Source organism: Klebsiella ornithinolytica NBRC 105727 = ATCC 31898, assembly GCF_001598295.1.
Taxonomy (GTDB): Bacteria; Pseudomonadota; Gammaproteobacteria; order Enterobacterales; family Enterobacteriaceae; genus Klebsiella; species Klebsiella ornithinolytica.
The window spans coordinates 454,358-568,290 of sequence record NZ_BCYR01000002.1 but is presented as its reverse complement, the minus strand read 5'-3'; the positions used below and the strand labels follow the sequence as shown (position 1 = coordinate 568,290).

The following is a 113,933-nucleotide window of genomic DNA, read 5'->3' as shown; positions in this document are numbered from 1 at the left end:
GCGCGCCGGGCAGACTCCAGGCCTGAAGGGTGAAGGCCACTTTTTGACCGTTCTGATAGACCGTCAGTCGGTCGAAGCTGGTGGCCATAAAGTTGATGTACTCTTCCGTCAGCAGCGCCGGGCCGGGGAAGCCGCCCATGGTTGCCGGGCCATCCGGAAGCAGATGTCCGTGCCACGCACCGAGATCGAAAAACGGGTTAAAACGCTGGTGGTCATCGTGGTCAAAATCATGCATGTACTGTGGCGAACCGGTCCGGTTGATGACGTTTTTAAACGCATCGGCGGTGACCGCGTGGGCGGAAAAACTCAGTAGCAGCGCACAGGCCAGCGGCGTGAAACGGGTGGTGATATTCATGGTATTTATATCCCTTCTTACCAGTAGAAATATTGCATCAGGAAGACCTGATCGGCCGGATCGCCAGAAGCATTTTTCATATAAAAACGGCTGTCGGCGGCGGTAGCAAAGCGGCCGCCGCCATATTCGTACCAGATACCGAATTGCATAAACGAGGTGGTCTCTTCGGCGGCACGATCCGGGCGGTGTCTGGCGTAGCTGTATGCGGTTGAAAGGTAAAAGCCTTTTAATGCTTCATACATTGCGCTGGCCATAAACCCGGTTTCGCTTCCGGGGACGTTCAGGCCTTTAGCGCGGCCGGTATGGTGCCAGGCGCGGGCGGCGAGGTTGGGTGAGAGAATACCGGTTAAAAATAGCTGCCCGGTGCCGTCGGTCACTTCCAGGCCGTTCATCCAGGTGACCTCTTTGGTCAGGTCGTACTGGATATAGCCGTTGACCATTGCCGGATAGGTATATTTATCGTCGTAGCGGTCATATTTGCCAAAGTGCAGCCAGGCTTTGCTCTCGTCATGATGTCCGGCCGGCGTAGCGGTGATGCTGTAGCGCAATTCTCCGGCCAGGTTTTGCACCTTGAGGGCGTACATGATGTCGCGGGTATTGGGGATAACGTACCCCAGGTCCGGCGTAAAATCGGCCCACCACTGCAGGTCATCCAGCGACGAGTCCTGGCGCAGGCTGAGCATGATTTCGGTGCAATCATCAGTTTTATAGCCGCCATAAAACCGGTTTATCCCGCCTTCAAACCCGCCCCAGCTGTGGCCGGGCTCCCAGGCGTTGCCCTGGCTGTCCGCCTGTACCGTCCAGCCTTCGCCGTAAATTAAACCGAACCAGTGGTCGTGCTTTATTTCCAGCCCCCCTTCAATATAGGTCCCGTCGCTATACTTATGTTTATTTTCACCTTCTAAATCCATATATCCGCCGAGACCCATCTCGCCATAAAAACGGAATGACGGAGAGGTCATTTCTGGCGTTTTTGTATCATCATGCTCCGCCGGATGGGCGATTTCAGCGGCAATAGCCGGGCAGCAAAAAGCGAGGGCAGCGAGTGCCCCGTACAGCGAATTATTATTTTTCATAACGTTTTCAGATGTATTGTTGTTTATATTTTTAGAATGATTTTTAGGTGTCTTAAGAAATATTTGAGGCTGGCGCAGCTTCCGTTTCCCGCTCTTTCTGGGTTAATCCTTTGACGTATTTGCTGTATTTCCACCATGCAAATCCAAGGAAAATGACGATTCCGCCGACGTTATAGAAAATAATCGTCATGATATTGCCGCCGGTCGGGAAGGTAGAGGCGATAAAGCCGATAGTGAAAATAACAATCAGCATTGAGACGACAACGATACCGGTCGTTCGTGAGCCCATTTTGAAATCGCGCGGCAGGTGATCCAGTTTACGGCGCAGGTTAAGGTACGCCAGCATAATAAACAGCGGTGGCAGCATGGAGGCGGCAGCGGTCATATTAATGATGGTATTCATTAATTCCTGAACGGTGTTGGAACCCAGCATCGGAATAATCATTAACGGGATGACGATCAGGAACTGAATCCATGCTGCGCGAGCCGGTACGCCATTTTTGTTCAGCTCAACGGTCTTCTTGCCGAAAATGCCTTCGGGGATTTCGGAGAAGAAGATCTTCACCGGCGTCGCGGTCCACATCAGCAGCGAGCCGAACATGGCGGTAAAGGAGACGAGGCCGACGAAGCGGTTCATCATGATTTCAGGCAGGCCAAAGTACGCTGCCAGGCCGTGGAACACCTGCACTGAACCGCCGGTAAATTTCAGCTCTTTGCTGCTGACGAAAACGTTAATCAGTACTGAAGAGACAGAATACAGTACGCCAATCACAATCCCGGCAAGGATTATCACTTTGACAAAGGATTTCGAACCGCCTTTGACGTCATTTACGTAGACCGCAACGGACTCTGCCCCGCCGGCCGCCATAAAGATCCAGGTGGTTATCCCAAGGAACGCCCAGTTAAAATTCGGGATCATCGCTTCGACGGTAATCGGGTCCGCCGGCTGTACGCCGCCGACCAGCGCGGTTCCCGCCAGTAAAATATAGGAGAGCGTCAGCAGCAGCATCAATGATGAGGTTACGGAAGTTATCGGCCCCAGCATTTTCGCGCCGTTGGTAGAAACCCATGTGGAGAAGGCGAACAGCGCCATGCTTAGCACCGTTGTTGCCACAGGGGTCAGAATGTACTCGTAGCCTAAAAAGGCGTACGAGGCGTAGGCAATAACGCGTGGCAGCAGGGAAGTAAAAAAGAACAGGTTCACGAACCAGTAGGTATAGGCGGTAATAAACGCCCAACGGCCGCCCAGCGAGCTTTTGACCCAAGCATAGACCCCCGCTTCAGAGGTTTTATTCAGCGACACGAATTCCGCAATGATCAGGCAAAACGGGATGAAGTAGAACAAGGTGGCGAGGAAAAACATCGGCGCCGATGCCAGTCCTAATTCGATATTGTTATTGATAACGTTATTAAAACTGTAAACGGCGGCGAAGGTCAGCGACAGCAGGCCGAACTTACCGATGGTATTACGTTTGGTATCAGACATAACACATCTCCACACATTGTCCTTCAGAGGATGCCGAAGGGGGTTGTGTTGTTTGTAAGACAGAGGTAGTTAAGTAGTGAAGTTAATTTTAGTAAAAGTTTTAGTAAATAACAGAAATAAAACCCGGTTGCTTTAACTCGATCACGAAAAAGCTGAGCGTTACGTAATGACAGGTAGAAAAAATCCCGCCAGCGGGACAAGCGCTGGCGGGAGAACGCGACACGTTATCTGGAGATACCCGGTGCCGTCGCAGCCGACGCTTTCTGGCGCTGCTGCTGTTTTTTCTCAAAGCGGGTGATCCACCACCAGGCAAGGCCTGAGAAGACGGCGGTCATAAAGACGTTGATAAAGAAGGCGTTAACCAGGTCGACACCCGCCGGGAAGGCGGAAGCCGTCATGCTGACCACAAAGATAACAATCAGCATAGAGACGATGCCCATGCCGACCTTGCGCGAGCCCATGCGGAAGTCGCGCGGGGTATCATCGTGTTTCCAGCGTAGAACAAAGTAGGCCACCATAATAAACAGCGGCGGCAGCATTGCAGTGCCGGCGGTCAGATTAATGGCCGTATTCATCATCTGCTGCACGCTGGCGGAGCCGAAGCCGTTAACGATAAGCATCAGGAAGACGAACAGGAACTGCCACCATGCGGCGCGTACCGGTACGCCATGCGCATTCAGTTCGGTGGTTTTCTCGCCGTAGATGCCGGCCGGAATTTCAGAGAAGTGGATTTTTACCGGTGCCGCGGTCCACATCATCATGCTACCGAAGATGGCGATAAACAAAATAACCCCGACAAAGCGGCCCATCAGCAGCTCAGGAATATGGAAGTAAGCTCCCAGTCCGGTAAAGATTTCCACCATCCCACCGGCGTAGGTCAAATCTTCACGTGCGACGAACACGTTGACCAGCAGCGAGCCCAGCGCATACATGCCGCCAATCAATACGCCAGCGGAGATAATGACTTTGATAAACGATTTCTGGCCGCCCTTGGTATCGTTCAGATAGGCTGCCACGGTTTCTGCGCCGCCTGCGGCCTGGAAAATCCAGCACATGATGCCCAGCGTGGCCCAGTTGATGGTCGGCTCCATGGCGGAGAGCGTAATCGGCTGTGCCGGGACGTGGCCAGAACTTAATGCGGTAAAGGCGCCGACGACGTAGATAGCAAACAGCGCGAAGACGCCGTAGGCCACGCACTCGGAAATTCTCCCCAGCCACGTCGCCCCTTTAGTCGAGATGTGGGTTGCCATGGCGAACAGCACGATGGAGATCATTGAGGTGACCATCGGGGAGAAGGGAATGGCGTACCCCATCACGGCGTATGAGGCATAGGCCACGACGTTGGGCAGTAGCGAAATGAAAAAGAACAGGTTCACGAACCAGTACAGGAACGAGCCGAGATAGGCCGCCCGTGACCCTAACGGCTGTTTCAGCCAGGCATACATGCCCGATTCGGAATGCTTATTGGCCGAGACAAATTCGGCGATGATAAAGACAAAGGGGATGAAATAGACCACCGTGGCAAACAGGAAGATCGGGGCGGAACTCAACCCTAGCTCAATGTTGTTATTGATGATGTTCCGCACGTTAAACACGGCGGTGAAGGCCATCGACAGCAGGGCGAATTTGCCTATTTTGGCGCGAACTGATTCGGACATAAGTCCTCCGGGAAATCATGTAGCCCGTATTCTGGGCTGGAAACGGTCAGGTCAGCGGGTATCCCGCTGACCTTGGGTATTGCTGAGGACTGCACTACTTATTCAGGAAATAGCCGTCTTCAATCGTTACTTTGAGCACCACTTTTTTGACCGGCGTTTCGCTGATAAAACGGTAGGCCTCATCGTTATCACAAATCACCATCTGTCCTTCATGCACCTGGACGGTCTCACCGAGGCCTTTCAGGTATTCGCGATCCGTCTCATCCCGGTAGCAGGCTACGGTTTGCAGCTGTGCTTTCGCGGCAAACTCGATCTTTTGCTGTCCCTGCAGGTAGTAATGCACCTCGAAGTAGCGGCGATGGCCGGCAAACAGCGCATCGGTGGTGCTGTCATTTTCCACGCGATAGGAGAGTGAGTCCCCGATCGAATGGGCCACGCCAGGGCGAATGTTTTCGATGTTATTAATGGCTTCCACGCAGCGCTGCCATTTACGTCCGCTGTGATAGATCTGCTTAAATTGTTCTAAATTATCAAGAATTCTCATTTTTCAGCCTCGCTGTGTGAAACGGGGGAAAAGAAACCGGCACCGAAGTCATGGTTCGCCAGCACCTGCGAGGAGCCGCATCCGCCTTCCAGCGGCAGCAGCGTAAAGCCATAGTTGAAGGGGGTGAGCCAGACGCGCCAGCTATCCAGAACTTCGCTGCCCCAGGAGTTGGAGCCAAGGCCGAGCAACCGGGCGTCGATGTTCAGCGTGATGTCGTCGCTGCGCTGGAGTTCGTTGCAGTGCTGGGCTGCGTGCAGATTTTCTGCCGTGTAGTGCCAGGCGCTGACGTTCAACGGCGCACGCGGAACCACCAGCAAACCGCTGCCGTGGCGGTTGGTAAATGACGCCCAGCGTACGTGCTGACGGTTGCCGTTATTCTGTGGGAACGGGTAGTTCTCAAACATGTCGTCAACGCTGGTACGCCAGACATCGATAATATTGCTCTGCTGGCTATCGGCGTAGTTCTCTCCTGGCCCGCGACCGTAATAATTGACCTGCTCAAACTGACCGTTAATCCCCATCATAAAGCCGATGCACGGAACGATATGCGGGTAGTCGCCGTAGCGCTCGCCTTGCAGTTCAACGTTGATATGGCCCTGTGGCGTGATCTGCCAGCGATAGGTACAGCGCATCCCGAAATCAAAAACCGGCGGCGCGATAATCGTCCGCGTAGTGACGATAACGGTCTCGCCCTGCTGTTCAACGCTGAACTCCCGCAGATGCTCCTGCATGATGTGCAGATGGTTCGGCTGCCACAGCCCCTCATATTCCTGTTTATGGTTATCAATCATCGGTTTGAAGAAGTTAATCTTCGGCTCACGGGTCACCTGCTCGCAGCCATTAATCAGCCAGCGGGTCAGTTTGCCGCTGAGTTTAGAGAATTCGACGCGGAAATTATGCCCGGTCAGGGTGTAGCTCAGACGTTCGTCAGCAATCTGCAGCGGCGTTGCGCTGGCATTGGCGAGCGTCGTTTTTGCCGCTGTCTGCGCCTTTAGCGGGAACTGATACACGGCAATATCGTGGTTGGCTTCGCTATACAAGGTCCGGGAATCTTTGGTGACGATGACGTTGACGAATGTTTCACGCGCATCCAGTTCGGGCAGCGCAATCGTGATATCACGACCGCTGTTCGGCGGCAGATCGCGAACTTTTATCGTCTGAGTCGACAGCGTTTCCCCTTCGGCGCGCACTTCAATGCGCAGGGTGTAATCGTCGAGGGTGGAGAACCACAGTTTGTTCTCGATGCGCAGTTCGCCGCGATGGATATCCGTCGCCTGCACCTTGACCGGCGCAATAACCTGCTTGTACTCCCTTAAACCCGGTCCAGGGGTTTGATCGGAGAAGATCAGGCCGTCGAGGCAGAAGTTATAGTTGTTCGGGTAGTCGCCATAGTCGCCGCCGAATTTGTACCATACTGCACCGTTCTCATCGGTGGCCTGAATACCGTGATCGCACCACTCCCACACGTAGTGGCCCTGAATGCTGTCGTGCTGGTAAAAAACGTTCTGGTATTCGGTCAGCCCGCCCGGGCCGTTACCCATGGCGTGGGCATATTCGCAGATAATGCGCGGCTTCTCGTGCGGGTGCTCGCCGAACTCATTCATCAGCGGTACGCGGGTATACATGGTCGAGATGATATCGACGACTTCGGCGTCGCGGTCCTCTTCGTAGTGCACCAGGCGGGTATCATCCAGCGCTTTGGTGGCGTGATACATCGCGCGAATGTTACAGCCGTAGCCGGATTCATTCCCCAGAGACCAGATGATGATTGACGGGTGGTTTTTCTGCGCGTGTACGTGCCGCACGATGCGCTCAACGTATACGTGCTCCCAGCCTGGGTCATCGGTAATGCGGCTCAGGTTGCCGACGTTGGCGAAACCATGGGACTCCACGTCGGTTTCCGCCATCACAAACAGGCCGTAAATATCGCACAGCTCATAAAAGCGCGGATCGTTTGGATAGTGGGCGGTGCGCACCGAGTTGATATTGTGCTGCTTCATTAACAGCAGATCTTTTTCGACGCGATCCATCCCGACGGCGCGGCCTTTCAGATGGTCGTTGTCGTGACGGTTGACGCCATGGAGCATCACGTAATGGTTGTTGATGTAGAACAGGCCATTGCGCACCTTAATGTCGCGAAAACCGACGCGCTGCGGGATGATTTCGAGCACTTCACCGGCGGCGTTTTTCACCGTCATCACCAGATGATAGAGCCAGGGATTCTCCGCCGACCACTGCTGCGGGGCGGTGACATCAATGGTGAAACCGCTCTCCAGCGATTGCCCGACCGTCAGGCGACCGGTGGTACCCTGATACAGCGCGCTGTCGCCATCAAACAGAGTATATTCCACGCTGACATCGGCAGGCTGGCCGCTCAGATTTTCCAGCACCAGCTGGCAGGAGAGGGTGGCGTCGCGGTAATCGTCATTAAAATCAGTACGTACGGTAAAGTCCTGCACGTGAAGTGGATTTTTACCCACCAGGTAGACATCGCGGAAGATCCCCGCCATCCACCACATATCCTGGTCTTCAATATAGGTGGAGTCTGCCCACTGCATTACCCGCACGCACAGCAGGTTATCACCGGTTTTCACCGCCGCGCTGATATCAAACTCGGCGGTCAGACGACTGCCTTTGCTGAAGCCAATATACTGGCCGTTGACGTAGACTTCGAAGTAGGTCTCGACGCCGTCGAACTTAATCAGGGTCTGCTTACCCTTCCAGCCGTCGCCGAGGGTGAAGATGCGCTGATAGGCGCCGGTTGGGTTGTCAGTTGGTACGTACGGCACGTCAATCGGGAAGGGAAAACCTTCATCGGTATACTGAAGCTGCCCGTGGCCTTCCATCTGCCACATTCCCGGCACGGTGATCGGACCCCAGCCCGCGATATATTCGCGGGTGAACGCCTCCGGAACCAGCAGCGGGTGCGTGAAGAAGCGGAAGTTCCATTGCCCGCTAAGCGATAAAAAGCGGCTGCTGGTTTCACGGACAAAGGTGCGCGCCTGCGCCAGCGTATCGTAAGAGAAGAAATACGCTCGCGGCGGCAGCCTGTTTTCATGAGTCAGTTGAAGATTTTCCCAGCGATTCATATCGCCTCCCTGTACGGATCTGATGTAATACGTCTATTTTAGTAAAACTTTTACTAAATAAAATGGGCGGGGATGATTTACTTTAACTCGATCACAAAATGAGCGTTGTCAGAGGGGGGCGAACGTGCAAATCAGAAAATACCGGGGAGCGGAATTTTACCGCATTTACGCCGGGATGGACGTAGAGGAAGTCTCCCCGGCCGGCCTGGTGCCGCCGGGGAAGTTTCGCGCGAAGAGGGTGTTATCGGGTGGTGCCGCGCAGCTTCAGGACGCTGGGGACAAAGACGTTCAGCGGTAACGCCCGGCCATCGCGGGCTTTTTCGTACAGCAGGTTCACCCCCTGGCTTCCCATCATTTCTGAGTGGATGCGCACGGTCGACAGTGGCGGGAAGGTGAAACGCGCGGTCGGAATATCATTCACGCTGATTAACGAGATATCTTCAGGTATCGACAGGCCGCGTTCGTGAATGGCGCGCAGGACGCCGATGGCAATCGAGTCCGAGGCGACAAATAGCGCCATCGGGTAGTCTTCCTGAGCCAGCATTGTTTTCGCCAGCTCATAGCCCGACGAGCTGGAGAAACCGCCGCGCCAGATATCACCCTGTGAGACCACGCCTTTTAGCTGTCCGTACTCAACGAATGCCATTTCGCGGATATCGGCTTTGCCGGGTTCATCCTGGCCACCGATAAAGCCAATGCGTGAAGCCCCCTGGGCGATAAAGAAGTCGATCACCTCTTTGGCGATGCGCACCAGATCGATATCCACCGCATCGTAACTGCTGTCTGGCTCATGAAAATCGATAAAGCAGATATTGTCGGTCAGCGCGGTGGCGGCTTCGCGAATGGCGCGGGAAGGCTTGCCGACGATCAGTACGCCGGTGGCTTTTTTCAGTTCGGGTAGCGCGCTGTTGAGGTAGCAGTTGGTCAGCTCGATCCCCAGTTTTTCGCACTGGGTTTCAATCCCGTGGCGGATTGCCAGATAGTAAGGATCGTTAATCTCCAGATCCTGCTGGTAGCTGTAGAGCGCCAGAATATGGTGATGGCCCACGGCATGAACCTGCGCCTTACGCGAACTGCTGCTTTTATATTCCAGCTTCTCCGCAATCTCCAGGATACGGTGCTTGGTCTCTTCTTTCACGTTCAGGGTCGGATCGTCGTTTAATACCCGTGAAACCGTCGCCAGTGAGACACCCGCTTCGGTTGCGATATCTTTGAGTGTTGCCATCTTATTCCTTATCTGACGTTGCCCCATCTGCGCCCGCCCATTGTAAAGCAAGCTTGGGTTCCTGCATCTGTTTTCAGTAAATATTGCTGGTTTTATTCGCAGCGAACGGGGTCTTTTTTCCGCCATAAAGAGTGACGGAAGTAACATTCCTGTCAGCGGGATGCTGAACAAATAATTAAACTTGCTATATTTTACTAAAATTTTACTGGAGGTAAACGATGGATACTGTTGCTTACGATGATTTTGCCAGACTGGAAATGCGTACCGGGAAGATTGTTGAGGTTAAACGGCATGAGAATGCCGATAAGCTGTATATCGCGAAGATTGATATTTGTGAGCGTATCTTGCAAACGGTGACAAGCCTGGTGCCTTACTACAGCGAACAGGAGCTGTTGGGAAAAACGGTGGTGGTGCTGTGCAATCTGGCGAAGGCCAAAATGCGGGGTGAAACGTCGGAGTGCATGCTGCTGTGCGCAGAGACTGAGGATGGCAGCGAAAGCGTGCTGCTGACGCCGGAGCGTCTGATGCCACCTGGCGTACGGGTGGTTTAAGCTTCGTTTCTCTGCGTTAGGACATCGGCGATACCGCAGGAAAAGCGCCTCTCCCCGATGGGGAGAGGACAGCGAAGAGTAGAGAGCATCAGGCCTCTTCTACGGCAACCCGCAGTGCAGCCAGTGCCTGACGCGCCGCGCTGAGCACCAGTTCGCACTGCTCAATCGTCAGCGTCAGCGGCGGTTCGATGCGAATGGTTTTGGCATTATTTAACGTTCCGGCCACCAGAACCCGCTGGCGGAACATCTCGCTGGCGAAGTTATAGCCGATCTCGTTATCCACGAACTCAATCGCCATCAGCATCCCTTTACCGCGAACTTCATTTACCAGATCCGGATACTCACGGGACAGTTGATGGAAGCCGTTTAACAGCAGCTCACCTTTCTGTTCCGCCTGGGCCGGCAGATTCTGCGTCAGCAGGACGTTGATCGTGGCCAGCGCTGCGGCACAGGCCAGCGGATTACCGCCGAAGGTGGTGGTGTGCAGGAACGGGTTGTCGAACAGCACCGAGAACACCTCTTCGGTGGCAATCGTCGCCCCAATTGGCATAACGCCGCCGCCGAGCGCTTTGGCAAGACACAGAATGTCCGGCTGAACGTTTTCGTGCTCGCAGGCAAACATTTTGCCGGTACGCCCCATGCCGGTTTGCACTTCGTCGAGGATCAGCAGCGCGCCAAATTCATCGCACAGCTTACGCACCGCGGGCAGGTAGCCCTGCGGCGGCAGAATCACGCCCCCTTCGCCCTGTATTGGCTCAAGGATCACCGCCGCGACATCATCACCGGTTTTTTTACACTCGCTCAGCAGCGTACGCATCGCGTTGATATCGCCAAACGGCACGTGACGGAACCCTGGAAGTAGCGGCATAAAAGGCTTACGGAATGTCGATTTCGCGGTGGCCGATAGCGCGCCCAGCGACTTACCATGAAAAGCGCCGCTGGTGGCCACAAACGTAAATTTACCGCGCGGCGACTGGTAGGCTTTAGCGAGTTTCAGCGCCGCTTCGACCGACTCTGTGCCGCTGTTACAGAAGAAGCTGTATTTCAGCTTGCCGGGGGTTAACGCCGCCAGCGTTTTTGCCAGCATGGCCCGCAGCGGGTCAAGCAGTTCCTGGCTATGAAGAGGTTGTTTCGCGAGCTGATGCTCGACGGCGGAAATGACAACTGGATTACGGTGCCCTACATTAAAAATTCCAAAGCCACCCAGGCAATCGACAAACTCTTGTCCCTGAGTGTCGACAAGCGTATTTAACCCTCCCGCTTGCCACTCTACGGCTCCGTAATCCCCGCCAGCAGTAACCGATTTTCGGTACTCTAAAAAACCGGGATTCACATGCTCTTTAAAATATTCCCTGACCTCCTGGTTAAGTGCTTTCATCTCCTCATGATCAAGCGTTCGCTTCTCAATGAGATTCAGTGCGTGTGCGCTGCAGGCCAGAGCCGATGCGCTGGAAGGTAACCTGTTCAAAGTGAGCTCCTGGGACGGGCGTATCACATGATACTGAATTAAGTATTGCAGGGATTACGCCACTTCGGCACGGGAGCTGAAAATCGGGATAAACGCAGCGCGAAAGCGCATTTGCGCGAAATTTAATCTCACGGCGATATTTTTGGCATGTTTTACTCCTGAACGGGGGACGTTACCCGCCGGGAGGGAGCCCCGTGCGTGCTGCCTGGTGGTGCAGATTGCCCAATATGGGGGCAGGAGGGGGGACTGGCATCCCCCCCGGAGGGGTTAATCGAGCTGGGAAATCTCCATTGCCGCGCGGTCAATGACGGCGACAATCTGTTTCAGCTGAGTCTCGCTGATGGCCTGTTGATTTACCTTTAAATCCAGTACGGCTTTAAAGTTCTCCAGCGCCCGCTTCATTTGCGGGTTTTTGCGCAGTTCACAGCCGACCATACGGGCCTGCAAACGTTCCTGGATATGGCCGAGCTGTTCCTGATTCTCGGCATGCAGGAGGCTGCCCTCTGCGGTTATGGCGATTTTTTTGCGGCCATTTTCCTCTTCGACGCTGATAAGACCCTGATCCTGAAGGAGATCAAGAGTTGGATAGATCACACCCGGACTCGGGCTGTAGTTGCCCTGGGTCAGGTTTTCTATCTCTTTAATCAATTCGTAGCCGTGGCTGGCGTTGCGGGTGAGGATGTCGAGGATCACCAGACGCAGTTCGCCATGGCCGAAGAAACGCTGACGGCGTCCGCCGCCGCCACCACCCCGGCGACCGTGTTCGCCATGTTCGCCGCCCCGGCGGCCATGCTCCCCGCGTTCGCTGTGTTCACCGTGGTGGCCACGTGGCCCTCGACCTTCTTCATGATGATGTCGCATAGTTTGCTCCTGTATGTTTTGATATATCTAATCTATATCTAAAAATTAATACTTAGCAAGCATGAATCTGAATATTTTAATAAGCATTTGATTTAAAATGATTTTATTTTGTTCGTTGTACTTTATTGCTTTTTGCTACGTCTATATCAAAAAAAACTTGCATTCTTTTTTAATGGCAATCATTATCATTTGGGTAAAGTTTAGATATATCTATAAATCTCACGAAGGCGAATGACGATGATAAAAACGAAAGAACCTCAGTACCCGAAACGCGTTCGCAATGAGCTGCGTTTTCGCGAGTTAACCGTGCTGCGCGTCGAGCGCGTCGGCGCCGCCTTCCAGCGCATTGTGCTGGGCGGAGAGGCGCTGGAAGGTTTTGTCTCCCAGGGTTTTGACGACCATACCAAACTCTTTTTCCCGCAAGCCGGTACTGCGTTTACACCGCCGCAGGTGACGGAAGAGGGCATTAACTGGGGGGAAGGCGTCCGTCCGGCAACTCGCGACTACACGCCGCTGTATGATGCCGAACGTCATGAACTGGCCTATGACTTCTTCATCCATGACGGCGGTATTGCCAGCAGCTGGGCGCTGGCGGCAAACGTCGGCGATAAGCTGGTGATTGGTGGGCCACGTGGTTCGCTGGTGGTGCCAGAGGATTATGCCTGGCAGCTGTATGTCTGCGATGAATCCGGTATGCCTGCGCTGCGCCGCCGTCTGCTGGGCCTTAGCCGCCTGCCCGTGCGCCCGCAGGTTACGGCGCTGGTGACGATCGGCGAGGCATCGTATCAAGATTATCTGGCGGATCTGCAGGGCTTTAATATTGAGTGGATCGTCGGCCATCATTCGTCCGTGGTGGCTGAACGTCTGGCGCAGGTGAGCGTGCCTGCGGAAGATTATTTTATCTGGGTGACCGGTGAAGGCGCGGTGGTGAAATCACTGCTCGGTCGGTTTGAAAATGATGAAATTGACCCGCAGCTGGTGCGTTCCCAGGCCTACTGGCACAGTAAATAGCCTGATGCCCGGGCTACGGCGTCAGCGCGTTGCCCGGGATAGCGGCTATTCTGTTCTGTCGCCCGGCTCAGCGTCGCGTCGCCGGGATATTCCGCTGCGGAGGACGCCGCCTTAGCGTTGTTCCGCCAGCGTTTTGAAGACCTGCGCGACCGCGTGGGCGCCCGGATCCATATTGCCCAGCAGGCTGTCGCTGTTAAGGTACGACGCGCGCCCGGCGTTGGCTTTACTGGCGTGGCAGGTGCGCTCGGCGCCCGCTTCCGCAGCGGCAAACGCCGCCTGTAAATCCGTCGGTGCGACAAGCAGCGACGCCAGCGCCGGCTGCAGCGCATCGATCATCGTGCGATCGCCCTCATCCGCACCGCCGTAAAACTTCATTTGCGCCAGACCGGCGTTTAACGCTTCCGCGACGCCGGCGCCTTGCTCCAGCTTCTGCCCGGCGGCGGTAAAGAAGATCGACATCAGCACGCCGCTGGAACCGCCCATCACCACGGTCAGACGTTCGCCGATCAGGGCCAACAGGGTCGCGAGATCGCCCAACGGCAACTGCTGGCGTTGCAGCAGGTCGGCAATATCGCGCGCGCCAGCGGCAAAGGTGGAGCCGGTATCGCCATCGCCGACTTTGGCATCCAGCGCATTCAGGTGCGCCTCCAGGTCAGACAAGGTACCGGTTATCCGCTCGACATAGCCCGCCACGACGTGATTGTCCGAAGGCTGGAACGCCACGCGGGTGCTGCGCAGCGAAGAGGGCATCACCTCAATGGTTCGTGGCTGCACCGGCGCCTGCCAGCTGGCCGTTTCCACAGCGGAAAGCAGTGCTTTTTCAATGCTCTCCTCCAGTACGATGGCGGTTATCGAGAAACCTTTCATATCCAGCGCCGTCACCAGCGACGCCGGGCCAATCAGCCAGTCGATCCGCTGATGGAGCGACGTGTCGGCCAGCTCACGCGTCAGAATCGCCATTTCCGCAACCGACACGCCGCCGAGGTTGTTCAGCATCACCGCCAGACGGCCGGTTTGTGGCAGGGCGGCGGTCAGTTTCTCCACCATCAGGCGGACAATCTGCGCGCTGTTCTGGGTGGCGATGACCGAGGCGCCGGGTTCGCCATGGATGCCCATGCCCAGCTCTGCCCGATCGGGATGGTGGCGCGGTGCCGTTTCAGCCTCCTGCGGCAGATGGCAACTGGAGAGCGCGAGGCCCAGCGTGCGGGTCTTGTCTGCCGCATATCGGGCCTCGCGCAGCACGGTAGCAAGATTGTAGCCACGTTCGGCAAAATAACCGGCCACTTTATGCACCAGGATGGTGCCGGCAATCCCGCGCGGATGCTTGTTATTCGGTAGCGAAATATCGTCGCCGACAATCAGCATTTCGACGTTGTAACCCAGGCGACGTGCTTTCTCGGCGGCGAGGCCAAAGTTAAGGCGATCGCCGGTATAGTTTTTGACGATCAGCAGACAGCCCGCTTCGCCGGTCACCGCCTGAATGGCGGTCAGCACCGCATCAACGCTCGGGGAGGCAAAAATATCGCCGCACACCGCGGCGGTGAGCATCCCTTTACCGATAAACCCAACGTGAGCCGGCTCATGGCCGGAGCCGCCGCCGGAGATGATGGCGACGTTGCTTTTGTTGAGATCGCGACGAACGACCACGCGAATCGCCGGATCGCTCTCCAGACGTGCCAGGTTGTTCCACGGGCTGGCAACGATCGTTCCTTCAATAACATCGTCGACGAGGCGGGTGCGCTGATTAAAAAAGAATTGAGACATAACGGTTCCTGGTGGTTGAGCGAAACACAATCCCCGGAGGCGGAGCCTCCGGCGTGAAGAATGGAGTACAGAGAGTGACGAATGGACAGCTATGTGCGGAGAACGCGTTTTCCGGCGACATCCAGCGTAAGGGATTCACCATCGCCTATCTGCTTCAGGGCCTCTCCCTGCCGACACAGGCAGACGATCCCGGCCTGACGGGCGATGATCGCGCCGTGGGATGCCTCGCTCCCTTCCCGCAGACAAATCCCCTTGACCAGATGAGGATCCAGCTGCAAGACGGTGGAAGGAAAGAGATCGTCGGCGATGATAATCGTCGGCTCATGCACCGCCAGCGGCGCTTCGCTGCGGCCTTGCAGATGACGCAAAGTCCGGTGGAGCAGATCGTCGATATCAATATAGCGCGCCTGCAGATAGGCATCGTTCAGCTGGCGGTACTGCTGGCTGAGGTCGGCCAGCACCTGATACCACGCCCACTCCGCATTGCATTGTTCCTGGCGCAGGATATCGCAGGCGGCTTCATAGAGATCCGGGTCGTCGAGCAGCGTGTGATGGCCGGAGAAAATGGCCGCGATATCGGCAGAATAGCGCTCTTCCGCCAGGGAGGTCAGCGCATTGAGATCGTCCAGCGTCTGGCCGATCGCCTGCTGCAGGCGCCGCTGTTCGTTGGCGATGTCGGCGCCGGTTTGCCGGACTGGCCGGAGGGCAGGCAGCGGATAGTGGAGCGCTTTGCCCTGAACACGCACGGCGACGGGGGCAAAAACCGCTGGCGCGGCGTCCGGCTGCTCGCCAAAGTTCTCCGCTGCCAGCGCCTGAAATGCCGCCAGCGCCGCTTCGGCATCTGGCCCGCGGGCCAGCAGCCTTAATGTATCGTTGCAGCGTACCTGCAACAGGGCAATCTGGTTAATGCTATCCGGTGAGACGCATTTGCCGCCTTTCTCCAGCACCAGATCGGCATTGAATCCGGATAACGCGGCCACCAGCCGCGATGCCGGACGAACGTGTAAGCCGTTATGGTTTTTAATGACCACCGAGACGGACTCGCCGCTGAGATCGTCGGCCATTGGCGTGGCCTCGGGGCCGTTCTGTGCGAGCGATGGTAACCCCAGCTGTACGCGCTTAGCTTCCAGGGCGTTCATGGCGTCGGCGATCACTTTATCGATATTCGATCCGGTGGCGGCGCTGACCGTTGCCGCCAGCGTGCCTTCGACCAGCGGCGCGGCGCACAGGCGAACCTTCGCCGCGATCGCCGGATCGAGGAGATCCAGCGCGGTTTCCGCGCTGAGCAGGGCGCTGCCGATATCCATCATCACCAGCACGTGGTCGGTATCGGCAACGGATTCAATGGCCTCCATCACCTTAATCGGATCGGTGCCGATCGGGTTTTCAGGATCGTCAATGCCGGCGGCGATCGCCAGCTTGCAGCCGTCGCCAGTTAACATCTGCCGGGCCAGTTCTCCGACACCTTCGCCCAGTCGGGCGCTATGAGAAACAATCACCAGGTTTACCATCGCGTTATCCTTACTCTTTGGCTGAAGCAGCCAGCGCCTGAATCATGAACATCACCGAGGTTGCGCCCGGATCCTGATGCCCGATGCTGCGTTCGCCGAGGTAGCTGGCGCGGCCTTTGCGGGCCTGCATGGTGATGGTAGAACGGGCGGCTTCCTCTGCCTGTATCGCGGCGTCATCCAGCGCATGCTGAACCGACAGGTGCTGTTCGCTGGACTGGCGCAGTGACTCGACGACCGGCAGCCAGACGTCGCACATGGTTTTATCACCGGGTTCCGCTTTCCCCCGGTTGACCACGCCGTCGGCCCCTTCGCGCATCATCTGATACAGCTCGTCGAGGGTCAGACTCTGGTGGGCCTGCGTCACCTGGGCGGCGCGAATAAAGAAGGTGCCGAACAGCGGGCCGCTGGCGCCGCCGACGTTGGAGAGCAGCGTCATTCCGGTGTTCTTAAGAATAAAACCGATGTCTTTATCGGCAATGGACGGCAGTTTTTCCACCACCTTGCTGAAGCCGCGATACATGTTCAGACCGTGGTCGGCATCGCCAATCTCTTTATCCAGGCCGGTCAGAAAATCTTTCTCTTTGGTAAAAATGTCGCCGCAGCGATAGAGCCAGTTAACGATTTGCGTTCTGTTCAGTGACATGTCGTGCTCCTTAATGGCCCCAGTTCAGCGCCGGGGTATGAACGGGGGCGTCCCATAATGCCAGCGTGTCGTCATCGACTTTCAGCAGAGTGAGGGAGAAGCCCACCATATCCAGCGAGGTACAGTAGCTGCCGATGAGGTTGCGTTCGATCGTGATGCCGTTCTCCTCGCAGCGGGTGGCCAGTCGGTTGTATACGCCGTACAGCTCCGACAGCGGGGTGGCGCCAAGGTTATTGACCAGCGCGATGACGCGGTCGCCTTGCTGCAGCGCCTGTTTGCTTTGCGTAACGTCCTGCCAGCGCCCTTTGACGGTGTCCCACTGACGCAGCGTGCGGCTGTAGGTGCCGTTCTCCAGCAAGGTGTCGAACATCTCATCAACGGTGCGGTCGAGAGAGCTGAAGGGGCGACGGTCGATACCCGGCTCGCCGTGGATACCGACGCCGAACTCCATCTCATTATCCTGTAATTCGAATGACGGCTGTCCGGCGGCCGGCACGGTGCAGGCGCCCAGCGCCACACCGATGGAGTGGCCGAGGTTGTTAAGCTTGCGGCCCAGTTCAGTGCAGGCTTCCAGCGAATCGCCGCGTTCGGCCGCCGCGCCGACCAGCTTCTCAACCAGCACGGTGTTGGCGACGCCGCGGCGTCCGGCGGTGTAGAGGCTGTCTTTGACCGCCACGTCGTCATCGATCACCACGGTGGTCACCTTGACGCCGCTTTCGTGCAGCAGCTCGGTGGCGGTTTCGAAATTAAGGATATCCCCGGTGTAGTTTTTGATGATCAGCAGCACGCCTTCGCCGCCGTCGATATTCATCGCGCACTCGAACATTTTATCCGGGGTCGGGGAGGTGAAAATCTCGCCCGGACAGGCGCCGGCAAGCATACCTTTGCCAATATAGCCGCAGTGCATCGGCTCGTGTCCGCTGCCGCCGCCGGAGAGCAGCGCCACTTTCCCGGCCACCGGCGCATCGGCGCGGGTGACATACACCGGGTCCTGATGCAGCGTTAATTCAGGATGGGCTCTGGCGAGGCCAAGCAGTTGTTCACTCAGTACATCTTCGACACGGTTAATCAATTTTTTCATTATTTATGCTCCGTCGGAGTGATGCGATGCGGCCTCTCTACCCACGGAGGCGGTCATCGTGTAGGGGTATCGTCTGGCGTGAAGAACTACCCGGCGACGTTATGATTCTGGCTGAGTTAACGGAAAAAAAAATGTCGCGAAAACGAGTTTCATAACGGAACGTGGTTATTTATTTTTGTTCCGTTATGAAACGTTATCGCCGATGAAAAGAGAAAAATGCGAGCTAAGGCGGTTTTTTCGCCCTGCGTTCCCCCGCAGTCTACGGGGGAGGCGGATCCTTTTTTTATCTGTTTTCTGCTGTCGAGGGGATCAGCGTTAGCAGATTAGCCGTTTTTTTTGTCGCAGGACGGCGAATGGCCGGATCGGGATCGCAATCCCGGCGTTTTCCGGCAATTGATGTTCCAATATGGAACGGTAAAAAATATTCTCTGTTTCATATCAGAACAAAAACGGGAAAAATTTTTTTGTTCACCGCTCGCCCTACAGTGTTTGCATCGCTCCGGTCACGATCCCGTTTCCGCCATGAACCGCAGGCTGAACAGGATGACGCCAGGGCTCATCATGTAAAACATGCACTTATTTGAGGGTGAAAGGAATGCTAAAAGTTATTCAATCTCCGGCCAAATATCTTCAGGGTCCTGACGCATCCACGCTTTTTGGTCAGTATGCCAAAAATCTGGCGGACAGCTTTTTTGTGATTGCCGATGACTTCGTGATGAAGCTGGCGGGGGATAAAGTACTCAATGGCCTGCATAACCACGGTTTAAGCTGCCACGCGGCCCGTTTTAACGGTGAATGCAGCCACGCGGAGATCAACCGCCTGATTGCCATTCTGCAGCAGCACGGCTGCCGCGGCGTGGTAGGGATTGGCGGCGGGAAGACGCTCGATACCGCTAAAGCCATTGGCTTCTACCAGAAGCTGCCGGTGGTGGTGATCCCGACGATTGCCTCTACCGATGCGCCAACCAGCGCGCTGTCGGTTATCTACACCGAAGCCGGTGAGTTTGAAGAGTATCTGATCTATCCGAAAAACCCGGATATGGTGGTCATGGATACGGCAATTATTGCCAAAGCGCCGGTGCGCCTGCTGGTGGCCGGGATGGGCGATGCGCTCTCGACCTGGTTTGAAGCGAAGGCCTGTTTTGATGCCAGAGCGACCAGTATGGCCGGCGGACAGTCCACGGCGGCGGCGTTGAGCCTGGCTCGCCTGTGCTATGATACGCTGCTGGCCGAAGGCGAAAAAGCGCGCCTGGCAGCGCAGGCTGGCGTGGTGACGGATGCGCTGGAGCGCATTGTCGAAGCCAATACCTACCTCAGCGGAATTGGGTTTGAAAGCAGCGGGCTGGCCGCGGCGCACGCCATTCATAACGGCTTCACTATTCTGGAAGAGTGCCATCATCTGTACCACGGCGAAAAAGTGGCGTTTGGCACTCTGGCGCAGCTGGTGCTGCAAAACAGCCCGATGGAAGAGATTGAAACGGTGCTGGGCTTCTGCCAGAAAGTCGGTCTGCCGGTGACCCTGGCGCAAATGGGCGTCAAAGAGGGCATTGAAGGTAAAATTCAGGCGGTCGCGAAAGCGACCTGCGCGGAAGGCGAAACGATCCATAACATGCCATTCCCGGTGACGGCAGACAGCGTTTACGCCGCGATCCTGACGGCCGATTTGCTCGGTCAGCAGTGGCTGGCGCGTTAACGTCTCGCTGACCTGCTTTTTGCAGGGTGAAGCGTATTCTCCCCTCCGACAGTCTCTGCCGGAGGGGTTATCTATTTTAAACAGTGGAAAAGGAAATGGCGGCGCAGACTCAGGACTCCGGAAAAACAGTATCTTCCGTTATCAGTCAGTCGTGGCAGCGTTGCAGCCGGTTTATGCCGAGGGAGACCTGGCAGGCGCCGCATCAGGCGCAGGGGCTGACCTTCGAATCGATCTGCCGGCGTAAAACCGCGCTGCTGACCATCGGCCAGGCGGCGCTGGAAGATGCCTGGGAGTTTATGGATAGCCGACCCTGCGCGTTGTTTATCCTCGATGAGTCCGCCTGTATCCTCAGCCGCTGCGGCGAACCGCAGACGCTGGCGCAGCTCGCGGAACTCGGTTTTCTTGACGGCAGCTACTGCGCGGAAAGCATTATCGGCAGCTGCGCGCTCTCGCTGGCCTCGATGCTGGGGCAACCGGTGAAAACCATCGGCGAGCAACACTTTAAACAGGCGCTGCACGGGTGGTCATTTAGCTCCACGCCGGTGTTTGATAACCACGGTCGCCTGTTTGGCTCCATCTCGCTGTGCTGTTTGATCGAACAGCAGGCCTCCTCTGATTTGTCTCTGACGCTGGCTATCGCCCGGGAAGTGGGCAACTCGCTGTTGACCGACAGCCTGCTGGCCGAATCTAACCGTCATCTCAACCAGATGTATGGCCTGCTGGAGAGCATGGATGATGGCGTGATGGCGTGGAATGAGCAGGGGGTATTGCAGTTTCTTAATGTCCAGGCCGCGACGCTCCTGCATCTTGATGCCCAGACCAGCCAGGGGAAAAATATTAACGAACTGGTGACGCTGCCGGCGCTGCTGCGCCGGGCCATTAAGCACGCGCGCGCGCTGAACCATGCGGAAGTGACGTTTGAGAGCCAGCATCAGTTTATCGATGCCGTCATTACCCTCAAGCCCATCGTCGAAGAGCAGGGCAATAGCTTTATTTTACTGCTGCACCCGGTGGAGCAGATGCGCCAGCTGATGACCAGCCAGTTAGGCAAAGTGAGCCACACTTTTGCGCAGATGTCCTCGGACGATCCGGAAACGCGACGGCTGATTCATTTTGGCCGTCAGGCGGCGCGGGGCGGTTTTCCGGTCCTGCTCTGTGGGGAAGAGGGGGTGGGTAAGGAGCTGGTCGCCCAGGCCATTCATAATGAAAGCGAACGGGCGGGCGGGCCTTATATTGCCGTCAACTGTCAGCTGTATGCCGACAGCGCGCTGGGCCAGGATTTTATGGGTAGCGCGCCTACCGATGACGAAAACGGGCGCCTGAGCCGCCTGGAACTGGCCAGCGGCGGCACCCTGTTTCTGGAAAAAATAGAGTACCTGGCGCCGGAGCTGCAGTCCGCGCTGCTGCAGGTGATTAAACAGGGGGTATTAACCCGCCTCGATGCCCGGCGCCTGATTCCGGTGGACGTTAAGGTGATTGCCACCACCACCGTTGATCTGGCTAATCTGGTGGAGCAGAACCGCTTTAGTCGCCAGCTCTATTACGCGCTGCATTCGTTTGAGATCGTCATTCCGCCGCTGAGGGCACGGCGCAACAGCATTCCCTCGCTGGTACACAACCGCCTGCGTAGCCTGGAGAAACGCTTTTCATCGCGCCTGAAAGTGGACGACGATGCCCTGGCGCAGCTGGTGAACTACTCCTGGCCGGGTAATGATTTTGAGTTAAACAGCATTATTGAAAATATCGCCATCAGCAGCGATAACGGCCATATCCGCCTGAGCAACCTGCCGGAATATCTCTTCTCCGAGCGGCCGGGCAGCGATACCGTCTCGCCCCTGCTACCTGCCAGCCTGACCTTCAGCGCTATTGAAAAAGAGGCCATTATCCATGCCGCCCGCGTCACCAGTGGCCGGGTGCAGGAGATGTCCCATCTGCTCAACATCGGGCGCACGACGCTGTGGCGCAAAATGAAGCAGTACGATATCGACGCCAGCCAGTTTAAGCGCAAAAATCACGACTAGTTGTCTGCACTCTCCGCGATTTGGGGGCGCAATTGCTGTTTTTTCGCGATCTAAGCGGCGATTTGCTGTCGGTCGCGGATGACGGGGCGGTTTATACGGGCTGCACCGGACTTATCGGGCAGAAAAACGCCATGCAAACGTTTGACTGAGGTCTGAATCAAAGAAAGGCAACGATCTCTTTGATATCCCCGCAGACTTGGGTCCATATTATAAACATGTTCATCACGTGGTTAATTTTAAGGATAAGAGCATGCCAACAGCGATAGATAAAGCGTTAGATTTTATTGGTGGAATGAACACATCGGCGTCGGCTCCGCATTCAATGGATGAAAGTACGGCTAAGGGCATTTTAAAATATCTCCATGAGTTAGGCGTTCCGGCCAGCGCCGAAGACGTGATCGTGCGAGGAGAGCGGGAGGGATGGAATTCCGGGTTCACCCATAAAGTGGCCGGATGGGCGGAGAAAATCGCCGCTGGCAACCGTATCGTGATTAAAAATCCAGAGTACTTCTCCTCCTATATGCGGGAGCAGCTCCGGGAGCTGGTGTAAGCGGCTCGTTTTTAAAAAATGATTCTGAAGATGGTATCCTGCAGGATGGTATAAAAAAGGAGCAACGTTGCTAACGTCGCTCCTTATATTTTTCCGCTAATGAATATTCAGGATAATTTGAAATTTCCGCGCTAAGCAATGTATTTTCCGCTGGCTGAATAAGAGACTGGCGCTCTGGCGTATTTAGCATGGCAGGAAATTCTGAACCTGTCTGGCGCTCAATAACACTATCTTGTTTATCGTCCCTTATCGGTTCTTTTCCTTTCCTTCCCGACTGAACATGCTGCTGCCTTTTTCACTTTGTACTGAGTGCCCCGTGAGCGCCTCAGCATTCTGACTGTTTTAGCAACTCAGCGATGAGACTTCTTTAACGCTTCAATTCAACGCTGATTTTCATCAGCTTCAGGTTTATCGGTGGCGATTCAGTTCTTCCTGATTAGCGAGCGAGCCCGACGGCTTTCGCCTGTGCCTGGAAGCGTTTGAGTTGCTGCTCGATTTCTTCCACAGAAATACCCGTTTCAATCGCGGGAGAACTGGCAACGGTGCGGAAAAGCTGCGTTTTCGTGATCTTAGGGGAGGATGTTTTTTGCGTCGTGATCATTATCTCGTTAGTTATGCCGTGATTCTAGTTCTATTGAGCGATGCCAGCAAGGCTGCGGCAATTTTCTCTGGGCTTTCAGTTTGTGGGCAAATGCTATAAATAGACAAGTGTCTGACTCAAAAATGCGTCCGTCGTGTATTTCACATCCGGTGAAAGTGGACATTGTGATAAAAGCCAGTCACGGCAGTTTTGGGTTAGCATACCAGGTGAATTGCTGGAGCAACTGATGGCTATCTGAAACGAAAGTGTTCTGATGAACCTTCAGGGTAAAAACCGAGATTGAAGTCTGAAGCTAAAACGGGACCTGGTCCAAATGCAATGCAAACAAAAAGGACTTAGATAATTTCTTATCTAAGTCCTTGTTTTATCTGGTGGCCCCTGCTGGACTTGAACCAGCGACCAAGCGATTATGAGTCGCCTGCTCTAACCACTGAGCTAAGGGGCCGTGGCGAGGGATTATAAAGTAACTGGCAGGCGCAATCCAGCGCAAAACGCACGGCTGCTGTTTTTATAAACAATGCATTTTCAATCCTTTATAATCGCCTTTTAGGTATTGAGCGGGTGGAAAGATGATTAACGATATTCTGGCGCCGGACCTGCGGGTGGTCTTCTGCGGCATCAATCCGGGGAAGTCCTCTGCCCATACTGGTTTTCATTTCGCGCATCCGGGTAATCGCTTCTGGAAGGTGATTTACCAGGCCGGTTTTACCGACCGTCTGCTGAAGCCTGAAGAGGAGCTGCAGCTGCTCGATACGCGCTGCGGGATCACTATGCTGGTGGAACGCCCGACGGTTCAGGCCAGCGAAGTCGCCCTGCAGGAGCTACGCAGCGGCGGCCGGGAGCTGGTGCTGAAAATTGAACAGTATCAGCCGCGGGCGCTGGCGATTCTCGGTAAACAGGCCTTTGAGAAAGCGTTTCAGGTACGCGGTGCGCGTTGGGGCAAGCAGCAGGTGACCATCGGCGATACGGAAGTGTGGGTGCTGCCCAACCCCAGCGGACTGAACCGGGCGACGCTGGATAAGCTAGTGGAGGCGTATCGTGAACTGGATGATGCGCTGGCATCGCGAGGTCGATAGCCTGCGGCGGGGACCGGCGCTGGCTCTCTCTGACGGCAACAGAGTGAATGGAAGACAAAAAAAGCTCCCCGCAGGGAGCTTTTTTATTTCCGACAACGATTAATCGTCGAGGAAGCTACGCAGCACTTCAGAACGGCTCGGGTGACGCAGCTTGCGCAGCGCCTTCGCTTCGATCTGACGGATACGTTCGCGGGTAACGTCGAACTGTTTACCGACTTCTTCCAGCGTGTGGTCAGTATTCATATCGATACCGAAACGCATACGCAGGACCTTCGCTTCACGAGCGGTCAGGCCTGCCAGCACGTCGTGAGTGGCGGCACGCAGGCTTTCCGTGGTCGCGGAGTCCAGCGGCAGCTCGAGGGTGGTATCCTCGATGAAATCACCCAGATGCGAATCTTCATCGTCGCCGATCGGCGTTTCCATGGAGATTGGCTCTTTGGCAATTTTCAGCACTTTACGAATTTTATCTTCCGGCATCAGCATACGTTCAGCCAGCTCTTCCGGCGTCGGCTCGCGACCCATTTCCTGCAGCATCTGGCGGGAGATACGGTTGAGCTTGTTGATGGTCTCAATCATATGCACCGGAATACGGATGGTGCGCGCCTGATCCGCGATGGAGCGGGTGATGGCCTGACGGATCCACCAGGTTGCATAGGTGGAGAACTTGTAGCCGCGACGATATTCGAACTTATCAACCGCTTTCATCAGACCAATGTTACCTTCCTGAATCAGATCCAGGAACTGCAGGCCACGGTTGGTGTATTTCTTGGCGATAGAGATAACCAGACGTAAGTTCGCTTCAACCATCTCTTTCTTCGCACGGCGGGCTTTCGCTTCACCGATGGACATACGACGGTTGATATCTTTAACCTGCTCGATGGTCAGGCCGGTCTCTTCTTCAATCTGCTGCAGCTTCTGCAGGCCGCGCTGAACGTCTTCTTTGACGTCGTGCAGTTTTTCAGACCACGGCTTGTTCATGGCGATCGCAGCGTTGAACCAGGTCTCGCTGGTTTCATTGCCGGTGAACAGGGTGATGAAGTTCTTCTTCGGCATTTTGCACTGTTCGACGCACAGTTTCATGATGATACGTTCCTGAGTACGGACGCGATCCATCATGCTACGCATGCTGCCGACCAGGTAATCGAACTGTTTCGGTACCAGGCGGAACTGTTTGAACACCTCAGACAGCTTGAGAATTTCTTCCTGGGCTGCGGCGTGGCTACGACCTTTCGCTTTGATGGTATCGCGGGTCAGCTCGTACTGCGTGCGCAGTTCAGCGAATTTCTCGCGCGCCAGCTCAGGATCGATGCTGTTGTCGTCATCGCTGCTGTCGTCGTCGTCGTCTTCATCTTCGTCTTCGTCGTCATCCATCTCTTCCTGAGAGAGTTCAGAACCGACGTGCGTCGCGGTTGGCGCCAGGTCTTCTTCGGCGTTAGGATCGACGAAACCGGTGATCAGGTCAGACAGGCGCGCTTCTTCAGCTTCGACGCGGTCGTACTGCTCCAGCAGATAGGTAATGGCTTCCGGATATTCAGCAACGGAGCACTGAACCTGGTTGATCCCATCTTCAATACGTTTGGCGATGTCGATTTCGCCTTCACGCGTCAGCAGTTCTACGGTACCCATTTCGCGCATGTACATGCGCACCGGATCGGTTGTACGTCCGATTTCAGATTCAACACTGGACAACACCTGTGCAGCAGCTTCTTCTGCATCTTCGTCGGTGTTGTTGCTGTTTTCAGCCAGCAGCAGATCATCGGCATCCGGTGCTTCTTCCATCACCTGAATGCCCATGTCATTGATCATTTGGATGATGTCTTCGATCTGATCGGAGTCGACGATATCTTCCGGCAGATGGTCATTGACCTCGGCATAGGTCAGATAGCCTTGCTCCTTACCACGTTGGACAAGAAGCTTCAGCTGTGACTGCGGGTTTTGCTCCATAAGACGGTATCCACACTTAATTCGTTTGATTGGTGTCGACAGACAAACTGCCAACATTTAAAGCGAGGGCGTACTTATATTATTGCCGCTGCGCCTCAGCGCGGCTGTCGGGGGCTTCCCGAACGATATTCGGCACTTAAGCCGTGCAATTCATTTTTTTGCCAGCTCCTGACTGATGGTCCAGAGTTCCCGGCGTTCTTCACTGCTTAAACCGTGCGTACGGTCGCGAGCTATCAACTCTTCTTGCCGCAGTTCCAGCAGTGAATCAAACATATGGTTGAGCGCGTCGGTGAAGGTTTTTTCCGCGATATCTTTATCTGCTATATCGTCCCACATCGACAGTTTTTCAAGGGTTGCGGCCTCATTTGTACCGCGATACTGCTCTAAAAGTTGCCCGGTGGTCAGACCTGGCTGAGACAAACAGGTTTTGACCAGTTCGCTGAACAGGCCAAGCCCGGGCATTTTGCGCTGATCCAGGCCCTCTAAAGGCGGAACCAGCGGCGCCAAATCCGGGTTTTGCACCAGCAGTCCTATCAGTATACGCATGGTCGTGCGTTTTAGCTGCGGCGCGGGGCGTGGCGCTCCACTTTCTGTCTGTTTTGGCATTAAACGTTCAAGCTGAGCGTCATCTAAAATCCCCAGCTTGTTGCCCAGCTCCTGACGCAAATAAATGTGCAGCGTTTCACCCGGTACCTGGGTGATGAGCGGCAGCGCTAAGGTACTGAGCTGCGCGCGCCCGTCCGGGGTGCTCAAGTCGACCTGCGGCAGCAGGCTGTTGAACAAAAACGTGGAGAGCGGCTGAGCCTGCTCCATCCGCGCTTCAAACGCCGCTTTACCCTCTTTACGCACCAGCGTATCCGGGTCTTCGCCGTCGGGCAGAAACATAAAGCGTAGCTGACGACCATCGGTCATGTACGGCAGCGCCGTTTCCAGCGCCCGCCAGGCGGCATCGCGGCCAGCCCGGTCGCCGTCGTAACAGCAGATGACCTGGTTGGTCGCCCGGAACAAAAGCTGAATATGGTCGGCGGTGGTCGAGGTCCCCAGCGACGCGACGGCGTAGTTTATGTCGTACTGCGCCAGTGCCACGACGTCCATATAGCCTTCGACAACCAGCAAACGCGGTGGTTCGGCGTTATCCTGCTGCGCTTCATACAGGCCGTACAGCTGACGACCTTTATGGAAAATATCGGTTTCCGGAGAGTTAAGGTATTTCGGCAGGGCATCGCCCAGCACGCGACCACCAAAACCAATCACCCGGCCTCGCTTATCGCGGATAGGGAACATCACCCGTTCGCGGAAGCGGTCGTAACTGCGCCCCTTATCGTTCGTCACCAGCATGCCGGCATCGATAAGCGACTGGCGGTTTTCTTGATTGCCGCCAAAACGTTTTAAGACGTTATCCCAACCGGGTGGGGCGTAGCCAATCGCGAAGCGCGCAATGACCTCGCTGCTTAAGCCACGTTTTGCCAGATACTGGCGCGCAGGGTCGGCGGCGGGTTGCATCAGAGACTGTTGATAAAACGCATTCAGACCGTCCATCAATTGATAGAGACTTTGCCGCTGATGGCGCTCTATTTGACTCGGTCCGTTGCCTGCTTCGTATGGCACTTCGAGGTTGTGCATGGCGGCCAGCTCTTCGACCGTCTCCACGAACTCGAGTTTGTCGTAGTTCATCAGGAAGTCGACAGCGTTGCCGTGCGCACCGCAACCAAAGCAGTGATAAAACTGTTTTTCACCGTTGACGGTAAAAGAGGGGGTTTTTTCGTTATGGAATGGACAGCACGCGTGGTAGTTCTTGCCCTGCTTTTTGAGCTTTACCCGCGCGTCGATCAGATCGACGATGTCGGTGCGCGCCAGCAGATCATTGATAAATACGCGTGGGATTCGTCCAGCCATAGGCCCCGTAAACTATACACACGATCACCAGACGGCCTCAGCGTGGGCTGAACACGTTCTTTCATGATGCGGTGTATCTGCTAATGCATAAACGAAAATAAGCCGCGCATTCCTTCCGGAAGCACGGCCTTACAACAACAACTCAGTCTGAATTGAGGGCTTTGGCCCTCAACAGATTAGTACAGACGAGTGCGGCGTGCGTTTTCGCGAGCCAGTTTCTTCGCGTGACGTTTCACTGCAGAAGCTTTAGCGCGCTTACGTTCGGTAGTCGGTTTTTCATAGAACTCACGACGACGAACTTCCGCCAGAACACCTGCTTTCTCACAGGAACGCTTGAAGCGACGCAGAGCTACGTCGAACGGCTCGTTTTCACGTACTTTAATTACCGGCATGTGCCTCTCACCTTTGATTAATTCGGTTTGCTGCTGGCATCAACGCCAGCTTATTTCAAAATGGTGCGGAATTTTACTGCAATTGCTGCTGCTTTGTAAAGCACCGCTGCCTTTTTTGAAAGGACTTTTATAAGGGTGAGGAGTATACACGAGGGTTGTTCCTGGGGCGAACAAAGTTTTATCTTCGCCGCCTGCAGGCCTTTCTGACGCTGCATGGCGGGCAACGTGCCGCCGGGCGGGTTTTCGCGCCGCGCCGGTTGCCTCGCTGCGCCAACCAGGCACGCTGAGGGTATACATCAACCCGCATTGGTCCTAAACTGCGCGGTATTAGAGCGAGGTAAAACAAGACATGCGTGTACTGGGTATTGAAACATCCTGCGATGAAACCGGCATCGCCATTTATGACGACGAAAAAGGCCTGCTAGCCAATCAATTGTATAGTCAGGTGAAATTACATGCTGACTACGGCGGCGTGGTGCCCGAGCTGGCTTCGCGCGACCACGTGCGTAAAACCGTACCGCTGATTCAGGCGGCGTTGAAAGAGGCCGGGCTGACGGCAAAAGAGATCGATGCTGTAGCCTATACCGCAGGTCCCGGCCTGGTTGGCGCGCTGCTGGTCGGCGCAACGGTAGGGCGTTCGCTGGCCTTTGCCTGGAACGTGCCGGCGGTTCCGGTGCATCATATGGAAGGGCATCTGCTGGCGCCGATGCTGGAAGATAATCCCCCCGCATTCCCGTTTGTGGCGCTGCTGGTCTCTGGCGGCCATACCCAGCTGATTAGCGTAACCGGTATTGGTCAGTACGAGCTGCTCGGCGAGTCTGTCGATGATGCGGCCGGGGAGGCGTTCGATAAAACCGCTAAGCTGCTGGGGCTCGATTATCCCGGCGGCCCGATGCTGTCTAAGATGGCGGCTCAGGGCAAAGAAGGGCGGTTTGTTTTCCCCCGTCCGATGACTGACCGTCCCGGTCTGGATTTCAGCTTCTCCGGCCTGAAAACCTTTGCGGCTAACACTATTCGCAATAACGATGACGACGAGCAGACCCGTGCAGATATCGCCCGTGCGTTTGAAGATGCGGTGGTGGATACGCTGATGATTAAGTGTCGTCGCGCGCTGGAGCAGACCGGCTTTAAACGCCTGGTGATGGCCGGCGGCGTGAGCGCCAACCGCACGCTGCGCGCGAAGCTGGCGGAGATGATGGCAAAGCGCGGCGGCGAAGTGTTCTATGCGCGCCCGGAGTTCTGCACCGATAACGGCGCGATGATCGCCTATGCCGGGATGGTTCGCCTGCGTACCGGCGCTAAACCGGATCTCGGCGTGACCGTCCGTCCGCGCTGGCCGCTTGCTGAACTGCCGGCGGCGTAATCTGCATCACAGGCCGACATTCCGTCGGCCTGCCTTTCTGCTTTACTCCATACTTTTACACAGCGAGCAAATCGCGCCCTGATGTTTGTGCGAGTGCATGACGTCCGGACGTTCGTACTCTTCTTCGCAGCTGACGCACTGGTAAACGGTGATGGACGCATTGCCCTGCGCGTCGTAGCGCGGCTCGCTAATCCCGTCATCATACTGCTTGATGTAGTAGCGCCCGCCGGTGAGGATACCCATCAGCGGCGTCATCACCAGCGCCACGACCAGCGCAATCAGCGGCGAGAATGGCGCCAGCGTGGCACCGAGCAGGCCGAAGAAGGCGCAGATCGACAGGCCGGCCGCCAGAGCAAACGAAACCACCCCCACCGGGTTAACGTTGTAGATCATCCCGCGACGATATTCTGGCTGCGCCGGGGCTAGCCTGAGCAGACCTTTGTTGACGGTGATATCGGTGGCAACCACCACGACCCAGGCAATGGCAAAGTTAGAATAGAAACCAAGAATCCACGACAGCGCGCTGAACATATCGCCCTCCATCAGCGCCAGCGCGATGGCGAGGTTGACGATGACGAAGATAATCCGCCCCGGATAGCGTTTGGTGGTGCGCGTCCAGGCGCTGGTCCACGCCAGCGAGCCAGAATAGGCGTTGGTGACGTTGATTTTAATCTGTGAAATGACCACCAGCACCACGGCCAGGGTTAACGCCAGCCAGCCGGGTACCAGGTTATCAAAGACGCTGACGAACTGCTGTACCGGCTCGGTGTTGTGCACTGCCGGGAAGCGGGTCAGCAGATAAAAGCCGAGGAAGGCGCCGATGATCTGTTTTATCGCGCCTAATACCACCCAGCCAGGGCCTGCGGAAAAGACCGCCAGCCACCAGCTTTTGCTATTTTCCGCCGTTTTGGGCGGCATAAAGCGCAGGTAATCGATCTGCTCGCCGATCTGCATAATCAGCGACAGACAGACGCCGGCGCCGAGCATAATGGCAGTTAAATCGACCTGCGCCGCGTTATTCTTGCCGGCGAAGTTCATAAAGCCATCCACCAACGCCGGGTCTTTGGCAATCAGCCAGGCCACCGGCACCACCATCAGCACCAGCCACAGCGGCGTGGTCCACACCTGCAGGCGGGTCAGGGCTTTCATACCGTAAACGACCAGCGGCAGTACCATCAGGGTGGCGATGAGATAGCCCATCCACAGCGGGATCCCTAATCCAACCAGCAGCCCCTGGGCCATAATTGAGCCTTCAAGGGCGAAGAAGATAAAGGTGAAGCCTGCGAAGATAATGCTGGTGATGACCGAGCCAAAATAGCCGAATCCGGCGCTGCGGGTGATTAAGTCGAGATCGATGTTATAGCGGGCGGCGGTAATCGCCAGCGGGATCCCGGTGAGGAAGATCACCAGCGCCGCCAGCAGGATGGCGTAAATCGCGTTGGTGGTGCCCCATGCCATGCCGATGCTGGCGCCGATGGAGAAGTCCGCCAGATAGGCGATGCCGCCCAGCGCGGTCACGGCGACGACGCCAGGCCCCCAGCGGCGGAAGCTCAGCGGAGCATAGCGGAGTGTATAGTCTTCCAGGGTTTCTCTGGAGCCTGATGGCCCGGTCTGGGCAGGTAACTCAGTTTTGATATCCAGTGATGACATAGTCATTCCTTAATGGTCAGGTATGACTGTAATTAGCAAACCTTATGCCACTTCGTAGAGCAGGCGCCGCAGGGGGCTGTGGGGGAGGGGGGGATAAAAAGAGGGCGTCGAATGCACCATCCGGGCGCGGGCGCGTCCGGATGGTGCAGGAACGTTTTAGCGCAGCATACCTTTGTCGACAAGGAAGGCGATGATGTTGTTCAGGCCATCGCCGCTTTTCAGGTTGGTAAAGGTCCACGGGCGCTCGCCGCGCATACGCATCGTATCGCGCTCCATCACCTCCAGCGACGCGCCCACATACGGTGCAAGGTCGGTTTTGTTGATCACCAGGAAGTCCGACTTCGTGATCCCCGGCCCCCCTTTGCGCGGGATCTTTTCCCCTTCCGCAACGTCAATGACGTAGATGGTCAGATCCGCCAGCTCCGGACTGAAGGTGGCGCTCAGGTTATCGCCGCCGCTTTCCACAAAGATCAGATCGAGGTTGCCGAATTTTTCGCTCAGCGCTTCTACCGCCGCCAGGTTCATCGACGCGTCTTCGCGGATCGCGGTATGCGGACATCCGCCGGTTTCGACGCCGACGATGCGCTCCGGCGCCAGCGCGCCCGCTTCGGTGAGAATACGCTGATCTTCTTTGGTGTAGATGTCGTTGGTGACGACGGCTAACTGCCAGCTGTCACGCATGGCTTTACACAGCGCTTCCAGCAGGGCCGTTTTCCCGGAACCGACCGGGCCGCCGACGCCGACGCGCAGCGGGTGTTTGTAGTTATGCATACTCTCTCCTAGGAACGGAATAATCGGGAATACTGGGTTTCATGCCGGGCGGAAGCAATGGCGGCCAGCGGCGTGGAGGAACCTATCGCGCTATCCGGCGCCGCAAGGGCGCAGGCCATATCCGCCGCGTAGCGATCGCACAGGCGTAAAATCAGCTGCTGGGCCGCCTGCTGGCCGAAGGGAACCAGCTTAACGCCCGCCATGACCGCGCTTTCGATCCAGCTGTAGCCAAGGCTCAGCGCCAGGTCGGGAAGTGCGATTTGCCAACGCACGCCGAGCCACGCCATGCCGGCGAGCTGGCTTTGCCGGCACAAAACGCGCCACGCCGGCGGGCAGTCCGGCTGCCAGTCGGCCAGCAGGCGGGCAAATGCCGCGCCGCGATTACGCTCTTCTTCACGCAGTTCGCGGGTCTCACGGCAGGCGAGCAGCCAGGCGGTCCAGCGCTGTGCTGACGGCAGATCGTCGTTTTCGCATGCCCGATACAGCCGGGCGAACAGAGGAAGATCGACGGTAAAAAAGCTCTGTTCCATCTGCTGCTGCTGCCAGCGTTCAAAAGCGGCGGCATCGGGTACCCAGCCTGCTTCGACTGCCCATTCCAGACCTTGCGACCAGCTATAGCCGCCGACCGGCAGGTTGCTGCTGGCCAGCTGCATCAACCGCAGGCGTTTTTCCGGCGTTGGCATTTAGTGACTGTGCTCGTGATGATGATGATCGTGGCCATGATCGTGACTATGACCGTGGCTGTGGCTGTGGCCGTGGCTTTCGCTGGCGTAGGCGCCGGCTTCCGGTTCAAACGGCAGATGCGCGAAAGTGACCTCCAGGCCGAACTGGCGCAGCATATCGTCCAGCACATGATCGTGGTGATAGCGCAGCTCTCCGGGCATGATTTGCAGCGGAACGTGGCGGTTGCCGAGGTGATAGCAGGCTTTCGCCAGGGTGAACGGATCGTCGCAATGCACCACGGACACGCCTTCATCTGCGGCGATAATTTGCACAAACTCGCTGCCGTCTTCATTGCTGAGCACATCCCCGCCGCGTAGCAGCAGGCCGCGCGGCAACAACAAACCGGCTTCGCGACCGTCGTTGAGGGTGACTTTGATACGACTTTTCACCCGCACATCGATCGGCAGCGTAAGGCTGGCGGTCAGTTTGCCAGGTGAATCCACTCGTTGGGTCAGATAGAGCATCCGGACTCCTTAAAACAGAAAATAACGTTGCGCCATCGGCAGGACATCTGCCGGTTCGCTGGTGATCAGTTCGCCATCGATGCGCACTTCATAGGTTTGCGCGTCGACGGTGATATTGGGCTGCAGGCCGTTATGGATCATGTCGGTCTTTTGTACCGTCCGGCAGCCTTTCACCACCGCCGTGGCGCTCTGCAGATTCAGACGCTGCGCCACGCCACTGTCGACCGCCGCCTGCGGCAGGAAGGTGAGGCGACAGTGATGGCGAGCGCTGCCCAGCGCGCCGAACATCGGGCGGTAGTGCACCGGCTGTGGCGTCGGAATCGAGGCGTTGATGTCGCCCATCGGGGCAATGGCGATCATACCGCCCTTGATCACCGTGGCCGGCTTAACGCCGAAAAACGCCGGGGACCACAGCACGAGATCCGCCAGTTTGCCCACTTCAATCGAGCCGACTTCATGGGCGATACCGTGGGTCAGCGCCGGGTTAATGGTGTACTTGGCGATATAGCGCTTCACGCGGAAGTTGTCGTTATCGCCGCGTTCTTCCGCCAGCGGCCCGCGCTGCACCTTCATCCGATGCGCCACCTGCCAGGTACGCAGAACGACTTCGCCCACGCGCCCCATCGCCTGCGAATCGGAAGAGGTCAGAGAGAAGGCGCCGAGATCGTGCAGAACATCTTCTGCCGCAATGGTTTCCCGGCGGATGCGGGATTCGGCAAACGCCACGTCTTCCGCAATATCCGGATCGAGATGGTGGCAGACCATCAGCATATCGAGATGTTCGTCAATGGTATTGACGGTGTAGGGCAGCGTCGGGTTGGTGGAGGAGGGCAAAATATTGGGGTGTGCGCAGGCGGTAATAATATCTGGCGCATGGCCGCCGCCGGCACCTTCGGTATGGAAAGTGTGGATCGTTCGTCCGGCAATCGCCGCCAGCGTATCTTCAACAAAACCCGATTCATTCAGGGTGTCGCTGTGCAGCGCCACCTGAATATCCATTTCGTCGGCGACCGTCAGCGCGCAGTTGATGGCGGCCGGCGTGGCGCCCCAGTCTTCATGAATTTTCAGGCCGATAACGCCTGCCGCAACCTGTTCGCGTAGCGCGTCCGGGTTTGAGCCGTTGCCTTTGCCCAGCAGACCAATATTCACCGGCAGACTGTCCGCGGCCTGTAGCATCCGCGAGATGTACCACGGCCCCGGTGTACAGGTGGTGGCGTGTGTCCCCGCGGCGGGGCCCGTTCCGCCGCCGACCATGGTGGTGACGCCGGAGACCAGCGCCTCTTCCGCCTGCTGCGGGCAGATCCAGTGGATGTGGGTATCGACGCCGCCGGCGGTGACTATCTTACCTTCGGCGGCAATAACCTCCGTCGCCGCGCCAATGGGGATAGTGACGTCAGGCTGGATATCGGGATTACCCGCTTTGCCGATTGCGACAATACGCCCCTCTTTGACACCAATGTCGGCTTTGACGATCCCCCAGTGATCGACGATCAGCGCATTGGTCAGCACCAGATCGACACAGTCGTCAGCGAGCATTTGTCCCTGGCCCATACCGTCACGGATGACCTTCCCGCCGCCGAACTTGACCTCTTCGCCGTAGGTGGTCAGATCGTCTTCGACCTCGATCCACAGTTCGGTGTCCGCCAGGCGCACTTTATCGCCGGTGGTGGGGCCAAACATGTCGGCATAGGCCTGACGTGAAATATCACTCATTGTTTGCCTCCAGATTTCCCATCACGTCGCCGCGAAAGCCGTATACCGCGCGACGACCGGCGAGCGCCACCAGCTCTACTTCACGTTTTTGCCCTGGCTCAAAGCGGACCGCGGTGCCGGCGGCGATGTTCAGGCGGTAGCCGGTGGCCTGCGCCCGATCAAATTTCAGCGCCGGGTTGACCTCGGCAAAATGGTAATGCGATCCAACCTGAATCGGCCGGTCGCCATGATTCTCAACGATAATGCTGCGGGTGGCGCGGCCAACGTTCAGAGCTATCTGTCCGGGCTGCACCTTATATTCACCTGGGATCATCGCGAAACCTCAGATAATCGGGTTGTGGACGGTGACCAGCTTCGAGCCATCCGGGAAGGTGGCCTCGACCTGGATGTCGGGGATCATTTCGGGTACGCCCTCCATGACCTGTTCGCGGCTTAACACGTGGCGGCCTTCTTCCATCAGCGCCGCGACGCTTTTACCGTCGCGGGCGCCTTCCATAATAAAGGCGCTGATTAAGGCCACGGCTTCCGGGTAGTTCAGCTTCAGGCCGCGGGCCAGGCGACGTTCCGCCACCAGTGCGGCGGTAAACAACAGCAGCTTGTCTTTCTCTCTGGGGGTCAGTTCCATAGCGTTCTCTCAGGTCAACCAGATTCGGGGAAGGACCGGGGACTTTCCGGTCAGATGCGGGCGCATAAACTGCCAGATATCACGCATCGCCCGCTGGCAAAGTAAGTTATCGTCACTTAAAAAGCGCACCGTCAGCAGGCCGTCAGTCAGCGTGGCGCCAGCATAATTGCCCAGCGTCGTGAGTCGTTCCCGCACGCCGTCAAGCAGGGCTTCACTGGCGGGATAGAACAGCAGAGTACCGACCCACGGGTACTGCGCCACGCTGGCCAGACGTCCGTCGGCCAGATGCAGGCGTTCAATGAGCAGCGGGGCATCATCCATCCATACTTCAAGACGATTGCTGAGGGCGCCATGGCTAAAGCTTTCACCGATGACCGGGCGGCCCAGGCACAGCAGATCCCAGGCCAGCAGCGTGCTGGAAGGGCAAAGATGAAAGGCGGTATGCAGACGGGCGCGGGCGCCGGGAAAGAAAATCGCGTCCTGCGGCAGCCACTCCAGCGTCGAGCGTTCCGCCAGCGTCAGACGCTGATGTAAATGAGCCTGCGCGCCGCTGCTGCGGTAAAACTTACTGGCACCGGGCATGGTGATTAACGTGTGGCAGCCGCTATCGAGAGCGGCGCGAATCGTTAGCTCGTCACCACCGACAATCCCGCCCGGCGGGTGGAGTAAGTAGAGATGACAGGTATCGTCTTCAGGATAAAAGGGACGCTGGACGGTGAGCGGACCGACATGACGGGCGGAGGTGAGTACCGTTTTGCCGCCGCGATGTTGAAAATGAAGGTCCAGCGTAGCCTGCCAGCCTTTTTTATTCTCTGGTAACACGGTGCTGTGCAATGTTGTTACGCCCCTGCAAAATCAAGATAAAACAGCAGCGATGAGTATTGATCGGCGCGAAAGTATCTCGATCATATGAAAAGCTTATGAATTAAAAACAAGAAAACAGCCGCCTGTGCGGCGGCCGTTTAGCGAAAAGATTATTACGCCTGATAATCTTCGGCGTCAATGTCATAACCCGACGGTTCCCAGCGAATCGCGAGCAGCGACAGCAGGCCAATCAGCGGCGCGGCGGCGATAATCCAAAAGACCTGGGTATCCAGGGCCGCAACCAGCAGCGGGAAGAGGAACAGCGACAGGGTTGAGCTGCTGCGCATCAGAGTCTGGTTCAGGCCGACACCGACACCGCGCAGCGAAGTTGGATAGCTCAGCGAAGCAAAGGTCATGGTGTGGGCGCCGGGGCCAAACCCCTGGCCGAACAGGAACAGCGCCAGCATCGCCACGGCCGCGATGCCTTCGCCCGCGCCGTGCGGGCGGCCGATCAGCGCCAGTCCCAGCAGCGCCGCCAGCTGGCAACTGTAGCCCGCCAGCGACATCTTCCATGCCCCTAAGCGCGGCACCAGCCGCACTGCCAGCAGGCCGCCGACGAAAGCAAAGAGCAGGTTCAGCGCCAGGGAGATCACAATCGTGGTCAGCATCGACTGAACAAAGAAGCTGGAGATAATCACCGGCAGGCCGAAGGCGACGGCGTTATAGGCAAAGGAAGAGACGACCGACAGCAGCGTAGCGAGGGTGGTCCGCCGCAGATAGACGCCCTGGAACAGACGGAAATAGTTGCTCCACTGCGCTTTTTTCACCACCGGCGTCGGGTTATCCAGCGCGTCCTGCGCCACGTGGGCGTTGATGTTATAGGCCTTGCGCAGAATGGCGGCCGCTTCACGCAGGTTGCCCTGATTGGCGGCCCACACCGGCGACTCGCTCATATAGCGGCTGCGAATGGCGATAATCACCAGCGCAGGAACCGCGCCGAAGCCCAGAATCAGCCGCCACAGCCAGTCGCTGTGGCTTTCCGGCAGTACGGCATAGAACAAGAGCACCAGCAGATATGAAATACTGATAGCGGCGTACCACGTCGGGCACCACATGGCGACGCTGGCCGCTTTGTTGCCCGGCCCCTTAAGCTTTGAGAACTCACTCAGGAAGGCCATCGCCACCGGCAGATCGATACCGACGCCGAGGCCCATGACAAAACGGGCGCCGGTCAGCACGTATTCGTTGGGGGCCAGCGCGCAGGCGATCGCTGCCACCACAAAAAACAGCATATCGGCCATGAAGACGCGGTAGCGGCCGATTTTATCCGTCAGGTAGCCGCCCAGCAGCGCGCCGACGATGGCGCCGAAGGTGATGGCTGAGGCCACCATGCCGGTGCCGGCGGGCGTCAGGTTGAATTCACGGGTAATGTCTTTCAGGCCAAAGGCCAGGGAGCCAAGATCGTAGGCATCGAGAAAGATACCGCCGAGGGCGATACCCATAACAATCCGCGCATTGGTACGCCCGCTGCTGCCCTCATTGATTAAACGCGATACGTCAGCGGCGCCGCGTATCCACTGTACTTCCCCGCCAGGCGACCCCGCCGCTGCGACCGGAGCCGCGTTGATTACGTCTGTCATGATGTTGTTCTGTGCTGTCTTATAAAGGATTCAGAGTAAACATCGCGGCAGGCAGGGATAAATTATTTTTGGTTATAAGACATAGCTAAGTGATTGTTGTGAAATGATTATCTTTTTCTGGCCGGTGAGTTCAGGAGGATTGGCTGCCAAAAAGGGTAATTCAGAGAGAATGTCGGGATAAAGGGGGCCCGGCGCGAGCCACCGGGCGCCAGATTATTTCTGCTCAGGCGTTTTTTTGTTCTTTTTCAGCCGGGCCCAGATTTTGGTTTCCTGGCGCCGCCACAGACGCTGAATATTGTCGTGATGGCGCAGCAGAATCAGGCAGGAGAGCATAGAAACCGGGAAGGTATACTGCGGTTTGAACCACCAGACGTAGAAAGGAGCAATCAGCGCGCTGACAATAGCCCCGAGCGAGGAATAGCCGCTGAGCAGGATGGTCAGCAGCCAGGTACCCGCCATGACGCCGGTCAAATCCCAGCCGATGGGCGCGATTGCGCCGAAAGCGGTCGCCACGCCCTTACCACCGCGGAAGTTAAAGAATACCGGCCAGATATGGCCTACGCAGGCCGCAATGGCGACCAGACCCAGCCAGAAAGGCGTCAGGCCGAGCGCCCAGGCACCCCAGACGGGCAGCATGCCTTTGAGCACATCAAAAATAAGAACCGTTACGGCTGCTCCCTTGCCGCCAATTCGTAGTACGTTTGTCGCCCCAGGATTGCCGGAACCGCTATCGCGAGGATCGGGCAGGCCAGCGAGACGACACACCAGAATGGCGCTGGAAATTGAGCCGCAGAGGTAGGCAAGGATAACCAGTCCAGGCGCGATTGCACTCATCAGCTGTTCCATTTTGAAAATGTCGTTTTGTCCCCGCTATCCTTCGCGTCGCTGATGCGCTGGCGCACTTCTTTCGTGCCGTCATCGGAGCGTGCATGGAGCCAGAACGCTTGCTGCGCCGCTGCTTTCCTGCAATGCGAATTATTTAGGGGATGTCTTTGCATCTGTGGATAATACGCATAATTCGCCGGAAGTGGTATCCGGTTTAGCCAAAAAGCAGGCAGGTCGTGATGGATATTGTATTTATAGAGCAACTTTCGGTAATCACCACTATCGGTGTTTACGACTGGGAACAAACCATTGAACAGAAGCTGGTGTTCGATATCGAAATGGCGTGGGACAACCGCAAAGCGGCGAGCAGCGATGATGTCAATGATTGCCTCAGCTATGCTGATATCAGCGAGCTGGTGATTGGTCACGTTGAAGGCGGACGTTTTGCGCTGGTGGAACGTGTCGCGGAAGAGATTGCCGATCTGCTGCTGGAAAAATTCCCCTCGCCGTGGGTGCGGATTAAAGTCAGCAAACCGGGCGCCGTTGCCCGGGCGGCAAACGTGGGCGTGATTATCGAGCGCAGTCGGACGTAGCCTTAATCTGAAACAAAACTTTTCAGGTCATACTCGTTAAACAAATTGCGTTTATACCGGTCACAGGATCCGGCTATCGGGATATTTAATTGCCGCTCAGGGTCAGGACAGCACTCGAAATTTACGCGTACTCCGTGTACGCTCCGATTTCCTGCGCCGTCCGTCTCCAGACTGGCCGCATCAATATCACCTGATGGAATGGTTCAGCGTATCTGGTTTTTTCATTTTACTTTTAAAGGGTTTATTGGATGAGCGATATACACTCGCTGCTGGTGGCGGCAATATTGGGTGTGGTTGAAGGGTTAACGGAATTTTTACCTGTTTCCAGTACTGGCCATATGATTATTGTCGGCCATCTGCTGGGCTTTGAAGGCGAGACGGCAAATACTTTTGAGGTGGTCATTCAGTTAGGTTCTATTCTTGCCGTTGTCGTCATGTTCTGGCGTCGTCTGTTTGGTCTGATCGGTATTCATTTCGGTAAACCACCGGAACATGAAGGTCAGGGAAGCGGCCGTTTATCGCTGATTCATATTTTATTAGGGATGGTTCCGGCGGTGGTGCTGGGTCTGTTGTTCCACGATACCATCAAATCGTTGTTCAACCCGGTCAACGTCATGTATGCGCTGATCGTGGGTGGCCTGCTGCTGATCGCGGCGGAAGTGCTGAAGCCAAAACAGCCGCGTGCCGTCGGTATTGATGATATGACCTATCGCCAGGCATTTATCATCGGCTGCTTCCAGTGCCTGGCGCTGTGGCCCGGTTTCTCTCGCTCCGGTGCGACCATTTCCGGTGGGATGCTGATGGGCGTAAGCCGCTATGCGGCGTCAGAGTTCTCCTTCCTGCTGGCGGTGCCGATGATGATGGGGGCGACCGTGCTGGATGTGTATAAGAGCATCGGTTTCCTCAACGCCAGCGATATTCCGATGTTTGCCGTCGGCTTTATTATGGCGTTCATCGTGGCGCTGATCGCGATTAAAACCTTCCTGCAGCTGATTAAACGTATTTCGTTTATCCCGTTTGCTATCTACCGTTTTGTCGTCGCGGCAGTGGTTTACGTTATCTTCTTCTGAGTTTTCAGCGCCGGTAAAACCGGGCCCTCAGTCGCAAGGCTGAGGGCAGCGCTCTTCCTTCCACTTCGCGACCGCCAGTATGCGGCGCCGCGTCAGCTCCTCACGAATCTCCGGCCCTTTAAAGCCCTGAGCAACCACCTCTTTCGTAGAGACCGATTGGGCGACCTCCCAGGCTTCAAGCAGCAGGCGTCCCTGCGGATAATCGCGGGCTTCGAATCCGGTACGTCCGCGCACATCGGCTTCGCTGGTTAAGGCGATTTGCATGACCCGCTGCGGCTTACGCCAGGCGTCGATATTATCAAACAGTTTGACCAGCGTTTTGGGCTGCAGTATTGGCAGGGTATGAATCAGGTCGTGGAATTCGGCGACCAGCTTCGCCAGATCGCGAATGTCGTTCGGTACGCGCAGACGGGCGCAGAGCTGCTCGACCAGCCTGACGCCTGCCGGACCGTGGCCGTGATGGCGCGGCCAGAGCGCTTTTGGCGTCAGCCCTTTGCCGAGATCGTGACATAGCGTTGCAAAGCGAACGTCAATCTCCGGCGACAGCATTGCCGCCATCGTCAGAGTCATCAGCGTATGTACACCGGTGTCGATTTCCGGGTGCCATTTAGCCGGTGCCGGAACGCCGTACAGCGCGTCAATTTCTGGGAACAGCACGCCGAGCGCGTGGCAGTCGCGTAAGGTCTGGAAAAAGACCTGGGGATTACGGGTGCCAAGGGCGTTTTCCGTCTCCTTCCAGACCCGTTCTGGCGTCAGATGCGCCAGTTCGCCGGCGTCGGCCATGGCGCGCATCAGCGCCATTGTTTCGTCGGCAATACGGAAGCCCAGGTGGGCATAGCGGGCGGCGAAGCGCGCCACGCGCAGAACGCGCAGCGGGTCTTCGCTGAAGGCGGGTGAGACGTGGCGCAGCAGGCGCAGACGCAAATCGGCCTGGCCGCCGTAGGGATCGATAATCAGGCCATCGGCATCCTGAGCCAGCGCATTAACCGTCAGATCGCGGCGCAGCAGATCCTGTTCCAGCGTGACGTCCGGGGCGGCATAGCAGGTAAAACCGGTGTAGCCGGAGCCTGATTTACGCTCGGTACGTGCCAGAGCATACTCTTCCCGGCTTTTCGGGTGCAGAAATACGGGGAAATCGCGGCCTACCTGCTGGTAGCCCGCCTCAAGCAACTGCTCAGGCGTGGCGCCAACTACGACCCAATCTCTGTCTTTGACCGGTAGCCCTAATAACGCATCCCGAACTGCACCACCGACCAGATAAATCTTCACGCCTGACTCTCCCGTATCCACTTTGCTCAAGATGATACGTAAGTCTGGCAGAGAAGACGAATTAGTTCATCCACCGGTCTTTACGTTTACGGCTCGGGACCAGATGCGGCAGCACCAGACCGAGCAGCAGTCCGACGCCAAGCACGCCGCCGCCGTACATAAACCACTGCATGATAATAGTGCGCTGCTTATCATCCAGCTGCAGATTCGCGGCATTCACCTTCTTCTGGGCGACAACCAGCTCATTTTTCAGCTTTTGGTTTTCATCTTTCAGCGCGTTGATGACGGTATCGCTGCCGGCGACCTTTTTCTGCATGTCGGCGGTGCGCTGATTCCAGGTGGTGTCGATGTTATTGAGTTTGTCGGTCAGGGTTTTTACCTGATTTTCCAGATCCGGCACGCGGGTGCGCAGGCTGGGCTCGGTGCTCAGCTCTTTCAGCGGAATCCACGCGGTACGGCCGTTGCCGTCGCGGATCTGGGCATAACCGGTGCTGTCATTGGTCTGCAGCAGAGAAACTTCTTCCCCGGCGTTAATGGTGCCCTGAAGACGATAATTATCGCCCGGCCCCGTGCGAACCCAGGTGTTCAGTTCATCAGAAACATAGCGTTTTTCTTCTGCATGAACCGCCGTGGCGGCGCTGAGCGCCAGCAAAGTAAAAGTGATAAGGCGTAATTTTGGCATCAGGTCATCGTTTGATCATAAAAAGTTGAACGATAGTAGTGGCATCGCCATAGCGACGCAAAGTTTTCTGCCACAATCGGAAACATCCGGGAGGTGGCCCGGCAAAATGCGCATTGCATGGAGAATCGCCGCAAAATACTATCTACTGACAAAAAATATCGGCGATAGTTCGCCGTATTTTCCCGGCAGCGCAAAGAAGCGGAAGAATTCAGTCATGGCTCAAGAAATCGAATTAAAATTTATCGTCTCCGACAGCGGCGTGGAAACACTGCGCCAGCACCTTAACGCGCTTAATGCCCAGCACACGCCTGCGGGTCAATTGCTCAATATTTACTATGAAACGGCGGATAACTGGCTGCGCCGTCACGATATGGGACTGCGCATCCGTGGCGATCGCGGTCAGTATGAAATGACCCTGAAAATCGCCGGGCGCGTGGTGGGCGGATTGCATCAGCGTCCGGAATTCAACATCCCGCTGGCAAGCCCGGAACTGGCGCTGGAACGCCTGCCTGCCGAAGTCTGGCCGCAGGGCGAACTGCCCGCGGATCTGGCGCAAAACGTACAGCCGCTGTTCAGTACCGATTTTGAACGTGAAAAATGGGTGGTCAGCGAAGGGGAGAGCCAGATTGAAATTGCGCTCGATCGCGGGGAGGTGAAAACCCCCGAGCATCAGGAGGCGATTCGCGAGCTGGAGCTGGAACTGCTCTCTGGTAAGACGGAGGATGTGCTGGCGCTCGCCCGTCGTCTGCTGGAAACCGGCGTGCTGCGCCAGGGAAGTCTCAGCAAAGCGGCGCGCGGCTACCATCTTGCCCAGGGGAACGATGCGCGCCCGGTGCAGCCATTCGGCGTTCTGCAGGTGGCGCCAAAAGCCAGCGTAGAGCAGGGTCTGGAGGCGTCGCTGGAAAACGCGCTGGCGCACTGGCTCTATCATGACGAGGTCTGGAGCCGCGGTAATCCGATGGCAAAAGGGGAAATCCTTCGCGCCATCGCCCGGATACGTCATGCGCTGGTGCTGTTTGGCGGTATCGTGCCGCGTAAGGCCACCGCGCAGCTGCGCGAACAGCTTGGGGAAGCGGAAGCTGCCCTGACGGAGGCTGGAAAGGATCCGGCGGCGCTGTTCAGCATTGCCGCAGTCAGCGCGAAGCTCGCGTTGACCGAATGGCTGGTGAGCCGTAGCTGGCGCGCCTTTTTAAATGAGAACGCGCAGAAGAAGATCGCCGGCTCTTTTAAACGTTTCGCCGATATCCAGCTTTCGCGGGCGGCGGCGGAGTTAAAAAATGCGTTCCAGCAGACGCTGGGGGACGATTACGACGGCCAGCTGCCGCGTCTGGCCCGCGACATAGACTGCATTCAGCTGCTCGCCGGCGCCTATGCCGATGCTGCGGCCTCCTGGCTGGAGAACTGGCTGGAAGTCCGTCGCGCTATTGAGCACAAAGATCGCAGCGTCATTGAATATTTCCGCCGCCAGGCGCTGGCCGCGGAGCCATTCTGGCTGCATAGTGGAAAACGATAATTTCAGGCCAGGGAGACCCCTATAATGCCGCTTTCTTCACAGTTACAGCAGCACTGGCAGACGGTTATAGACCGACTGCCGGCGGATTTTCCATTATCCACGTTAAGTCCGCAGGCGCAGTCGGTGATGGCGTTCAGCGATTTCGTCCAGCAGAGTCTGGTGGCGCAGCCGCAGTGGCTGACCGAGCTTGAAAACTCGCCCCCCGAGGCGCAGGAGTGGCGTCACTATGCCGACTGGCTACAGGCCGCCCTGGCCGGTGTCAACGACGAAGCGACGCTGATGCGTGAGCTGCGCCTGTTTCGCCGCCGGATCATGGTGCGCATCGCCTGGGCACAAGCGCTGTCGCTGGTCAGTGAAGAGAGCAGTTTGCAGCAGCTAAGCGCGCTGGCGGAGACGCTGATTGTCGCCGCCCGCGACTGGCTTTACACCGCCTGCTGTAACGAATGGGGAACCCCTACCAGTGCCGAAGGTAAAGCGCAGCCGCTGCTGATCCTCGGGATGGGGAAACTGGGCGGAGGCGAACTCAATTTCTCGTCGGACATCGATCTGATTTTTGCCTGGCCTGAACATGGCGCAACCCGCGGCGGACGCCGCGAGCTGGATAACGGGCAGTTCTTTACCCGCCTCGGGCAGCGGCTGATTAAAGTCCTCGACCAGCCGACGCAGGATGGCTTTGTTTATCGCGTTGATATGCGCCTGCGCCCCTTCGGCGACAGCGGGCCGCTGGTGCTGAGCTTTGCCGCGCTGGAAGATTACTATCAGGAACAAGGGCGCGACTGGGAGCGCTACGCGATGGTCAAAGCGCGGATCATGGGCGATAACGAAGGCACCTATGCCAACGAACTGCGCGCCATGCTGCGGCCCTTCGTCTTCCGTCGCTACATCGACTTCAGCGTGATCCAGTCGCTGCGTAATATGAAGGGGATGATTGCCCGTGAAGTTCGTCGTCGCGGGCTGAAGGACAATATCAAGCTCGGTGCGGGCGGTATCCGCGAAATCGAATTTATCGTACAGGTCTTCCAGCTGATCCGCGGAGGACGCGAACCGGCGCTCCAGCTGCGGGCGCTGCTTCCGACGCTGGCGGCGATCGATGAGCTGCACCTGCTGCCGGAAGGCGATGCTGCCCGGTTGCGTGATGCCTACCTGTTCTTACGTCGCCTGGAAAACCTGCTGCAAAGCATCAATGACGAGCAGACGCAAACTTTGCCGCAGGATGCGCTTAATCGCGCTCGCCTGGCGTGGGGGATGCATGTTGATGACTGGGAAGCGCTGACCGCGCAGCTGGAAGAGAAAATGGCCAGCGTACGGCGAGTGTTCAACGACCTGATTGGCGATGATGAAGCGCAATCACCGGATGAGCAGCTGGAGGAGTACTGGCGTGAGTTGTGGCAGGATGCGCTGGAAGAGGATGACGCCAGCCCGGCGCTGGCCCATCTTGCGGATGACGACCGTCGCAGTGTGCTGGCGCTGATTGCCGATTTTCGTAAAGAGCTGGATAAACGCACTATCGGCCCGCGCGGGCGCCAGGTGCTGGATCAGCTGATGCCGCATCTGCTCAGCGAAGTGTGTTCGCGGGCCGATGCGCCGGTGCCGTTGGCGCGGATTACACCGCTGTTGACCGGTATCGTCACCCGAACCACCTACCTGGAATTGCTCAGCGAGTTTCCCGGTGCGTTGAAACATCTGATTAGCCTCTGCGCCGCTTCGCCGATGGTTGCCAGTCAGCTGGCGCGCCATCCGCTGCTGCTGGATGAACTGCTGGATCCCAATACGCTGTATCAACCGACGGCGACCGATGCCTATCGCGATGAGCTACGTCAGTATCTGCTGCGGGTGCCGGAAGAGGACGAAGAGCAGCAGCTGGAGGCGCTGCGCCAGTTTAAGCAGGCGCAGCTGCTGCATATTGCCGCCGCCGATATTGCCGGTACGCTGCCGGTAATGAAAGTGAGCGATCACTTAACCTGGCTGGCCGAAGCGATGATTGATGCGGTGGTCCAGCAGGCGTGGATGCAGATGGTGGCGCGTTATGGCCAGCCGACGCACCTGCATGACCGTCAGGGGCGTGGTTTTGCGGTCGTCGGTTACGGGAAACTGGGGGGCTGGGAGCTGGGCTACAGTTCTGACCTTGACCTGGTGTTCCTGCATGATTGTCCGATGGAGGTGATGACCGACGGGGAGCGCGAAATCGACGGTCGCCAGTTCTATCTGCGCCTGGCCCAGCGCATTATGCACCTCTTCAGCACCCGCACCTCTTCAGGGATTCTCTACGAAGTGGATGCTCGCTTACGTCCGTCTGGTGCGGCGGGTATGCTGGTCACCACTGCCGATGCGTTTGCCGACTACCAGAAGAATGAGGCCTGGACCTGGGAACATCAGGCCCTGGTGCGTGCCCGCGTAGTCTATGGCGATCCGGCGCTGCAGGAGCGTTTTGATACCATCCGACGCGATATCCTCAGCACGCCGCGTGAAGGGGCGACGCTGCAGACCGAAGTGCGGGAAATGCGGGAGAAAATGCGCGCCCATCTCGGCAATAAGCATCGGGATCGCTTTGATATTAAAGCCGATGCCGGGGGCATTACCGACATTGAATTTATTACCCAGTATCTGGTCCTACGCTATGCGCACGATAAACCGAAGCTGACGCGCTGGTCTGATAACGTGCGCATTCTGGAACTGCTGGCGCAAAACGACATTATGGATGATGAAGAAGCGCAGGCGTTGACCCATGCGTACACCACGCTGCGCGATGCGCTGCATCATCTGGCGTTGCAGGAACAGCCGGGGAACGTCGCCCCGGACGCCTTTACCCATGAACGTCAGCAGGTGAGCGCCAGCTGGCAGAAGTGGTTGATGGCTTAACTAAAAAACCGGGTGTGCTATTATCGCGCGCAAAGTTTGTATCTCGCAGGAGAGAGTCATGAAAGTAACGCTGCCGGAGTTTGAACGTGCAGGAGTGTTGGTGGTTGGCGATGTCATGCTGGACCGCTACTGGTATGGTCCCACCAGCCGTATTTCCCCCGAAGCCCCGGTACCGGTGGTCAAGGTGGAAAATATCGAAGAGCGTCCCGGCGGTGCGGCAAACGTGGCGATGAACATCGCCTCTCTCGGTGCGACCTCTCGCCTGGTTGGCCTGACCGGGATTGATGACGCAGCGCGTGCGCTCAGTAAGGCGCTGGCGGATGTCAACGTGAAGTGCGATTTTGTCTCCGTGCCGACTCACCCGACTATCACCAAGCTGCGCGTGCTGTCGCGCAACCAGCAGCTGATCCGCCTGGATTTCGAAGAGGGATTCTCCGGCGTCGATCCGCAGCCCATGCACGACCGCATTCAGCAGGCGCTGGGTACCATCGGGGCGCTGGTATTGTCCGATTATGCAAAAGGCGCGCTGGCCAGCGTGCAGACCATGATTAAGCTGGCGCGCGATGCCGGCGTACCGGTGCTGATCGATCCGAAAGGCACCGATTTTGAACGCTATCGCGGCGCCACGCTGCTGACGCCGAACCTCTCCGAATTTGAAGCCGTAGCGGGCAAGTGCAAAGACGAAGCGGATATTGTCGAACGCGGCCTGAAAATTATTGCGGATTTCGAACTCTCTGCGCTGCTGGTGACTCGTTCCGAGCAGGGGATGACGCTGTTGCAGCCGGGCCGTCCGCCGCTGCATATGCCGACTCAGGCGCAAGAAGTGTATGACGTCACCGGTGCCGGCGATACGGTCATTGGCGTGCTGGCGGCGACGCTGGCCTCCGGCAACACTCTGGAAGAGGCGTGCTACTTTGCCAACGCGGCGGCCGGCGTCGTGGTCGGCAAGCTGGGGACATCCACCGTTTCACCTATCGAACTGGAAAACGCCGTGCGCGGGCGCGCGGAGACCGGGTTCGGCGTGATGAACGAAGATGAACTGAAACAGGCCGTTGCGGCGGCGCGTAAGCGCGGCGAGAAAGTGGTGATGACCAACGGCGTGTTTGACATTCTGCACGCGGGCCACGTCTCTTATCTGGCTAATGCGCGCAAGCTCGGCGATCGCCTGATCGTTGCGGTCAACAGCGATGCGTCGACCAAACGTCTGAAAGGCGAGTCTCGTCCGGTTAACCCGCTGGAGCAGCGTATGATCGTGCTCGGCGCGCTGGAAGCCGTCGACTGGGTCGTCTCATTTGAAGAGGATACGCCGCAGCGCCTGATTGCCGGCATTCTGCCGGACCTGCTGGTCAAAGGCGGCGACTATAAGCCGGAAGATATCGCGGGTAGCGAGGAAGTCTGGGCGAACGGCGGCGACGTTCTGGTGCTGAACTTTGAAGATGGTTGCTCTACGACCAACATCATTAAGAAGATCCAGAAAGACAGCGGTAAGTAATTTGTCGCGCCGGGCGGGCGTCCTGGGGGAGCGGGTTGCGTATCGCGAGGCCGAAGAAACCCGGATAACGTCCGACAAAAATAGCCGACGATCGTCAGATCGCCGGCTTTTTTTTATTTATTGATGACAGAGATGATTCAGCGCAATAAACAGGCGATTTGAGCGCATTTTTCGTACAGAAAGCGTTAGCGTAAGTATAAATACTGAAGTCAGTAGAAAGCATATGACCAATCAGAACACACACGGCTGAAGGAGTATGCGGATGAATCATCACGAACTGTATTCAATGAAGAACTTTGATTTTCTGGCCCTGAGTTTCGCCAGAATGCATGCACAAGGACACTCCGTTGATCTCCAGGCTATAGTCGGCAATATGGATGAAGATCATCGTGAATGGTTTTGCCAACGGTATGAGCTCTACTGCCGTCAGGTGAGTGAAGAGGCAGCGTCGGAACCAGAGCTAGAACACTGAAACAACAACGGGCCTGAGGGCCCGTTATTTTTTACTGCTTCTCTTCGACGGTCGGGGCGGCCGCGCGGCTTTCCAGATCGCTGATTCGCTGCTCCAGCAGCGCCAGTTTTTCGCGGGTGCGCAGCAGCACCTGCGTCTGCACATCAAACTCTTCGCGACTGACCAAATCCAGGCGGGTCAGCTGTGACTGGAGTACCTGACGGATCTTTTTCTCGACATCTTCCCCAAGATCGCGAAGGCCTTTCGGCATCGATTCATGGACCTGGCGGGCGATTTGTTCAATTTTTTTCGGGTCAATCATGGTGGTTTCCTGCTCTGGTCGATTTATCGCTCATTGTAGTGCGATCGACGCTGCCTATAAACCAGAAATGTTTGAAGCTTATGCATTGCCGATGATAATCAATAGCGTTATAGTGATCTCGCTTATTCTCAGGGCGGGGCGAAATTCCCCACCGGCGGTAAATCAACCATGGCGTTGAAAGCCCGCGAGCGCTTTCTGCAACAGCAGAAAGGTCAGCAGATCCGGTGTAATTCCGGGGCCGACGGTTAAAGTCCGGATGGGAGAGAGTAACGGCTCAGTCGGGTTTCGATCCGCTTGCGTTGACTTTTGCCGCTAAACCGGCGCTCCTAAGACTGCCCTGATTCTGGTAACCATAATTTTAATGAGGTTTATTTACCATGAATCAGACGCTCCTTTCCTCTTTTGGTACCGCTTTTGAACGTGTGGAACACGCTTTAAATGCACTGCGCGAAGGCCGCGGTGTGATGGTGCTTGATGATGAAGACCGTGAAAACGAAGGCGACATGATTTTCGCCGCTGAAACCATGACCGTTGAGCAGATGGCGCTGACCATTCGCCACGGCAGCGGCATTGTCTGCCTGTGCCTGACCGATGAACGCCGTAAGCAGCTTGACCTGCCGATGATGGTGGAAAACAACACCAGCGCATACGGCACCGGTTTTACCGTGACCATCGAAGCTGCAGCAGGCGTCACCACCGGCGTTTCCGCCGCTGACCGCGTGACCACCGTGCGCGCGGCCATTGCCGACGGCGCTAAACCTTCCGATCTCAACCGTCCAGGCCATGTCTTCCCGCTGCGTGCGCAGCCGGGCGGCGTGTTGACCCGCGGTGGTCATACTGAAGCGACCATCGATCTGGTGACGCTGGCGGGCTTTAAGCCGGCTGGCGTGCTGTGTGAACTGACGAACGACGATGGCACTATGGCGCGGGCGCCAGAGTGCATTGCGTTCGCACAGAAGCAGAATATGGCCGTGGTCACCATTGAAGATCTGGTGGCCTATCGCCGCGCACATGAGCGCAAAGCCAGCTGATTCTGGCCCCGTCTCATGACAAAGCCCACCTCAGCGTGGGCTTTGTTGTTTTTGCCATCAGCCAATGCCCATTGCCTGCAGCGCAACCAGACTTAATCCCATCACCGACATGCCGCACAGTACGCCATAGCTTGGGTTGCTCTGCGGATCGATCTCTTTTGCCAGCGGCATCAGCTCATCGACCGACAGCGCCACCATGATCCCGGCGACGGCGGCCATAATGGCGCCCATTATGACCGGTGACACCAGGCTTCCGAGGATCAGCCAGGCCAGCAGGCCGCCGAGAATTTCCGCCATACCGGAAAGCCCTGCCCAGAGTACCGCCTTATACCGTGAACCGGTGGCGGCATAAACCGGTCCGGCCACCGCCAGCCCCTCGGGAATATTGTGTAAAGCGACCGCCAGCGCGACGCCCATGCCCAGCTCGAGGTTATTACTGGCCGTTACAAAGGTGGCGATCCCTTCCGGAAAGTTGTGCAGGCTGATGCCCAGAGTCAACAACATGGCGGTTCGGCGGAGGTTACGCGGACGCGGCATACCCGGCGACATTAGATCCTGCGGATGCGCGTGGGGCAGCATACGGTCAAGCGCAAAGTAGCCCAGCAGGCCGATGACAAACATGCCGTAACCGAGCAGCGGCGACATGCCCTCCGCGTTCAGCGCGGCGGGCAGCATCTCCATCAGCGAGATAAGCAGCATGATACCCGCGGCAAAGCCCAGGGAAAATCCCAGCAGCCGGTTGGATGGTTTCTGACCCAGGACGCCAAAAATAGCCCCGATGAATGTGGCGCTACCCGCCAGCAGCGTCAATATTAAGGGTGACGACATTATTCATTTCCTTTGATAATGATTATCATTAATGATATCCAGATTATCAGCTCACGACGAGAGGGCGATGCGACCCTTTACAGCGAATTACATTCAAATTTTCTGACGATCATCATCATGCTTATCTGAGTTTATCCTGATGCAAAAAAGCGTAATGTTGAGGCATCACAATTCCTCTGTTTAAGGATATCACCATGTCCCGTACCCGAATGCCAGCGTTGTTTTTAGGCCACGGCAGCCCGATGAACGTGCTGGAAGATAACGTCTATACCCGCGCCTGGCGGCAGCTGGGCGAAACATTGCCGCGGCCAAAAGCTATCGTTGTAGTCTCTGCGCACTGGTTTACTCGCGGTACCGGAGTCACGGCTATGGAAACGCCGAAGACGATCCACGATTTTGGCGGCTTCCCGCAGGCGCTGTACGATACGCATTACCCGGCTCCCGGTTCTCCTGAACTGGCGCAGCGTCTGGTTGAGCTGCTGGCGCCGGTGCCCGTGACCCTGGATAAAGAAGCCTGGGGCTTCGATCATGGCTCATGGGGCGTGCTGATAAAAATGTACCCCGATGCGGATATCCCGATGGTGCAGCTGAGCATCGATAGCACCAAACCGGCAGCCTGGCATATGGAAATGGGACGTAAGCTGGCGGCGCTACGCGATGAAGGTATCATGCTGGTGGCGAGCGGTAACGTGGTGCATAACCTGAGAACGGCACGCTGGCATGGCGAGAGCACGCCTTACCCGTGGGCGGAATCATTTAATGACTACGTCAAGACCAACCTGAGCTGGAAGGGACCGGTTGCAGAGCATCCGCTGGTGAACTATCTGGCGCATGAGGGCGGATCGCTTTCTAATCCGACGGCGGATCACTTCCTGCCGCTGCTCTACGTTCTGGGTACCTGGGACGGCGAAGAGCCGATAACTATTCCGGTGGAAGGGATGGAGATGGGATCGCTGAGCATGCTGTCGGTGCTGATTGGGGCGTAGAAGGTAGCGGAAAAACCCCGGCAGGCGTTAGCGCGGCCGGGGCAGATCTTATTCGACGAAAATGTGCGGGTAGAAACGCGACAAATCCTGGGTGATCAGCGCCCGATCCTCGCGTACGCCAATCCCGGCGGGCATATCGTTGATGAGCCAGCTGCCGATCAGCGTGTAGCTGTCACCAAACTTCGGCAGCGGATAGAACTCCTGCACGATAGTGCCTTCTTCTCCGTATGGACCCTCTACCGCTTCCAGTACTTTGCCGTTTTCCACGATCGACACGTTGGCCCCTTCACGGGAGAAGATCGGCTTAATGACGTACTTCTCCATCTCCGGATGCGCATCTTCGCTGAAGTAAGCCGCCAGCAGATTAGGGTGGTTCGGAAACATCTCCCACAGCAGCGGAAGCAGAGCTTTGTTCGAGATGATGCTCTTCCACGCCGGTTCGAGCCAGCGTACGCCCGCGTCTTCCAGTTTGGTAGAGAACATCTCGCGCAGCATATACTCCCACGGGTAGAGCTTGAACAGGTTGCCAATCACCTGATCCTGCAGGTCGGTAAACTGACCTTTTTCACCCAGGCCGATATCTTCGATATACAGAAACTCGGTCGCCACACCCGCTTCTGCGGCACAGTCCTGCAGATACTGCACGGTACCGCGATCTTCTTCGGTATCGCGGCAGCAGGCCATATGCAGCAGCTGGAAGCCAAACTGTTCGCGCAGCTCGGAAAAACGCTCGATCAGCTTTTCCTGCAGGCTGTTGAACTGGTCGCTGCCTGCTGGCAGCTGGCCGGCGTTGATCTGATCTTCCAGCCAAATCCACTGGAAGAAGGCGGCTTCATACAGCGAGGTTGGGGTATCGGCGTTGTTCTCCAGCAGCTTCGGTTCGCCCACGCCGTCCCATGCCAGATCGAGACGCGAGTAGAGCGACGGCTGGTTGGTTTTCCACGACTGGCGCACGAAGCCCCAGGTATGTTTCGGAATGCGGAACTTCGCCATCAGCTCATCGCTGGCGACGACTTTTTCCACTGCCTGCAGGCACATCTGGTGTAGCCCGGCGGTGACCTCTTCAAGCTTTTCAACCTGGGCCAGCGTCAGTTTGTAATAGGCCTCTTCGCTCCAGTACGGCTCGCCATACATGGTATGAAAGTTGAAGCCGTATTCGGTCGCCTTCTCACGCCAGTCCGGGCGTTCCGTGATGCTGATTCTTTCCATGTGATTTAGCCGCCCATTGAGCGTTTAGTCGAACTGGTGCCTGCAGCGCTGCGCTGCATAGCAGATTGCTTCGCGACCGACTCACCAAACCCGCCGCGAGTGACGGTGCTGGTGGTGGCGGGTTTTGGTGCCATCGCCGTTTTCGGTACATTCATCGTCCGGCCCGGCTGTGCGGCGCCGTAGCTCTTACCGCCGGCATCGGTGTACTGACCATAGGCTGGGCTGGCCGGGTTTTTCGAGCTGAACAGCGGCTGCTGTGCGCCCATGCCGCCACCCATCATACGGCCCATCATGTAGCCTGCCATCAACGGCATCCAGAAGCTGCCGCTGCTTTGTGCCTGCGCCTGGTTTTCTGGCGCGACGCCTGCCTGAGCCGGCGTTTGCTGGCACTGGCCTTCGCCGAATTCAGCGACGCAATCTTCGCGCGTGGCGTATTTCGGCGCGGTACGTACCGCTTCCTTCTGCGCGTTGTTGAAAGCGGTGGTGCATTCTGCGCTTTTGCCCGGGTTGGCTGCAGAGCAGTCATCGGCGTTTTGGTACAGAGAAACCGTCTCGTCGGTTTTTTCACAACCGGCAAGCATAAATACGGCCGTAACGGCAAGGGCGACCGGCGTCAGATGGCGCGCGCTCCAGCTTTTACGGAACGAGGCATGATTGATATTTTTTGTCCGTTTCATATTTGTCTTCCAGGACCCAGTGGTATTGCGGTTTGTTAACGCTCAGGATAGAGGATGAGTGGTGGAAAATGAAGCGAAGAGGGAGGGAAAGGAGGGGATCTTTACGTTGCCTTACGTTTAGCGCTTCGCTTAGCGGAATTCGTTAAGCGAAGCGCCATGACGCAACGACGATTACTGGCGGAAAGGATTAGCGCCGCTGGTTTTCGTGGTGCGGGTCGAAGCCGGTGTTGCCGCCGGGGCTGCATTGCTGCTGTAGCCATCAGCGTTAGCATCCTGCTGCGGGGTTTCCGGTGCGACGCTATCTGGTGATGTCGAGACCGGTTTGCCCAGCGTGTTGTTCAGCGCCAGCAGATCCTGCTCGTTCAGAGTACCGAGCGCCGATTTAATGTTCAGCTGGTTAATCAGGTAGTTATAACGTGCGCTGGAGAGCTGCTGCTTCGCGTTGTACAGAGTGGTGGTGGCATCCAGGACGTCGACGATGGTACGCGTCCCCACGGAATAGCCGGCTTCCATCGCATCAAGGGAGCTCTGCGCAGAGACCACCGCCTGTTTGTAGGCGTTGATGCTGCTGATAGAGGCGTTGATGTTATTAAAGGAAGAACGAACGGTCTGAACTACGCTGCGATGTGAGCTTTCCAGCTGTTCGCTGGCGCCAACGAAGTTGTACTGCGCCTGTTTCACCTGCGAGTTCACCATCCCGCCCTGATACAGCGGCAGCGAGAAGCTCAGGCCAATTTTGTTCTGCCCGGCATCAGTGTCGCCATAGCGCGTTGGATCGTTGGTTTTTGAACCGTTGTAGGTGGTGTTTGAGATCCCGGTCGAGGCGGTTAAATCCAGGGTCGGCAGATGGCCGTCCTGCGCCTGGCGAATCTGTTCGCGGGCGAGGTCCTGGTTCAGACGCGCCTGCAGCAGCGACAGGTTGCGGTTTTCCGCTTCCTTCAGCAGCGCATTTACCGTCTGCGGTTTGTTGGTTTTAAAGCCGTCAACGTTCAGCGATGCCAGCTCCGGATAGTAGTTGCCGGTTACCTGGCGCAGCGCTTCTACCGCGTTGTCGAGGTTGTTGCGTGCGGTCACTTCGTTTGCCAGTACTGAATCGTACTGTGAACGGGCGTTCTGCACGTCGGTGATCGCCACCAGGCCAACGTTAAAGCGCTGTGTGGTCTGATCCAACTGGCGGTAAATTGCCTGCTTCTGCGCTTCGGTATAGGAAAGCGTATCAATCGCGCTGAGGACGTTAAAGTAAGCCGTCGCGGTGTTCAGAATCAGCGTTTGCTGGTCAGTCTGATAGGTGACATCCTGAATACCGGCCGCTTTTTCCTGCAGCGTCAGGGCGCGCCACTTCGACATATCAAACAGGGTCTGCGTTAACTGCAGCGAGCCGCTGGTGACGTTCGAGTTCACGCCGTTGCTGTCGCGATAGCCATTGGTGTAAGTATAATCTGCGCCCAGACCAAGCTGAGGCAGTAACGGGCTACGTGCTTCATTGATCTTCTCGAATGCAGCATCACGATCGGCTGCTGATTTACGCAGGTCAGGGTTGCTGACGCGCGCCTGCTGATAAACCTGCATCAGGTTTTCTGCCTGGCTCATGGCGCTGAAGCCAGTCAGGCCCAGACCGATGAGGATGGGGAAAAGTTTCTTCATTTGCATTCCTTGTTGTGAAGCATAAAGCGCTGCCCAAATTCTAAATATATTTGCTGATTGTATCGAGTCTGCCGCGGTAAAAAGTTGGCGTTACGTGCCATCCGGCGGTAATTTGCACCAATCTAACATACAGGCTGTAAAACGATAGCCAAACGGCTTATAAATCCTTACTTTCGGATGCGCAGGACAGAGACAATGAGCAAGCCCAATCAGCAAGGAATCACCTTCTCTAAAAACGATGTAGAAATTATTGCACGCGAAACGCTTTATCGTGGTTTTTTTTCGCTGGATTTATACCGTTTTCGCCATCGTCTGTTTAACGGTGGAATGAGCGGCGAGGTGACGCGCGAAATTTTTGAGCGCGGGCATGCCGCAGTCTTGCTACCCTTTGACCCGGTACGTGATGAAGTGGTGCTGGTCGAGCAAATCCGCATCGCCGCGTATGATACCAGCGAGAGCCCGTGGCTGCTTGAAATGGTCGCCGGTATGATTGAGGACGGTGAGACCCCCGAGGACGTTGCCCGCCGCGAAGCGGTAGAAGAAGCCGGGCTGGTCGTCGGGCGGACAAAACCGGTCTTGAGCTACCTGGCCAGCCCAGGCGGTACCAGCGAAAGACTGTCGATTCTGGTCGGTGAAGTCGATGCCACAACGGCAAAAGGGATTCACGGTCTGGCGGATGAAAATGAAGACATCCGGGTGCATGTGGTAAGCCGGGAGCAGGCTTATCAGTGGGTTGAAGAGGGGAAAATCGACAACGCGGCCTCTGTCATCGCCTTGCAATGGCTGCAATTGCATTATCACAATTTACGTAATGAGTGGACAAAATGAAGCGTTATACACCTGACTTCCCGGAAATGATGCGCCTGTGTGAAACCAATTTTGCTCAGTTGCGCCGCTTGTTGCCTCGAACCGATGCAGCCGGCGATGTCGCGGGCTATCAGGTGGGCAATGCGCAATATCGATTAACTATCGTCGAGTCGACCCGCTACACTACATTAGTGTCAATTGAGCAGACGGTTCCGGCGGTAAGTTACTGGAGTTTACCGTCAATGACGGTACGTCTGTATCATGACGCGATGGTCGCTGAAGTGTGTTCGACTCAGCAGATCTTTCGCTTCAAAGCAAAGTATGATTATCCTAATAAAAAGTTGCATCAACGCGACGAAAAGCATCAAATTAATCAGTTCCTGGCGGACTGGCTGAGATACTGTTTAGCACATGGAGCGATGGCGATTCCGGTTTGTTAGCGTCGTGAAACCTAAGGACACCATTTGGAAAGCCTGTTGAATCTGCCTCTGGCTGGTGAGACCAGAGTCAGGATATTACAAATTACTGATACTCACCTGTTTGCTGAAAAACATGAAACGCTGTTAGGTATCAATACCTGGGAAAGCTACCAGGCCGTGCTGGATGCCATCCATGCCTCACAGCGTCCATGCGATCTTATAGTAGCAACAGGCGATCTGGCGCAGGACCATTCAGCCGCGGCCTATCAGCACTTTGCTGAAGGTATCGCGAGTTTTGCCGCGCCCTGCGTCTGGTTGCCGGGCAATCATGACTTCCAGCCGGCGATGTATAGCACGCTGCAGGAATCAGGTATTTCCCCGGCCAAAAGGGTCTTGCTGGGCGATCGTTGGCAAATATTGCTGTTGGACAGCCAGGTGTTTGGCGTTCCCCACGGCGAGCTGAGCGACTTTCAGCTTGAGTGGCTGGAGCAGAAGCTGGCGGAAGAGCCTGAGCGTTATACGCTGCTGCTGTTGCATCATCATCCGCTCCCTTCGGGTTGTAGCTGGTTGGATCAACACAGCCTGCGGAACGCCGGGGCTCTGGATCGTGCGCTGGCCGCTTTCCCGCGCGTAAAACATTTACTCTGCGGCCATATTCACCAGGAACTGGACCTCAACTGGAACGGGCGGCGGATGATGGCCACTCCCTCGACCTGCGTACAGTTTAAGCCGCATTGCGCCAATTTTACCCTGGATACCATTTCTCCCGGCTGGCGCTGGCTGGAACTGCACGCCGACGGTACCTTGACCACGGAAGTTTGCCGCCTTAACGGCGTGAAGTTTCACCCGGATATTGCTTCAGAAGGATACTGATGGCTACGCTCCTTTATCTGCATGGTTTTAACAGTTCACCGCGGTCGGCAAAAGCGACGGCGTTGAAGGACTGGCTGACGCAGACCTTTCCCGAGATTACGATGGTGGTGCCTGAGCTACCCGCCTACCCGGCAGAAGCGGCGGAGATGCTGGAAGCCATTGTGCTGGAACGCGGCGGGGAACCGCTGGGGGTGGTGGGGTCTTCGCTGGGAGGCTACTATGCCACCTGGCTATCGCAGTGTTTTATGCTGCCGACGGTGGTGGTTAACCCGGCGGTACGCCCGTTTGAACTGCTGAACAATTTCCTTGGCCCCAATGAGAATCCGTACACGGGGCAGCAATATGTGCTAGAGTCACGCCATATTTACGATCTCAAAGTCATGCAAATCGACCCGCTGGAAGCGCCTGATTTAATCTGGCTGCTGCAGCAAACGGGCGATGAAGTGCTTGATTACCGCCAGGCCGTTGCTTACTACGCCTCATGCCGGCAGACGGTAGAGGAGGGCGGCAATCACGCATTTGTCGGCTTTGAAGATCATTTCACTCAGATTATCGATTTTCTGGGTCTGCGTTAAGCGGCCCTGGATGACCTACGAATACACACCATGACGCAATCTTCATATAACGCTGATGCCATTGAGGTACTCACCGGGCTAGAGCCGGTTCGCCGCCGTCCGGGGATGTACACTGACACAACACGTCCTAACCATCTCGGCCAGGAAGTTATTGATAACAGTGTGGATGAAGCACTGGCTGGCCATGCGAAACGCGTGGAGGTCATTCTTCATGCCGATCAATCGCTGGAAGTGATCGACGATGGACGCGGGATGCCGGTTGATATCCACCCGGAAGAAGGGGTTCCGGCGGTTGAGCTGATCCTGTGCCGGCTGCATGCGGGCGGCAAATTCTCCAGCAAGAACTACCAGTTCTCGGGTGGCCTGCACGGGGTGGGTATTTCGGTGGTCAACGCCCTGTCGAAGCGTGTGGAAGTGAACGTCCGCCGCGATGGCCAGATCTACAGCATCGCCTTCGAGAACGGCGATAAAGTTGAAGATCTTCATGTCACCGGTACCTGCGGTAAACGCAATACCGGAACCAGCGTGCATTTCTGGCCGGATGAGAGCTTCTTTGACAGTCCGCGTTTTTCCGTCTCGCGTCTGACGCATGTACTCAAAGCTAAAGCCGTGCTTTGCCCCGGGGTCGAGATTGTCTTCCGTGACCAGGTAAACAACAGCGAACAGCGCTGGTGTTACCAGGACGGCCTGACTGATTACCTGTGCGAAGCGGTGAACGGCCTGCCGCTGCTGCCGGAAAAACCGTTCGTCGGCAACTTCTCCGGCGAAACCGAAGCGGTCGACTGGGCGCTGCTGTGGCTACCGGAAGGCGGGGAGCTGCTGACCGAAAGCTACGTTAACCTGATCCCGACCATGCAGGGCGGTACCCATGTTAACGGCCTGCGCCAGGGGCTGCTCGAAGCGATGCGCGAGTTCTGTGAATATCGCAATATCCTGCCGCGCGGCGTGAAGCTGTCTGCGGAAGATATCTGGGATCGCTGTGCCTACGTGCTGTCGGTGAAAATGCAGGATCCGCAGTTTGCCGGTCAGACCAAAGAGCGCCTCTCTTCGCGTCAGTGCGCGGCGTTTGTCTCCGGGGTGGTGAAAGATGCCTTTAGCCTGTGGTTGAACCAGAACGTTCAGGCCGCGGAGCTGCTTGCCGAGATGGCCATCTCCAGCGCTCAGCGCCGGATGCGCGCTGCCAAAAAGGTGGTTCGTAAAAAGCTGACCAGCGGCCCCGCGCTGCCGGGCAAGCTGGCGGACTGTACCGCCCAGGATCTGAACCGTACCGAGCTGTTTCTGGTGGAAGGGGACTCGGCAGGCGGTTCTGCCAAGCAGGCGCGCGACCGGGAATATCAGGCGATTATGCCGCTGAAGGGTAAAATCCTTAATACCTGGGAAGTCTCATCTGATGAAGTGCTGGCCTCGCAAGAGGTGCACGACATTTCGGTGGCGATCGGTATCGATCCGGACAGCGACGACTTAAGTCAGCTCCGCTACGGCAAGATTTGTATCCTCGCGGATGCGGACTCCGATGGCCTGCACATTGCCACGCTGCTGTGTGCGCTGTTTGTGAAGCACTTCCGCACGCTGGTGAAGCACGGGCACGTCCACGTTGCGCTGCCGCCTTTGTACCGTATCGATCTCGGCAAAGAGGTTTACTACGCGCTGACGGAAGAAGAGAAAGCCGGCGTGCTGGAGCAGCTCAAACGTAAGAAGGGCAAACCGAACGTACAGCGCTTTAAAGGGCTGGGTGAGATGAACCCGATGCAGCTGCGTGAAACCACGCTTGACCCGAATACCCGCCGCCTGGTTCAGCTGATTATCAGTGATGAGGATGAGCAGCAGACTACCGCGATGATGGATATGCTGTTAGCCAAGAAACGTTCGGAAGACCGTCGTAACTGGCTGCAGGAGAAAGGGGATATGGCGGATCTGGAAGCCTGACCTGCTGTTTAAGCAGAACTGGCGCTCCGCCAGTTCTGACTCACTTCTGGTTTTTTCTTTGTGCGCAGGGTGCGCAGGCTTAAATGCCGGACTGCAGGATACGGATACTGGTCTCCAGCACGTCGCCTTTCACCGCTTCAGCGTATGCTTTCATATGCGGAGTTTGCAGATGCGCTTCAAGATGGGCAACGCTTTCCCACTGTTCAACCATGACGATCGAATCCGGAGAGGTGCTCTGGAAACTCACGCCGGCAGCGTGGTCCACCAGCGGCGCATAGCCGTGGCAGCCCTCTTCCTGTAAAACCACCGGAACAAGTTTTGCAAACTGATCAAGTACCGCCTGGCGATGATGTTGGCCCGGGCGTGTACGAATTTCTGCGATCACTGTCAACATGATTAACTCAACTCCTTCTGTATGTAGACCTTTAGTTAACCAAAAATCTGCGCCAGATGCTTGCGATATTCTGCTATGTCACGCGGAACATCCGGCATTTTAATGACGTCGTTGGCGATAAAGGTCGGCAGAGGGGTCATGCCGAGGAACTGGTTGGCTTTATGGAACGGCAGATAAACGCCGTCAACGCCCACGCCGTGGAAGAACTGATCCTTATCGGTGAAGGCATCCATCGGTGCGTTCCAGGTCAGGGAGAGCATGTATTGCTTGCCCTGAATCAAGCCGCCGGAACCATATTTCTTGCTGGCGTCGGAGCGGGTGCGTCCGTCGCTGGCATACAGCGAGCCATGCCCTTCGGTGAAGACGTCATCAATATATTTCTTCACGGTCCACGGCGCGCCCATCCACCAGCCCGGCATTTGCCAGATAACCACGTCGGCCCAGAGGAAATTCTGTACTTCTTGCCGGACGTCGTAATCGCTTTCCGCACGAACGATTTTAACATCATGCCCGGCGTCGCGCAGATAACCATCCGCGACCTCGGTCAGGGTGTCATTCAACTGGCCGTTTGAATGGGCGAATTTCTTCGCGCCGTTGATAATCAGGATGTTGCTCATTTTTTACCCTTCAGGTTTCGAGTTTGTCACTGATTTTACCCCGCGAGGCGGGGCGGTAAAATGAGCAAAATGTGCAAAGTCTTTTGCGTTAATTGCAATAATTGCTACCAGCGCACGCGCGCCGCGAAACCGCCTTCGGGCGCGTTGCTGAAGTCTACCGTCATCCGGTGCAGCGCGGCAATGCGGCGGACGATAGATAATCCCAGCCCGCTACCGGGCTCATCCTGGCCGGGAGGGCGATAGAAGCGCTCGCCGATACGCGCCAGCGCCTCGGGGCTGACGCCCGGGCCATTATCGCGAACGGAAAACTCACGGGCATCAAGAGTGATATCGACCTGGCTGCCGCGCGGGCTGTAACGTACGGCGTTATCCAGCAGATTGCGCACCAGCAGACTCAGCAGCAGCGGCTGGCCCGGCTGCATGACCTGAGTTGCGTTCAGGTGCAGGCGAAGCTCAATGCCCGCCTGCTGCGCAGAGTGGTACATCTCCATGACCGACGATTGCAGCAGCTCATCGATGGCTATCGTATGCACATCATCAAGCTGCGCCAGAGAATCGAGGCGCGACAACGTTAAAAGCTGGTCTACCAGCCGGGTTGCGCGGTCAATTCCTTCATGCAGCTGCGCCAGCGCTTTCTCCCGCCCCTGCGGGTCGTCCATTGATAGCTGAGCGACTTCAGTCTGCACTTTCAGGGCTGCAAGCGGGCTGCGCAGCTCGTGTGCGGCATCGGAGGTAAACCGGCGCTCGCGTATCATGGTGTCATGCGTACGAGCAAACAGCTGATTCAGGGCATCGACCAGCGGCCGGACTTCACTGGGCACCTTGTCGACGTTAAGCGATTCCGCCGAGTCCGGCGCGCGCAGACGCAGCGTTCTGGCCAGCTGTTTTAACGGCGCCAGCTCCCGGCTCAATAGCACAATCAGCAGCAGGAACATCAGCGGCAGCGCCACCAGCCAGGGAGTCAGCTGGGAGGTGACGATATCCAGCGCCATTTCCCGCCGGTAGTCCCACTCCTGACCCACGACAATACGGTAGCGGCCATCGCCGGTGGTTAGCTGCAGGAAGCGCCATTCATCATCATCGTTATTCAGATAGCCATCGCTGAAGCCTTCCCGACGATTCTGCCACGGGATGTCCTGACCATTCTCGCCGTCGTGAAGCAGGCGCTTGCCGTCGGCCGTGAAAATCACGAACGCCAGCGCGTCGTCATCGAGGTGGCCGTGCTTGATCTTCTTTTTTGTCCGCACCGGCACCGTGAGCGTATGCAGCTCGTCGAAATTCATGGCGCTCAGTCGGCGGGCAAACAGCAGCTGTTGGGTATCAAAGAGCTTATCCAGTTTTTCCGTGGTTTGTTGCCAGGCAAAAAAGCAGGCGATGCCCCAGGCCGCGCTGGTCAGCAGGAAAAACAGGAGCGTCAGGCGGACGCGCAGGCTAAGTCGTTTCATGCATCACCGAGGGTATAGCCGATACCGTGAACGGTACGAATAAATTCACTGCCGAGCTTGCGGCGCAGGTGATGAACGTGCACCTCGACCGCATTGCTGGAGACATCGTCATCCCAAGTATAGAGTTTCTCTTCAATGAGCTTGCGCGGCAGCACACGTCCGACATTGCGCATCAGCAGCTCCAGCAAGGCGAACTCTTTTGGCTTCAGCGCCAGGTTGTCGCCGTTCACCGTTACGGTCAGACCAATGGGATCGAGCGCAACGTGGCCATGGCGCAGCTCGCTGCTGCTCTGGCCGTGGGTGCGACGAATCAGGGCCTCCAGACGGGCGGCAACTTCAATCAGCGCGAAAGGTTTACACAGATAGTCATCGGCGCCGAGGCGCAGCCCTTCAACCCGCTGGCTGAGCGCATCGCGGGCCGTGAGGATCAGTACCGGCTCGTGGCGGCCCTGATTACGCCATTCGCGCAGGATATCCAGCCCGTCGATGCCGGGCAGCGTCAGGTCGAGGATCGCCGCGTCATAGGGCGCCGTATAGAGCGCGGTTTTGCCCTCTTCGCCGCGGGTAAACCAGTCGATGCTGAAGCCCATTTTTGTCAGCCCGACTTTAATGCCATCGCCGATGAGCTTGTCGTCTTCCACCAGTAAAATGCGCATTGGCCGCTCCTGTGGCTGTCATGAGTACGCGCAGTAAACCGCGTTGCGGCAGGCGCTGTACAGTAATAAAATTTCTTTTTTCTGCTTAAGAAGTCGTTAAGTTTTGCCTGATGTAATCATGGTCATATAACCAGACAAGGAGAACATCTTATGAAGAAAATGGCTGCAATGACCGCGATCGTCGCTTTAATTTCGATGCCGGTGCTGGCTGCTGAACAAGGTGGTTTTAACGGACCGGGTGCGACGCAAACCAGCCAGACGTCTACGCAAAAAGGCGGTTTTATTGGCCCGAGCGGGAGCGTAACGACGGTGGAAAACGCCAAATCCTTGCGGGATGACACCTGGGTGACCCTGCGCGGTAAAATCGTGCAGCGGATTTCCGACGATCTGTATAAATTCCAGGATGCTTCCGGGACGGTGAATGTGGATATTGACCATAAACGCTGGAACGGCCTGACCGTCACACCGCAGGACACCGTTGAGATCCAGGGGGAGGTCGACAAAGACTGGAACTCGGTCGAAATCGATGTGAAGCAGATTACTAAAGTCACCCCGTAAGCGCGACATCGCGCAAGATCGGTCAGGAATCGCTATCCTCGCTCTGCCAGAGTATGTCCGGAGGAGGAGACGATGAACGAGACCAGAACCAGCCCGGCGTACGCCGGGCGTTTTCAGCGCGTGTGTTTATACATTGAGCGTCATCTGGATGAACCCCTGTCGCTGGAGACGCTGAGCGCGATCGCGCACAGCTCGCCGTATCACTTTCACCGGCAATTCACTGCCTGTAGCGGCGTACCGCTATATCGCTATATCCAGTGGCTGCGTCTGCGCCGCGCCTGCTGGCGTCTGGCGTTCAGGCCGCAGGATAAAATCATCGATATTGCCCTTGATGCCGGGTTTCAGAATCCGGAATCGTTCAGTCGTGCCTTCCGTGCCGCGTTCGCTCAAAGCCCCAGCCAGTTCCGTCAACAGCCGGACTGGCAGGAGTGGCATCGACGCGTTCCGAAACATACGTTACAGGAGCAACATCCGATGGTGGTTAAAATAGTCCAGTTCCCTGAGACGCAGGTGGCGATGTTGCGCCACCGCGGCAGTCCTGATTTGGTCAATGCTACGGCGGCGCAGTTTATCGCCTGGCGCAAGGCGAGCGGGTTATCGCCGGTCGCCACCAGCGCGACCTGGGGCGTGTCGTGGGACGATCCCGCGGCCACCCCCGCTGACGATTTCCGTTTTGATATCTGCGGGTCGGTCAGCGAACCGATCGCGGAAAACGCCTTTGGCGTGGTGAATGGCACCATTCCGGGCGGGCGATGCGCAGTGGCGCGCCATCACGGCTCGCTGGATACGCTCGCGCAAAGTATCTGGTCTCTCTACCGCGACTGGCTACCGACGTCGGGCGAAACGCCACGCGATTTTCCGCTGTTTTTTCGTTACCTCAACTTCGTGCATGAAGTCGGCGAACACGAGCTACAGACCGATATTTATCTGCCGTTACGCTGATTAGCGCCAGCGGAATCCTCAGCCGATCTCACGGCCTGTGACTCAGGGCGTGAGATCGGGTATTATCGCGGGTAGTTTTGCCGCCCGCACGGTCGGTACGCAGATTGAGGATTCACGATTAATGAGCGATATGGCAGAGCGCCTTGCGCTGCATGAATTTACGGAAAATGCTTACCTGAACTATTCCATGTACGTCATCATGGACAGGGCGTTGCCGTTTATTGGCGATGGTCTGAAGCCGGTCCAGCGTCGCATCGTTTACGCGATGTCTGAGCTGGGGCTGAACGCCAGCGCGAAGTTCAAAAAGTCCGCCCGCACCGTGGGTGATGTGCTGGGTAAATATCACCCGCACGGCGATAGCGCATGCTATGAAGCTATGGTGCTGATGGCGCAGCCATTCTCCTACCGCTACCCGCTGGTGGATGGGCAGGGGAACTGGGGGGCGCCGGACGATCCTAAATCCTTCGCCGCGATGCGTTATACCGAATCCCGTTTGTCGAAGTATGCGGAACTGCTGCTGGGCGAACTGGGGCAGGGAACCGTCGACTGGGTGCCGAACTTCGACGGGACGATGCAGGAGCCGAAAATGCTGCCTGCGCGTCTGCCGAATATCCTGCTGAACGGCACTACCGGCATCGCCGTCGGTATGGCAACCGATATTCCTCCGCACAACCTGCGTGAAGTGGCGCAGGCTGCCATTACGCTGATCGAAAAACCGCAGACCTCGCTCGACGAACTGCTGGATATCGTTCACGGGCCAGACTACCCGACCGAAGCCGAAATCATTACTCCACGCGCGGAGATCCGCAAAATCTACCAGAACGGTCGCGGTTCGGTGCGGATGCGTGCGGTATGGAAAAAAGAGGACGGCGCGGTAGTGATTACGGCGTTGCCGCATCAGGTTTCCGGCGCCCGCGTGCTGGAACAGATTGCCGCTCAGATGCGCAACAAAAAGCTGCCGATGGTTGACGATCTGCGCGATGAGTCGGACCACGAAAACCCGACGCGCCTGGTGATCGTCCCGCGTTCGAATCGCGTGGATATGGAACAGGTGATGAATCATCTGTTTGCGACCACCGATCTTGAAAAAAGCTATCGCATCAACCTGAACATGATCGGCCTCGACAATCGTCCGGCGGTAAAAAACCTGCTGGAGATCCTCGCGGAATGGCTGACCTTCCGCCGCGATACCGTGCGTCGTCGTCTGAACTACCGGCTGGAGAAAGTGCTCAAGCGTCTGCACATCCTCGAAGGTTTGCTGGTCGCGTTCCTCAACATTGATGAAGTGATTGAAATTATCCGCCACGAGGATGAACCGAAGCCGGCCCTGATGTCGCGTTTTGGCATCAGCGAAACCCAGGCGGAAGCGATCCTTGAGCTGAAACTGCGTCACCTCGCCCGACTGGAAGAGATGAAGATCCGCGGCGAGCAGAGCGATCTGGAAAAAGAGCGCGATCAGCTGCAGGCGATTCTGGCCTCTGAACGGAAGATGAACAACCTGCTGAAGAAAGAGCTGCAGGCCGACGCCGAAACCTTCGGCGACGATCGTCGTTCACCGCTGCGCGAGCGCGAAGAAGCAAAAGCGATGAGCGAGCATGACATGCTGCCGTCTGAACCGGTGACCATCGTGCTGTCGCAAATGGGCTGGGTGCGGAGCGCCAAAGGCCACGATATTGACGCGCAGGGCCTGAGTTATAAAGCCGGCGATAGCTGGAAGGCGTCGTCGAAAGGCAAGAGCAACCAGCCGGTGGTGTTTATTGATACCACCGGGCGTAGCTACGCCATCGATCCCATTACGCTGCCGTCGGCACGCGGTCAGGGTGAGCCGATTACCGGCAAACTGACGCTACCGCCGGGCGCCAGCATTGAACATATGCTGATGGAAAGCGACGATCGCAAGCTGCTGATGGCCTCCGACGCCGGCTACGGTTTCGTCTGTACCTTTAACGATCTGGTGGCGCGCAACCGCGCAGGCAAGGCGCTGATTACGTTGCCGGATAACGCGCGCGTCATGGCGCCGCTGGTGATTGAGGATGATTCAGACATGCTGCTGGCGATCACCGCTGCCGGACGCATGCTGATGTTCCCGGTCAGCGACTTACCGCAGCTGTCGAAAGGTAAGGGGAATAAGATTATCAATATTCCGTCGGCGGAAGCGGCTTCCGGTCAGGATGGCCTGGCGCACCTGTTCGTGCTGCCGCCGCAGAGCACGCTGACTATCCACGTCGGGAAACGCAAAATTAAACTGCGTCCCGAAGAGCTGCAAAAAGTCACTGGTGAACGCGGTCGTCGCGGCTCGCTGATGCGCGGACTGCAGAAAATCGATCGTGTGGAAATCGATTCGCCGCGTCGGGCATCGTCGGCGGGCGATAGCGAAGAGTAAGATGAGCCTCCCCTGCTATCCGGTAGGGGAAGCTAAAATTTGCCGCAAAATCGTTGTTTATTCAGGTGTTGCGATTAACAATAGGCGCAAAATCATTCAAGATACGTCGGGGCGGCCAGCAAATGACACCCGACGCCTGCAATCTGCTAAACAGCGAGTCAGTACCCTTTACACGTGAGTTGCGCTGAAATGCAACGACGAGCGTGTCAGGCGTGTCGTGCACGTGCGGTCACGATGTACCGGGCGATATCGCCGTTCGCGCGCATACGAGCTGAAGTTTAACGGGTATCATTCTAAGCGGTTTGGGTTTTAGAGGTAGCTATGCTATTTATTTTTCGACTAATTGTTGTTGTTATTTATTGTCTCTTTGTGTGCATATTTGGCTGTATTTACTGCTTGTTCAGCCCGCGTAATCCTAAACACGTGGCCACCTTCGGGCATCTGTTTGGCCGGCTCTCTCCGCTGTTCGGCCTGAAGGTCGAAACGCGTAAGCCTGCTGATGCAGAGAGCTATGGCAATGCGATCTACATCGCTAACCATCAGAACAACTATGATATGGTGACGGCATCAAATATCGTACAGCCGCCGACCGTGACCGTGGGTAAAAAGAGCCTGGTGTGGATCCCGTTTTTTGGTCTGCTCTACTGGTTGACGGGGAACCTGCTGATTGACCGTAATAACCGGGCGAAAGCGCATGGCACTATCTCGCAGGTCGTCAATACGTTTAAAAAACGCAAAATCTCTTTCTGGATGTTCCCGGAAGGTACGCGCAGCCGCGGTCGCGGTTTGCTCCCCTTTAAAACCGGCGCTTTCCACGCGGCGATTGCCGCTGGCGTACCGATTATTCCGGTGTGCGTTTCCAATACTTCGAATAAAATTAACCTCAATCGCCTGAACAATGGTCTGGTGATTGTCGAAATGCTGCCGCCGGTCGATACCAGCCAGTTTGGTAAAGAGGGCGTACGTGCGCTGGCAACGCACTGCCGCGAGCTGATGGCGGCGAAGATTGAAGAGCTGGATCGCGAGGTTGCTGAACGCGAAGCGGCGGCAAAGAAATAAACCAGGAACTGCCGCGATAATGCGAGCACAGGGCTAGCGGGAAACGAATTCCCTTTTTGATGAGTTAGTATTCCATGGAGTTAATATGTCACTCAGTCGGCGTCAGTTTATTAAGGCTTCAGGCGTAGCGCTGTGCGCGGGAGCCGTGCCGCTGAACGCACATGCCGCCGGCCAGCAGCCAGCCTTGCCGGTTCCACCGCTGCTGGAATCCCGCCGCGGCCAGCCGCTGTTTTTAACTCTGCAGCGGGCGCACTGGTCATTTACCCCGGGAACGCGCGCCTCGGTATGGGGCGTGAACGGTCGCTATCTCGGGCCGACGATCCGCGTGTGGAATGGCGATGATGTTAAGCTCATTTACAGCAACCGCCTGACGGAAAACGTCGCCATGACCATTCGGGGCCTGCAGGTTCCCGGTCCGCTGATTGGCGGCGCGGCGCGAATGATGTCGCCGAACGCCGACTGGGCGCCGGTGCTGCCGATTCGCCAGAGTGCCGCCACGCTGTGGTATCAGGCGAATACCCCGAACCATATGGCCAGACAGGTCTATAACGGTCTGGCGGGCATGTGGCTGGTGGAAGATGAAATCAGCAAAAATCTCCCGGTACCTAATCACTATGGCGTGGATGACTTCCCGGTGATTATTCAGGACAAGCGGCTGGATAATTTCGGTACCCCGGAATACAGCGAACCCGGCAGCGGCGGTTTTGTCGGCGATACGCTGCTGGTGAACGGCGTACAGAGTCCGTATGTCGAAGTGTCGCGCGGCTGGGTGCGCCTGCGTCTGCTGAACGCCTCTAACTCCCGCCGCTATCAGCTGCAGATGAGCGATGGCCGGCTGATACACGTTATCTCCGGCGATCAGGGCTTTTTACCTGCGCCGGTGTCACTGAAACAGCTGTCGTTGGCCCCCGGCGAACGGCGAGAAATTCTGGTGGATATGACCAACGGCGATGAGGTGTCGATTACCTGCGGCGAAGCGGCGAGCATCGTTGATCGTATCCGTGGCTTCTTCGAACCGTCGAGCATCCTGATTTCTACGCTGCTATTAACGTTGCGTCCGACGGGCCTGCTGCCGCTGGTTACCGATAGTCTGCCGGTGCGTTTGCTGCCGACGGAGTTCCTGTCCGGTACGCCGCTTCGCTCACGGGATATCTCTCTGGGCGACGATCCGGGCATTAACGGTAATCTGTGGGATCCGCAGCGCATTGATATCACCGCCCAGCAGGGCACCTGGGAGCGCTGGACCGTGCGCGCCGATCGGCCGCAGTCGTTCCATATAGAAGGGGTGATGTTCCAGGTGCGTAACGTGAACGGGTCCGCGCCGTTCCCGGAGGATCGCGGCTGGAAAGATACCGTCTGGGTCGACGGGCAGGTGGAGCTGCTGGTGTACTACGCGCAGCCTTCCTGGCCGCATTTCCCGTTCCAGTTCCTGAGCCAGACGCTGGAGCTTGCCGACCGTGGTTCCATTGGCCAGATGCTGGTCAATCCCGCACCGTAATGCCTCATACCCTGACCGGATCGCGGTCAGGGTATAAGAAAATCTCCCTTCATTTCCATCATCGATCCGGCTTATAATCGCCGCCCTTTGATTATTTTTTTATCATTTTTTCCGGAAGCAATATGAGCGCAATATCCCTGATCCAACCGGATCGTGACCTTTTTTCCTGGCCGCAGTATTGGGCCGCCTGCTTTGGCCCGGCGCCATTTTTACCAATGTCACGCGAAGAGATGGATCAACTTGGCTGGGATAGCTGCGACATTATCCTGGTCACCGGCGATGCGTATGTCGACCATCCGAGCTTCGGAATGGCGATCTGCGGACGCATGCTGGAAGCGCAGGGATTCCGCGTCGGGATTATTTCCCAGCCTGACTGGAACAATAAAAATGACTTTATGCGCCTCGGCAAACCGAACCTGTTCTTCGGGGTCACCGCCGGCAATATGGACTCGATGATCAACCGCTACACCGCTGACCGTAAGCTGCGCCACGATGATGCTTATACCGCGGGCAATGTTGCCGGTAAACGTCCTGACCGCGCCACGCTGGTCTATACCCAGCGCTGTAAAGAAGCGTGGAAGGATGTCCCGGTTATCCTCGGGGGAATCGAGGCCAGCCTGCGTCGTACCGCGCATTATGATTACTGGTCTGATACCGTGCGCCGTTCGGTGCTGGTGGACTCGAAAGCCGATATGCTGATGTTCGGCAACGGCGAGCGTCCGCTGGTGGAAGTGGCGCATCGTCTGGCTGCCGGTGAGCCGATTGGCCAAATTCGCGACGTGCGTAATACCGCCATTATGGTCAAAGAGGCGCTGCCGGGCTGGAGCGGTGTGGACTCTACCCGTCTGGATACGCCGGGTAAAATTGACCCGATCCCGCACCCGTATGGCGAAGACCTGCCGTGCGCGGATAACAAAACCGTTGCGCCGCCAAAACAAGAAGCCAAACGTGTTACCGTTCAACCGCCGCGTCCGAAGCCGTGGGAAAAAACCTACGTCCTGCTGCCTTCCTTTGAGAAGGTGAAAGGGGACAAGGTGCTGTACGCGCACGCGTCACGTATTCTGCATCATGAGACCAACCCGGGCTGCGCGCGCGCGTTAATGCAAAAGCACGGCGAGCGTTATATCTGGGTTAACCCACCGGCAATCCCGCTGTCGACCGAAGAGATGGACAGCGTGTTTGCGCTGCCGTATAAGCGCGTCCCGCACCCGGCATATGGCGACAGCCGTATTCCGGCGTACGAGATGATTCGTTTCTCGATAAACATTATGCGCGGCTGTTTCGGCGGCTGTTCTTTCTGCTCCATCACCGAGCATGAAGGGCGCATCATTCAGAGCCGTTCCGAAGATTCGATCATCAACGAGATCGAAGCGATTCGCGACACGGTTCCCGGCTTTACCGGTGTTATCTCCGATCTTGGCGGCCCGACAGCCAACATGTATATGCTGCGCTGCAAGTCGCCGCGTGCGGAACAAACCTGTCGCCGTTTATCCTGCGTCTATCCGGATATCTGTCCGCACATGGATACCAACCATGAGCCAACGATCAATCTGTATCGTCGCGCCCGCGATCTGAAAGGGATTAAAAAAATCCTCATCGCCTCTGGCGTGCGCTATGACATCGCCGTCGAGGATCCGCGCTACATCAAAGAGCTGGCGACTCACCACGTTGGCGGCTATCTGAAGATTGCCCCGGAACATACGGAAGAAGGCCCGCTGTCAAAAATGATGAAGCCGGGTATGGGAAGCTATGACCGCTTTAAAGAGCTGTTCGATACCTATTCGAAGCAGGCGGGCAAAGAGCAGTACCTGATCCCATACTTTATCTCTGCGCACCCGGGGACTCGTGATGAAGATATGGTGAACCTGGCCCTGTGGCTGAAAAAACACCGTTTCCGTCTCGACCAGGTCCAGAACTTCTATCCGTCGCCGCTGGCCAACTCGACCACCATGTATTACACCGGCAAGAACCCGCTGGGTAAGATTGGCTATAAGAGTGAAGACGTTGTAGTGCCGAAAGGCGACAAACAGCGCCGTCTGCATAAAGCGCTGTTGCGTTACCACGATCCGGCGAACTGGCCGCTGATTCGTCAGGCGCTGGAGAGCATGGGTAAGAAGCATCTGATTGGATCGCGCCGCGACTGTCTGGTTCCTGCACCAACGCTGGATGAGATGCGTGAAGCGCGTCGTCAGAACCGCAATACCCGCCCGGCGTTAACCAAACATACGCCCATTGTGCATCAGCGTTCGAACGGTGGGGAGACGGCGAAGAAGCCCGTAAAACGCGGCAAGGTCGCCAGCCGTTAAGTCTGTTGTATGGCCCGGTGGCGCTGCGCTTTCCGGGCCGGTAAACGGTGAATCACAGGCCGGATCGGCGTCAGCGCCATCCGGCCTGTTTGCGCTCTATCCGCCGAACTGATCCGGATCCGGTCCCAGACGTTTGTTCTGGTCCAGTTTTGCCATCTCACTCAGCTCGTCTTTATCGAGACGGAAATCCCAGACGTTGAAGTTCTCCGCAATACGCGCCGGCGTTACGGATTTCGGAATCACCACCAGCCCATTGTCCAGGTGCCAGCGGATAACAATCTGCGCGGGCGTTTTACCGTATTTATCCGCGAGATGGTGAACAATTTTCCGATCGAAAACGCCTTCTCCCCCCTGCGCCAGCGGGCTCCAGGATTCCGTCTGAATTTTATGCGTGGCGTTCCAGGCATGAAGCTGACGTTGCTGTAGCAAAGGGTGAAGCTCTACCTGGTTTATCACCGGCACGATGCCGGTTTCATCGAGCAGCCGCTGGAGATGGTGTACCTGGAAGTTACAAACGCCGATGCTTTTGACCAGCCCCTCTTTTTGCAGCTCAACCATGCCTTTCCAGGCGTCAACATAGTGGTCAATCGCCGGAACCGGCCAGTGCATAAGATAGAGATCGACATAATCGAGCTGCAGCTTGCTCAGGCTCTCTTGCAGCGCTTCACGAGGCCGTTTTTGGTCGTCGTTCCACAGTTTCGTGGTGATAAACAGCTCATCGCGGGGGACGCCTGCGCTGCGCAACGCATTGCCGACACCGGTCTCATTTTGGTATGCGGCGGCGGTGTCAAAAGAGCGATAACCGACTTCCAGCGCCTTATGAATGGCGGAGACGACTTCCTCGTTGCCTGCTTTCCACACGCCGAGACCCAGTTGTGGCATCAGGTTGCCGTCGTGCAGTTTTATAACGGTTGGATGTGTCATGCCTTCCTCCTGTTAATGAAACTCAGCGGTATACATTCCGCTAAGGGGTAGCATTAAGTCTGGACGAAATAGCTAAAAACGGTAGTAAAACTCTTCTCCTTCCCACAAGTTCACGGGAAGGAGAGGAGGGGGAGAAAGGGAAAACTTAGCGTGCAGCCTCGTAAATCCGGCGGCTGACCTCAAGGGTGATATCCTGATTTTCACCCAGCGCCGTCATGCCGTGTTCTTCCAGTTTAGCCAGTAATGCCGGGATGGAGCTACCGTCCAGCCCGTAGTCGGAAAGACGGGTCGGTACGCCAAGCTGTTCGAAGAAGTTACGCGTCGCGGCGATAGCGGCATCGATACGTTCGTCTTCAGAGCCCTCGGTAATATTCCAGACGCGAGCGGCATACTGCAGCAGCTTCGCGCGTTTAGTCTCGCGTTTTTCATTCCACAATACTGGCAGCACGATGGCCAGCGTCTGGGCATGATCGAGGCCATGCATCGCGGTCAGCTCATGACCCAGCATGTGCGTTGCCCAGTCCTGGGGAACGCCGGCGCCGATCAGGCCGTTTAGCGCCTGGGTCGCGGCCCACATAATATTGGCGCGAACGTCGTAATTTTCCGGCTCCTTCAGCGCTTTCGGACCCTCTTCAATCAGGGTCAGCAGAATGCCTTCGGCGAAGCGATCCTGAATTTTGCCATCAACCGGGTAGGTAACGTACTGCTCAACGGTATGGACAAATGCGTCAACCACGCCGTTGGCCACCTGACGCGGTGGCAGGGTATAGGTATAAACCGGATCGAGGATCGCAAACACCGGCTGCACATGAGAAGACATGAAGGCGCGTTTGTCGCCGGTCGTTTTACGTGAAACCACGGCGCCTTTATTGGATTCGGAACCGGTTGCCGGCAGCGTCAGCACGGAGCCCATCGGGATCGCACTTTTCACGTGGCTGCCGTAGGTTTCGAGAATTTCCCACGGATCGACGTTCTCGTCATAGTGCGCCGCCGCGGCGATGAATTTGGTGCCATCTAGTACCGAACCACCGCCGACGGCGAGCAGGAAGGTGACGTTTTGTTCACGGGCGATTTTCACCGCGTTCATCAGCGTTTCGTAAGAGGGGTTTGGTTCAATCCCGCCAAACTCCAGAACGTCGAAGCCGTTCAGAGCGTTGAGGACCTGATCGAGCACGCCGGTTTTTTTCACGCTGCCGCCGCCGTAGGTCACCAGAATCCGGGCATCCGCCGGGATTTGGTCGCGCAGGTTAGCGATGGCGCCTTTACCAAACAGGATGCGGGTTGGGGTATGTAGATCGAAATTGTTCATTATTCGTGCCCTCAAAAAAAGAAAACTGCCGACTGAGAGGATGCCTCGGCCAGATGACGGTCATTGTGGTCCTGTCGCCGGTTCCTCTCAATGCACATTCCTGCCGTTGTCTTGCCCATTTCTCCACCGGGCTGGAGAAAAGGCAGAAATATGCGCACAATGCAGGGGTGAGAAAACGTCTGGAGAAGCACCGAAAATGAACCGCGCCGAGATATGCCAGCTGTTGACGGAAAAGGTTAATGCACTGAAAGATAACGAAGAAAACCTCAGCTTGCTGCTGCCAGATATTCGTCTGTTGTACGGCACGCAGCCGGGGACTCGCACGCCGGTGATGTACCAGCCAGGCATTGTTTTTCTCTTTTCAGGTCATAAAATTGGCTACATCAATGAGCGGACTTTTCGCTATGACACCAATGAATACCTGCTGTTGACGGTCCCCCTGCCGTTTGAGTGCGAGACCTTCGCAACGCCAGAGGTGCCGCTTGCGGGATTGCGCCTGAATGTGGATATTCTTCAGCTGCAGGAGCTGCTGATGGACATTGGCGAGGACGCGCTGTTTCAGCCCTCGATGGCCTCCAGCGGCATCAACTCGGCGGCGTTATCGGACGAGATCCTGTGTGCCGCGGAGAGGCTGCTGGATGTGATGGAGCGGCCGCTGGATGCGCGTATCCTTGGCAAACAGATCATCCGCGAGATCCTCTATCACGTGCTTACCGGGCCATGCGGCGGGGCGCTGCTGGCGCTGGTCAGCCGACAAACCCACTTCAGCCTGATTAGCCGTGTTCTGAAGCGCATTGAAAGCCAGTACACCGAAAACCTCAGCGTCGATCGGCTGGCGGCGGAAGCCAATATGAGCGTCTCGGCGTTTCATCATAATTTCAAATCGGTGACCAGCACCTCGCCGCTGCAGTATCTCAAAAGCTATCGCTTACATAAGGCGCGGATGCTGATGATTCATGACGGGATGAAAGCCAGCGCCGCGGCGATGCGCGTCGGTTACGAGAGCGCGTCGCAGTTCAGCCGTGAGTTTAAACGCTACTTTGGCATGACGCCGGGAGAAGATGCGGCGCGAGTGCGCAGCATGCAGGGGGCCTGATTTGGTTGCCGCGGGCGCGAAGCCGGTTCCGGCCGCGGCTGGTTTTATTTGTTTCCTGCCGCCGGCGAGGCAAATTTCGTCCTTTTTTTAACGCCTGCGCTCTTTTTTTAACCTCTCTTTTGATTTTGGCCAACTCCCTTATCGATATATACCTGATTATATAGCGAATGATTTTTGCCCAGCCGACCGTCCCAGCCGGGGAATATCATCGGCAGGCGCTTCGGCGCCGTATTGCGCCAGCGTTTGGCGGATAACGCCATGCAATCGTTACTCAATTAACGCTATCAATACGCAGGGAAAATGGGATATGAAAATAATAAAGTGGATCGTTATCGCCCTGGCGGCGCTCGGTAGCCCGCTCGCTTTTGCCGCTGAGCTGCATCTGTACGCGGGTGCCGGACTGCGTGTCCCGGTCGATCAAATTGTCGCCAGGTATGAAAAAGAGAGCGGCAACACGGTGATCGTCGAGTATGGCGGCTCCGGCCAGATCCTGACGCGTTATCAGCTTACGCAGCAGGGCGATCTTTTCCTCCCCGGTTCGGCCGATTACGTCGAAAAACTCCGGCAGCAGGGGAAAGTGGCGGCCGCCTTCCCCCTCGTGCACCACACCCCGGTAATGGCCGTGCGTAAAGATAAGGCGGCGGGTATCGACTCCTATGCCGCGCTGGCCGATAGCTCGCTGAAAATTGGCATGGGCGATCCCCAAAGCATCGCGTTAGGCAAAAGCGGTGAGAAGCTGCTGGAGGCCACGGGATATGGCGAAGCGCTGCGTCAAAAGGTGGTGGTTCGCACCGCGACGATCAAACAGCTGGTGCTCTATTTGCTGAACGGCGACGTTGACGCCGCGGTGATCGGCCGAACGGATGCGGTAAAAAACCGGCAGCAGCTGGTTCTGCTGCCGGTGCCGGCGAATACGCCGGATGAGGTGGCAACGCTTGCGGTGCTGCGGACCAGTCAGCACCCCGAGGAAGCCCGTCAGCTGGCGAACGCTTTTACCTCCGCGCAGGGGATAAAAACGTTTACCGACCTCGGCTATCTGCCGCTGGAAAAGTAAACCCAGATGGCTAATCGTCAGGTAAATTCTCTGGCCGGGCTGATGTTTGCGCCGCTCTGTCTGCTGCTGATGCTGGTTGTCGGCTCGCTGCTGTCGCTGGTATTCGAACTGGACTTGGCCACCCTCATGCAGGTCTTGCAGGAGCCGGAGCTGCACTTTGCCATCGCGATGTCGGTGGGCACCGCCTTGCTGTCGCTTCTGCTGGCGCTGCTGATCGGGATACCCGCCGCGTGGGTGATGGCGAGAACCGCCTTCCGCGGGAAAGGTATTATCGACGCGCTGCTGGATATTCCGCTGGTGACGCCGCCGCTGATCGTCGGCATTGGGCTACTGCTGTTGCTGGGTCAGCGCGGGCCGCTGAACGGTATCTTTCCGCAGCTCTCCGCGCTGCTCTTCTCTCCGCTGGGCGTGATTATCGCCCAGACCTACGTTGCCAGCGCGATAGTGGTACGGGCGGCGAGCGCCGCATTCTCATCGCTCGACCCGGCATTTATCGCCACGGCGCATAACCTTGGGCTGACGCCAGTCCGCACGCTGCTGCTGGTTGAAATCCCGCTGTGCTGGCCCTCCCTGCTGAGCGGCGGCGTGCTGGCGCTGGCCAGGGCACTGGGGGAGTTTGGTGCGACCCTCATGCTGGCAGGGGCGATCCGCTTTAAAACGGAAACCCTGCCCATGGCGGTGTACCTGAATATTGCCAGCGGCGATTTTTCACTGGCGATAGGCTGCTCGCTGCTGCTGATTGCGCTGGCAGGGCTGCTGCTGGTGATTCTGCAGCGGATCCAACGACTCTATAAAGCGAGAGAGTATGCTGCGCGTTGAAAATGTCACCACGCGGATTTTGCAGGGGATAAGCTTCCGCGTGCCGGAGGGACGCTGTGTGGCGATCGCCGGGCCGTCCGGGAGTGGCAAGACCACCATGCTGAACGCGATTGCCGGAGCGCTTCCTTATCAGGGAACGATTTATCTTGCCGGACAGCGCCTTGACGACCTGCCGCCATGGCAAAGGCCGTGCCGCTATCTCAACCAGCGTCTTTACCTTTTTCCTTACCTGACGGTTCGCGGCAACCTCGCGCTGGCGCAGTACGCGGCGGGCCTTCCACGGGTCAAGAAGGAGCAGATGGATCTGCTGGAAGAGATGGGCATCGCTCACCTGGCGGAGCGCTATCCGCGGCAGATTTCCGGCGGGGAGCAGCAGCGGGCGGCGCTCTCCAGGGCGCTGATCTCCCGCCCCAGGCTGCTGCTGCTGGACGAGCCTTTCTCAAGCCTCGATCGCGGGACCCGTGTCCGGCTATGGGAAGCGGTGCGTTCTCTGCGACGCCATGCGGTGACGGTGGTGCTGGTGACGCACGAACCGAAAGAAGCGGCGGCGTTGGCTGACAGGAGGCTGGTGTTACTCAACGGCAGGCTGGTTAGCGAGGGGGGAGAATAAGGGAGGGCCCCTCCCTTATTTATGCTTTATTACGCGCTGCAGAACTTTTTCTTAATGACCACTACCAGGGTACCCACCAGCCCGGCCACCAGCAGCGCGATTGGCAGAATCATCAGGCAGGTCATGACCTGGTCTTCATGTCGCTTCACAAACGGGATCATGCTGAGCGCATAGCCCAGACCGGTAACCACGCCGACCCACAGCAGCGCGCTGAGCCAGTTGAAGAACTGAAAGCGGCGGTTGGAGAGCCCGGAAATGCCGGCCATCGTTGGCAGCAGGGTGCGCACGAAGGCGAGGAAACGACCGGCCAGCAGCGCCAGAAGACCATGTTTATCAAACATACAGGTCGCACGTTGATGGTACTTCTGCGGCAGATGGGCGAGCCAGCCTTTAACGGTTTCGGTATTGCCAAGCCAGCGTCCCTGCAGATAGCTCAGCCAGCAGCCGAGGCTGGCAGCGGCGGTAAGGATGGCAAGAGTCGGCACAAAGTCCATGACGCCTTTGGCTATGAGCGCACCGGCGAGCAGCAGCAGGCTGTCCCCGGGTAAAAATGACGCGGGCAGCAGACCGTTTTCCAGAAACAATGTCATGAACATGACCAGATATACAACGCCCACGACCTGGGGGTTTGCCAGCGCGGCAAAATCATGTTGCCACAGGGCGGCGACAATCTCTTGAATGACAACCATGGACTTTCCTAAGTGGTACCGTATTTTTGACTAGTGTACTCCTGAAGAGCCCCGAACACCTTGATCTCGGGCGCAACAAAAGCGGCCGCCTTACGCAGAACGTCCGCTATTGTTGCCACTCGCTGCCACTTTACACGATACGGGAGAAGCCTGCCGCTAAATCCGCCAGCAGATCGTCAACATTTTCTAAACCGATATGGACGCGAATCAGCGTGCCGCTGAAATCGACTTCAGCTTCCGGACGAATTGAGGCGATTTGTTCCGGCTGGTTAGCCAGAATCAGCGATTCAAAACCGCCCCAGGAGTAGGCCATGCTGAACAAGCTGAAGTTGTCGAGGTATGCAGCAAGCTCGGCGTCGGTCAGACGTTTATTGAGGACAAAAGAGAACAGGCCGCTGCTGCCGGTAAAATCGCGCTGCCAGAACTCGTGGCCTTTGCTGCCCGGTAGCGCAGGGTGATTGACGCACGCGACCTGCGGATGTTGCGCCAGCCATTCGGCGATACGCAGGCTGCTTTCATGATGCTGACGCAGGCGCACGCCAAGGGTGCGCAGGCCGCGGCTGGTCATATAGGCGGTATCCGCATCGACCATTTGCCCCATCAGGTAGGCGTTTTCCCGCAGCTGATCCCAACAGCGTGCGTTGGATACCGCGGTGCCGACCATCGCATCAGAGTGGCCTATCAGGTATTTCGTCCCGGCCTGGATGGAGATATCGACGCCAAAATCCAGCGCTTTAAACAGCACGCCGGCAGCCCAGGTGTTGTCGATCATGATAATCGCCTGTGGGGCAACGCGGCGTACGGCGGCAACGATTGCCGGAACGTCGTGAACTTCCATGGTGATAGAGCCGGGAGACTCGAGGAACACCACCCGGGTGTTTGGCTGAATCTGGCGGGCGATATCGGCGCCAATCAGCGGATCGAACCAGCTGGTGGTGACGCCGAGCTTCGCGAGGATTTTAGAGCAAAAGTCCTGGCTGGGCTCATACGCGGTGTTGGTCATCAGGACATGGTCGCCCTGTTCAACGAAGGCCAGAATAGTATTGGCAACGGCTGCGGCGCCGCAGGGAAACAGCGCGCACCCGGCGCCACCTTCCAGTTCACACATGGCTTCCTGTAACGAAAAGTGGGTCAATGTCCCGCGACGGCCGTAAAACAGCTCGCCTTTTGCCCGGTTGCGGGTGGCGTGCTTTTTGGCTTCGACAGTCTCGAACACCAGCGATGAAGCACGCTGAATCACGCTGTTGACCGAGCCCTGAGTATATTTTTTACTGCGCCCGGCATTGACCAGCGCGGTATCAAGATGTTTATCAGCCATGTTTTTTTACCTGGTTTTATACGTCTGGACGTCTAAACTAACATGAATGGCCCAACCTGTACCGGGGAATGGCCGATACGGGCAAAAATTTTGCGAAATCCGCGGTCGGCCACTTTTTTACTGCGTAAGCGCAAGGAATCTAAACGTGATTTGCTGCACAGTGTAAATACTAATGAGAACCACTATCAATTCGATGCTTTTTTGATATTATTGTGCTCAGATTTTGTGATTGACGTCCTGGAGATTCAGCGTGGGTAATAATTTGATGCAGGCGGACCTGTCCGTTTGGGGTATGTATCATCATGCCGATATTGTCGTTAAGGTCGTGATGATTGGCCTGATTTTGGCGTCGATAGTCACTTGGGCTATCTTTTTCGGCAAAGGTGCTGAAATGCTCTCCAGTAAGCGCCGTCTCAAGCGCGAACAGCAGTTGCTCGGCGAGGCTCGTTCTCTCGATCAGGCCAGCGATATCGCCAGCAGTTTCCACCCGAAAAGCTTAAGCACCCAGCTTATCAACGAAGCACAGAACGAGCTGGCGCTCTCTGAAGGCGTCGAAGATAACGAAGGGATTAAAGAGCGTACCGGTTTCCGCCTTGAGCGTCGCGTGGCGTTCGTCGGCCGTTACATGGGCCGCGGCAACGGTTATCTGGCGACCATCGGGGCGATTTCCCCGTTCGTCGGCCTGTTTGGTACCGTCTGGGGGATCATGAACAGCTTCATCGGCATTGCGCAGACGCAGACTACCAACCTTGCGGTCGTTGCACCGGGCATCGCTGAAGCGCTGCTGGCAACGGCTATCGGCCTGTTTGCGGCGATTCCTGCCGTGGTTATCTATAACATTTTTGCCCGCATGATCGGTAGCTACAAAGCGTCGCTCGGCGATGTTGCCGCGCAGGTGCTGCTGCTGCAAAGCCGTGACCTGGATCTGAGCGCCAGCGGCGTAAAACCGGTCCGTACCGCGCAAAAATTACGAGTAGGTTAATGCTTTATGGCAATGCATTTTAACGAAAACCTCGATGATAACGGCGAAATGCATGACATCAACGTCACGCCGTTTATCGACGTCATGCTGGTGCTGTTGATCATCTTTATGGTGGCGGCACCGCTGGCGACCGTGGATGTGAAGGTCAACCTTCCGGCCTCCTCAAGTCAGCCGCAGCCGCGTCCGGAAAAGCCGATTTATCTGTCGGTGAAAGCGGATAAAACGATGTTCCTCGGCAACGATCCCATTACCGAAGAGAGCATGATCGGCGCGCTGGATTCGCTGACTGAAGGGAAGAAAGATACCACCGTCTTCTTCCGCGCGGACAAAACCGTGGATTATGAGACGATGATGAAGGTCATGGATACCCTGCACCAGGCGGGTTATCTGAAGATTGGTCTGGTGGGTGAAGAAACCGTAAAAGCGAAATAACCCCCCCCGACGACGCTTCTCAGGCTGGCCATGCGCCAGCCTTTTTTTATGCCTGACGCTCAGCGGCGGGAGGTTGCAATCGCCACGGCGGGTTGCGATATAATGCCGAACGTTTTTTTGTTAACTCACAGGATCTTATGGAACGCTTTCTGGAAAATTCTATGTATGCCTCACGCTGGTTGTTGGCGCCGGTTTATTTTGGTCTTTCGCTCGGGCTGATTGCGCTGTCGATCAAATTTTTTCAGGAGATTTTCCACATACTGCCGCACATCTTCAGCGTGGGCGAGTCGGAGCTGATTCTGACGCTGCTGTCGCTGGTCGATATGACGCTGGTAGGCGGTCTGCTGGTGATGGTGATGTTCTCCGGCTACGAAAATTTTGTCTCCCAGCTGGATATCAATGAAGGTAAAGAAAAGCTCAGCTGGCTGGGCAAAATGGATGCCACCTCCCTGAAAAATAAAGTGGCGGCGTCGATTGTTGCAATCTCCTCTATCCATCTGCTGCGGGTGTTTATGGACGCGAAAAACGTACCGGACAACAAGCTGATGTGGTACGTCATTATCCACCTGACCTTTGTGCTGTCGGCGTTTGTGATGGGCTATCTCGATCGTCTGACCAAGGGCAAGCACTAATACACTAGCCCGCCGGCGCAGAGCCGCCGGGCAGGTGACTTATTTATCCGACGAGGTTTGCCATAAATTGAGCTGACCATCCGCGACGTGCTGGTCAATCTGCGCCAGCTCTTCTGCGCTAAACGTCAGATTTTTTAGCGCCTGTACGTTCTCCTCCAGCTGCTGTGGGCGGCTGGCGCCAATCAGCACCGACGTGACCCGACGATCCTTCAGCAGCCAGCTCAGCGCCATTTGCGCCATACTCTGCCCGCGGCTGTGGGCCATCTCCTGCAGTAAGCGCAGGCTGTTCAGATTTGACTCACTGAGCATATTTTCCGTCAGCCCGCGCGCTCTTTTCCCTTCGTAGAACATCCGCGAACCCTCCGGGATCTGCTGTAGATATTTACCGGTCAGCAGGCCCTGCGCCAGCGGCGTAAAGGCGATACAGCCGACGCCGTTCTCCTCCAGCGTATCCAGCAGTCCGCTGGTATCGACCCAGCGGTTGAGCAGGTTATAAGACGGCTGGTGAATAAGCAGCGGGATCTTCCAGTCGCGCAAAAGTGCGGCCATTTGCTGCGTTCGTTCCGGCGAATAGGAGGAGATACCGACATACAAGGCTTTACCGCTCTGTACCGCCTGCGCCAGGGCTGCGGCAGTCTCTTCCATCGGCGTATTTTCATCGACGCGATGCGAATAGAAAATATCGACGTAATCCAGTCCCATCCGCTGCAGGCTCTGGTCGAGGCTGGCGAGCAGATATTTTCGCGAACTACCGTTGCCATAGGGGCCTGGCCACATGGAATAGCCTGCTTTCGTCGCCACAATCAGCTCGTCGCGGTAGGCGGCAAAATCCTCGCGCAGCAGGCGGCCAAAGTTTTCCTCCGCGCTGCCGGGCGGCGGCCCGTAGTTATTCGCCAGATCGAAATGGGTAATGCCCAGGTCAAAGGCCTTGCGTAGCAGGGCGCGTTGGTCATCCAGCGCGTGACCGTGACTAAAGTTGTGCCACAGTCCCAACGACAAAAGGGGCAACTGCAGGCCGCTTTTACCGCAGTAGCGGTACTGCATGCAATCGTAGCGGGTGGCGTCAGCTAACCAGGACATGATCTCTCCTTATAAATTAAAACGTCGTTTCCATTTTAACTGGTATGGCACGCCGGCAGCGTTTGCTGGATCACAATGCGTAAGATTGCTGGCGTCACCGCGCGCTTATGCTTTGCTTAAAGGGGGTTAATTTCCGGAGAAGAGATGATGACGCGACTGACGGCGAAAGATTTTCCGCAAGAGCTGCTGGAGTACTACGACTATTATGCGCACGGCAAAATCAGCAAGAGGGAGTTTTTACAACTGGCCGGGAAGTACGCCGTCGGTGGCATGACCGCCCTGGCGCTGTTTAATCTGCTGAAACCCAACTATGCGCTTGCCGGGCAGGTCTCGTTTACCGACCCGGATATTCATGCGGAATATATTCGCTATCCTTCTCCCGAGGGGCACGGAGAGGTGCGCGGGTATCTGGTGGCGCCGACGAAATCAAGCGTAAAACCGGCGTCGGTGATCGTCGTGCATGAGAATCGCGGGCTGAATCCCTATATCGAAGATGTCGCCCGGCGAGTGGCCAAAGCCGGTTACATCGCGCTGGCACCGGATGGCCTGAGTTCGGTGGGCGGCTATCCCGGCAATGACGACGAAGGGAGAGAGCTTCAGCAGAAAGTCGATCCGCAGAAACTGATGAACGACTTTTTTGCCGCCGTCGCCTTTATGGAAAAACATCCGCAGGCGAGCGGCAAAGTGGGAATAACCGGTTTTTGTTACGGCGGCGGTGTGTGTAATGCTGCCGCCGTGGCGATCCCGGAACTGGCCTGCGCAGTGCCGTTTTATGGCCGCCAGCCGCCGATCGCGGATGTCGATAAAATCCATGCGCCGCTGCTGCTGCACTATGCGGAGCTGGATAAGCCCATCACGGACGGCTGGCCCGCCTATGAACAGGCGCTGAAGGCGCAGCATAAAGTGTTCGAGGCCTATATCTATCCTCAGGTGAACCACGGTTTTCACAACGACTCTACGCCGCGTTATGACCGCGCCGCCGCTGAGCTCGCCTGGCAGCGAACGCTGGCGTGGTTTGCCAAATATCTCGGCTAAAAAGGGCGGAAATAGCGCTGGCACTCGCTCAAAAAATCGCTATATAATTTTATATATAACGATTGAGGGGGGAAAGCGATGGATAACCATTTTGGCAAAGGTTTAATGGCGGGACTGAAGGCTTCTCAGGCTGAAAGCGCCAGCAACGCAGCCGGTTTTTGCGCGGATTATAAACGTGGGTTCGTCCTCGGTTATTCTCAGCGTATGTTTGAAAAAACCGGCGATCGTCAGCTTAGCGCCTGGGAGGCCGGGATCCTCACCCGCCGCTATGGCCTGGACAGAAACATGGTCATGGATTTCTTCAGGGAAGGGCATTCCTGTACCGCCATGCGTTACTTTATGGCGGGATACCGGCTGGAAAGTTAACTACCGAAGGCCGAAGCCTCCGGTAGAGGAGGCGTTATGCCTGGCGTTTGTCTTCGGTCAGGGTATCGAAGTCGCTGGCGCTGTGGCGTTCATGCAGCTGCTCGTTAAGCGGGCCGTTGGTCCGGTTGACGATACGCCCGCGTTTGACTGCCGGACGATTGGCGATGTCCTGCGCCCAGCGCAGGACGTTTTTATAGCTGCCGGCGTCAAGGAATTCCGCGGCGTTATACACCCCACCGAGCACCACATTGCCGTACCACGGCCAGATAGCCATATCGGCGATAGTGTACTCTTCCCCGGAAACATAGCGATTGCGGGCGAGCTGTTTATCCAGCACGTCGAGCTGACGTTTGGCCTCCATCGTGAAGCGGTCAATCGCATACTCGATTTTCACCGGCGCATAGTTAAAGAAGTGGCCAAAACCGCCGCCGAGGAACGGGGCTGCGCCCTGTAACCAGAACAGCCAGTTAAGGGTTTCGGTCCGCCCGGCGGGATCTTTAGGCAGGAAGAAACCAAACTTCTCAGCGAGGTACAGCAGGATGCTGCCGGACTCAAATACGCGCGTCGGCGGGGTGGTGGAGTGGTCGCTCAGTGCGGGAATTTTTGAGTTGGGGTTTACCTCAACAAAACCGCTGGAGAACTGATCGCCTTCACCAATGCGAATCAGCCAGGCATCGTATTCCGCGCCGCTCACGCCGAGCGCCAGCAGCTCTTCCAGCAGGATGGTCACCTTCTGGCCGTTGGGCGTGCCCAGGGAGTAGAGCTGCAGCGGATGTGAGCCGACCGGTAGCGTTTTTTCATGGGTTGCGCCGGAGACGGGACGGTTGATGTTGGCGAACGCGCCGCCGTTGTTTTGCTTCCACTCCCACACTTTAGGTGGTTGGTAGTTATTCTCTGACATGAGGACCTGCCTTTTTAGTGAGCCGTTGAGGGAGTGTAGCAGGAGATACTAAGCAGGTTTAACAGTGTGAGGCTTATTGGCCCCGGCCAGCGTCGCGCAACCGGGGCGAGGAGGGCTCAGGCCATAATCCGCGCGGCCCATACGCTGATATCGTCGCTGCTGCCAAGGTCCGGCTGCACCAGACCGTTGACCATAAAGGTAGGCGAGACATGAATACCGTTCTGTCGCGCGTATTTGCAATGCCATTTAATTTCAGCCTGCAGCTCAGGGCGGGCGAAGGCCGTCGAGAGCAGAACCTGGCTATAGCGCTCAATGCGCTGGATTATCTGCTGTGGCGTGGTCTCCATATTCGGCCCGCTGCAATGGTCGGTAAATTCAAACTCTTCGCGATGGTCGGCGACGGCTTTTAACACCCTGTGCGCCTGCTCTCTGCCGTGCGGAAGCGTCGAGGCGGCAAGAATGCAGCGCACGATGACGCCGGAGAAAAGATGCCACGGCTGCGACTGCAGGCGAATCTTGATGGTCACATTATCCGCGCCGACTTCGTCCAGTAGCTCGTCGAGCTTATTGAACGCCCGGACGGAAAACGGGCAGGTTGGCTCAAGGAAAACCTCAAAAGTGCGTGGGCCGTGGCCCCAGACCAGCGGTTGAGCCTGCAGATGCGGTTGTGCGCTCATAATCAACTCCTGACGTTGTCTCATTCTTCGTTATGATTCCCTGAATCACCCGGCTGTTGTCGACGGCAAGGCAACCTGAACTATTTCGGGGAGATATTACAAATAACGATATCACTTTTACCCAAAGGCGCCGGGTTATTTTCCTGCCGGGCACGATCGCTGAATCCAATGAGTGGTATCATCATTTCACCTCTGTCTGGTAAGTGCCTGTGGCAGGATAAGAAGAGGGAGTTTTGTTCCGCCAACTGCCCGGGCTGCATTAATTTGAGGTCAGGCTAATGAGCAAAGGATCGACAAGTAGTGATGCCCCTTTTGGTACATTGTTGGGCTACGCGCCGGGGGGCGTAGCAATTTATTCATCGAATTACAGCAGTTTAAATCCGCGCGACTATCCGGATGACGCGACGTTCCGCAGTTATATCGGCAATGAGTATATGGGGCACAAATGGCAGTGCGTTGAATTTGCGCGCCGCTTTTTGTTTCTCACCTACGGCTTTGTCTTTACCGATGTCGGCATGGCCTATGAAATCTTCTCCCTGCGTTTTCTGCGTGAAGTGGTCAATGACAATATTCTGCCGCTGCAGGCTTTCGCAAACGGCGCCCGCCGTCCGCCGATGGCCGGCTCGCTGCTGATTTGGCAGAAAGGCGGTGAGTTCAAGCATACCGGCCATGTTGCGGTGATTACGCAGCTGGTAGGCAATAAGGTTCGCATCGCCGAGCAAAACGTGATTCACGCTCCGCTGCCGCAGGGCCAGCAATGGACTCGCGAATTAACGCTGGAAGTGAAAGACGGTTTCTACACCATCAAAGATACCTTTGCCGATACGGAAATATTAGGCTGGATGATTCAGACCGCCGATACCGAGCACAGCCTGCCGCAGCCGGTGCTGCCGGGTGAAGCGATGGCGATTCAGGGCGCGAGATTGCCGAATAAAGGTCAGTTCCGCGGTAACTGGCTGAACGAGAAAGATTCGCTGCAGAAAGCCTACGTGGCCGCCAACGGTCACTTCATCAATCAAGATCCCTATCAATACTTCACCATTACCGAAAGCGCCGAGCAGGAGCTGATCAAAGCGACCAACGAGCTGCATTTGATGTACCTGCACGCCACCGATAAGGTGATGAAAGATGACAATCTGCTGGCGCTGTTTGATATCCCTAAAATTCTCTGGCCGCGCCTGCGCCTGTCGTGGCAGCGACGCCGTCATCATATGATTACCGGCCGCATGGATTTCTGTATGGATGAGCGCGGGCTGAAGGTCTATGAATACAACGCCGACTCCGCCTCTTGTCATACCGAAGGCGGGCTGATCCTCGAACAGTGGTTGAAACAGGGCTACTACGGCAGCGGACACAACCCGGCGGAGAATCTGCTTGATGAGCTGGCGGGTGCCTGGAAACACAGCCGCGCCCGTCCTTTCGTGCATATCATGCAGGACAAGGATCTGGAGGAGAACTACCACGCGCTGTTCATCCAGCGCTCGCTCACGCAGGCGGGGTTTGAAAGTAAGATCCTCTTTGGCCTTGATGAATTGCACTGGGATGCCGCCGGGCAGCTGATCGACGGCGACGGGCGTCTGGTGAACTGCGTCTGGAAAACCTGGGCCTGGGAAACCGCCATCGAGCAGGTGCGTGAAGTCAGCGCCGATGAGTACGCCGCCGTGCCGATCCGTACCGGACATCCACAAAACGAGGTGCGGCTGATCGACGTACTGCTGCGTCCGGAAGTGCTGGTCTTCGAACCGCTGTGGACGGTGATCCCCGGTAACAAGGCCATTCTGCCGGTACTGTGGTCGCTGTTCCCGAACCACCGCTATTTGCTGGATACCGATTTTGTGGTCAACGAGGAGCTGGCGAAAACCGGTTACGCGGTGAAACCTATCTCTGGCCGCTGCGGCAACAACATCGATTTGATTGGTCCGAAAGACGAAGTGCTGGATAAAACCAGCGGGCAGTTTGTCGATCGTAAAAATATTTACCAGCAGCTCTGGTGCCTGCCGAAAGTGGATGGTAAATACATTCAGGTATGTACGTTTACCGTCGGCGGCAACTACGGCGGTACTTGTCTGCGCGGCGATGATTCGCTGGTGGTCAAAAAAGAGAGTGATATCGAACCGTTAATTGTGCTGAAAGACAGCGACGGCCGGTAGCCGGCAGCCCGGGCAGCGCCGTAAACGGCCTGTCCGGGCAACAAATCCTGCAAACACGATAAGTCACAAAGACAACAACAAGACAGAAAAGGAAAATAATATGCACGACAGGCGACTCGCCGTCCGCGCGGGTGAACTTAAGCCCTCCGCCGTCCGCGAACTTCTGAAGCACAGTAAACTGCCCGGCGTTATCTCTCTGGGCGGCGGGATCCCGGCTCCGGAGCTGTTTGATACCGAAGGTCTGAATCTGGCTGTGCAACAGGTGATGAGCGGGCGCTTCAACGATGCATTTCAGTATGGTTTGACCGAAGGCTACCCGCCGCTGCGTCAGGCCGTGAGCGAACTGTGTCAGGCGCGCGGCGTTGACTGCCAGGCCAGCCATGTTTATATCACCTCCGGTTCTCAGCAATCGTTAGATATTGTAGCCCGTACGCTGCTCGATCCGGGCGATGCGATTGTGGTTGAGCGCCCGACCTACCTGGCGGCGCTGCAGGTATTCCAGTTGGCGCAGGCCAATATTCTCAGCGTGGATACCGACGATAACGGGATGCTGGTCGAACAGCTGGCCGACCTGCTGGAAACGACCCGCGTCAAAGCGGTTTATCTGGTGCCCACCTTCGGCAACCCCGGCGGAAAAACCCTGAGCGAAGATCGCCGTCGCCGCCTGGTGGCGCTGGCGAAACAGCATGATTTTGTCATCATCGAAGATGACCCCTATGGCGAAATCAGCTTTACCGATGAAGTTCGCCGTCCGCTGTATCAGCACGCGGTTGAGCTGGGCTGTGAAGATCAGGTGGTCTACACCTCCACCTTCTCCAAAATTCTTGCGCCGGGGATGCGTATCGGCTGGATTGTGATGCCGGACTGGCTGGCGCAGCAGACAGTGATCGTTAAGCAGGCGGCGGATCTGCATACCAACATGCTGTCGCAGGTGATCACGGCGGAATATCTGGCGATGAATCGCCTGGATAACCAGATCGCGCTGATCCGTGAGGATTATCGTAAGAAGTGTGTGGCGCTGGCGGATGCGCTGGAGTCGCGACTCGGGGAGCACATTGCATTCAGCCGACCAAAAGGCGGGATGTTCCTGTGGGCTCACTTCCGCTATTCGTTCGATACCATGGAATGGATGAAGAAAACGCTGGCAAACGGCGTGGTGTTTGTCCCTGGCGAAGCGTTCTATCACGATAATCCGGATACCCGTACGCTGCGTCTGTCCTACTCTACGGTCTCGGAAGAGGGGCTGATGACGGCGGTGGAACGTCTGGCGAAATCGCTGTAGCGATATAAATAACTCCGCGCCGCCGGGCGGCACGGAGTGTTAATCTGGTTTAGTCGCTTTCGGCGATGCGGTCATCGAGCCAAATCAGCATCAGTGAGGAGAGAAATGCAACGCCGAGTGTGCCAATAAATAGCCACATAAAGAATACCTCAGAGGTTTTTTATTATTTTTCTGCTTTGACCGGTGAGTGCTTGTTTCTGTTGATCATCGTGACTTTAGTCGCGGACTGGGAGGTGGCGAGCGTGAAGAAATCATCAGCATCAATATCAAAATTCAGCACGATTTCCCTGTATTTCCCGCAGTGAATTAACTCTTTCGCTTCTTGCATACTACTTGCTGTTATTGTCGGCATCGTCTTATCTCGTGTGAAAACTGGTTAGCAAAGTAAGAGCTTGTGCATATCAGATCAACTCTTTTTTATCGCCGCCGGTAAGATCTGTTTTCCTTATTTTTAAAAGGGAAAAGCGCGGGCAGAATACCATTGCGGGACAGGGCCTCGCCATTGCCGTGCGGCCGGTGAATTCAAAAGAAGCGTTAACGCTGTTTTTCGCTCATCAGCTGGCGGCAGCGCTGCTGATCCTGAGCAATGCTCTCTTGTTCTTGTTGGCTGAGCTGCAGCCAGGTCTGACGCATACGTTCGCCAAGCGCCGGGATATAGTGGTTTTTGTGCAGCGCGTAATCGGCATTGCCGCCTTCGACAATATTTTCCATATCGCGCAGAAACGCCTGGCTATCCCGGTGGTCGATGACACAGAAAACCGAACGGTACCAGGCAATCTCTTCTTCGGAGTAGCGGGGCGTGAACCACCAGACAAGCAGCGCGATGAGCGCCAGCAGCGGAATGACAAAAGGTAATTTCTTCAGCATGGCGTGGTCAGGGAGAGGAAACAGGGGCGTAGTGTACCTGCTGCACAAACGGAATGTCATCCCGGAGGTCACTTTTACCTCCGGGCGAGCGGGTCAGGTGCCGTTAGCGCGGTTATTCGCTAACGGCAAAAGAGCTACAGCAGACCCACCTCTTTTGCGGTCCGATCGATAGCGCGTTTGGTCTTCTCGACCAGTTCATCCAGTTCGCTGTGGCTGGCAATCAGCGCGGGAGCCATAATCATACGCCCCAGGGTTGAGCGGATAATGACCCCCTCTTCAAAGCCGATAGTCCGGCAGCGCCAGGCCAGATCGTTTTCATTGGCAAAGCGTTTGCGGGTCGACTTATCTTCGGCGAACTGCAGAGCGGCCACGAGGCCTGCGCCCTGGATTTCACCAATCATCGGGTGGTGGCTAAACACCTCACGCAGCGTTTTTTGCAGATATGGGCCGGTGTCGTCACGTACGGTGGTGACCCGGTTTTCATCGCGCAGCGCTTTCAGGTTAGCAATGGCAACGGCCGCAGCGACGGGGTGGCCGGAATAGGTCAAACCGTGGGCAAATACGCCGCCTTTCTCAACCAGCACCTCGGCCATCCGTTTGCTCAGCACCAGGCCGCCCATCGGAACATAGCCGGAGGTCAGCCCTTTAGCGATGGAGAGCGTATCCGGTTCAAAGCCAAAATACTGGTGCGCAAACCATTCGCCGGTTCTGCCAAAGCCGCCAATCACCTCATCGGCGCACAGCAGCACGTCGTATTGGCGACAAATACGCTGAATCTCCGGCCAGTAGCTCTCCGGCGGGAAGATCATCCCGCCGGCGCCCTGGAACGGTTCGGCGATAAAGCCCGCGACGTTCTCCGCGCCGAGCTCGAGGATCTTCTCTTCCAGCTGGCGGGCGCAGCGCAGGCCAAACTCCTGCGGCGTCAGGTTGCCGCCGTGCATATACCAGTAGGGCTCATCAATATGCGCCACGTCGGGGATCATCCCCCCCATGGCGTGCATGGCTTTCATGCCCCCGAGCGCGCTGGCGGCGAGGGTAGAGCCGTGGTAGCCGTTCCAGCGGCCAATCATCACCTTTTTCTGCGGTTTACCGAGTATCTGCCAGTAGCGACGCACGGTGCGGATCAGCACTTCATTCGATTCAGAACCGGAGTTGGTGTAAATGGCGTGGCTGTAGTGCCCGGGCAGCAGGCTGAAAAGCAGTTCGGACAGCTCAATCACCGTCGGGTGCGTGGTGTGGAAGAACATATTGTAATAGGGCAGCTTCGCGAACTGCGCTGCCGCGGCATCGGCCAGATCCTGGCGGCTGTAGCCCAGCTGGGTACACCACAGTCCTGACATACCGTCCAGATACTTGTTGCCGTCATTGTCCCAGAGGTACAGGCCTTCGCCGCGTACCATGACGCGCGGTCCTTCAGCGTTCAGCGCTTTCTGGTCGAGAAACGCGTGGATATGGTGTGCGGCATCCCCGCTTTGATACTCGGTGGTGGATCGCGTCGGGTGAATAGGGTAAGTCATGTTATCTCTCCTGTAAGCGGAATCAGTGCAAGGCGAGGCCGCTGCCTGCTAGCGAAACTGGAACCAGGTCGTTTTAAGGGTGGTGAATTTGTCGAAGGCATGCAGCGACAAATCCCGACCAAAACCAGACTGTTTATTGCCGCCAAACGGCACGGTGACGTCCAGCGCATCCACGGTATTGACCGACACCGTGCCGGCGTTAAGCCGTCCGGCAACGCGGTGCGCGCGGTGCAGGTCGTCTGTCCAGATCGACGCGGCGAGGGCATAAATATGGTTATTAGCAAGCTGGATGGCCTGCTGTTCATCATCAAAGGGGATAGCGGCAAGCACCGGGCCGAAAATTTCATCTTTCCACAGCGACATCTCTTCGTTCACCCCATCCAGCAGCGTGGGCTGAACGTAGTTGGCGATCCCTTCAATCTCGACCTCACGGCCGCCGGTCAGCACGCGTGCACCTTCCTGTTGGGCCGAACGGATCGCGCGTATGACCTTTTGCGCATGCGCTGCGTTGACCATCGCGCCCATTTTAGCTGTCGGATCAAAGGGGTGAGACGGTGCCCAGGCTTCCATTTTGGCCTGTACCCGGGTGATAAAGTCGGCATAAATCGCGCGTTCTACCAGCAGCCGTGAGTTGGCGGAGCACACTTCGCCCTGGTTAAAACAGATACCGAAAGCGGCTTTCTCCGCCGCCAGGTCGAGATCCTGGCAGTCAGCAAAGACGATGTTGGCGCTTTTACCGCCGCACTCCAGCCAGACCTGTTTCAGGTTTGACTGCGCGGAGTAGGTCATGAAGGCCTTGCCGACCGCGGTCGAACCGGTAAAGGTGATGACATCAATATCGTTATGCAGCCCAAGCGCGGCGCCCGTTTCTGTGCCGAGACCGGTGACGACGTTCAGTACGCCTGGCGGGAGACCCGCCTCGAGCGCCAGTTCACCCAGACGCAGCGCCGAAAAAGGCGAATTTTCTGAGGGTTTGAGGATCACGCTGTTCCCGGCGGCCAGCGCCGGCCCGAGTTTCCAGCAGGCGAGATCGAGCGGAAAGTTCCACGGTACGATTGCCGCCACCACGCCGACCGCTTCACGAGTGAGGGTGGCGAGCGACCCTTTACGCGTGGGGGCGACCTCGGCGTAAATTTTATCGACGCTTTCGGCGTACCAGGCCATGACGTGCGCCGCGCCGGGAATATCCATATTCAGCGCATCGTTGACCGGTTTCCCCATGCTCGCACTTTCAAGCAGCGCCAGCTCTTCACGGTGTTCGAGAATCAGCGCGGAGAGCCTGAGCAGCACGGTTTTACGTTCCTGCGGCGGCAGACCGGACCAGACGCCGGAGGCGAAGCTGGCGCGGGATGATTTTACTGCAATATCAATATCGTCAGCTTGCAGCGCCGTCACCGCGGCGAGCACGCTATTGGTCGCCGGGTTGATGGCCGGGCAGACTTTACGGCTGATGGCGAGGTAGGGACGACCATCGACGATCGCGTGGCTGATAAAGCGTTGCTCCCGCAGTTTGTCCTGCCAGAAATTTCTATCACACATACCAGACATGCGCCTCTCCCTTGATATGTTGCTTGTTTGTTATTGATTTGTTGCTATTGATTCATGATGCAGGAGGAGGCAGCGACGAGAAAGGACTAAAAATCTAGGTAACCTCTATAAAAAACGTAGCTAGTCCCGGGGAGGGGATAATTCTCAGGGGCGCGCGGGGCGGTTATTTCTGTGACGGCATTCATAAAAATCACGCGGGTTATTTTTTAATGGTTTGTATTTAAAAGGATATTATTTTTATGCTTCGGTTTTTTGAGCACAGCTGCTGCTGTCTTTTAAATATATTAAATATTGTTTGATTTAATAACAGGTAATGAAAAAAAGATGAATGACCCTTATTCCTTGCGATCTGAGGCCGCGGGCCTGTCGTTGGCTCGCAGCTTTCCTGCGCTTTGTCTGTTAATTTTCTGTAAAAATACGACCCGCGTCGGATTGTTGATCTTTTTCCGCTGGCGGGGTTGCGGGCGACGGGGAGCATCGTTTAAAGCTATTTAGCTTATCTCTCTGAGAATAAAAAATAAGGTGTCCCATGCCCCATTTCACCCTGAAGCAGCTCAAATACTTTGTTGCCGTTGTCGAAGCAGAGAGTATTGCGGAAGCCTCCAGACAGTTACATATCGCCCAGCCGTCAATTTCCATTGCGGTGAAAACCCTGGAAGATATGTTTGAACAGCAGTTTTTTATTCGCCACCACGCGCAAGGGGTGTCGATGACCCCCAGCGGGCAACGCTTTTATGAAAAGGCGAAGGAGCTGCTGCGGCTTTCGTATCAGTTTGAGCAAAATTCAAAAGCGGATAATGAACTGGTCTCCGGCATTATTTCACTAGGCTGTTTTGAAACGGCGGCGCCGCTCTATTTACCTTCGCTGATTGCCGGATTTAAAAAGATCTATCCCGATATCACCCTCAAAATTTGCGATGGTGAGCAGCATGAAATTACGCACGGTCTGCACCGCGGGCGTTTCGATCTGGCGTTTCTCTACGATCTTGAGCTGGATACCGCGATTCACACCGAAAGCCTCAATGCACCGCAGAAGCCTTATGCTCTGCTGCCGGCACATCATCCGCTGGCGCAGCGAGCGACAGTGAAACTCTCCGAGCTCAATAACCTGCCGATGGTCCTGTTGGACGTGGTGCCAAGTCGAAACTATTTCATCAGTATTTTCAAAGATAAAGGGTATAACCCTCAGGTTGCCTACAGCTCGCCGTCTATTGAGATGGTGCGCTGCATGGTCGGCCAGGGGCTGGGTTTTTCCGTGCTGGTAACCCGCCCGGTTTCCGACATGACCTACGATGGCCAGCAGGTGCGCTGCGTGGAAATTCAGGACGAGATGGCGAACTCCACGCTGGTGATGGCGCACCTGCGCAGTAGCGAGCCGACCAAACCGACTAAACTGTTTATGGAATATTGTCGCCATGCGGTACTCAGCCCGGCGGACATTGATGCGCGGGTGGCGTAAATTCAGCGAAGAATAAGAGACGGCTCGTACTATTGCGGGCCGGGTCACTCTCTGACGGTGATATTAAATATAAAAAAACGAGTCTCTGAATATATTTTTTATAGGCTTGATGGCTTGCGATTTCTTTTTTATGAATAATTGGCTGCTCGCCGGATTATCTTTTGCCGTTAATCTCCCGCAAATAATACTTTTATTCATTAGATTCAAGATGCTGCGCTCTGCATCACTATTTTATTCTCAGGTTCTAAATTTATAATAATTTACCTGCTTGTTACGGTTTATTAACCTCGGTCCTGCGCAGTGGTTTATTCCTGGCGATTGAACACCATTCGAAGGACACATTTATGACCGTAGAAAAAACGAACATTGATACGTTGATTGTTGGCGGGGGTCAGGCCGGTATTGCCATGAGTGAGCATCTGACGAAGCTGGGGATCTCACATCTGGTTATCGAGAAAAACCGCATCGCTGAAGCCTGGCGAAGCGGGCGTTGGGACTCGCTGGTGGCGAATGGTCCGGCGTGGCACGACCGTTTCCCGGGGATGGAATTTAAAGGGGGGAATCCCGATAGCTTCATTCCCAAAGACGATGTGGCGGAATACTTTGAAGATTACGTCAGGGCCTTCAATCTGCCGGTGCGTACCGGCGTTGAAGTTAAAAGCGCGGTTCGCAACAGCGGACGACCGGGGTTTACCATTGAGACCACGGAGGGCGTTATTGAAGCCCAGCGTATTGTTGCCGCGACCGGGCCGTTTCAAAAACCGGTTATTCCACCGATTGCGCCAAAAGAGAGCAGCCTTCATCAAATCCACTCCGCCCGATACTACAACCCGCAGCAGCTTCCTGAGGGCGCCGTGCTGGTCGTTGGCGCGGGCTCTTCCGGCGTGCAAATTGCCGACGAGCTTCAGCGTGCCGGCCGCCGGGTCTATTTATCCGTCGGCGCGCATGACCGCCCGCCGCGCGCATATCGCAACCGGGACTTCTGCTGGTGGCTGGGGGTGCTGGGCATGTGGGACGCCCCCGCCAGCGCGCCGGGCAAAGAGCATGTCACTATCGCAGTCAGCGGCGCCCATGGCGGGCACACCGTGGACTTCCGCGAGTTGGCGCATCGCGGCATCACCCTGGTCGGGCTGACGAAAGCCTTTGAATCCGGGATGGCGACCTTCCAGCCGGATCTGTGCGACAACATTCGTCGCGGGGATGAGAACTACCTGGCGCTGCTGGATGCCGCAGATGCCTACATCGCGGCCAATGGCCTGGATCTACCGGAAGAACCTGCCGCCCGCGAGTTTTTACCTGATCCGCCGTGCATGACTTCGCCGATCCTCTCCCTGAATCTCGCGGAGGCGGGGATCGCCACCATTATCTGGGCGACCGGCTACGCGGTGGATTACAGCTGGCTCAACGTGAATGCTTTTAATGAGCAACGCCGTCCGCAGCATCAACGCGGCGTCTCCAGCGAACCCGGGGTCTATTTTCTCGGATTGCCGTGGCTGTCGCGCCGGGGGTCAACCTTCATCTGGGGCGTCTGGCATGACGCAAAACACATTGCTGACCATATTGCCACTCAGCGTAAGTACAGCCAGTACCAGGCCGCCGATCGGCGCTGAACGTTCGCCCACTAAACAGGATAAACAAGATGCCAACGCATACCCGTATTCGCATGTTTAATACCAAAGAGACTTACCCTAATCAGAGCCTGGATAACGATTTATGCCAGGCGGTTCGCGCCGGGAATACCGTCTACGTGCGCGGTCAGGTGGGAACCGATTTTGCCGGTAACCTGGTCGGATTGGGCGACCCGCAGGCTCAGGCCGAGCAGGCGATGAAAAACGTCAAACAGCTGCTGGAAGAGGCCGGAAGCGACCTGTCGCACATCGTGAAAACCACGACCTATATCATTGACCCACGTTATCGTGAGCCGGTGTATCAGGAGGTGGGTAAATGGCTGAAGGGGGTGTTCCCGATCTCCACGGGGCTGGTGATTTCAGCGCTGGCGCAGCCGCAATGGCTGATGGAGATCGATGTGATTGCCGTCATTCCCGATGATTTCGTGAAGTAAGGAGCGACGATGACCTTTTCTATCGCAGCATATTGCCCGGAAAGCGGGCAGTTTGGTATTGCGCTCAGCTCCTCCAGCATTGCCGTCGGCGCCCGCTGTCCCTGGCTACAGGCCGGGGTGGGGGCGGTATCCAGTCAGAACATCACGTTACCGGCGCTGGGTCAGCTGGCGTTAGCGCAACTGGAACAGGGATTCGCGCCGGACATCGCGTTGCGCAGGGCGCTGGCGGAGGACGATTTTAGCCGCTACCGGCAGATCATCGCCATCGACGCCAACGGACAAACCGCCGCCTTCAGCGGCGATAAAACCCTTGGTATTTATCATGTTGCCGAAGGAGAAAACTGCATTGCCGCTGGAAATATGCTGGCCAGCACGGCGGTTATTGAGGCAATGGTGACGGGTTTTCAGCAGAGCGAAGGCGAAATGGCGCTGCGCCTGCTGGCCGCGCTACAGGCCGGTCTGGCCTGCGGCGGTGAAGCCGGCCCGGTTCACTCTGCGGCGGTGAAGGTTGTGGATGACTATTCGTGGCCGCTGGTGGATTTGCGTATTGACTGGAGCGAGGAGGATCCCATTGGCGAGCTGGCCGCGCTCTGGCAGGCCTATGAGCCGCAGATGCAGGCCTATATCACGCGCGCGCTCGACCCGCGGGAGGCCCCCAGTTACGGAGTACCGGGCGATGAATAATGAGGTGAAGTCGATACTGGCAACGCTGCTGGCTTTTGATACCACCAGTCGCGAATCCAATCTCGAGATGATCGATTACATAAACCGCTTTCTGAGCGGTTTTGGCATTGAATGCCGGCTGTTCTACGATGACGACGGCAAAAAAGCCAATCTTTACGCCCGCCTGGGGCCGCCGGGGCCGGGGGGCGTAATGCTCTCCGGCCATACCGATGTGGTTCCGGTTGACGGCCAGCGCTGGACGGTCCCTCCTTTTGCACTCACCCTCCGCGATGGCCTGTGCTACGGGCGCGGCAGCACCGACATGAAGGGCTTTATCGCCTGCGTGCTGGCCTCTGTTCCCGCCTTCCTCGCACAGCCGTTAAGCATGCCTCTGCACCTGGCCTTTTCCTATGATGAGGAGGTGGGATGTCTCGGCGTCCGCAGTCTGGTGAACCATCTTAAAGCCTCAAAGGATAAGCCCGCCCTGTGCATTATCGGTGAGCCGACGGAGATGCGCCCGGTCTACGGCCATAAAGGTAAACTAGCCATGCGCTGCCATATTCACGGTAAGGCCTGCCATTCGGCCTATGCCCCCGATGGTGTGAATGCCATTGAGTATGCGGCGAAGCTGATTACCCGCTTAGGCGTACTGGGTGAAAAGCTGGCGCTCAGGCAGGATGCGCGTTTCGACCCGCCGTACAGTACCGTTCAGGTGGGGCTGATTACGGGTGGCGCGGCGCTCAATATTGTGCCTGAGCGCTGCCAGTTCGATTTTGAAATCCGCCATTTGCCGGATGTGTCGCTCGACGAGACGCTCACCGGGCTGCAGGCGTATGCCAACGATGAACTGGTGCAGGCGATGCGCGCGGTGGCGGCGGAGGCAACGATCCGCTTTCAGCCGCTCAGCCAGTATCCCGGTCTGCTGAGCGATCCGCAGTCGGCCTTTGCCGGTTGGCTGGCGCAATGGGCGGGAAATGATACCTTCTCCACCGTCGCCTTTGGCACGGAAGGTGGGCTGTTTGACGAAGCGGGCGTGGCAACGCTGATTTGTGGGCCGGGAAGTATGGAGCAGGGACACAAGCCGGATGAATTTATTGCTCTGAGCCAGCTGGATCAATGTCTGGCGATGCTGGATAACCTGCGCCACTGGATGGCGGCCTCCTGAATCTTTTGCGCCCGGACCCGGGCGCATTTCCGCAATCCTCTTTTCCCGCATTTTTTCCGTTATCTCTTTTCGCTGCGGCCGTTCTTTATTTCGCCGCGGTCTTTTCCTGTTGCCCGCGGCGGAATAAAAAAAGCTCCGGAACCTGTCCGGAGCTAAATGATGACTGAGGGAATATATTGCTTTAAATTTTCTCTTTCGCAAAGGCCATCTTTTTGACCGTCTTCGCTCTGGAGAGGTAATAATAGACAGGAGAAACGACCAGCAAACCAATAATCCATGATAAATCTGCCCCGCCAAATGACAGCGCAACAGGTCCGGTATAGATCGCCGTCGACATAAACGGCACTTCCACGGCGATTCCCAGTAAATAGCAGAAAATAGCCGTGGCATTAAAATAACCGTAGATTCCGCCATCGCGTTTAAAGAAGGACTCAACCTCATATTCGCCATGGGCGACCAGGTAGTAATCCACCAGATTAATCGCCGTCCACGGCACCAGCACATATAATAGCACGGTAATAAAGTTGGTGTAGATTAATAAAAAGTTTTCCTGACCATAGATCGCCAGTGATATTTCGAGAATCATCGTGAGGATGGCGGTGATTATTCTGGCGCGGGCCATCGGCGACCAGCCATCAATAAAAGTCTGGCCCAGGGTCAAGGTGCAGAGAACTCCGCAGTACAACATCATGGAGTTTGTGGCGGCGATCCCCAGCGCCAGTACCACAATGACTACGGCGCCCATTCCGCCGGTTAGATCGATAATGCCCTGAATAATATCATCATTACTAATACAGACAGCCACCAGCACGCCGAGGACCATCGGCAGGTAGGAGCCTAAAATGCAGCCAAAATAGCTGGCATAAAAAACGCTTTTATCGTTGGTGCTGTAGGGCATATAGCGTGAATAGTCAGAGACATAGGGGGCATAGGCCAGCTGCCACAGCGCCGCAATGGATACCGCGCCGAGGAAGCCAACCTTGTTGAAGCCGCCGCGATCGAGGAAATCGACCGGCAGGCCGTGCACAAACACGATCCACAGAAATGTGGCAGCCAGCACAATACCGGAAATCCACGACATAATTCTGGCGTAGGAGTGGATGATTTTATAGCCAAAGATGGTGGCGAATAAACTGAGTGCCCCGACGACAATAATCCCGACGTCGGAGTTCATCGGCTTATAGATAGCGTGCATTGACTGCCCGCCTAATACCAGGCTGGAGGCAGTAAATCCGATATACATTAATACCACGATCGATACTACCAGTACCGAGCCGTAGGAGCCAAACTGCCCCTTAGTTTGCACCATTTGCGGCACGCCGAGCCTCGGGCCCTGCGCCGAATGCAATGCCATAAAAAGACCGCCAACCAGGCTGCCGATAAGCAGGGCAATAACGGACCAGAAAAAAGAAAGGTGGAAAATGGTCACCGACATGGCACCGGTGATCACGGTTAATAACATGATATTCGAGCCGAACCAAATGGTAAAAAGATCGCCGGGTTTACCGTGCCGCATATTAAGAGGAATAGGTCTTATAGTATTACTTTCGAGGTTTTCAACGTGAACGGATTGAGGTTTAGTCATGGTGCTCTCTCATCACTGTAGGGCTAAATCAGCGTTAGATGGATATTCCAATGAGGAGTACAGCTAATCTACTCATCATAACATTTCGTTTACTATTGTCACAATCTCGTATCATTTTGGAAATTATTAAAAATGTCGAACGTCGATATAAAAAAAATGCTTTACCTGCATCCGCCATCCTGAATCAACGCGCTGAATAAACCGTCAAATCTATTTTTTAGCGATTTATGCTGCTTTAATTGGGATTTAATAATTAACCCGCTGGAAGGCTATTTTCAGGCAGATAAAACTCCGTGGCGGTGGCCATTGCCTGGAATGATTGGTTGTACCGTCGAATGAGAAAGGCCTGATAAATATGTGGAAAAGCGATCGTGCCAATATTAAGCAATGATATTTATACGGGAATACCACTTACACCCTGTAAATCAGTCTGTTACACCATGGTGTGCGATGATTGAGGTGTTGAAAGGATGGCGAAACGGAATATATTGTGCGCAGCACTGCACCATGAAGTGCATTTATCGGGAGTGTGCAGTAGATCAATATTTACAACACGGAGTGTTCTCTTTTCTCTTTATCTTGTCGTGAATGTCGCTGCTGGAAACGGCCGTCATCCCCGGCTATTACACCGGGGATGACGGCCTCTGCCCGGGCAGAGGCTGACGGTGCTCTCGCGGTCAGTAGCCTACGGTGTACACCCGGCCGCTCTGTATCCCTTCCACGCTGCGGCGATAGGCCTGGGCAACGGCGGCGGCAGGGACGCTGGCGAAGCCGGGGAAGAAACCGTCATACGCGGCGAGCGACTCCGTTAATACGGTGGGGCTTATCAGGTTGATACGGATCCCGCGCGGTAGTTCGCAGGCGGCGGCGCGGACAAAGCCCTCCAGCCCGGCATTCACCGTTGTGGCGTTGACGCCCTGGGCAATCGGTTCATGGGCCACAATGCCGCTGATAAGCGTAATCGAACCGCCTTCATTGAGATAATGCTGCCCGGTTAGCGCCAGGCGGATTTGCCCCAGCAGTTTGTCCTGCAGGCCCTGGTTGAAATCCCGGTCCGTCATGGACGCCAGCGGGCCAAAGAACAGATTGCCGGTGGCCGAGACAATCGCATCGACCCGGCCGACAGTTTCAAACAGGGCTTCGACGCTCGGCTGAGAGGTGATATCCACCTGAAGATCGCCCTGAGTGCGACCTACGCGAATGACTTGATGTTGACGGCTCAGTTCTTCGGCGACGGCGCGCCCGACGGTACCGCTGGCACCAATAACGACGATTTTCATGGCTGACTCCTGATCGGTTGTGAGCCTCTATTCTTTAATGAAACAGTTATCGGATAAACTGGCTAAAAGTTAGATGATTACTAACCAGAGGTTTGTAATATGGATAAGCTACGCGGAATGGAGACATTTATTGCCGTGGTGGAGTGCGGCAGTTTTACCGACGCGGCATCGCGGCTGGAGATGTCGGCGGTGATGGTCGGCAAATATATCGCCCTGACGGAGCGAGAGCTGGGCACCCGACTGCTTGAGCGCAACACCCGGCGCCAGAGTCTGACCGATGCCGGGCGCGTCTATTATGAAGAGGCCAAACGGGTACTTGAACAGGTTGCGATTGCCGAAAGCTCGGTCGAACGATTGCGACTGGCGCCGGCCGGGACGCTGCGCATCAGCGCGCCGACCTCTTTTGGCGCCTGCGTGATTGCGCCGCTGACCGCCTCCTTTTTACAGGGGTGGCCGGATGTTCGCATCGAACTGGATCTGACTAACCGGATGGTCGATCTCGTCAATGAGGGCTTCGATCTGGCGATCCGTATTGGTGATATTCACCACACCGATCTGGTGGCGAAATATCTCTGTCCATATCGGATGGTGATTTGCGCCGCGCCCGCTTACCTGGCTCGTCACGGCACGCCAGTCGTACCGGCGGATTTGGTCGATCACCTTTGCCTGTCCCATACGGTGTGGACGGCGCGTAATGAGTGGACATTGCCGGGGGCGCAAGACGCGGTGCGCTGGAAGCGCGATGCGATTCTGCGCTGCAATGATGGTTACGGCCTGCGCATGGCGGCGATAGCCGGCGCCGGGCTGCTGCTCCAGCCTGAGGTCTTACTGAGCGAGGCGCTGGCCAGCGGCAAACTGGTGCGCGTGCTGGAGGCCTATACCCCGCATCCGCGCCCGGTACATTTACTCTGGCGGCAGGATCTTCGCCCGCTGCCGAAGCTGACCCGCTTCGTAGAGCATGTGCTGAAAGAGGGAAAAGGCTATTTATGAACGACGGTTAGCGGGCCGGCTATTTTAAGGTCGTTCGGGCGAACGCTGGCGCACCCGCGTGCGGCCTGTCAGGATTCCGTAGACCCGCGCCACAAAACGTTCCTTCTCCTAAACCACCGTTGACAGACATCGGCATACATCAGGCAAATCCACACTACGCCATGAAAATCTGCTGGCCTGCCGTGACCAGCATGATTCCGGCGGCGGATTTCTTGTTCAGTCACGTAATGCGTGCTGCCAGTCGGCGATCAGATCCTGCGGATCTTCAATCCCGACGGAGAGACGGATCAACTGAGGCGTGATGCCATTGGCCAGCCGTTGTTCCAGCGGAATTGAAGCATGGGTCATGCTGAACGGTTGGCTGACCAGGCTCTCCACGCCCCCCAGACTCTCTGCCAGAGTAAACAGCTTCAACCTGCTGATGACCTGCTGCGCATAGATATCATCGCCTTTCACCACCACTGAAATCATCCCGCCCGGCAGCGCCATCTGCCGGCGCGCCAGCTGATGATGGGGATGCGATGCCAGCCACGGGAACCAGACTTTTTCCACCTGCGGCTGCTGTTCAAGCCATTCGGCGAGGGCCAGCGCATTGCTGCTGTGACGTTCCATACGCAGCGCGAGAGTCCGGATACCGCGAAGCGTCAGGAAGCTGCTGAACGGGTCAAGTACGCCGCCCAGCGCATTTTGCAGATAGCCCAGCTTCTCCGCCAGTTCGCGATTGTCACCGACGACCGCCAGCCTGGCGACAACGTCGGAGTGGCCGTTCAGGTATTTGGTCGCCGAATGGACCACGATATCGAAGCCCAGCTCGAGGGGGCGGTGGATGACCGGCGAAGCAAAGGTGTTATCGGTGACGCTGATAATATTGTGCCGACGGGCAATCGCCGCGATAGCGCTGAGATCCGCCAGCTTCAGCAGCGGGTTGGTCGGGGTTTCAACCCAGATCATGCGTGTATCCGGCTGGATAGCGGCTTCAAGAGCGACCAGATCGTCGGGTTTGACCCAGCTTACCCGCAGCCCCGCGCTGTGACGGCGGACGTTCTCAAGCAGGCGCCAGGTCCCGCCGTAGACATCATCGACGGCCACCAGATGGCTGTCTTTATCCAGCAGCTCAAGGACGGTGGAAATCGCTGCCAGCCCTGAAGCAAACGCGTAGCCGCGGCTGCCGCTCTCCAGCTCGGCAATCGCCGTCTCCAGCGCGTGGCGGGTCGGGTTGCCGCTGCGTGAATACTCATAGCCGGTATGCTGCCCCGGCGCGGGTTGGGCAAAGGTGGAGGTGGCGTAAATCGGCGGCATAACGGCGCCGTGCCCATCGTTAAAGACGCCGCTGTGTACGCTCAATGTATGTAAATTTTTCATCTTTCATCCTTAGTGTTCAAGTCGGTTGCGCCAGGTCGTCAGCACATCGCTGCGGGTGATGAGACCCAAAAAGCGTTCGTTGTCAGCGATAACGGCCACCAGGCCGCGATCGAAAATGGCTTTCAGTGCGCTTTCCGGCGCGTGTCTATCCAGCGTTTCTACGTTGCGGGTCATCGCCTCGCCAACGGGCAGTGAAAAGCGTCGGCTGTCGCCCTTGACGTGGCTGATCAGATCCCACTCATCGACGATGCCGACGACGCGGCCGTTTTCCAGCACCGGCAGCTGCGAAATGTCATACAGACGCATGCGCGCGAGAATGGCGGCGAGGGTGTCGTCCGGAGCGGCGGTAACGGTAGCCCCTTCATCGTGGCGTAGGGCGATAAAATCGGTTAAATCGCCGCGGGTCGGCCGGCTCAGTAGGCCCTGCTGACGCATCCAGTCGTCGTTAAACATTTTGGAGAGGTATTTGTTGCCGCTGTCGCAGGCGAAGGTGACCACGCGTTTAGCACTGGTCTGCGCCCGGCAATAGCGCAGCGCGGCGCTCAGTAAGGTGCCCGTTGACGAACCGGCAAGCACCCCCTCGGTTTGTAAAAGCTGTCTGGCGGTGGCGAACGCTTCGCCATCGCTGATGCGATAGGCCGTTCGGACGCCATCCAGATGGGCCAACGGCGGGATAAAATCTTCGCCAATCCCTTCGACCAGCCAGGAGCCTGTTTCACCGTAGCGCCCGGTTTCAACCTGGTCGGCAAGGATCGAGCCCGCCGGGTCAGCAAGAATAAATTGGGTTTTTGGTGAATGTCTGGCAAACCAGGCCTGCAGGCCGCCGAGGGTTCCCCCGGAGCCGACGCCGACGACGATGGCGTCGATATCGCCGTCCAGCTGATCGTATATTTCGGGCGCGGTAGTGGTGGCGTGCGCCAGCGGGTTGGCTTCGTTATTGAACTGGTCAATATAGAACGCGCCCGGGGTTTCCTCCGCCAGGCGGCGCGCATAATCCTGATAATAGGCGGGGTGGCCCTTATTCACATCCGAGCGGGTGAGGAGCACTTTGGCTCCCAGGGCGCGGAGATGGAAAATTTTCTCCCGGCTCATTTTGTCGGGAACCACCAGCGTCAGGGCGTAATTTTTTTGTGCGGCGATAAGCGCCAGTCCCAGACCGGTGTTACCCGCCGTCGCTTCAATAATGGTACCGCCGGGTTTTAATTTACCCAGCCGTTCCGCCTCGTTGATCATCGACAGCGCGACGCGGTCTTTGATCGACCCGCCGGGGTTCTGGTTTTCCAGCTTTAAAAACAGGCTGCAGGGGCCGGTATCCAGCTTATGCAGTTGAAGCAGGGGAGTGTGCCCAATAAGGTCGCTAATGGAGTGAAAGACTGACATAACTATTTGCCCATTCGTATCGAGATATTTGAATGGTAGGTCTGCAAAATTGGTATTTTAAAGAATATTTGTCCGGCATTAAGAGCGAAATGGAATATAAGATGCTTTTTAGCCGTCCGGAGGGAAAGCCTGTTAGCCGCCTGGGCGTGTTGATTTCCAGATAAGGTCTTTTTTGCCGTGTTTTTCACCGAATTATCGCTTTTCCGGCGGCGCTTATCTTTATTTCGGCAAAGGATTGTCGAAAATATTCCATAGGCTGACAGGCATTGTTATGGCTGGTTAATATTATTTTCGCCAGCTGCGCTAATTCACCGGCAGCATCAGCGACGTGCCGCAGGTGCGGCAGCAAGAAGTCGCGGTCGGGCCGCGCAAAGCACAAAGTCGGCTATTTAATGCCGGTATTGATACATGCTGAGGCGATGTTCTGCATGATAAGCTCTTTTAATAAGCTGCTCCCCGGAAAGGGCAGTAATAAAAAGTGCTGGTTTGCAAAAAGGTGATATGTGCCGGAATTTATTTCATTAGCAATAAGCTCGTTTTGGCCGATGCTCTATGCCGGGCTGGTTTTTACTATCCCCATTACGTTAATTTCATTTTCCCTCGGTCTGCTGCTGGGGTTTATCGTCGCGTTGATTCGTTTATATGGCCCGGCGCCGTTGAAAAGCGTGGTGCGTTTTTATGTCTGGATTATCCGCGGCACGCCTTTGCTGGTGCAGCTGTTTCTGATTTTTTACGCCCTGCCCAGCGTCGGGATCACCCTTGATGCCTTTCCGGCCGCGGTTATCGGCTTTACCCTGAACGTCGGCGCCTTTACCTCGGAGGTGATCAGGGCGACGCTGCTGTCGGTCGCCAAAGGGCAGTGGGAGGCCGCGCATTCTATTGGCATGAGCTGGGGGCAATCGCTGCGTTATATTATTCTGCCGCAGGCGGCGAGAGTGGCGGTGCCGCCGCTGTCGAACACCTTTATTTCCTTAGTTAAGGATACCTCGCTGGCCTCGGTAATTACCGTGCCGGAGCTGTTTTTAGCCGCCCAGCGTATTGCCGCCGTCACCTATCAGCCGCTGATTCTGTATAGCGAAGCGGCTCTGCTCTATTTATTAATTAGTTCGGTCTTATCATATTTACAGTCCCGGCTGGAATTACGTTTAGAAAGAAATACGCTGGTAAAGGAAGAACATCATGATAACGCTGTCCGGACTTGAAAAGAGTTTCTCCCGCCAGAAGGTGCTGCATGATATTTCACTAACGATTCCTGAGGGCAGCGTGACGGCGCTGATTGGCCCATCTGGCAGCGGCAAAAGTACATTATTACGCTGCATTAATTTACTGGAAATCGCGCAGGCCGGGAAATTAACGATTGGTAATGAGGAGATTATTTTTTCTCCCGCCGCGGCGCCAAAAAGAAAAGACGTTCGGCGTATTTGCCAGCAAACCGGCATGGTCTTTCAGAACTTCCAGTTATTTCCGCATCTGTCGGTGCTGGAAAATATTATGCAGGGGCTGGTGGTGGTGCAGAAATGGCCCCGTGAGCGGGCGAGGGCGCGGGCGGAAGCGCTGCTGGCCAAAGTCGGGCTGGCGCACAAACGCCATGCCTGGCCGGCGATGCTCTCCGGCGGCCAGCAGCAGCGGGTCGCCATTGCCCGGGCGATGGCCCCCTCGCCGAAAGTGCTGCTTTGCGATGAACCGACCTCGGCGCTGGATCCTGAGCTATCCCAGGAAGTGATTGCCGTTTTGCGCCAGCTGGCGCAGGAGGGAACGACGATGCTGATGGCGACCCACGATCTTCGGCTGGCGGCAAATATTGCCAGCCAGGTGGTGTTCCTCGAATCCGGCCAGATTGTGGAGAGCGGGACTTCGCGGGACATTTTTACCCGGGCAAAGAAAACGCGTACGCAGCTTTTTATTTCCACGCTGACTGAGACGTTTCCCGATTCCTGGGAAATTTAAAAAAATAATCCGGCAATTCAGATTAAGGAGTGAATGATGAAAGTATTGATGAGCGCATTGCTGGCTACCGCCATTCAGCTGAGCGTGACGCACGCGGCCTGTGCCGGGGAAAACCTGGCGCAGATAAAATCAGCGGGGGTATTTAAAGTGGGTACCGAAGGGACCTTCCCGCCTTTTACCTATCATGATACCTCCGGCAAGCTGGTGGGGTTTGATGTCGACATCGCGCGTGAAATTGCCCGCCGGATTGGCGTGAAAGCGGAGTTTGTCGAGGGCAAGTGGGACGGTCTGGTGGCCGGGCTGGACGCTCACCGCTACGACGCAGTGATTAATCAGGTCTCGATCACCCCGGAGCGTCAGGCGAAATATGATTTTTCGGTCCCCTATATCACCCCGAAAGCGGTACTCATCGTGAATAACAATAATCAGGATATTCACACCTTTGCAGATTTGAAGGGCAAAAAGTCCGCCCATACGTTAACCAGCAACTACGCGCAAATTGCCCGTGAAAATGGCGCGGAGGTCGTGGGAACGGATGGCTTTGATCAGTCAATCGCCCTGGTGTCACAGGGGCGCGCGGATGCGACCATCAACAGCAACCTCTCGTTCCTCGATTTCAAGAAACACAAGCCCGACGCGCCGGTGAAAATCGTGGCGGAAAGAACCGATGCCGAACAGGAGGCGGTGCTGATCCGCAAAGGGGAACCGGAGTTGCGCCAGGCGATCGATGCCGCCATCGCCGATATTCGCGCCGACGGCAGCTACCAGCGAATTTCCAGCCAGTATTTCGGCGCGGACGTCTCGAAGTAGCCCCGCGGGCTACGTGAGCACGCTGTTTCTGGCCAGACTCGCCTTGCGGTACTGCAGCGGCGTCTGGCCCATCATCTTCCTGAAGCAGGTAATAAAGTAGGTGACTTCGCTAAACCCGACTTCGGCCGCAATCTCATCAATACTGACGGTGGTGTTACGCAGGAGATCGCAACTGCGCTTTATTCGGCGCGTCAGCAGATACTCGTGGATGCAGCCGCCCGTTTGCTGGCGGAATATGCGCGAGGTGTAGCTGCGCGACAGGCCCAGCGCCTGGGCGAGTTCATCGAGCGAAAATTTGTGGGCGTAGTGAGCCTCCACCCAGCTCATAATCCGCGACGCGACCGTCTGCTGCCGGGGAATACATGGCTCGGGCAGCGCGGGGAGAAAACCCATTATCTGCATCACCAGAAAGGCAACCTCGCTGGTGGCGATCTGCCCGCCGTGATACAGCCCGTCAAATTGCGTCAGAATTCTCTCCATGAAAGGGCCGTGTTCGCTGAGGTCGTAAATTTGTGCCGGCGCATTGCTGGCGGCAAGCGCGGCAAACTGGGCCTGATGGCGCGCAAACCCCCGCATAATGCTTTCAACCACCGACTGTTCAATATGCATCGTGGTGCGGTGGTAGGGATTTTTCTCGCTGTGGTCGACCTGGACTTTGTGCAGGCGAAACGGTGGAAAAATAAACATGCGTCCCGGGCGAGCGGTGTAGTGCTGGTTATCTACCACCACAATGCCATAGCCGCTGGAGATATAGAGGAATTCCACGCACTGGTGCCAGTGATAGTAAGACGCGCTGGTTGAGCGCAAGCGGTTAAAAGAGATCGCCCGGCTATCGAGTGTGATGCGTTCCAGTCGCTGCGGTTCACTCATTTTTCCTCCAGGACAATAGATTTAAATTTTTACGCCATCATTTGCAATTTATCCCCCCGTCTGCGTGAAATATCCAGCGAAAATGAAATGGCGGTTTAATTTTGTGATTGTGCTCACTTAGCCGCACAAATAAAAGCGACTATTCTTCCTCCTGTTGACGTATAAACAATTTTATAAAATCGAAATAACAATAACTTATCTAATTCTCGTGTCATGACGGGAGGACCTTTTGCAACCTGAAAATATTCATCTGACCAACCCTTTAAGAACCCGCAACGACCTCCGGCAGCTGGTTAATGAGCTGCTGAATGCCGTGTCGCCCAATTTTAAAAATGATGCCAGCCGTGTCGATCTGGCGAATTTCACCGCCCATTACGGGCAACAGGTGGCGAGTATGGAAACCTTCTCGCGTCTGCTGTGGGGCGTCACGCCGCTGCTGGCCGGCGGCAGCGAGCCGTCACAGTTTTCTTTCTACCTGCAGGCCATTAAAAACGGCACCAACCCGCAGCATGCCGATTACTGGGGAGAAGTGAACCCCTACGATCAGCGCATCGTGGAGATGGCCGTCTATGGTCTGCTGTTAGCGCTGGCGGGCGATCGCGTGCTGGCGCATTTCAACGAGCAGGAGAAAACCCATCTCTGGCGCTGGTTAAAACAGAGTGAAACGCAGGCGATCCCGGACAATAACTGGCACTTCTTTCCCATTCTGGTACAGGTCGGTTTTCATCACGCCGGGATGCCGACTAATCCTCAGGTGCGGGAAGCGCATTTTAGCGCCATGGAGGGCTACTACCTGGGCGACGGCTGGTATTCCGATGGCCCGGACAGGCCGCGGGACTATTACATTTCGATGGGCTTTCACTTCTACGGGCTGATTTACGCGAAGCTGATGGCCGATATCGACCCGCTGCGCTGCGCTGAACTGCGTCATCGGGCGCTGCTGTTTTCCGCAGACTTTATCCATTTTTTTGCCGACGACGGGGCGGCCGTGCCGTTTGGTCGCAGCCTGACCTATCGCTTTGCTCAGGCGGCTTTCTGGAGCGCGGCGGCTTTTGCCGGGCTGGAGGCGTTCTCCCCGGGAGTGATCAAGGGCATCGTCCTGCGCCATCTTCGCTGGTGGCTGAAGCAACCTCTGTTCGATCGTGATGGCGTGCTGAGCGTGGGCTATAGCTACCCGAATCTGATCATGGCGGAGGATTACAATGCGCCGGGTTCTCCCTACTGGGCCCTGAAAACCATGCTGGTTCTGGCGATGGGTGAGGATGCTCCCTTCTGGCAGGAGCCGGAGCTGCCGCTGCCAACGATCGCCGCGCAGCACAGCATTAAGCATGCCGACCAGGTGCTGGTGCATCAGACCGATCACCTGTGGATGCTGACCTCCGGCCAGCTTGAGCTGAATAACTTCGTCAATACCGAAGCGAAATACTGCAAGTTTGCCTACTCCACGCGCTACGGATTCACCATTGAGCGCGGGCGCTATGGGTTAAGTCACGCTGCGCCTGACTCCATGCTGCTGCTGTGTGAGAAAGATGATTACTGGCGCGGGCGGCGCGACTGTGACGCGGTGACGACTGCCGATGGCATGATTTATAGCCGCTGGCGGCCGTGGCGCGATGTGGTGATTGCAACCTGGCTTATCGCGATGGGCGACTGGCAGCTGCGCGTACATCGTATCCACACTGCCCGCGCGCTTGATACGGCCGAAGGGGGATTCAGCGTGCCGAACCGCCCCCTGCCTCAGGTGCTGGACGGGGAGAGCGGGTGCCGGATCATCACCCCTGCCGACACGTCGGCCATTCTCTGCCTGAGCCCGCAAAGGCGCTGCGGCGAGGCGATACTGACGCCGCCCAACAGCAATCTGCTGTTTGCCGAACGCGCGGCGGTTCCGGTGTTACGCGGTGATTTAGCACCAGGAACTCATCTGTTGTTAAGCGCGGTCTGGGCGGGGAATCCCGACACCTTTGCACCGCAGGGTTGTCCGCAGGCCTTCATTGGCGATGATGCTGTACGCTTCGTGACGGCACAGGAAGAAAAACATCTCACGCTGTCCCCGGAGAACGTCCTATGACCCCTTCATCCTCTGTGCGTGGCGCACAGTACAAAATGAGCGCCTTTATCTTTCTCTACTTTTTTACCTGGTCCTCCAGCTTTGGCCTCTACGCGCTGTGGCTGAGCCAGAAAGTCGGCCTCGATAGCATCACCATCGGCAGCGTATTCGCCATCAACGGCGTGTTCGCGGTGATCCTGAAGCCGGTCTACGGCTACATCATGGATAAGATCGGTATGAGCAAATGGCTGCTCTATTTTGTCTGTGCCGTGTCGGCCCTGATGGCGCCGTTCTTTGTCTTCGTCTATCAACCCCTGCTGCAAAGCCACACGACGATCGGCATCACCCTTGGCGCGCTCTATTTAAGTCTTGGCTGGTATGCGGGCGTCGCGGCATCGGAATCCTATGCCGATCGTTTTAGCCGGCTGTACGGCCTGGAGTTCGGCCGTATTCGTATGTGGGGATCGCTCGGCTGGGCGATGGCCGCCTCCGTTTCCGGGCTGCTGTTCAACTTCTCGCCGCTGGCTAACTTTCTGCTGAGCAGCAGTACATCGCTCCTGATGCTGCTGGTGTTAATCAGCCTGAAAATTGGCGATGAGCAGCTGCGTAATAACAGCGTGATTTCAGCGAACAAAATCGTTTTTAGCGACGTGATGCAGTTACTGAAAAGCCGCAAATTCTGGATGTTCAGCCTGTATGTCGCCGGTGTCGCATGGATGATGTTTATTGCTGAGCAGCAGTTTCCACGCTACTTCGTCTCCTTTTTTGCCACCAAAGAGCAGGGGAATGCCTGGTATGGCTACCTGAGTACCGTGCAGTCCGGGATGGAGTTCGTGATGATGATGTTCATTCCGCTGTTGGTGAATCACTACGGCGCAAAACGGGGGCTGCTGTTCTGCGGCTGCGTTGTCGGGGCCAGGCTGATCGCTTCGGGCCTGACCAGCGATCCGCTGATCATCTCGATTATTAAACCGTTTTATGGCGTCGAAATCGCGCTGTTGCTGATTTCGGTCTTTAAATACATTGCCGAGCACTTTGATCGCCGAGTCAACGCCACGATGTACCTGCTGGGTTATCAGGCGATGATCTACGTGGGTTCAATTGTGGTGGCGCCGCCGGCGGGCTACCTCTACGACAAAATCGGTTTTGAGCATACCTATCTGCTGATGGGCAGCTGCGCCCTGCTGTTTACCCTTATCTCCGCTTTTACGCTTTCGCGCTGCCGCTCTACATGGGACGCATCGCGACTTTTTTCCCCGGCGCTGGACACCAACCCGGTTGAACCGGCCAAACATTAATTCAGGAGTTGTTATGACCAAAAAGGTGATTACCGAAGCCCTCCGTCCCGTCGAACTGTATCAGGTCGACCGGCTGGCGCTGCGCCAGAAGCTCGACGATGCGCTGGCCAGAGTGACCCGCAAGCTCGATAGAAATATTGTCGCATTTGGCGATAAATTCCCGGGCGAGGCCTGTGAGAACGGGATCTGGCCACGCTCTGAAAACGTCGAGTGGACGACCAGCTTCTGGCCGGGCCAGCTGTGGCTGGCGTGGGAAATGAGCGGTAATCCCGCCTATCGCGAGGCTGCCGAGCGCTACTTGCCCTCTTTTGCCCGGCGCATCGAGGAGCGTATCGATACGGCGACGCACGATCTGGGGTTTCTCTATACCCTCTCCTGCGTCAGCGCATGGCGACTCACCGGCAACGAAGCCGCCCGCCAGAGCGCGCTGCTGGCCGCGGAAACGCTGATGGAGCGCTATAACCCGACGGCCAGAATCATTCAGGCCTGGGGGGATCTGAACGACCCCGAACAGCAGGGGCGGATGATCATCGACTGCAATATGAATTTACCGCTGCTCTACTGGGCCAGCGAGCAGACCGGGGACCCGCGCTATGCGCAGGCGGCCACGGCTCATGCGCAACAGGCGGCGCGCTATATCGTGCGTGAAGACGCCTCGACTTACCACACCTACTACATTGACGTGAACACCGGCGAGCCGCGTTTTGGCAACACCCATCAGGGCTATAGCGACACCTCCTGCTGGTCCCGCGGCCAGGCATGGGGCATCTACGGCTTCCTGCTCAGCTATCGCTATACCGGTGATAAAAATATGGTGGAGCTGTCGCGCAGTCTGGCCCACTACTTCCTGAACCGCCTGCCGGAAGATGATGTGTGCCACTGGGATCTGGCCTTGCTCGGTACCGACGCGGTACGCGACAGCTCGGCGGCGGCAATTACCGCCTGTGGCCTGCTGGAGCTGGTCAACGCGCTGCCGGCGCTCGATGGGCATCGCGCGCATTACGAGGAGATGGCGTTGCGTATCGTCCAGTCGCTGACCGATAACTATCTGGCGACCGACGATGACCCGACCGAAGGGCTGCTCAAGCACTCGGTTTATCATATGGGCAGTGGAAAAGGGGTGGATCAGTGCTGCAGCTGGGGTGACTACTTCTATCTTGAAGCACTGGTACGCCTGCGCCAGACCTGGTACTCGTGGTGGTAAGGGCGGAATGGAGAGAGAGAACATGAAAACGGTAGCCGTTTTGTTGGCCCCGGGCTTCGAAGAAGGGGAAGCGATTGTCGCAATCGATGTTTTACGGCGCTTGAATATCCACGTACAGACGATCGCCTGCGCGCAGACGCGGGAGGTCGTCAGCTACCACGCTATTCCGATGATAGCGGACAGTACGCTGGCGGAAAGCACAGACCAGACTTTTGACGCGGTGATCCTGCCGGGCGGGCCAGAAGGGAGTGTCTCTCTGGCCCAAAACGAGCAGGTTATCGCCTTTGTGCGCCGCCACGATGAACTGGGCAAATATCTCTGCCCGATTTGTTCCGCCGCGGCGCGCGTGCTGGGGGGCAACGGCC

104 protein-coding genes, 1 tRNA gene, 2 pseudogenes and 1 riboswitch (2 of these 108 running past the window's edge) are annotated in these 113,933 nt (G+C 56.6%); of the genes and pseudogenes, 52 read left to right on the top strand and 55 right to left on the bottom strand.

Features of this window, described 5'->3' with window-relative positions:
- From ygjK to ebgR, 7 genes are all read right to left on the bottom strand, one after another.
- Positions 1-355, bottom strand: partial view of an alpha-glucosidase gene (gene ygjK, locus ROR01S_RS06665; protein WP_064359235.1) — the beginning only. 1,997 nt of this gene lie to the left of the window's left edge; the window shows 355 of its 2,352 coding nt (coding positions 1-355); the start codon lies at positions 353-355; its stop codon lies beyond the left edge, outside the window.
- Between the two features lie 17 nt (positions 356-372).
- On the bottom strand, positions 373-1,431 hold the full coding sequence (gene ygjJ / locus ROR01S_RS06660; RefSeq protein ID WP_064359234.1) for a protein YgjJ: 1,059 nt from the start codon (positions 1,429-1,431) through the stop codon (positions 373-375).
- Between the two features lie 52 nt (positions 1,432-1,483).
- Positions 1,484-2,917, bottom strand: a complete 1,434-nt coding sequence (locus ROR01S_RS06655) for an amino acid permease (protein ID WP_064359233.1) — start codon at positions 2,915-2,917, stop codon at positions 1,484-1,486.
- A 224-nt stretch (positions 2,918-3,141) separates the two neighbouring features.
- Positions 3,142-4,575, bottom strand: a complete 1,434-nt coding sequence (locus ROR01S_RS06650) for an amino acid permease (protein ID WP_064359232.1) — start codon at positions 4,573-4,575, stop codon at positions 3,142-3,144.
- 94 nt (positions 4,576-4,669) lie between these two features.
- Positions 4,670-5,119 carry a beta-galactosidase subunit beta gene (locus ROR01S_RS06645; RefSeq protein WP_064359231.1) on the bottom strand — a complete coding sequence of 150 codons (450 nt, stop codon included), beginning with the start codon at positions 5,117-5,119 and terminating at the stop codon, positions 4,670-4,672.
- Positions 5,116-8,208, bottom strand: a complete 3,093-nt coding sequence (gene ebgA, locus ROR01S_RS06640; RefSeq protein WP_064359230.1) for a beta-galactosidase subunit alpha — start codon at positions 8,206-8,208, stop codon at positions 5,116-5,118. The genes ROR01S_RS06645 and ebgA overlap by 4 nt, the downstream gene beginning before the upstream one ends.
- 241 nt (positions 8,209-8,449) lie before the next feature.
- A complete protein-coding gene (gene ebgR, locus ROR01S_RS06635; protein ID WP_064359229.1) occupies positions 8,450-9,433 on the bottom strand; it encodes a transcriptional regulator EbgR in 984 nt (327 codons plus the stop codon).
- Between the two features lie 218 nt (positions 9,434-9,651).
- Here ebgR and ROR01S_RS06630 point away from each other — a divergent pair, with 218 nt between their 5' ends.
- Positions 9,652-9,984, top strand: a complete 333-nt coding sequence (locus ROR01S_RS06630) for a tRNA-binding protein (protein ID WP_064359228.1) — start codon at positions 9,652-9,654, stop codon at positions 9,982-9,984.
- An 88-nt stretch (positions 9,985-10,072) separates the two neighbouring features.
- On the opposite strand, the gene ygjG is transcribed toward ROR01S_RS06630, so the two are convergent.
- Complete coding sequence (gene ygjG, locus ROR01S_RS06625) at positions 10,073-11,452, bottom strand: putrescine aminotransferase (protein ID WP_064359227.1); 1,380 nt, start codon at positions 11,450-11,452, stop codon at positions 10,073-10,075.
- Positions 11,453-11,719: 267 nt separating this feature from the next.
- Positions 11,720-12,313 carry a PadR family transcriptional regulator gene (locus ROR01S_RS06620; protein ID WP_004867865.1) on the bottom strand — a complete coding sequence of 198 codons (594 nt, stop codon included), beginning with the start codon at positions 12,311-12,313 and terminating at the stop codon, positions 11,720-11,722.
- Between the two features lie 237 nt (positions 12,314-12,550).
- Here ROR01S_RS06620 and ROR01S_RS06615 point away from each other — a divergent pair, with 237 nt between their 5' ends.
- Positions 12,551-13,324, top strand: coding sequence for a siderophore-interacting protein (locus ROR01S_RS06615; RefSeq protein ID WP_004867861.1), 774 nt, complete (start codon positions 12,551-12,553; stop codon positions 13,322-13,324).
- A gap of 111 nt (positions 13,325-13,435) precedes the next feature.
- Here the strand turns inward: ROR01S_RS06615 and ROR01S_RS06610 are convergent, their stop codons facing one another.
- The 4 genes from ROR01S_RS06610 to dhaK form a co-directional block, all read right to left on the bottom strand.
- A complete protein-coding gene (locus ROR01S_RS06610; protein ID WP_064359226.1) occupies positions 13,436-15,088 on the bottom strand; it encodes a glycerone kinase in 1,653 nt (550 codons plus the stop codon).
- An 89-nt stretch (positions 15,089-15,177) separates the two neighbouring features.
- Entirely contained in the window at positions 15,178-16,599 is a 1,422-nt protein-coding gene (gene dhaM, locus ROR01S_RS06605; protein ID WP_064359225.1) for a dihydroxyacetone kinase phosphoryl donor subunit DhaM, read from the bottom strand.
- A 10-nt stretch (positions 16,600-16,609) separates the two neighbouring features.
- Positions 16,610-17,242 (bottom strand): dihydroxyacetone kinase subunit DhaL, encoded by a 633-nt coding sequence (gene dhaL, locus ROR01S_RS06600; protein WP_064359224.1) that lies wholly within the window; start codon positions 17,240-17,242, stop codon positions 16,610-16,612.
- 10 nt (positions 17,243-17,252) lie between these two features.
- Positions 17,253-18,323 (bottom strand): dihydroxyacetone kinase subunit DhaK, encoded by a 1,071-nt coding sequence (dhaK, locus tag ROR01S_RS06595; protein WP_064359223.1) that lies wholly within the window; start codon positions 18,321-18,323, stop codon positions 17,253-17,255.
- 595 nt (positions 18,324-18,918) lie between these two features.
- Here dhaK and ROR01S_RS06590 point away from each other — a divergent pair.
- The 3 genes from ROR01S_RS06590 (at position 18,919) to ROR01S_RS06580 (ending at position 22,587) form a co-directional block, all read left to right on the top strand.
- The gene (locus ROR01S_RS06590) at positions 18,919-20,016 is read left to right on the top strand and encodes a glycerol dehydrogenase (RefSeq protein ID WP_004867850.1); all 1,098 of its coding nucleotides are present in this window, start codon (positions 18,919-18,921) and stop codon (positions 20,014-20,016) included.
- A gap of 95 nt (positions 20,017-20,111) precedes the next feature.
- Complete coding sequence (gene dhaR, locus ROR01S_RS06585) at positions 20,112-22,037, top strand: dihydroxyacetone kinase operon transcriptional regulator DhaR (protein WP_064359222.1); 1,926 nt, start codon at positions 20,112-20,114, stop codon at positions 22,035-22,037.
- 226 nt (positions 22,038-22,263) lie between these two features.
- A complete protein-coding gene (locus ROR01S_RS06580) occupies positions 22,264-22,587 on the top strand; it encodes a DUF1889 family protein (protein ID WP_071824665.1) in 324 nt (107 codons plus the stop codon).
- A 436-nt stretch (positions 22,588-23,023) separates the two neighbouring features.
- On the opposite strand, the gene ROR01S_RS27315 is transcribed toward ROR01S_RS06580, so the two are convergent.
- Positions 23,024-23,188, bottom strand: coding sequence for a hypothetical protein (locus tag ROR01S_RS27315; protein ID WP_015585695.1), 165 nt, complete (start codon positions 23,186-23,188; stop codon positions 23,024-23,026).
- A gap of 369 nt (positions 23,189-23,557) precedes the next feature.
- Positions 23,558-23,633, bottom strand: a tRNA-Ile gene (locus ROR01S_RS06575).
- Between the two features lie 124 nt (positions 23,634-23,757).
- Between ROR01S_RS06575 and mug the strand changes: the two genes are divergently transcribed.
- Positions 23,758-24,264, top strand: a complete 507-nt coding sequence (gene mug, locus ROR01S_RS06570) for a G/U mismatch-specific DNA glycosylase (RefSeq protein WP_004867844.1) — start codon at positions 23,758-23,760, stop codon at positions 24,262-24,264.
- A 99-nt stretch (positions 24,265-24,363) separates the two neighbouring features.
- Here the strand turns inward: mug and rpoD are convergent, their stop codons facing one another.
- The 3 genes from rpoD to rpsU form a co-directional block, all read right to left on the bottom strand.
- On the bottom strand, positions 24,364-26,208 hold the full coding sequence (gene rpoD, locus ROR01S_RS06565) for an RNA polymerase sigma factor RpoD (protein ID WP_004867842.1): 1,845 nt from the start codon (positions 26,206-26,208) through the stop codon (positions 24,364-24,366).
- 150 nt (positions 26,209-26,358) lie between these two features.
- Positions 26,359-28,104, bottom strand: a complete 1,746-nt coding sequence (dnaG, locus tag ROR01S_RS06560; RefSeq protein ID WP_064359221.1) for a DNA primase — start codon at positions 28,102-28,104, stop codon at positions 26,359-26,361.
- A gap of 176 nt (positions 28,105-28,280) precedes the next feature.
- The gene (gene rpsU / locus ROR01S_RS06555) at positions 28,281-28,496 is read right to left on the bottom strand and encodes a 30S ribosomal protein S21 (protein WP_001144069.1); all 216 of its coding nucleotides are present in this window, start codon (positions 28,494-28,496) and stop codon (positions 28,281-28,283) included.
- 349 nt (positions 28,497-28,845) lie between these two features.
- Between rpsU and tsaD the strand changes: the two genes are divergently transcribed.
- Positions 28,846-29,859, top strand: a complete 1,014-nt coding sequence (gene tsaD, locus ROR01S_RS06550; RefSeq protein WP_064359220.1) for a tRNA (adenosine(37)-N6)-threonylcarbamoyltransferase complex transferase subunit TsaD — start codon at positions 28,846-28,848, stop codon at positions 29,857-29,859.
- A gap of 42 nt (positions 29,860-29,901) precedes the next feature.
- Here tsaD and ROR01S_RS06545 read toward each other — a convergent pair whose 3' ends face one another.
- The 8 genes from ROR01S_RS06545 to ROR01S_RS06510 all read right to left on the bottom strand — a co-directional run bounded on the left by ROR01S_RS06545 (position 29,902) and on the right by ROR01S_RS06510 (position 36,639).
- Complete coding sequence (locus ROR01S_RS06545; RefSeq protein WP_015585696.1) at positions 29,902-31,509, bottom strand: purine-cytosine permease family protein; 1,608 nt, start codon at positions 31,507-31,509, stop codon at positions 29,902-29,904.
- 156 nt (positions 31,510-31,665) lie between these two features.
- Positions 31,666-32,280, bottom strand: a complete 615-nt coding sequence (gene ureG, locus ROR01S_RS06540; RefSeq protein ID WP_004867829.1) for an urease accessory protein UreG — start codon at positions 32,278-32,280, stop codon at positions 31,666-31,668.
- Positions 32,281-32,288: 8 nt separating this feature from the next.
- Positions 32,289-32,963, bottom strand: a complete 675-nt coding sequence (locus tag ROR01S_RS06535; RefSeq protein ID WP_048023343.1) for an urease accessory protein UreF — start codon at positions 32,961-32,963, stop codon at positions 32,289-32,291.
- Positions 32,964-33,467, bottom strand: coding sequence for an urease accessory protein UreE (gene ureE / locus ROR01S_RS06530; RefSeq protein WP_064359219.1), 504 nt, complete (start codon positions 33,465-33,467; stop codon positions 32,964-32,966).
- Between the two features lie 9 nt (positions 33,468-33,476).
- Positions 33,477-35,180, bottom strand: coding sequence for an urease subunit alpha (gene ureC, locus ROR01S_RS06525; protein ID WP_004867822.1), 1,704 nt, complete (start codon positions 35,178-35,180; stop codon positions 33,477-33,479).
- Complete coding sequence (locus ROR01S_RS06520) at positions 35,173-35,493, bottom strand: urease subunit beta (RefSeq protein WP_004867818.1); 321 nt, start codon at positions 35,491-35,493, stop codon at positions 35,173-35,175. Before ROR01S_RS06520 ends, ureC begins: the two co-directional genes overlap by 8 nt.
- A 9-nt stretch (positions 35,494-35,502) precedes the next feature.
- Complete coding sequence (locus ROR01S_RS06515) at positions 35,503-35,805, bottom strand: urease subunit gamma (RefSeq protein ID WP_004867816.1); 303 nt, start codon at positions 35,803-35,805, stop codon at positions 35,503-35,505.
- 9 nt (positions 35,806-35,814) lie between these two features.
- Positions 35,815-36,639 carry an urease accessory protein UreD gene (locus ROR01S_RS06510; protein WP_004867813.1) on the bottom strand — a complete coding sequence of 275 codons (825 nt, stop codon included), beginning with the start codon at positions 36,637-36,639 and terminating at the stop codon, positions 35,815-35,817.
- On the opposite strand from ROR01S_RS06510, the pseudogene ROR01S_RS27465 reads away from it, so the two are divergent.
- Positions 36,629-36,715 (top strand): annotated as a pseudogene (locus tag ROR01S_RS27465) (short-chain dehydrogenase); the annotation flags it as partial. The gene ROR01S_RS06510 and the pseudogene ROR01S_RS27465 sit on opposite strands and share 11 nt — an antisense overlap.
- 67 nt (positions 36,716-36,782) lie before the next feature.
- Here the strand turns inward: ROR01S_RS27465 and ROR01S_RS06505 are convergent.
- Together ROR01S_RS06505 and plsY are read right to left on the bottom strand one after the other, a co-directional pair.
- Positions 36,783-38,249 carry an MFS transporter gene (locus ROR01S_RS06505; protein ID WP_015585698.1) on the bottom strand — a complete coding sequence of 489 codons (1,467 nt, stop codon included), beginning with the start codon at positions 38,247-38,249 and terminating at the stop codon, positions 36,783-36,785.
- A 213-nt stretch (positions 38,250-38,462) separates the two neighbouring features.
- A complete protein-coding gene (gene plsY, locus ROR01S_RS06500; protein WP_004867810.1) occupies positions 38,463-39,083 on the bottom strand; it encodes a glycerol-3-phosphate 1-O-acyltransferase PlsY in 621 nt (206 codons plus the stop codon).
- Between the two features lie 230 nt (positions 39,084-39,313).
- Here plsY and folB point away from each other — a divergent pair.
- Positions 39,314-39,707, top strand: a pseudogene (folB, locus tag ROR01S_RS06495) (bifunctional dihydroneopterin aldolase/7,8-dihydroneopterin epimerase).
- Between the two features lie 208 nt (positions 39,708-39,915).
- Entirely contained in the window at positions 39,916-40,737 is an 822-nt protein-coding gene (bacA, locus tag ROR01S_RS06490) for an undecaprenyl-diphosphate phosphatase (RefSeq protein ID WP_004867807.1), read from the top strand.
- A gap of 27 nt (positions 40,738-40,764) precedes the next feature.
- On the opposite strand, the gene ROR01S_RS06485 is transcribed toward bacA, so the two are convergent.
- Positions 40,765-42,006, bottom strand: a complete 1,242-nt coding sequence (locus ROR01S_RS06485) for a multifunctional CCA addition/repair protein (protein ID WP_004867806.1) — start codon at positions 42,004-42,006, stop codon at positions 40,765-40,767.
- Positions 42,007-42,067: 61 nt separating this feature from the next.
- Positions 42,068-42,688: a TIGR04211 family SH3 domain-containing protein gene (locus ROR01S_RS06480; protein WP_004867804.1), complete on the bottom strand. Its 621-nt coding sequence runs from the start codon at positions 42,686-42,688 to the stop codon at positions 42,068-42,070.
- Between the two features lie 214 nt (positions 42,689-42,902).
- Here ROR01S_RS06480 and ROR01S_RS06475 point away from each other — a divergent pair, with 214 nt between their 5' ends.
- From ROR01S_RS06475 to glgS, 4 genes are all read left to right on the top strand, one after another.
- Entirely contained in the window at positions 42,903-44,201 is a 1,299-nt protein-coding gene (locus ROR01S_RS06475) for a CYTH domain-containing protein (RefSeq protein ID WP_064359218.1), read from the top strand.
- Positions 44,202-44,222: 21 nt separating this feature from the next.
- The gene (glnE, locus tag ROR01S_RS06470; RefSeq protein ID WP_162268833.1) at positions 44,223-47,060 is read left to right on the top strand and encodes a bifunctional [glutamate--ammonia ligase]-adenylyl-L-tyrosine phosphorylase/[glutamate--ammonia-ligase] adenylyltransferase; all 2,838 of its coding nucleotides are present in this window, start codon (positions 44,223-44,225) and stop codon (positions 47,058-47,060) included.
- A gap of 58 nt (positions 47,061-47,118) precedes the next feature.
- Positions 47,119-48,552, top strand: a complete 1,434-nt coding sequence (gene hldE, locus ROR01S_RS06465; RefSeq protein ID WP_015585701.1) for a bifunctional D-glycero-beta-D-manno-heptose-7-phosphate kinase/D-glycero-beta-D-manno-heptose 1-phosphate adenylyltransferase HldE — start codon at positions 47,119-47,121, stop codon at positions 48,550-48,552.
- A 262-nt stretch (positions 48,553-48,814) separates the two neighbouring features.
- Complete coding sequence (gene glgS / locus ROR01S_RS06460; protein WP_004867793.1) at positions 48,815-49,024, top strand: cell surface composition regulator GlgS; 210 nt, start codon at positions 48,815-48,817, stop codon at positions 49,022-49,024.
- Positions 49,025-49,055: 31 nt separating this feature from the next.
- Here the strand turns inward: glgS and ubiK are convergent, their stop codons facing one another.
- Positions 49,056-49,325, bottom strand: coding sequence for a ubiquinone biosynthesis accessory factor UbiK (gene ubiK, locus ROR01S_RS06455; protein WP_004867791.1), 270 nt, complete (start codon positions 49,323-49,325; stop codon positions 49,056-49,058).
- Between the two features lie 120 nt (positions 49,326-49,445).
- A riboswitch (FMN riboswitch) is annotated at positions 49,446-49,597 on the top strand.
- A 105-nt stretch (positions 49,598-49,702) separates the two neighbouring features.
- Between ubiK and ribB the strand changes: the two genes are divergently transcribed.
- On the top strand, positions 49,703-50,356 hold the full coding sequence (gene ribB / locus ROR01S_RS06450) for a 3,4-dihydroxy-2-butanone-4-phosphate synthase (protein ID WP_004867787.1): 654 nt from the start codon (positions 49,703-49,705) through the stop codon (positions 50,354-50,356).
- Positions 50,357-50,413: 57 nt separating this feature from the next.
- On the opposite strand, the gene zupT is transcribed toward ribB, so the two are convergent.
- Positions 50,414-51,184 (bottom strand): zinc transporter ZupT, encoded by a 771-nt coding sequence (gene zupT / locus ROR01S_RS06445; protein WP_032718261.1) that lies wholly within the window; start codon positions 51,182-51,184, stop codon positions 50,414-50,416.
- A 194-nt stretch (positions 51,185-51,378) separates the two neighbouring features.
- Here zupT and ygiD point away from each other — a divergent pair, with 194 nt between their 5' ends.
- Positions 51,379-52,170: a 4,5-DOPA-extradiol-dioxygenase gene (gene ygiD, locus ROR01S_RS06440; protein ID WP_004867783.1), complete on the top strand. Its 792-nt coding sequence runs from the start codon at positions 51,379-51,381 to the stop codon at positions 52,168-52,170.
- Positions 52,171-52,218: 48 nt separating this feature from the next.
- On the opposite strand, the gene ROR01S_RS06435 is transcribed toward ygiD, so the two are convergent.
- The 3 genes from ROR01S_RS06435 to tolC all read right to left on the bottom strand — a co-directional run bounded on the left by ROR01S_RS06435 (position 52,219) and on the right by tolC (position 55,700).
- Entirely contained in the window at positions 52,219-53,379 is a 1,161-nt protein-coding gene (locus tag ROR01S_RS06435; RefSeq protein ID WP_004867780.1) for a glutathionylspermidine synthase family protein, read from the bottom strand.
- 5 nt (positions 53,380-53,384) lie between these two features.
- Entirely contained in the window at positions 53,385-54,056 is a 672-nt protein-coding gene (locus ROR01S_RS06430; protein ID WP_004867777.1) for a DUF1190 family protein, read from the bottom strand.
- A 171-nt stretch (positions 54,057-54,227) separates the two neighbouring features.
- The gene (tolC, locus tag ROR01S_RS06425; RefSeq protein ID WP_004867776.1) at positions 54,228-55,700 is read right to left on the bottom strand and encodes an outer membrane channel protein TolC; all 1,473 of its coding nucleotides are present in this window, start codon (positions 55,698-55,700) and stop codon (positions 54,228-54,230) included.
- Positions 55,701-55,895: 195 nt separating this feature from the next.
- Here tolC and nudF point away from each other — a divergent pair, with 195 nt between their 5' ends.
- From nudF to parE, 5 genes are read left to right on the top strand one after another with little or no spacing between them, the layout of a single operon-like run.
- On the top strand, positions 55,896-56,528 hold the full coding sequence (gene nudF, locus ROR01S_RS06420) for an ADP-ribose diphosphatase (RefSeq protein ID WP_004867773.1): 633 nt from the start codon (positions 55,896-55,898) through the stop codon (positions 56,526-56,528).
- Positions 56,525-56,947, top strand: coding sequence for a DUF1249 family protein (locus ROR01S_RS06415; RefSeq protein ID WP_004867771.1), 423 nt, complete (start codon positions 56,525-56,527; stop codon positions 56,945-56,947). The genes nudF and ROR01S_RS06415 overlap by 4 nt, the downstream gene beginning before the upstream one ends.
- Before the next feature lie 24 nt (positions 56,948-56,971).
- Positions 56,972-57,799, top strand: a complete 828-nt coding sequence (gene cpdA, locus ROR01S_RS06410; protein ID WP_004867768.1) for a 3',5'-cyclic-AMP phosphodiesterase — start codon at positions 56,972-56,974, stop codon at positions 57,797-57,799.
- A complete protein-coding gene (gene yqiA / locus ROR01S_RS06405) occupies positions 57,799-58,374 on the top strand; it encodes an esterase YqiA (protein ID WP_004867764.1) in 576 nt (191 codons plus the stop codon). Before cpdA ends, yqiA begins: the two co-directional genes overlap by 1 nt.
- Before the next feature lie 30 nt (positions 58,375-58,404).
- Positions 58,405-60,300 carry a DNA topoisomerase IV subunit B gene (parE, locus tag ROR01S_RS06400; RefSeq protein ID WP_004867763.1) on the top strand — a complete coding sequence of 632 codons (1,896 nt, stop codon included), beginning with the start codon at positions 58,405-58,407 and terminating at the stop codon, positions 60,298-60,300.
- Between the two features lie 79 nt (positions 60,301-60,379).
- On the opposite strand, the gene ROR01S_RS06395 is transcribed toward parE, so the two are convergent.
- The 4 genes from ROR01S_RS06395 to qseB all read right to left on the bottom strand — a co-directional run bounded on the left by ROR01S_RS06395 (position 60,380) and on the right by qseB (position 63,412).
- Positions 60,380-60,694, bottom strand: a complete 315-nt coding sequence (locus tag ROR01S_RS06395; protein WP_004867760.1) for a putative quinol monooxygenase — start codon at positions 60,692-60,694, stop codon at positions 60,380-60,382.
- 35 nt (positions 60,695-60,729) lie between these two features.
- Positions 60,730-61,311 (bottom strand): NAD(P)H-dependent oxidoreductase, encoded by a 582-nt coding sequence (locus tag ROR01S_RS06390; protein ID WP_004867755.1) that lies wholly within the window; start codon positions 61,309-61,311, stop codon positions 60,730-60,732.
- Between the two features lie 104 nt (positions 61,312-61,415).
- A complete protein-coding gene (qseC, locus tag ROR01S_RS06385) occupies positions 61,416-62,756 on the bottom strand; it encodes a quorum sensing histidine kinase QseC (RefSeq protein WP_048023352.1) in 1,341 nt (446 codons plus the stop codon).
- Positions 62,753-63,412, bottom strand: a complete 660-nt coding sequence (qseB, locus tag ROR01S_RS06380; protein WP_004867751.1) for a quorum sensing response regulator transcription factor QseB — start codon at positions 63,410-63,412, stop codon at positions 62,753-62,755. The genes qseC and qseB overlap by 4 nt, the downstream gene beginning before the upstream one ends.
- Before the next feature lie 150 nt (positions 63,413-63,562).
- On the opposite strand from qseB, the gene ROR01S_RS06375 reads away from it, so the two are divergent.
- The 6 genes from ROR01S_RS06375 to ROR01S_RS06350 all read left to right on the top strand — a co-directional run bounded on the left by ROR01S_RS06375 (position 63,563) and on the right by ROR01S_RS06350 (position 72,158).
- The gene (locus ROR01S_RS06375; protein ID WP_004867749.1) at positions 63,563-63,970 is read left to right on the top strand and encodes a YgiW/YdeI family stress tolerance OB fold protein; all 408 of its coding nucleotides are present in this window, start codon (positions 63,563-63,565) and stop codon (positions 63,968-63,970) included.
- Positions 63,971-64,042: 72 nt separating this feature from the next.
- A complete protein-coding gene (locus tag ROR01S_RS06370; RefSeq protein WP_004867747.1) occupies positions 64,043-64,912 on the top strand; it encodes an AraC family transcriptional regulator in 870 nt (289 codons plus the stop codon).
- Positions 64,913-65,033: 121 nt separating this feature from the next.
- The gene (gene parC, locus ROR01S_RS06365) at positions 65,034-67,295 is read left to right on the top strand and encodes a DNA topoisomerase IV subunit A (RefSeq protein WP_004867745.1); all 2,262 of its coding nucleotides are present in this window, start codon (positions 65,034-65,036) and stop codon (positions 67,293-67,295) included.
- 321 nt (positions 67,296-67,616) lie between these two features.
- Entirely contained in the window at positions 67,617-68,354 is a 738-nt protein-coding gene (gene plsC, locus ROR01S_RS06360; RefSeq protein ID WP_004867743.1) for a 1-acylglycerol-3-phosphate O-acyltransferase, read from the top strand.
- A gap of 85 nt (positions 68,355-68,439) precedes the next feature.
- Entirely contained in the window at positions 68,440-69,852 is a 1,413-nt protein-coding gene (ftsP, locus tag ROR01S_RS06355) for a cell division protein FtsP (RefSeq protein WP_015585703.1), read from the top strand.
- A 122-nt stretch (positions 69,853-69,974) separates the two neighbouring features.
- Positions 69,975-72,158 (top strand): YgiQ family radical SAM protein, encoded by a 2,184-nt coding sequence (locus ROR01S_RS06350; RefSeq protein WP_064356651.1) that lies wholly within the window; start codon positions 69,975-69,977, stop codon positions 72,156-72,158.
- Between the two features lie 96 nt (positions 72,159-72,254).
- Here ROR01S_RS06350 and dkgA read toward each other — a convergent pair whose 3' ends face one another.
- Positions 72,255-73,082, bottom strand: coding sequence for a 2,5-didehydrogluconate reductase DkgA (gene dkgA, locus ROR01S_RS06345; protein ID WP_064359216.1), 828 nt, complete (start codon positions 73,080-73,082; stop codon positions 72,255-72,257).
- 145 nt (positions 73,083-73,227) lie between these two features.
- Positions 73,228-74,391 (bottom strand): alcohol dehydrogenase, encoded by a 1,164-nt coding sequence (gene yqhD, locus ROR01S_RS06340; protein WP_004867729.1) that lies wholly within the window; start codon positions 74,389-74,391, stop codon positions 73,228-73,230.
- Between the two features lie 196 nt (positions 74,392-74,587).
- Between yqhD and ROR01S_RS06335 the strand changes: the two genes are divergently transcribed.
- The 4 genes from ROR01S_RS06335 to ROR01S_RS06320 all read left to right on the top strand — a co-directional run bounded on the left by ROR01S_RS06335 (position 74,588) and on the right by ROR01S_RS06320 (position 77,970).
- Complete coding sequence (locus ROR01S_RS06335) at positions 74,588-75,487, top strand: AraC family transcriptional regulator (RefSeq protein WP_064359215.1); 900 nt, start codon at positions 74,588-74,590, stop codon at positions 75,485-75,487.
- 307 nt (positions 75,488-75,794) lie between these two features.
- The gene (gene modA, locus ROR01S_RS06330) at positions 75,795-76,541 is read left to right on the top strand and encodes a molybdate ABC transporter substrate-binding protein (protein WP_015585704.1); all 747 of its coding nucleotides are present in this window, start codon (positions 75,795-75,797) and stop codon (positions 76,539-76,541) included.
- A 6-nt stretch (positions 76,542-76,547) separates the two neighbouring features.
- Positions 76,548-77,360 (top strand): ABC transporter permease, encoded by an 813-nt coding sequence (locus tag ROR01S_RS06325; RefSeq protein WP_081213131.1) that lies wholly within the window; start codon positions 76,548-76,550, stop codon positions 77,358-77,360.
- The gene (locus ROR01S_RS06320) at positions 77,347-77,970 is read left to right on the top strand and encodes an ABC transporter ATP-binding protein (protein WP_064359214.1); all 624 of its coding nucleotides are present in this window, start codon (positions 77,347-77,349) and stop codon (positions 77,968-77,970) included. The genes ROR01S_RS06325 and ROR01S_RS06320 overlap by 14 nt, the downstream gene beginning before the upstream one ends.
- A gap of 29 nt (positions 77,971-77,999) precedes the next feature.
- On the opposite strand, the gene yghB is transcribed toward ROR01S_RS06320, so the two are convergent.
- Both yghB and metC read right to left on the bottom strand, forming a co-directional pair.
- Positions 78,000-78,659 carry a DedA family general envelope maintenance protein YghB gene (gene yghB / locus ROR01S_RS06315; protein WP_004867712.1) on the bottom strand — a complete coding sequence of 220 codons (660 nt, stop codon included), beginning with the start codon at positions 78,657-78,659 and terminating at the stop codon, positions 78,000-78,002.
- 130 nt (positions 78,660-78,789) lie between these two features.
- Positions 78,790-79,977, bottom strand: a complete 1,188-nt coding sequence (metC, locus tag ROR01S_RS06310) for a cystathionine beta-lyase (protein ID WP_064359213.1) — start codon at positions 79,975-79,977, stop codon at positions 78,790-78,792.
- A 250-nt stretch (positions 79,978-80,227) separates the two neighbouring features.
- Here metC and exbB point away from each other — a divergent pair, with 250 nt between their 5' ends.
- From exbB to ROR01S_RS06295, 3 genes are all read left to right on the top strand, one after another.
- Positions 80,228-80,959: a tol-pal system-associated acyl-CoA thioesterase gene (gene exbB / locus ROR01S_RS06305; protein WP_004867704.1), complete on the top strand. Its 732-nt coding sequence runs from the start codon at positions 80,228-80,230 to the stop codon at positions 80,957-80,959.
- A 6-nt stretch (positions 80,960-80,965) separates the two neighbouring features.
- A complete protein-coding gene (gene exbD, locus ROR01S_RS06300; RefSeq protein WP_004867700.1) occupies positions 80,966-81,391 on the top strand; it encodes a TonB system transport protein ExbD in 426 nt (141 codons plus the stop codon).
- 137 nt (positions 81,392-81,528) lie between these two features.
- Positions 81,529-82,023: a TIGR00645 family protein gene (locus tag ROR01S_RS06295; protein WP_064359212.1), complete on the top strand. Its 495-nt coding sequence runs from the start codon at positions 81,529-81,531 to the stop codon at positions 82,021-82,023.
- A gap of 39 nt (positions 82,024-82,062) precedes the next feature.
- Here the strand turns inward: ROR01S_RS06295 and mgrA are convergent, their stop codons facing one another.
- A complete protein-coding gene (gene mgrA, locus ROR01S_RS06290) occupies positions 82,063-83,103 on the bottom strand; it encodes an L-glyceraldehyde 3-phosphate reductase (RefSeq protein WP_015585708.1) in 1,041 nt (346 codons plus the stop codon).
- A 147-nt stretch (positions 83,104-83,250) separates the two neighbouring features.
- Here mgrA and yghX point away from each other — a divergent pair, with 147 nt between their 5' ends.
- Entirely contained in the window at positions 83,251-84,138 is an 888-nt protein-coding gene (gene yghX, locus ROR01S_RS06285; protein WP_004867695.1) for a YghX family hydrolase, read from the top strand.
- Positions 84,139-84,216: 78 nt separating this feature from the next.
- Positions 84,217-84,504, top strand: coding sequence for a DUF2623 family protein (locus ROR01S_RS06280; protein ID WP_004867692.1), 288 nt, complete (start codon positions 84,217-84,219; stop codon positions 84,502-84,504).
- Positions 84,505-84,538: 34 nt separating this feature from the next.
- Here ROR01S_RS06280 and yghU read toward each other — a convergent pair whose 3' ends face one another.
- Both yghU and ROR01S_RS06270 read right to left on the bottom strand, forming a co-directional pair.
- Positions 84,539-85,405: a glutathione-dependent disulfide-bond oxidoreductase gene (gene yghU / locus ROR01S_RS06275; RefSeq protein WP_004867689.1), complete on the bottom strand. Its 867-nt coding sequence runs from the start codon at positions 85,403-85,405 to the stop codon at positions 84,539-84,541.
- Positions 85,406-85,521: 116 nt separating this feature from the next.
- A complete protein-coding gene (locus ROR01S_RS06270; protein WP_004867687.1) occupies positions 85,522-86,082 on the bottom strand; it encodes a DsbA family protein in 561 nt (186 codons plus the stop codon).
- A 95-nt stretch (positions 86,083-86,177) separates the two neighbouring features.
- Here ROR01S_RS06270 and ROR01S_RS27685 point away from each other — a divergent pair, with 95 nt between their 5' ends.
- The 3 genes from ROR01S_RS27685 (at position 86,178) to ROR01S_RS06260 (ending at position 89,514) form a co-directional block, all read left to right on the top strand.
- Positions 86,178-86,285: a hypothetical protein gene (locus ROR01S_RS27685; protein WP_308411950.1), complete on the top strand. Its 108-nt coding sequence runs from the start codon at positions 86,178-86,180 to the stop codon at positions 86,283-86,285.
- Positions 86,286-86,360: 75 nt separating this feature from the next.
- The gene (gss, locus tag ROR01S_RS06265) at positions 86,361-88,232 is read left to right on the top strand and encodes a bifunctional glutathionylspermidine amidase/synthase (protein WP_004867682.1); all 1,872 of its coding nucleotides are present in this window, start codon (positions 86,361-86,363) and stop codon (positions 88,230-88,232) included.
- Positions 88,233-88,332: 100 nt separating this feature from the next.
- Positions 88,333-89,514 (top strand): aminotransferase-like domain-containing protein, encoded by a 1,182-nt coding sequence (locus tag ROR01S_RS06260; RefSeq protein ID WP_015585711.1) that lies wholly within the window; start codon positions 88,333-88,335, stop codon positions 89,512-89,514.
- Positions 89,515-89,677: 163 nt separating this feature from the next.
- On the opposite strand, the gene ROR01S_RS06255 is transcribed toward ROR01S_RS06260, so the two are convergent.
- The 4 genes from ROR01S_RS06255 to ROR01S_RS06240 form a co-directional block, all read right to left on the bottom strand.
- Positions 89,678-89,866: a hypothetical protein gene (locus ROR01S_RS06255; protein ID WP_004867674.1), complete on the bottom strand. Its 189-nt coding sequence runs from the start codon at positions 89,864-89,866 to the stop codon at positions 89,678-89,680.
- A 182-nt stretch (positions 89,867-90,048) separates the two neighbouring features.
- Positions 90,049-90,381 (bottom strand): hypothetical protein, encoded by a 333-nt coding sequence (locus ROR01S_RS06250; RefSeq protein WP_004867671.1) that lies wholly within the window; start codon positions 90,379-90,381, stop codon positions 90,049-90,051.
- 134 nt (positions 90,382-90,515) lie between these two features.
- Positions 90,516-91,898 (bottom strand): aspartate aminotransferase family protein, encoded by a 1,383-nt coding sequence (locus tag ROR01S_RS06245; RefSeq protein WP_004867669.1) that lies wholly within the window; start codon positions 91,896-91,898, stop codon positions 90,516-90,518.
- Positions 91,899-91,946: 48 nt separating this feature from the next.
- A complete protein-coding gene (locus ROR01S_RS06240) occupies positions 91,947-93,437 on the bottom strand; it encodes an aldehyde dehydrogenase (protein ID WP_048023385.1) in 1,491 nt (496 codons plus the stop codon).
- A 538-nt stretch (positions 93,438-93,975) separates the two neighbouring features.
- On the opposite strand from ROR01S_RS06240, the gene ROR01S_RS06235 reads away from it, so the two are divergent.
- The 5 genes from ROR01S_RS06235 (at position 93,976) to argE (ending at position 98,795) form a co-directional block, all read left to right on the top strand.
- The gene (locus ROR01S_RS06235) at positions 93,976-94,905 is read left to right on the top strand and encodes a LysR family transcriptional regulator (protein WP_032718254.1); all 930 of its coding nucleotides are present in this window, start codon (positions 93,976-93,978) and stop codon (positions 94,903-94,905) included.
- Positions 94,906-95,249: 344 nt separating this feature from the next.
- Positions 95,250-96,515 (top strand): flavin-containing monooxygenase, encoded by a 1,266-nt coding sequence (locus ROR01S_RS06230; RefSeq protein ID WP_004867662.1) that lies wholly within the window; start codon positions 95,250-95,252, stop codon positions 96,513-96,515.
- Positions 96,516-96,544: 29 nt separating this feature from the next.
- A complete protein-coding gene (locus tag ROR01S_RS06225; RefSeq protein ID WP_004867660.1) occupies positions 96,545-96,967 on the top strand; it encodes a RidA family protein in 423 nt (140 codons plus the stop codon).
- Between the two features lie 9 nt (positions 96,968-96,976).
- Positions 96,977-97,651: a DUF1028 domain-containing protein gene (locus ROR01S_RS06220; RefSeq protein ID WP_004867657.1), complete on the top strand. Its 675-nt coding sequence runs from the start codon at positions 96,977-96,979 to the stop codon at positions 97,649-97,651.
- Positions 97,644-98,795 (top strand): acetylornithine deacetylase, encoded by a 1,152-nt coding sequence (gene argE, locus ROR01S_RS06215; protein ID WP_004867651.1) that lies wholly within the window; start codon positions 97,644-97,646, stop codon positions 98,793-98,795. The genes ROR01S_RS06220 and argE overlap by 8 nt, the downstream gene beginning before the upstream one ends.
- 181 nt (positions 98,796-98,976) lie before the next feature.
- Here the strand turns inward: argE and ROR01S_RS06210 are convergent, their stop codons facing one another.
- Together ROR01S_RS06210 and ROR01S_RS06205 are read right to left on the bottom strand one after the other, a co-directional pair.
- Positions 98,977-100,380, bottom strand: a complete 1,404-nt coding sequence (locus tag ROR01S_RS06210) for a purine-cytosine permease family protein (RefSeq protein WP_004867649.1) — start codon at positions 100,378-100,380, stop codon at positions 98,977-98,979.
- A 677-nt stretch (positions 100,381-101,057) separates the two neighbouring features.
- Complete coding sequence (locus tag ROR01S_RS06205) at positions 101,058-101,660, bottom strand: short chain dehydrogenase (protein ID WP_004867646.1); 603 nt, start codon at positions 101,658-101,660, stop codon at positions 101,058-101,060.
- 99 nt (positions 101,661-101,759) lie between these two features.
- On the opposite strand from ROR01S_RS06205, the gene ROR01S_RS06200 reads away from it, so the two are divergent.
- Positions 101,760-102,650 (top strand): LysR substrate-binding domain-containing protein, encoded by an 891-nt coding sequence (locus ROR01S_RS06200; RefSeq protein ID WP_064359211.1) that lies wholly within the window; start codon positions 101,760-101,762, stop codon positions 102,648-102,650.
- Positions 102,651-102,866: 216 nt separating this feature from the next.
- Here ROR01S_RS06200 and ROR01S_RS06195 read toward each other — a convergent pair whose 3' ends face one another.
- Positions 102,867-104,012 carry a trans-sulfuration enzyme family protein gene (locus ROR01S_RS06195; protein WP_064359210.1) on the bottom strand — a complete coding sequence of 382 codons (1,146 nt, stop codon included), beginning with the start codon at positions 104,010-104,012 and terminating at the stop codon, positions 102,867-102,869.
- 9 nt (positions 104,013-104,021) lie between these two features.
- Positions 104,022-105,398: a pyridoxal-phosphate dependent enzyme gene (locus ROR01S_RS06190; protein WP_160873388.1), complete on the bottom strand. Its 1,377-nt coding sequence runs from the start codon at positions 105,396-105,398 to the stop codon at positions 104,022-104,024.
- Between the two features lie 539 nt (positions 105,399-105,937).
- Between ROR01S_RS06190 and ROR01S_RS06185 the strand changes: the two genes are divergently transcribed.
- From ROR01S_RS06185 to ROR01S_RS06175, 3 genes are read left to right on the top strand one after another with little or no spacing between them, the layout of a single operon-like run.
- Positions 105,938-106,594 (top strand): amino acid ABC transporter permease, encoded by a 657-nt coding sequence (locus ROR01S_RS06185; protein WP_004867630.1) that lies wholly within the window; start codon positions 105,938-105,940, stop codon positions 106,592-106,594.
- The gene (locus tag ROR01S_RS06180) at positions 106,572-107,339 is read left to right on the top strand and encodes an amino acid ABC transporter ATP-binding protein (protein WP_004867626.1); all 768 of its coding nucleotides are present in this window, start codon (positions 106,572-106,574) and stop codon (positions 107,337-107,339) included. The genes ROR01S_RS06185 and ROR01S_RS06180 overlap by 23 nt, the downstream gene beginning before the upstream one ends.
- A gap of 36 nt (positions 107,340-107,375) precedes the next feature.
- A complete protein-coding gene (locus ROR01S_RS06175) occupies positions 107,376-108,149 on the top strand; it encodes an amino acid ABC transporter substrate-binding protein (RefSeq protein WP_004867623.1) in 774 nt (257 codons plus the stop codon).
- 9 nt (positions 108,150-108,158) lie between these two features.
- On the opposite strand, the gene ROR01S_RS06170 is transcribed toward ROR01S_RS06175, so the two are convergent.
- Positions 108,159-109,019: an AraC family transcriptional regulator gene (locus tag ROR01S_RS06170; RefSeq protein WP_064359209.1), complete on the bottom strand. Its 861-nt coding sequence runs from the start codon at positions 109,017-109,019 to the stop codon at positions 108,159-108,161.
- Positions 109,020-109,248: 229 nt separating this feature from the next.
- Between ROR01S_RS06170 and ROR01S_RS06165 the strand changes: the two genes are divergently transcribed.
- The 4 genes in view from ROR01S_RS06165 to ROR01S_RS06150 are tightly spaced (at most 22 nt apart) and all read left to right on the top strand, a layout consistent with a single transcriptional unit that may run on beyond the window.
- A complete protein-coding gene (locus ROR01S_RS06165) occupies positions 109,249-111,087 on the top strand; it encodes a DUF2264 domain-containing protein (RefSeq protein ID WP_064359208.1) in 1,839 nt (612 codons plus the stop codon).
- The gene (locus ROR01S_RS06160) at positions 111,084-112,364 is read left to right on the top strand and encodes an oligosaccharide MFS transporter (protein ID WP_015585721.1); all 1,281 of its coding nucleotides are present in this window, start codon (positions 111,084-111,086) and stop codon (positions 112,362-112,364) included. The genes ROR01S_RS06165 and ROR01S_RS06160 overlap by 4 nt, the downstream gene beginning before the upstream one ends.
- 13 nt (positions 112,365-112,377) lie before the next feature.
- The gene (locus tag ROR01S_RS06155) at positions 112,378-113,568 is read left to right on the top strand and encodes a glycoside hydrolase family 88 protein (RefSeq protein ID WP_004867610.1); all 1,191 of its coding nucleotides are present in this window, start codon (positions 112,378-112,380) and stop codon (positions 113,566-113,568) included.
- A gap of 22 nt (positions 113,569-113,590) precedes the next feature.
- Positions 113,591-113,933, top strand: the 5' portion of a protein-coding gene (locus tag ROR01S_RS06150) for a DJ-1/PfpI family protein (RefSeq protein WP_015585722.1). 215 nt of this gene lie beyond the right edge of the window; 343 of the gene's 558 nt are visible here — the first part of the coding sequence; the start codon lies at positions 113,591-113,593; its stop codon lies beyond the right edge, outside the window.

What these genes read in the sequence shown, in the direction of transcription:
- ygjJ (WP_064359234.1), bottom strand. Translation starts at nt 1,431, where the DNA reads ATGAAAAATAATAATTCGCTGTACGGGGCACTCGCTGCCCTCGCTTTT.
- ROR01S_RS06655 (WP_064359233.1), bottom strand. Translation starts at nt 2,917, where the DNA reads ATGTCTGATACCAAACGTAATACCATCGGTAAGTTCGGCCTGCTGTCG.
- ROR01S_RS06650 (WP_064359232.1), bottom strand. Translation starts at nt 4,575, where the DNA reads ATGTCCGAATCAGTTCGCGCCAAAATAGGCAAATTCGCCCTGCTGTCG.
- ROR01S_RS06645 (WP_064359231.1), bottom strand. Translation starts at nt 5,119, where the DNA reads ATGAGAATTCTTGATAATTTAGAACAATTTAAGCAGATCTATCACAGC.
- ebgA (WP_064359230.1), bottom strand. Translation starts at nt 8,208, where the DNA reads ATGAATCGCTGGGAAAATCTTCAACTGACTCATGAAAACAGGCTGCCG.
- ebgR (WP_064359229.1), bottom strand. Translation starts at nt 9,433, where the DNA reads ATGGCAACACTCAAAGATATCGCAACCGAAGCGGGTGTCTCACTGGCG.
- ROR01S_RS06630 (WP_064359228.1), top strand. Translation starts at nt 9,652, where the DNA reads ATGGATACTGTTGCTTACGATGATTTTGCCAGACTGGAAATGCGTACC.
- ROR01S_RS06620 (WP_004867865.1), bottom strand. Translation starts at nt 12,313, where the DNA reads ATGCGACATCATCATGAAGAAGGTCGAGGGCCACGTGGCCACCACGGT.
- ROR01S_RS06615 (WP_004867861.1), top strand. Translation starts at nt 12,551, where the DNA reads ATGATAAAAACGAAAGAACCTCAGTACCCGAAACGCGTTCGCAATGAG.
- ROR01S_RS06610 (WP_064359226.1), bottom strand. Translation starts at nt 15,088, where the DNA reads ATGTCTCAATTCTTTTTTAATCAGCGCACCCGCCTCGTCGACGATGTT.
- dhaM (WP_064359225.1), bottom strand. Translation starts at nt 16,599, where the DNA reads ATGGTAAACCTGGTGATTGTTTCTCATAGCGCCCGACTGGGCGAAGGT.
- dhaL (WP_064359224.1), bottom strand. Translation starts at nt 17,242, where the DNA reads ATGTCACTGAACAGAACGCAAATCGTTAACTGGCTCTATCGCTGCGGC.
- dhaK (WP_064359223.1), bottom strand. Translation starts at nt 18,323, where the DNA reads ATGAAAAAATTGATTAACCGTGTCGAAGATGTACTGAGTGAACAACTG.
- ROR01S_RS06590 (WP_004867850.1), top strand. Translation starts at nt 18,919, where the DNA reads ATGCTAAAAGTTATTCAATCTCCGGCCAAATATCTTCAGGGTCCTGAC.
- dhaR (WP_064359222.1), top strand. Translation starts at nt 20,112, where the DNA reads ATGGCGGCGCAGACTCAGGACTCCGGAAAAACAGTATCTTCCGTTATC.
- ROR01S_RS27315 (WP_015585695.1), bottom strand. Translation starts at nt 23,188, where the DNA reads ATGATCACGACGCAAAAAACATCCTCCCCTAAGATCACGAAAACGCAG.
- mug (WP_004867844.1), top strand. Translation starts at nt 23,758, where the DNA reads ATGATTAACGATATTCTGGCGCCGGACCTGCGGGTGGTCTTCTGCGGC.
- rpoD (WP_004867842.1), bottom strand. Translation starts at nt 26,208, where the DNA reads ATGGAGCAAAACCCGCAGTCACAGCTGAAGCTTCTTGTCCAACGTGGT.
- dnaG (WP_064359221.1), bottom strand. Translation starts at nt 28,104, where the DNA reads ATGGCTGGACGAATCCCACGCGTATTTATCAATGATCTGCTGGCGCGC.
- rpsU (WP_001144069.1), bottom strand. Translation starts at nt 28,496, where the DNA reads ATGCCGGTAATTAAAGTACGTGAAAACGAGCCGTTCGACGTAGCTCTG.
- tsaD (WP_064359220.1), top strand. Translation starts at nt 28,846, where the DNA reads ATGCGTGTACTGGGTATTGAAACATCCTGCGATGAAACCGGCATCGCC.
- ROR01S_RS06545 (WP_015585696.1), bottom strand. Translation starts at nt 31,509, where the DNA reads ATGTCATCACTGGATATCAAAACTGAGTTACCTGCCCAGACCGGGCCA.
- ureG (WP_004867829.1), bottom strand. Translation starts at nt 32,280, where the DNA reads ATGCATAACTACAAACACCCGCTGCGCGTCGGCGTCGGCGGCCCGGTC.
- ROR01S_RS06535 (WP_048023343.1), bottom strand. Translation starts at nt 32,963, where the DNA reads ATGCCAACGCCGGAAAAACGCCTGCGGTTGATGCAGCTGGCCAGCAGC.
- ureE (WP_064359219.1), bottom strand. Translation starts at nt 33,467, where the DNA reads ATGCTCTATCTGACCCAACGAGTGGATTCACCTGGCAAACTGACCGCC.
- ureC (WP_004867822.1), bottom strand. Translation starts at nt 35,180, where the DNA reads ATGAGTGATATTTCACGTCAGGCCTATGCCGACATGTTTGGCCCCACC.
- ROR01S_RS06520 (WP_004867818.1), bottom strand. Translation starts at nt 35,493, where the DNA reads ATGATCCCAGGTGAATATAAGGTGCAGCCCGGACAGATAGCTCTGAAC.
- ROR01S_RS06515 (WP_004867816.1), bottom strand. Translation starts at nt 35,805, where the DNA reads ATGGAACTGACCCCCAGAGAGAAAGACAAGCTGCTGTTGTTTACCGCC.
- ROR01S_RS06505 (WP_015585698.1), bottom strand. Translation starts at nt 38,249, where the DNA reads ATGACAGACGTAATCAACGCGGCTCCGGTCGCAGCGGCGGGGTCGCCT.
- plsY (WP_004867810.1), bottom strand. Translation starts at nt 39,083, where the DNA reads ATGAGTGCAATCGCGCCTGGACTGGTTATCCTTGCCTACCTCTGCGGC.
- bacA (WP_004867807.1), top strand. Translation starts at nt 39,916, where the DNA reads ATGAGCGATATACACTCGCTGCTGGTGGCGGCAATATTGGGTGTGGTT.
- ROR01S_RS06480 (WP_004867804.1), bottom strand. Translation starts at nt 42,688, where the DNA reads ATGCCAAAATTACGCCTTATCACTTTTACTTTGCTGGCGCTCAGCGCC.
- ROR01S_RS06475 (WP_064359218.1), top strand. Translation starts at nt 42,903, where the DNA reads ATGGCTCAAGAAATCGAATTAAAATTTATCGTCTCCGACAGCGGCGTG.
- hldE (WP_015585701.1), top strand. Translation starts at nt 47,119, where the DNA reads ATGAAAGTAACGCTGCCGGAGTTTGAACGTGCAGGAGTGTTGGTGGTT.
- glgS (WP_004867793.1), top strand. Translation starts at nt 48,815, where the DNA reads ATGAATCATCACGAACTGTATTCAATGAAGAACTTTGATTTTCTGGCC.
- ubiK (WP_004867791.1), bottom strand. Translation starts at nt 49,325, where the DNA reads ATGATTGACCCGAAAAAAATTGAACAAATCGCCCGCCAGGTCCATGAA.
- ribB (WP_004867787.1), top strand. Translation starts at nt 49,703, where the DNA reads ATGAATCAGACGCTCCTTTCCTCTTTTGGTACCGCTTTTGAACGTGTG.
- zupT (WP_032718261.1), bottom strand. Translation starts at nt 51,184, where the DNA reads ATGTCGTCACCCTTAATATTGACGCTGCTGGCGGGTAGCGCCACATTC.
- ygiD (WP_004867783.1), top strand. Translation starts at nt 51,379, where the DNA reads ATGTCCCGTACCCGAATGCCAGCGTTGTTTTTAGGCCACGGCAGCCCG.
- ROR01S_RS06435 (WP_004867780.1), bottom strand. Translation starts at nt 53,379, where the DNA reads ATGGAAAGAATCAGCATCACGGAACGCCCGGACTGGCGTGAGAAGGCG.
- ROR01S_RS06430 (WP_004867777.1), bottom strand. Translation starts at nt 54,056, where the DNA reads ATGAAACGGACAAAAAATATCAATCATGCCTCGTTCCGTAAAAGCTGG.
- tolC (WP_004867776.1), bottom strand. Translation starts at nt 55,700, where the DNA reads ATGAAGAAACTTTTCCCCATCCTCATCGGTCTGGGCCTGACTGGCTTC.
- nudF (WP_004867773.1), top strand. Translation starts at nt 55,896, where the DNA reads ATGAGCAAGCCCAATCAGCAAGGAATCACCTTCTCTAAAAACGATGTA.
- ROR01S_RS06415 (WP_004867771.1), top strand. Translation starts at nt 56,525, where the DNA reads ATGAAGCGTTATACACCTGACTTCCCGGAAATGATGCGCCTGTGTGAA.
- yqiA (WP_004867764.1), top strand. Translation starts at nt 57,799, where the DNA reads ATGGCTACGCTCCTTTATCTGCATGGTTTTAACAGTTCACCGCGGTCG.
- parE (WP_004867763.1), top strand. Translation starts at nt 58,405, where the DNA reads ATGACGCAATCTTCATATAACGCTGATGCCATTGAGGTACTCACCGGG.
- ROR01S_RS06395 (WP_004867760.1), bottom strand. Translation starts at nt 60,694, where the DNA reads ATGTTGACAGTGATCGCAGAAATTCGTACACGCCCGGGCCAACATCAT.
- ROR01S_RS06390 (WP_004867755.1), bottom strand. Translation starts at nt 61,311, where the DNA reads ATGAGCAACATCCTGATTATCAACGGCGCGAAGAAATTCGCCCATTCA.
- qseC (WP_048023352.1), bottom strand. Translation starts at nt 62,756, where the DNA reads ATGAAACGACTTAGCCTGCGCGTCCGCCTGACGCTCCTGTTTTTCCTG.
- qseB (WP_004867751.1), bottom strand. Translation starts at nt 63,412, where the DNA reads ATGCGCATTTTACTGGTGGAAGACGACAAGCTCATCGGCGATGGCATT.
- ROR01S_RS06375 (WP_004867749.1), top strand. Translation starts at nt 63,563, where the DNA reads ATGAAGAAAATGGCTGCAATGACCGCGATCGTCGCTTTAATTTCGATG.
- ROR01S_RS06370 (WP_004867747.1), top strand. Translation starts at nt 64,043, where the DNA reads ATGAACGAGACCAGAACCAGCCCGGCGTACGCCGGGCGTTTTCAGCGC.
- parC (WP_004867745.1), top strand. Translation starts at nt 65,034, where the DNA reads ATGAGCGATATGGCAGAGCGCCTTGCGCTGCATGAATTTACGGAAAAT.
- plsC (WP_004867743.1), top strand. Translation starts at nt 67,617, where the DNA reads ATGCTATTTATTTTTCGACTAATTGTTGTTGTTATTTATTGTCTCTTT.
- ftsP (WP_015585703.1), top strand. Translation starts at nt 68,440, where the DNA reads ATGTCACTCAGTCGGCGTCAGTTTATTAAGGCTTCAGGCGTAGCGCTG.
- ROR01S_RS06350 (WP_064356651.1), top strand. Translation starts at nt 69,975, where the DNA reads ATGAGCGCAATATCCCTGATCCAACCGGATCGTGACCTTTTTTCCTGG.
- dkgA (WP_064359216.1), bottom strand. Translation starts at nt 73,082, where the DNA reads ATGACACATCCAACCGTTATAAAACTGCACGACGGCAACCTGATGCCA.
- yqhD (WP_004867729.1), bottom strand. Translation starts at nt 74,391, where the DNA reads ATGAACAATTTCGATCTACATACCCCAACCCGCATCCTGTTTGGTAAA.
- ROR01S_RS06335 (WP_064359215.1), top strand. Translation starts at nt 74,588, where the DNA reads ATGAACCGCGCCGAGATATGCCAGCTGTTGACGGAAAAGGTTAATGCA.
- modA (WP_015585704.1), top strand. Translation starts at nt 75,795, where the DNA reads ATGAAAATAATAAAGTGGATCGTTATCGCCCTGGCGGCGCTCGGTAGC.
- ROR01S_RS06325 (WP_081213131.1), top strand. Translation starts at nt 76,548, where the DNA reads ATGGCTAATCGTCAGGTAAATTCTCTGGCCGGGCTGATGTTTGCGCCG.
- ROR01S_RS06320 (WP_064359214.1), top strand. Translation starts at nt 77,347, where the DNA reads ATGCTGCGCGTTGAAAATGTCACCACGCGGATTTTGCAGGGGATAAGC.
- yghB (WP_004867712.1), bottom strand. Translation starts at nt 78,659, where the DNA reads ATGGTTGTCATTCAAGAGATTGTCGCCGCCCTGTGGCAACATGATTTT.
- metC (WP_064359213.1), bottom strand. Translation starts at nt 79,977, where the DNA reads ATGGCTGATAAACATCTTGATACCGCGCTGGTCAATGCCGGGCGCAGT.
- exbD (WP_004867700.1), top strand. Translation starts at nt 80,966, where the DNA reads ATGGCAATGCATTTTAACGAAAACCTCGATGATAACGGCGAAATGCAT.
- ROR01S_RS06295 (WP_064359212.1), top strand. Translation starts at nt 81,529, where the DNA reads ATGGAACGCTTTCTGGAAAATTCTATGTATGCCTCACGCTGGTTGTTG.
- mgrA (WP_015585708.1), bottom strand. Translation starts at nt 83,103, where the DNA reads ATGTCCTGGTTAGCTGACGCCACCCGCTACGATTGCATGCAGTACCGC.
- yghX (WP_004867695.1), top strand. Translation starts at nt 83,251, where the DNA reads ATGACGCGACTGACGGCGAAAGATTTTCCGCAAGAGCTGCTGGAGTAC.
- ROR01S_RS06280 (WP_004867692.1), top strand. Translation starts at nt 84,217, where the DNA reads ATGGATAACCATTTTGGCAAAGGTTTAATGGCGGGACTGAAGGCTTCT.
- yghU (WP_004867689.1), bottom strand. Translation starts at nt 85,405, where the DNA reads ATGTCAGAGAATAACTACCAACCACCTAAAGTGTGGGAGTGGAAGCAA.
- ROR01S_RS06270 (WP_004867687.1), bottom strand. Translation starts at nt 86,082, where the DNA reads ATGAGCGCACAACCGCATCTGCAGGCTCAACCGCTGGTCTGGGGCCAC.
- gss (WP_004867682.1), top strand. Translation starts at nt 86,361, where the DNA reads ATGAGCAAAGGATCGACAAGTAGTGATGCCCCTTTTGGTACATTGTTG.
- ROR01S_RS06260 (WP_015585711.1), top strand. Translation starts at nt 88,333, where the DNA reads ATGCACGACAGGCGACTCGCCGTCCGCGCGGGTGAACTTAAGCCCTCC.
- ROR01S_RS06255 (WP_004867674.1), bottom strand. Translation starts at nt 89,866, where the DNA reads ATGCCGACAATAACAGCAAGTAGTATGCAAGAAGCGAAAGAGTTAATT.
- ROR01S_RS06250 (WP_004867671.1), bottom strand. Translation starts at nt 90,381, where the DNA reads ATGCTGAAGAAATTACCTTTTGTCATTCCGCTGCTGGCGCTCATCGCG.
- ROR01S_RS06245 (WP_004867669.1), bottom strand. Translation starts at nt 91,898, where the DNA reads ATGACTTACCCTATTCACCCGACGCGATCCACCACCGAGTATCAAAGC.
- ROR01S_RS06240 (WP_048023385.1), bottom strand. Translation starts at nt 93,437, where the DNA reads ATGTGTGATAGAAATTTCTGGCAGGACAAACTGCGGGAGCAACGCTTT.
- ROR01S_RS06235 (WP_032718254.1), top strand. Translation starts at nt 93,976, where the DNA reads ATGCCCCATTTCACCCTGAAGCAGCTCAAATACTTTGTTGCCGTTGTC.
- ROR01S_RS06230 (WP_004867662.1), top strand. Translation starts at nt 95,250, where the DNA reads ATGACCGTAGAAAAAACGAACATTGATACGTTGATTGTTGGCGGGGGT.
- ROR01S_RS06225 (WP_004867660.1), top strand. Translation starts at nt 96,545, where the DNA reads ATGCCAACGCATACCCGTATTCGCATGTTTAATACCAAAGAGACTTAC.
- ROR01S_RS06220 (WP_004867657.1), top strand. Translation starts at nt 96,977, where the DNA reads ATGACCTTTTCTATCGCAGCATATTGCCCGGAAAGCGGGCAGTTTGGT.
- argE (WP_004867651.1), top strand. Translation starts at nt 97,644, where the DNA reads ATGAATAATGAGGTGAAGTCGATACTGGCAACGCTGCTGGCTTTTGAT.
- ROR01S_RS06210 (WP_004867649.1), bottom strand. Translation starts at nt 100,380, where the DNA reads ATGACTAAACCTCAATCCGTTCACGTTGAAAACCTCGAAAGTAATACT.
- ROR01S_RS06205 (WP_004867646.1), bottom strand. Translation starts at nt 101,660, where the DNA reads ATGAAAATCGTCGTTATTGGTGCCAGCGGTACCGTCGGGCGCGCCGTC.
- ROR01S_RS06200 (WP_064359211.1), top strand. Translation starts at nt 101,760, where the DNA reads ATGGATAAGCTACGCGGAATGGAGACATTTATTGCCGTGGTGGAGTGC.
- ROR01S_RS06195 (WP_064359210.1), bottom strand. Translation starts at nt 104,012, where the DNA reads ATGAAAAATTTACATACATTGAGCGTACACAGCGGCGTCTTTAACGAT.
- ROR01S_RS06185 (WP_004867630.1), top strand. Translation starts at nt 105,938, where the DNA reads ATGCTCTATGCCGGGCTGGTTTTTACTATCCCCATTACGTTAATTTCA.
- ROR01S_RS06180 (WP_004867626.1), top strand. Translation starts at nt 106,572, where the DNA reads ATGATAACGCTGTCCGGACTTGAAAAGAGTTTCTCCCGCCAGAAGGTG.
- ROR01S_RS06175 (WP_004867623.1), top strand. Translation starts at nt 107,376, where the DNA reads ATGAAAGTATTGATGAGCGCATTGCTGGCTACCGCCATTCAGCTGAGC.
- ROR01S_RS06170 (WP_064359209.1), bottom strand. Translation starts at nt 109,019, where the DNA reads ATGAGTGAACCGCAGCGACTGGAACGCATCACACTCGATAGCCGGGCG.
- ROR01S_RS06160 (WP_015585721.1), top strand. Translation starts at nt 111,084, where the DNA reads ATGACCCCTTCATCCTCTGTGCGTGGCGCACAGTACAAAATGAGCGCC.
- ROR01S_RS06155 (WP_004867610.1), top strand. Translation starts at nt 112,378, where the DNA reads ATGACCAAAAAGGTGATTACCGAAGCCCTCCGTCCCGTCGAACTGTAT.